Source organism: Pseudomonas sp. KCJK9000, from assembly GCF_046230725.1.
GTDB classification, from domain to species: domain Bacteria; phylum Pseudomonadota; class Gammaproteobacteria; order Pseudomonadales; family Pseudomonadaceae; genus Aquipseudomonas; species Aquipseudomonas promysalinigenes.
This window is the reverse complement of the sequence record NZ_JBJJLN010000001.1, coordinates 1-115343: the sequence shown is the minus strand read 5'-3', so window position 1 is coordinate 115343 and position 115343 is coordinate 1. Positions and strand designations below refer to the sequence as shown.

97 protein-coding genes, 4 pseudogenes and 1 riboswitch (1 of these 102 running past the window's edge) are annotated in these 115343 nt (G+C 62.1%); of the genes and pseudogenes, 51 read left to right on the top strand and 50 right to left on the bottom strand.

What is annotated here, in order from left to right; translation table 11 throughout:
* A protein-coding gene (locus ACK59H_RS00505) for an NAD(P)/FAD-dependent oxidoreductase (RefSeq protein ID WP_060478195.1) crosses the window boundary here: on the top strand, positions 1-787 show its 3' portion. 395 nt of this gene lie to the left of the window's left edge; 787 of the gene's 1182 nt are visible here — the last part of the coding sequence; its start codon lies beyond the left edge, outside the window; it ends in the stop codon at positions 785-787.
* Between the two features lie 83 nt (positions 788-870).
* Positions 871-3054 carry a YccS family putative transporter gene (yccS, locus tag ACK59H_RS00500; RefSeq protein WP_060478132.1) on the top strand — a complete coding sequence of 728 codons (2184 nt, stop codon included), beginning with the start codon at positions 871-873 and terminating at the stop codon, positions 3052-3054.
* 110 nt (positions 3055-3164) lie between these two features.
* Here the strand turns inward: yccS and ACK59H_RS00495 are convergent, their stop codons facing one another.
* The 10 genes from ACK59H_RS00495 to tkt form a co-directional block, all read right to left on the bottom strand.
* A complete protein-coding gene (locus ACK59H_RS00495) occupies positions 3165-3902 on the bottom strand; it encodes an ABC transporter substrate-binding protein (protein WP_261744272.1) in 738 nt (245 codons plus the stop codon).
* Between the two features lie 135 nt (positions 3903-4037).
* Complete coding sequence (locus ACK59H_RS00490; protein WP_060478134.1) at positions 4038-4334, bottom strand: helix-turn-helix domain-containing protein; 297 nt, start codon at positions 4332-4334, stop codon at positions 4038-4040.
* A gap of 12 nt (positions 4335-4346) precedes the next feature.
* Positions 4347-4847: a M48 family metallopeptidase gene (locus tag ACK59H_RS00485; protein WP_060478135.1), complete on the bottom strand. Its 501-nt coding sequence runs from the start codon at positions 4845-4847 to the stop codon at positions 4347-4349.
* Between the two features lie 38 nt (positions 4848-4885).
* Positions 4886-7006, bottom strand: a complete 2121-nt coding sequence (locus tag ACK59H_RS00480) for an EAL domain-containing protein (RefSeq protein WP_060478136.1) — start codon at positions 7004-7006, stop codon at positions 4886-4888.
* 199 nt (positions 7007-7205) lie between these two features.
* Positions 7206-8270, bottom strand: coding sequence for a class II fructose-bisphosphate aldolase (fba, locus tag ACK59H_RS00475; RefSeq protein WP_008093958.1), 1065 nt, complete (start codon positions 8268-8270; stop codon positions 7206-7208).
* 100 nt (positions 8271-8370) lie between these two features.
* Positions 8371-8700 (bottom strand): MliC family protein, encoded by a 330-nt coding sequence (locus ACK59H_RS00470; protein ID WP_060478137.1) that lies wholly within the window; start codon positions 8698-8700, stop codon positions 8371-8373.
* A 76-nt stretch (positions 8701-8776) separates the two neighbouring features.
* Positions 8777-8995 (bottom strand): hypothetical protein, encoded by a 219-nt coding sequence (locus tag ACK59H_RS00465; RefSeq protein ID WP_060478138.1) that lies wholly within the window; start codon positions 8993-8995, stop codon positions 8777-8779.
* A gap of 32 nt (positions 8996-9027) precedes the next feature.
* The gene (locus ACK59H_RS00460; RefSeq protein WP_060478139.1) at positions 9028-10191 is read right to left on the bottom strand and encodes a phosphoglycerate kinase; all 1164 of its coding nucleotides are present in this window, start codon (positions 10189-10191) and stop codon (positions 9028-9030) included.
* Positions 10192-10203: 12 nt separating this feature from the next.
* Complete coding sequence (gene epd / locus ACK59H_RS00455; RefSeq protein WP_060478140.1) at positions 10204-11265, bottom strand: erythrose-4-phosphate dehydrogenase; 1062 nt, start codon at positions 11263-11265, stop codon at positions 10204-10206.
* Positions 11266-11419: 154 nt separating this feature from the next.
* Positions 11420-13417 (bottom strand): transketolase, encoded by a 1998-nt coding sequence (tkt, locus tag ACK59H_RS00450; RefSeq protein ID WP_060478141.1) that lies wholly within the window; start codon positions 13415-13417, stop codon positions 11420-11422.
* A 228-nt stretch (positions 13418-13645) separates the two neighbouring features.
* Between tkt and ACK59H_RS00445 the strand changes: the two genes are divergently transcribed.
* The 4 genes from ACK59H_RS00445 to ACK59H_RS00430 all read left to right on the top strand — a co-directional run bounded on the left by ACK59H_RS00445 (position 13646) and on the right by ACK59H_RS00430 (position 18182).
* A complete protein-coding gene (locus ACK59H_RS00445) occupies positions 13646-14638 on the top strand; it encodes a metalloregulator ArsR/SmtB family transcription factor (protein WP_060478142.1) in 993 nt (330 codons plus the stop codon).
* 19 nt (positions 14639-14657) lie between these two features.
* Positions 14658-15848 carry a methionine adenosyltransferase gene (gene metK / locus ACK59H_RS00440; RefSeq protein ID WP_060478143.1) on the top strand — a complete coding sequence of 397 codons (1191 nt, stop codon included), beginning with the start codon at positions 14658-14660 and terminating at the stop codon, positions 15846-15848.
* A 143-nt stretch (positions 15849-15991) separates the two neighbouring features.
* The gene (gene ligB, locus ACK59H_RS00435; RefSeq protein WP_060478144.1) at positions 15992-17659 is read left to right on the top strand and encodes an NAD-dependent DNA ligase LigB; all 1668 of its coding nucleotides are present in this window, start codon (positions 15992-15994) and stop codon (positions 17657-17659) included.
* 130 nt (positions 17660-17789) lie between these two features.
* On the top strand, positions 17790-18182 hold the full coding sequence (locus ACK59H_RS00430) for a DUF1090 domain-containing protein (protein WP_060478145.1): 393 nt from the start codon (positions 17790-17792) through the stop codon (positions 18180-18182).
* 31 nt (positions 18183-18213) lie between these two features.
* On the opposite strand, the gene ACK59H_RS00425 is transcribed toward ACK59H_RS00430, so the two are convergent.
* A complete protein-coding gene (locus tag ACK59H_RS00425; protein WP_060478146.1) occupies positions 18214-18660 on the bottom strand; it encodes a cytochrome c in 447 nt (148 codons plus the stop codon).
* Between the two features lie 117 nt (positions 18661-18777).
* Between ACK59H_RS00425 and ACK59H_RS00420 the strand changes: the two genes are divergently transcribed.
* On the top strand, positions 18778-19929 hold the full coding sequence (locus ACK59H_RS00420; RefSeq protein ID WP_060478147.1) for an MltA domain-containing protein: 1152 nt from the start codon (positions 18778-18780) through the stop codon (positions 19927-19929).
* An 81-nt stretch (positions 19930-20010) separates the two neighbouring features.
* On the opposite strand, the gene ACK59H_RS00415 is transcribed toward ACK59H_RS00420, so the two are convergent.
* Together ACK59H_RS00415 and ACK59H_RS00410 are read right to left on the bottom strand one after the other, a co-directional pair.
* Complete coding sequence (locus tag ACK59H_RS00415) at positions 20011-20397, bottom strand: MAPEG family protein (RefSeq protein ID WP_060478148.1); 387 nt, start codon at positions 20395-20397, stop codon at positions 20011-20013.
* 27 nt (positions 20398-20424) lie between these two features.
* On the bottom strand, positions 20425-21258 hold the full coding sequence (locus tag ACK59H_RS00410; RefSeq protein ID WP_060478149.1) for a DMT family transporter: 834 nt from the start codon (positions 21256-21258) through the stop codon (positions 20425-20427).
* A gap of 58 nt (positions 21259-21316) precedes the next feature.
* Between ACK59H_RS00410 and ACK59H_RS00405 the strand changes: the two genes are divergently transcribed.
* The 3 genes from ACK59H_RS00405 to ACK59H_RS00395 all read left to right on the top strand — a co-directional run bounded on the left by ACK59H_RS00405 (position 21317) and on the right by ACK59H_RS00395 (position 23290).
* Entirely contained in the window at positions 21317-21538 is a 222-nt protein-coding gene (locus ACK59H_RS00405) for a hypothetical protein (RefSeq protein WP_155500263.1), read from the top strand.
* A gap of 94 nt (positions 21539-21632) precedes the next feature.
* Complete coding sequence (locus ACK59H_RS00400; RefSeq protein ID WP_060478196.1) at positions 21633-21860, top strand: hypothetical protein; 228 nt, start codon at positions 21633-21635, stop codon at positions 21858-21860.
* A gap of 194 nt (positions 21861-22054) precedes the next feature.
* Positions 22055-23290, top strand: coding sequence for a sodium:proton antiporter (locus ACK59H_RS00395; protein ID WP_060478150.1), 1236 nt, complete (start codon positions 22055-22057; stop codon positions 23288-23290).
* Positions 23291-23321: 31 nt separating this feature from the next.
* Here the strand turns inward: ACK59H_RS00395 and ACK59H_RS00390 are convergent, their stop codons facing one another.
* Positions 23322-23723 carry an acyl-CoA thioesterase gene (locus ACK59H_RS00390; protein ID WP_060478151.1) on the bottom strand — a complete coding sequence of 134 codons (402 nt, stop codon included), beginning with the start codon at positions 23721-23723 and terminating at the stop codon, positions 23322-23324.
* A 179-nt stretch (positions 23724-23902) separates the two neighbouring features.
* A riboswitch (S-adenosyl-L-homocysteine riboswitch) is annotated at positions 23903-23999 on the top strand.
* Between the two features lie 21 nt (positions 24000-24020).
* Between ACK59H_RS00390 and ahcY the strand changes: the two genes are divergently transcribed.
* From ahcY to ACK59H_RS00365, 5 genes are all read left to right on the top strand, one after another.
* Positions 24021-25430, top strand: coding sequence for an adenosylhomocysteinase (gene ahcY / locus ACK59H_RS00385; protein WP_060478152.1), 1410 nt, complete (start codon positions 24021-24023; stop codon positions 25428-25430).
* A 126-nt stretch (positions 25431-25556) separates the two neighbouring features.
* A complete protein-coding gene (gene metF, locus ACK59H_RS00380) occupies positions 25557-26402 on the top strand; it encodes a methylenetetrahydrofolate reductase [NAD(P)H] (protein ID WP_060478153.1) in 846 nt (281 codons plus the stop codon).
* A gap of 93 nt (positions 26403-26495) precedes the next feature.
* Entirely contained in the window at positions 26496-27572 is a 1077-nt protein-coding gene (locus ACK59H_RS00375; protein ID WP_186476331.1) for a hypothetical protein, read from the top strand.
* Positions 27573-27637: 65 nt separating this feature from the next.
* Positions 27638-28426, top strand: a complete 789-nt coding sequence (locus ACK59H_RS00370) for an ABC transporter substrate-binding protein (RefSeq protein WP_060478155.1) — start codon at positions 27638-27640, stop codon at positions 28424-28426.
* Between the two features lie 218 nt (positions 28427-28644).
* The gene (locus ACK59H_RS00365; RefSeq protein ID WP_060478156.1) at positions 28645-30552 is read left to right on the top strand and encodes a DEAD/DEAH box helicase; all 1908 of its coding nucleotides are present in this window, start codon (positions 28645-28647) and stop codon (positions 30550-30552) included.
* Positions 30553-30880: 328 nt separating this feature from the next.
* On the opposite strand, the gene ACK59H_RS00360 is transcribed toward ACK59H_RS00365, so the two are convergent.
* From ACK59H_RS00360 to ACK59H_RS00350, 3 genes are all read right to left on the bottom strand, one after another.
* Positions 30881-31459, bottom strand: a complete 579-nt coding sequence (locus ACK59H_RS00360; RefSeq protein WP_060478157.1) for a YceI family protein — start codon at positions 31457-31459, stop codon at positions 30881-30883.
* Positions 31460-31494: 35 nt separating this feature from the next.
* Positions 31495-32046: a cytochrome b gene (locus ACK59H_RS00355; protein ID WP_060478158.1), complete on the bottom strand. Its 552-nt coding sequence runs from the start codon at positions 32044-32046 to the stop codon at positions 31495-31497.
* A 208-nt stretch (positions 32047-32254) separates the two neighbouring features.
* Positions 32255-34045 (bottom strand): flavin monoamine oxidase family protein, encoded by a 1791-nt coding sequence (locus ACK59H_RS00350; protein WP_060478159.1) that lies wholly within the window; start codon positions 34043-34045, stop codon positions 32255-32257.
* A 225-nt stretch (positions 34046-34270) separates the two neighbouring features.
* Between ACK59H_RS00350 and ACK59H_RS00345 the strand changes: the two genes are divergently transcribed.
* Positions 34271-35677, top strand: coding sequence for an adenosylmethionine--8-amino-7-oxononanoate transaminase (locus tag ACK59H_RS00345; RefSeq protein WP_060478160.1), 1407 nt, complete (start codon positions 34271-34273; stop codon positions 35675-35677).
* Between the two features lie 128 nt (positions 35678-35805).
* Positions 35806-36525 carry a 16S rRNA (uracil(1498)-N(3))-methyltransferase gene (locus tag ACK59H_RS00340; RefSeq protein ID WP_060478161.1) on the top strand — a complete coding sequence of 240 codons (720 nt, stop codon included), beginning with the start codon at positions 35806-35808 and terminating at the stop codon, positions 36523-36525.
* Here ACK59H_RS00340 and trhA read toward each other — a convergent pair.
* Positions 36522-37139 carry a PAQR family membrane homeostasis protein TrhA gene (trhA, locus tag ACK59H_RS00335; protein WP_060478162.1) on the bottom strand — a complete coding sequence of 206 codons (618 nt, stop codon included), beginning with the start codon at positions 37137-37139 and terminating at the stop codon, positions 36522-36524. The genes ACK59H_RS00340 and trhA overlap by 4 nt on opposite strands.
* A gap of 141 nt (positions 37140-37280) precedes the next feature.
* On the opposite strand from trhA, the gene ACK59H_RS00330 reads away from it, so the two are divergent.
* The gene (locus ACK59H_RS00330; RefSeq protein WP_060478163.1) at positions 37281-37532 is read left to right on the top strand and encodes a ribosomal protein L7/L12; all 252 of its coding nucleotides are present in this window, start codon (positions 37281-37283) and stop codon (positions 37530-37532) included.
* Positions 37533-37567: 35 nt separating this feature from the next.
* On the opposite strand, the gene ACK59H_RS00325 is transcribed toward ACK59H_RS00330, so the two are convergent.
* The 6 genes from ACK59H_RS00325 to ACK59H_RS00300 are packed head-to-tail and all read right to left on the bottom strand — an operon-like array spanning position 37568 to position 46366.
* A complete protein-coding gene (locus ACK59H_RS00325; RefSeq protein WP_060478164.1) occupies positions 37568-38041 on the bottom strand; it encodes a chemotaxis protein CheW in 474 nt (157 codons plus the stop codon).
* Entirely contained in the window at positions 38034-42920 is a 4887-nt protein-coding gene (locus ACK59H_RS00320) for an Hpt domain-containing protein (RefSeq protein ID WP_409264162.1), read from the bottom strand. Before ACK59H_RS00320 ends, ACK59H_RS00325 begins: the two co-directional genes overlap by 8 nt.
* A gap of 9 nt (positions 42921-42929) precedes the next feature.
* A complete protein-coding gene (locus tag ACK59H_RS00315; RefSeq protein ID WP_230849757.1) occupies positions 42930-44954 on the bottom strand; it encodes a methyl-accepting chemotaxis protein in 2025 nt (674 codons plus the stop codon).
* A gap of 47 nt (positions 44955-45001) precedes the next feature.
* A complete protein-coding gene (locus ACK59H_RS00310; RefSeq protein ID WP_060478167.1) occupies positions 45002-45556 on the bottom strand; it encodes a chemotaxis protein CheW in 555 nt (184 codons plus the stop codon).
* Positions 45553-45918 carry a twitching motility response regulator PilH gene (pilH, locus tag ACK59H_RS00305; RefSeq protein WP_060478168.1) on the bottom strand — a complete coding sequence of 122 codons (366 nt, stop codon included), beginning with the start codon at positions 45916-45918 and terminating at the stop codon, positions 45553-45555. Before pilH ends, ACK59H_RS00310 begins: the two co-directional genes overlap by 4 nt.
* A gap of 46 nt (positions 45919-45964) precedes the next feature.
* A complete protein-coding gene (locus ACK59H_RS00300) occupies positions 45965-46366 on the bottom strand; it encodes a PleD family two-component system response regulator (protein ID WP_060478169.1) in 402 nt (133 codons plus the stop codon).
* A 194-nt stretch (positions 46367-46560) separates the two neighbouring features.
* Between ACK59H_RS00300 and gshB the strand changes: the two genes are divergently transcribed.
* From gshB to ACK59H_RS00230, 14 genes are all read left to right on the top strand, one after another.
* Positions 46561-47514 (top strand): glutathione synthase, encoded by a 954-nt coding sequence (gene gshB / locus ACK59H_RS00295; protein ID WP_060478170.1) that lies wholly within the window; start codon positions 46561-46563, stop codon positions 47512-47514.
* Between the two features lie 91 nt (positions 47515-47605).
* Positions 47606-48508: an energy transducer TonB gene (locus tag ACK59H_RS00290; protein ID WP_060478171.1), complete on the top strand. Its 903-nt coding sequence runs from the start codon at positions 47606-47608 to the stop codon at positions 48506-48508.
* A gap of 158 nt (positions 48509-48666) precedes the next feature.
* Positions 48667-49236 carry a YqgE/AlgH family protein gene (locus tag ACK59H_RS00285; protein WP_060478172.1) on the top strand — a complete coding sequence of 190 codons (570 nt, stop codon included), beginning with the start codon at positions 48667-48669 and terminating at the stop codon, positions 49234-49236.
* A complete protein-coding gene (ruvX, locus tag ACK59H_RS00280) occupies positions 49236-49673 on the top strand; it encodes a Holliday junction resolvase RuvX (RefSeq protein ID WP_060478173.1) in 438 nt (145 codons plus the stop codon). The genes ACK59H_RS00285 and ruvX overlap by 1 nt, the downstream gene beginning before the upstream one ends.
* Positions 49674-49730: 57 nt before the next feature.
* Positions 49731-50249, top strand: coding sequence for a bifunctional pyr operon transcriptional regulator/uracil phosphoribosyltransferase PyrR (gene pyrR, locus ACK59H_RS00275; RefSeq protein WP_060478174.1), 519 nt, complete (start codon positions 49731-49733; stop codon positions 50247-50249).
* A gap of 13 nt (positions 50250-50262) precedes the next feature.
* Complete coding sequence (locus ACK59H_RS00270; protein ID WP_008099987.1) at positions 50263-51267, top strand: aspartate carbamoyltransferase catalytic subunit; 1005 nt, start codon at positions 50263-50265, stop codon at positions 51265-51267.
* A complete protein-coding gene (locus ACK59H_RS00265; RefSeq protein ID WP_060478175.1) occupies positions 51264-52535 on the top strand; it encodes a dihydroorotase in 1272 nt (423 codons plus the stop codon). Before ACK59H_RS00270 ends, ACK59H_RS00265 begins: the two co-directional genes overlap by 4 nt.
* Before the next feature lie 209 nt (positions 52536-52744).
* Positions 52745-53275 (top strand): ATP-dependent protease subunit HslV, encoded by a 531-nt coding sequence (gene hslV / locus ACK59H_RS00260; protein ID WP_060478176.1) that lies wholly within the window; start codon positions 52745-52747, stop codon positions 53273-53275.
* Between the two features lie 75 nt (positions 53276-53350).
* Entirely contained in the window at positions 53351-54694 is a 1344-nt protein-coding gene (hslU, locus tag ACK59H_RS00255) for an ATP-dependent protease ATPase subunit HslU (protein ID WP_060478177.1), read from the top strand.
* A gap of 246 nt (positions 54695-54940) precedes the next feature.
* Positions 54941-55318: a gamma-butyrobetaine hydroxylase-like domain-containing protein gene (locus tag ACK59H_RS00250; RefSeq protein WP_060478178.1), complete on the top strand. Its 378-nt coding sequence runs from the start codon at positions 54941-54943 to the stop codon at positions 55316-55318.
* Between the two features lie 353 nt (positions 55319-55671).
* Entirely contained in the window at positions 55672-57351 is a 1680-nt protein-coding gene (gene phaC / locus ACK59H_RS00245; protein WP_409264160.1) for a class II poly(R)-hydroxyalkanoic acid synthase, read from the top strand.
* Between the two features lie 63 nt (positions 57352-57414).
* Complete coding sequence (gene phaZ, locus ACK59H_RS00240; RefSeq protein WP_060478197.1) at positions 57415-58266, top strand: poly(3-hydroxyalkanoate) depolymerase; 852 nt, start codon at positions 57415-57417, stop codon at positions 58264-58266.
* A 55-nt stretch (positions 58267-58321) separates the two neighbouring features.
* A complete protein-coding gene (gene phaC, locus ACK59H_RS00235; protein WP_060478180.1) occupies positions 58322-60004 on the top strand; it encodes a class II poly(R)-hydroxyalkanoic acid synthase in 1683 nt (560 codons plus the stop codon).
* A gap of 13 nt (positions 60005-60017) precedes the next feature.
* Complete coding sequence (locus ACK59H_RS00230; protein WP_060478181.1) at positions 60018-60632, top strand: TetR/AcrR family transcriptional regulator; 615 nt, start codon at positions 60018-60020, stop codon at positions 60630-60632.
* Positions 60633-60745: 113 nt separating this feature from the next.
* On the opposite strand, the gene ACK59H_RS00225 is transcribed toward ACK59H_RS00230, so the two are convergent.
* Positions 60746-61513 (bottom strand): phasin family protein, encoded by a 768-nt coding sequence (locus ACK59H_RS00225; RefSeq protein WP_060478182.1) that lies wholly within the window; start codon positions 61511-61513, stop codon positions 60746-60748.
* Positions 61514-61523: 10 nt separating this feature from the next.
* The gene (locus tag ACK59H_RS00220) at positions 61524-61943 is read right to left on the bottom strand and encodes a phasin family protein (protein WP_186476313.1); all 420 of its coding nucleotides are present in this window, start codon (positions 61941-61943) and stop codon (positions 61524-61526) included.
* Between the two features lie 180 nt (positions 61944-62123).
* On the opposite strand from ACK59H_RS00220, the gene ACK59H_RS00215 reads away from it, so the two are divergent.
* Entirely contained in the window at positions 62124-66836 is a 4713-nt protein-coding gene (locus ACK59H_RS00215) for a DUF6543 domain-containing protein (protein WP_230849755.1), read from the top strand.
* A 9-nt stretch (positions 66837-66845) separates the two neighbouring features.
* Here ACK59H_RS00215 and ACK59H_RS00210 read toward each other — a convergent pair whose 3' ends face one another.
* The gene (locus ACK59H_RS00210) at positions 66846-67121 is read right to left on the bottom strand and encodes a polyhydroxyalkanoic acid system family protein (RefSeq protein ID WP_060478184.1); all 276 of its coding nucleotides are present in this window, start codon (positions 67119-67121) and stop codon (positions 66846-66848) included.
* Between the two features lie 124 nt (positions 67122-67245).
* On the opposite strand from ACK59H_RS00210, the gene ubiE reads away from it, so the two are divergent.
* The 13 genes and pseudogenes from ubiE (at position 67246) to ACK59H_RS00145 (ending at position 77314) form a co-directional block, all read left to right on the top strand.
* A complete protein-coding gene (gene ubiE, locus ACK59H_RS00205; RefSeq protein WP_060478185.1) occupies positions 67246-68016 on the top strand; it encodes a bifunctional demethylmenaquinone methyltransferase/2-methoxy-6-polyprenyl-1,4-benzoquinol methylase UbiE in 771 nt (256 codons plus the stop codon).
* Positions 68016-68639, top strand: coding sequence for an SCP2 domain-containing protein (locus ACK59H_RS00200; RefSeq protein WP_060478186.1), 624 nt, complete (start codon positions 68016-68018; stop codon positions 68637-68639). The genes ubiE and ACK59H_RS00200 overlap by 1 nt, the downstream gene beginning before the upstream one ends.
* Positions 68636-70258, top strand: a complete 1623-nt coding sequence (gene ubiB / locus ACK59H_RS00195; protein ID WP_060478187.1) for a ubiquinone biosynthesis regulatory protein kinase UbiB — start codon at positions 68636-68638, stop codon at positions 70256-70258. Before ACK59H_RS00200 ends, ubiB begins: the two co-directional genes overlap by 4 nt.
* Before the next feature lie 72 nt (positions 70259-70330).
* Positions 70331-70723: a phosphoribosyl-AMP cyclohydrolase gene (gene hisI, locus ACK59H_RS00190; protein WP_027592414.1), complete on the top strand. Its 393-nt coding sequence runs from the start codon at positions 70331-70333 to the stop codon at positions 70721-70723.
* Between the two features lies 1 nt (position 70724).
* Positions 70725-71060 (top strand): phosphoribosyl-ATP diphosphatase, encoded by a 336-nt coding sequence (locus ACK59H_RS00185; protein ID WP_060478188.1) that lies wholly within the window; start codon positions 70725-70727, stop codon positions 71058-71060.
* Between the two features lie 25 nt (positions 71061-71085).
* Positions 71086-71367, top strand: coding sequence for a twin-arginine translocase TatA/TatE family subunit (locus ACK59H_RS00180; protein ID WP_060478189.1), 282 nt, complete (start codon positions 71086-71088; stop codon positions 71365-71367).
* Between the two features lie 3 nt (positions 71368-71370).
* Positions 71371-71753 (top strand): annotated as a pseudogene (gene tatB / locus ACK59H_RS00175) (Sec-independent protein translocase protein TatB); the annotation flags it as partial.
* Entirely contained in the window at positions 71733-72524 is a 792-nt protein-coding gene (gene tatC / locus ACK59H_RS00170) for a twin-arginine translocase subunit TatC (RefSeq protein WP_060478191.1), read from the top strand. The pseudogene tatB and the gene tatC, both read left to right, overlap by 21 nt.
* Positions 72521-73228, top strand: a complete 708-nt coding sequence (locus ACK59H_RS00165) for a 16S rRNA (uracil(1498)-N(3))-methyltransferase (RefSeq protein WP_060478192.1) — start codon at positions 72521-72523, stop codon at positions 73226-73228. Before tatC ends, ACK59H_RS00165 begins: the two co-directional genes overlap by 4 nt.
* 45 nt (positions 73229-73273) lie before the next feature.
* Positions 73274-74377, top strand: a pseudogene (locus ACK59H_RS00160) (methyl-accepting chemotaxis protein); the annotation flags it as partial.
* Positions 74369-75241, top strand: coding sequence for a methyl-accepting chemotaxis protein (locus ACK59H_RS00155; protein ID WP_409264177.1), 873 nt, complete (start codon positions 74369-74371; stop codon positions 75239-75241). The pseudogene ACK59H_RS00160 and the gene ACK59H_RS00155, both read left to right, overlap by 9 nt.
* Positions 75242-75307: 66 nt before the next feature.
* Positions 75308-76411, top strand: a pseudogene (locus ACK59H_RS00150) (methyl-accepting chemotaxis protein); the annotation flags it as partial.
* 9 nt (positions 76412-76420) lie between these two features.
* Complete coding sequence (locus ACK59H_RS00145) at positions 76421-77314, top strand: methyl-accepting chemotaxis protein (RefSeq protein WP_409264176.1); 894 nt, start codon at positions 76421-76423, stop codon at positions 77312-77314.
* Between the two features lie 106 nt (positions 77315-77420).
* Here ACK59H_RS00145 and ACK59H_RS00140 read toward each other — a convergent pair whose 3' ends face one another.
* The 7 genes from ACK59H_RS00140 to pip form a co-directional block, all read right to left on the bottom strand.
* Positions 77421-78155, bottom strand: coding sequence for an amino acid ABC transporter ATP-binding protein (locus ACK59H_RS00140; RefSeq protein WP_060478199.1), 735 nt, complete (start codon positions 78153-78155; stop codon positions 77421-77423).
* Complete coding sequence (locus ACK59H_RS00135; protein ID WP_186476306.1) at positions 78148-79110, bottom strand: amino acid ABC transporter permease; 963 nt, start codon at positions 79108-79110, stop codon at positions 78148-78150. Before ACK59H_RS00135 ends, ACK59H_RS00140 begins: the two co-directional genes overlap by 8 nt.
* Before the next feature lie 78 nt (positions 79111-79188).
* Positions 79189-79986, bottom strand: coding sequence for a transporter substrate-binding domain-containing protein (locus ACK59H_RS00130; protein WP_060479948.1), 798 nt, complete (start codon positions 79984-79986; stop codon positions 79189-79191).
* A 252-nt stretch (positions 79987-80238) separates the two neighbouring features.
* A complete protein-coding gene (mdoH, locus tag ACK59H_RS00125; RefSeq protein WP_409264159.1) occupies positions 80239-82812 on the bottom strand; it encodes a glucans biosynthesis glucosyltransferase MdoH in 2574 nt (857 codons plus the stop codon).
* A complete protein-coding gene (locus ACK59H_RS00120) occupies positions 82805-84541 on the bottom strand; it encodes a glucan biosynthesis protein G (protein WP_272501508.1) in 1737 nt (578 codons plus the stop codon). Before ACK59H_RS00120 ends, mdoH begins: the two co-directional genes overlap by 8 nt.
* 263 nt (positions 84542-84804) lie before the next feature.
* Complete coding sequence (gene dtd / locus ACK59H_RS00115; RefSeq protein WP_060479933.1) at positions 84805-85242, bottom strand: D-aminoacyl-tRNA deacylase; 438 nt, start codon at positions 85240-85242, stop codon at positions 84805-84807.
* Positions 85239-86210: a prolyl aminopeptidase gene (gene pip / locus ACK59H_RS00110; protein WP_060479934.1), complete on the bottom strand. Its 972-nt coding sequence runs from the start codon at positions 86208-86210 to the stop codon at positions 85239-85241. Before pip ends, dtd begins: the two co-directional genes overlap by 4 nt.
* A gap of 207 nt (positions 86211-86417) precedes the next feature.
* Between pip and ACK59H_RS00105 the strand changes: the two genes are divergently transcribed.
* Positions 86418-91901, top strand: a complete 5484-nt coding sequence (locus tag ACK59H_RS00105; protein WP_409264158.1) for a dermonecrotic toxin domain-containing protein — start codon at positions 86418-86420, stop codon at positions 91899-91901.
* A gap of 21 nt (positions 91902-91922) precedes the next feature.
* Here the strand turns inward: ACK59H_RS00105 and hutG are convergent, their stop codons facing one another.
* The 7 genes from hutG to hutC form a co-directional block, all read right to left on the bottom strand.
* The gene (hutG, locus tag ACK59H_RS00100; RefSeq protein WP_409264157.1) at positions 91923-92726 is read right to left on the bottom strand and encodes an N-formylglutamate deformylase; all 804 of its coding nucleotides are present in this window, start codon (positions 92724-92726) and stop codon (positions 91923-91925) included.
* Positions 92727-92736: 10 nt separating this feature from the next.
* The gene (gene hutI / locus ACK59H_RS00095; RefSeq protein ID WP_409264156.1) at positions 92737-93942 is read right to left on the bottom strand and encodes an imidazolonepropionase; all 1206 of its coding nucleotides are present in this window, start codon (positions 93940-93942) and stop codon (positions 92737-92739) included.
* 15 nt (positions 93943-93957) lie between these two features.
* The gene (locus ACK59H_RS00090; protein WP_409264155.1) at positions 93958-95349 is read right to left on the bottom strand and encodes an amino acid permease; all 1392 of its coding nucleotides are present in this window, start codon (positions 95347-95349) and stop codon (positions 93958-93960) included.
* Between the two features lie 118 nt (positions 95350-95467).
* Positions 95468-97000 (bottom strand): histidine ammonia-lyase, encoded by a 1533-nt coding sequence (gene hutH, locus ACK59H_RS00085; protein ID WP_060479938.1) that lies wholly within the window; start codon positions 96998-97000, stop codon positions 95468-95470.
* Positions 97001-97066: 66 nt separating this feature from the next.
* Positions 97067-98740, bottom strand: coding sequence for a urocanate hydratase (gene hutU / locus ACK59H_RS00080; RefSeq protein ID WP_409264154.1), 1674 nt, complete (start codon positions 98738-98740; stop codon positions 97067-97069).
* Positions 98741-98915: 175 nt separating this feature from the next.
* Positions 98916-99488, bottom strand: a complete 573-nt coding sequence (locus tag ACK59H_RS00075) for a HutD family protein (protein WP_060479940.1) — start codon at positions 99486-99488, stop codon at positions 98916-98918.
* Entirely contained in the window at positions 99485-100195 is a 711-nt protein-coding gene (gene hutC / locus ACK59H_RS00070; RefSeq protein WP_409264175.1) for a histidine utilization repressor, read from the bottom strand. Before hutC ends, ACK59H_RS00075 begins: the two co-directional genes overlap by 4 nt.
* 144 nt (positions 100196-100339) lie before the next feature.
* On the opposite strand from hutC, the gene ACK59H_RS00065 reads away from it, so the two are divergent.
* Positions 100340-101704 (top strand): formimidoylglutamate deiminase, encoded by a 1365-nt coding sequence (locus ACK59H_RS00065; RefSeq protein ID WP_409264152.1) that lies wholly within the window; start codon positions 100340-100342, stop codon positions 101702-101704.
* 36 nt (positions 101705-101740) lie between these two features.
* On the opposite strand, the gene ACK59H_RS00060 is transcribed toward ACK59H_RS00065, so the two are convergent.
* Both ACK59H_RS00060 and bamE read right to left on the bottom strand, forming a co-directional pair.
* Positions 101741-102313, bottom strand: coding sequence for a lipocalin family protein (locus ACK59H_RS00060; protein WP_060479943.1), 573 nt, complete (start codon positions 102311-102313; stop codon positions 101741-101743).
* A complete protein-coding gene (gene bamE / locus ACK59H_RS00055; RefSeq protein ID WP_207937347.1) occupies positions 102310-102564 on the bottom strand; it encodes an outer membrane protein assembly factor BamE in 255 nt (84 codons plus the stop codon). Before bamE ends, ACK59H_RS00060 begins: the two co-directional genes overlap by 4 nt.
* Positions 102565-102789: 225 nt before the next feature.
* Here bamE and ACK59H_RS00050 point away from each other — a divergent pair.
* Both ACK59H_RS00050 and ACK59H_RS00045 read left to right on the top strand, forming a co-directional pair.
* A pseudogene (locus ACK59H_RS00050) lies at positions 102790-103827 on the top strand (cache domain-containing protein); the annotation flags it as partial.
* Positions 103828-103881: 54 nt separating this feature from the next.
* Positions 103882-104682, top strand: a complete 801-nt coding sequence (locus ACK59H_RS00045) for a methyl-accepting chemotaxis protein (RefSeq protein WP_409264174.1) — start codon at positions 103882-103884, stop codon at positions 104680-104682.
* Positions 104683-104729: 47 nt separating this feature from the next.
* On the opposite strand, the gene ACK59H_RS00040 is transcribed toward ACK59H_RS00045, so the two are convergent.
* The 3 genes from ACK59H_RS00040 to ACK59H_RS00030 form a co-directional block, all read right to left on the bottom strand.
* Positions 104730-105326 carry a DUF924 family protein gene (locus ACK59H_RS00040; RefSeq protein WP_060479946.1) on the bottom strand — a complete coding sequence of 199 codons (597 nt, stop codon included), beginning with the start codon at positions 105324-105326 and terminating at the stop codon, positions 104730-104732.
* A gap of 3 nt (positions 105327-105329) precedes the next feature.
* Positions 105330-106340 carry a class 1 fructose-bisphosphatase gene (locus tag ACK59H_RS00035; RefSeq protein WP_009681216.1) on the bottom strand — a complete coding sequence of 337 codons (1011 nt, stop codon included), beginning with the start codon at positions 106338-106340 and terminating at the stop codon, positions 105330-105332.
* Positions 106341-106580: 240 nt separating this feature from the next.
* Positions 106581-109031, bottom strand: coding sequence for a glycogen/starch/alpha-glucan phosphorylase (locus tag ACK59H_RS00030; RefSeq protein ID WP_060479947.1), 2451 nt, complete (start codon positions 109029-109031; stop codon positions 106581-106583).
* 187 nt (positions 109032-109218) lie between these two features.
* Here ACK59H_RS00030 and ACK59H_RS00025 point away from each other — a divergent pair, with 187 nt between their 5' ends.
* Entirely contained in the window at positions 109219-109623 is a 405-nt protein-coding gene (locus ACK59H_RS00025) for a YkgJ family cysteine cluster protein (protein ID WP_003259873.1), read from the top strand.
* A gap of 455 nt (positions 109624-110078) precedes the next feature.
* Here ACK59H_RS00025 and ACK59H_RS00020 read toward each other — a convergent pair whose 3' ends face one another.
* The 4 genes from ACK59H_RS00020 to ACK59H_RS00005 all read right to left on the bottom strand — a co-directional run.
* Positions 110079-111500 carry a PhoPQ-activated pathogenicity-related family protein gene (locus tag ACK59H_RS00020; RefSeq protein ID WP_409264151.1) on the bottom strand — a complete coding sequence of 474 codons (1422 nt, stop codon included), beginning with the start codon at positions 111498-111500 and terminating at the stop codon, positions 110079-110081.
* 183 nt (positions 111501-111683) lie between these two features.
* Complete coding sequence (typA, locus tag ACK59H_RS00015; RefSeq protein WP_060480640.1) at positions 111684-113504, bottom strand: translational GTPase TypA; 1821 nt, start codon at positions 113502-113504, stop codon at positions 111684-111686.
* A gap of 127 nt (positions 113505-113631) precedes the next feature.
* Positions 113632-115086: a tRNA uracil 4-sulfurtransferase ThiI gene (gene thiI, locus ACK59H_RS00010; protein WP_060480641.1), complete on the bottom strand. Its 1455-nt coding sequence runs from the start codon at positions 115084-115086 to the stop codon at positions 113632-113634.
* A 61-nt stretch (positions 115087-115147) separates the two neighbouring features.
* Positions 115148-115343: hypothetical protein (locus tag ACK59H_RS00005; protein ID WP_409264149.1), on the bottom strand; the 196-nt coding region annotated here is incomplete at its 5' end.

The window sequence follows — 115343 nt, the reverse complement described above, 5'->3', positions numbered from 1 at the left end:
GCACATCGAGAAGACCGAAGCCGGCTATTTGCTGCAAACCAGCGCCGGCCAGTTTGCCTGCCAGTCACTGGTCATCGCCACCGGCGGCCTGTCGATCCCGACTTTGGGTGCTACCGGTTTCGGCTACCAGGTAGCCCGCCAGTTCGGCCACACCCTGCTGCCGACCCGAGCAGGACTGGTGCCGTTCACGATCACCGAGCCCCAACTCAAGGCACTGTGCACCGAGCTTTCGGGCACCTCGTTGGACTGCACCGCCAGCTGCAACGGCGCCAGCTTCCGGGAGAACCTGCTGTTTACCCATCGCGGCCTCAGTGGCCCGGCGATCCTGCAGATTTCCTCGTTCTGGGAAGCCGGCGATGCCGTGCAAATCAACCTGCTGCCCGACCGCGATGCACTGAGCTGGCTGCAGCAGATGCAGGTCGAGCGCGCCAACGCCGAGTTGAAGACCGTGCTGGGCGAGGTATTTACCCGCAAGCTGGCCAACCTATTGGCCGACCAGTGGTTCGAGTCGCGGCCGATGAAGCAGTACACGCCAGCGCAACTGGCCCAGATCGCGGAGCAACTGGCCAACTGGCAAGTGGTGCCAGCGGGTACCGAAGGCTATCGCACAGCGGAAGTTACCCTCGGCGGCGTCGACACCCGTGAGGTGTCGTCAAAAACCATGGAATCGCTGAAAAGCCCGGGTTTGTACTTCATCGGCGAAGTGCTCGACGTTACCGGCCATTTGGGCGGTTTCAATTTCCAGTGGGCCTGGGCATCGGCCAACGCCGCAGCGCAGTTCGTGTAGAGTAGAATCCATTCAGCAGCACGGAACGCTTCTTGCTGGCCGTGCTGCAATGCATTCATTCGATCACTGCCTAGCAGGCCATCATGTCATCGAGCTCGTTGCGTCAGTCACTGCGTCGTCTGTGGGGCCAAGACAAGTTCAGCTACAGCATCCGGGTCACCATCGCCCTTACCGGCAGCCTGGCCCTGTGCTGGTACCAGAACGAAATGGCCCTGTTGATCCCACTGTTTCTCGGCATCATCGCCAGCGCCCTGGCCGAGACCGATGACAGCTGGCAAGGCCGCCTCAGCGCCCTGGCGGTCACCCTTCCCTGCTTTGCCATTGCCGCACTTGCTGTGGAGTTGCTGTTTCCCTACCCGTGGATCTTCGTCATCGCCCTGGCGCTGGCAGCCTTCGCGCTGACCATGCTCGGCGCCCTGGGCGAGCGTTATGGTGCGATCGCATCGGCAACCCTGATCACCTCGGTCTACACCATGATCGGTGTAGACCAACGCGGTGGCCAAGTCAGCGATTTCTGGCACGAGCCGATGCTGCTGGTGGCGGGCGCTGCATGGTATGGCCTGCTCTCGGTGCTGTGGCAGGCGCTGTTCTCCAACCAGCCGGTGCAGCAGAGCCTGGCCAAGCTGTTCTATGAATTGGGCAGCTACCTCAAGCTCAAGGCCAGCCTGTTCGAGCCGATCCGCAACCTCGATGTCGAGGCCCAGCGCCTGGACCTTGCTCGGCAGAATGGCAAGGTCGTGGCAGCGCTGAACGCTGCCAAGGAAATCATCCTGCACCGGGTTGGCAACAGCCAACCGAACTCCAAGGTCAGCCGCTACCTGAAGTTGTACTTCTTGGCCCAGGACATCCATGAGCGGGTCAGTGCCTCGCACTACCCCTACAACGCCCTTAACGAAGCGTTCTTCCATAGCGATGTGATGTTTCGTTGCCAGCGCCTGCTGCGCAAACAAGGCGCCTCCTGCCAGGAACTGGCACGCTCCATCCGCCTGCGTCAGCCATTCGTGCTGGCCACAGGCTTTGCCGAAGCCCTGGAGGACCTCAACGCCTCCCTCGAGCACTTGCGCTTGCAAAGCAACCCGGCCTGGCGCGGCCTGTTACGCTCACTGCGGGCGCTGGCCGCCAACCTGGCCACCCTCGACCGCCTGCTCAGCGCCGCCAGCAACCCCGACAGCCTGGCCGATGCCAGCGACAGCAGCCTGCTCGACCGCTCGCCGCGCAACTTCAAGGATGTCTGGACACGCCTGCGCACCCAGCTCACGCCGACTTCGCTGCTGTTCCGTCACGCCCTGCGCCTGCCGCTGGCGCTTTCGATCGGTTACGGTATGGTGCACCTGATCCACCCGACCCAGGGTTACTGGATCATCCTTACTACGTTGTTCGTCTGCCAGCCCAACTACGGCGCCACCCGGCGCAAGCTGGTGCAGCGGATATTCGGCACCGCGATAGGCCTGACCGTAGGCTGGGCGCTGTTCGACCTGTTCCCCAACCCGGTGATCCAGTCACTGTTCGCCGTGGCTGCAGGGGTGGTGTTCTTCGTCAACCGTACCACCCGCTACGCCCTGGCCACGGCTGCGATCACCCTGATGGTACTGTTCTGCTTCAACCAGATCGGGGATGGCTACGGCCTGTTCCTGCCGCGCCTGTTCGATACCTTGGTCGGCAGCCTGATCGCCATCCTCGCGGTATTCCTGTTCCTCCCCGACTGGCAAGGCCGGCGGCTGAACAAGGCGCTGGCCAACACCCTCACCTGCGCCAGCGTGTACCTGCGCCAGATCATGCAGCAGTATGCTTACGGCAAGCGCGACGACCTCGCCTACCGGCTGGCTCGACGCAACGCCCACAACGCCGACGCAGCGCTGTCGACCACGCTGGCCAACATGTTGATGGAGCCAGGGCATTTCCGTAAGGAAGCCGATGTCGGTTTCCGCTTCCTGGTGCTCTCGCATACCTTGCTCAGTTACCTGTCGGGGCTGGGTGCTCACCGCGACACCGCCTTGCCGACCGATGTGCAGGAGCAGTTGATCGACGGCGCCGGACAAAGCCTGGCCAACAGCCTGGACGAAATCGCCAATGGTCTGTCGGCACGGCTGCCAGTGGCCATACACAGTGATGCCGAAGAGGCGCTGGCCAATGCTCTGGAGCAGATGCCCGATGAGCTGGATGAGCATCAAAGGCTGGTACAGACGCAGTTGGCGCTGATATGCCGGCAACTCGCGCCGCTGCGCACGCTGGCTGCTCACCTGATCAAAGAGGCGCCATCTAGCTGAGGTGCTTTTTGCAGCGGTCTGTTCGCCGCTGAAGCAGCACCTACCCGCTAGCGTGCCCTGCGAGGCAGTCTTAACCCTCGGTGGTGAGCTTCACCCGAGAACAGGCGGGATCAGAAACCATACTGGTGCAGCAGCCGTGCATAGCTGCCATCGGCTTTCATCGCAGCAATGGCCTGGTCGAAGCGCTCGACGATTTGCTGGTGGTCGGGGTGCTTGAGGCTCACCAGAATATGCAGGGTATTCTCACCCAGCAATGGCTCCATCAGTTCCACCTCATCGCGCACACTCTGCGGCTCGCGTTGCAGGTTGTAGCGGGCGACGTATTCATCCTCCACAGCCAGGTCGACCCTCGCGGCAGCCAGCATGCGCACGGCGGTGGAAAAGTCGCGCACTGGCACCTTGTGCAGGAGCGTGTCGGCATCGAAAGCTGAAGAGTAAGCGTAGTCGCGCACCACAGCGATACTGAAGGGATAGAGATCGGACTGGCGTTGGTAGCGCAACGTCTGGCCCTTGCGCTTGAGTAGGCGGATGCGATTGCTCAGGTAGCCCTTGGAGAACTGCCCAAGCCGTTTGCGTGCATCGTTGTGCCAAGCGTTTATCAGCACGTCGTAGCGCCCTTCGCCAATGCCCATCAACGCTCGCGCCCAAGGCACTTGCTCGTAGCTGCTGGTATAACCGGCGCGGGCCAGCGCCGTGGTGACCAGGCTGGTGGCCAAGCCACCGCCCGGCATGCTGCTTTCGGTGAACGGCGGCCAGGTATCGGCCACTAGCCGCAGCTTGTCCTGGGCCATTGCAGAACCTGCAACGAGCACACCCAGCAAACCCAACGCGCAAAGCAGTGGCCGCATGCATAAGTCCTTTTGCAGTGGGGGGCACACGCAGTGATAGGCGATTCGCAAAAGTGAGCGTACACAAAGAGGCTGCAGGTGGCAGCAGCCAATAGTGTCATTTAGCCTCTATTTTGGCCGTGGGGACGAAACAACTCATGGATAGCCCAGTACTTCTTTGACCTGCCGCAAGTTGCGGATGATCCACTGCTTGTCGATCGCACCCCAGTCGTGAATGCGATAATGCCCAGCATGGTTGCGCGCCCCTTCCTGCTGCTCGAACTCACAAAGGATATCCAGGTCGGCGAGCGCAGCGATGGTGTCCTGGGCCGTACGCCGAGGCATGCCGGTGGCCTCCACAAGCGCTGGCACGCTGGTGGCAGCCTGGCTGTCGATCAGCCAGGCCACGTACAGGCGGCGATAGAAACTGCTTTTGGTCTTGCTCACATCCATGCTGCGTGGTCCTTACAGGTTGCCCGGCAACTCCCGATAGGTCAGGTAGACGCGCAGGTCGAACTCCAGTTGATGGTAGGCCGGCTCCATGTGTTGGCAGAGCTGGTAGAACGCTTTGTTGTGGTCGCGCTCACGCAGGTGCGCCAGCTCGTGTACCACGATCATGCGCAGAAATTCCGGCGCGGCCTCCTTGAACAACGAGGCGATACGAATTTCTTTCTTCGCCTTGAGCTTGCCACCCTGTACTCGCGATACCGCCGTGTTGAGCCCCAGGGCCCGATGGGTCAGGTCCAAGCGGTTGTCGAACAGTACCTTGTCCAGGTTAGGCGCGCTGCGCAGGTATTGCTGGCGCAGGTCCTGGGCATAACTGTACAGCGCCTTGTCGCTCTGCACGTCATGGCGCCCGGGGTAGCGCCGTTCAAGGTATTGGCCCAGGCGGTCGCTGTCGATCATCTGCCGCACCTGCTCTTGCAGGTGCGGGGGGTAGGCTTGCAAATAGCGTAATACGGTCATGGCATGGCTTCGGCGTAACGAACGCTGATTCTAGCCAATCACAGCCCAGGCCAGGGATAAATTGCCGGAAAGCCAGTGGCATCGCCCGCTGTCAGTGGATGTGCCACCAGAAAACCCTGAATATAAGCGCATCCGTTCGCTTTGAGCCACGCGGCCTGGGCCTGTGTCTCTACCCCCTCGGCGATCACAGTGATGCCGTACTGCCCGCACAAATCGATGACCGTACGCACCAAAGCGGCATCCACCGCCGAATCCGGCAAACGCGCTACCAGATGGCGGTCCAGCTTCAAGGTGTCGATAGGCAGGTCGCGCAACATGCGCAGCGAGCAGTCGCCAGCGCCAAAGTCGTCCAAGGCCACTCGCACGCCCAGGTCGCGCAGGCGTTGGGTCTGTTTGATCGCCGCCTCGATGTTGTACATCAAGGAGGTCTCGGCCACCTCGACCTCCAGTTGTGCCGGGTCCAGGTGATAATCCTGAATCACCCGCTGCAGTTCATCGACCAGGCTCGGCATGGTGAACTGCGCTCGGCTCAGGCTGATGCCCAAGACCAGTTCCGGGGCAAATGCCCGGCACCACGCCTGACGTTGCGCGGCGCCTTGACGATAGATCCAGCTGGCCAGCCGGTTGATCAGGCGCGCCTCCTCCAGCAGCGGGATGAACAGGCCGGGCGGCACATCGCCTACGCTTGGGTGCTGCCAGCGCAACAGCGCCTCGAAACCACGCAGGCGACCATCGGCAAACGCCACCTGAGGTTGGTAGACAAGGGTGAAGTCGTGGTCTTCGATGGCATTGCGCACGCTGTCTTCGAGCATCAGGCGCGAACGAGCGCGGCCATTGAGTTCCACATCATAAAAACGATACTGGTGGCGGCCGGCCTGCTTGGCCGCATACATCGCGGTATCGGCAGCGCGCAGCAAGCCCTCGACATTCGCGCCGCAGTCGGGGTATGTGGCGATGCCGATGCTCACGCCCAGGCACACGTCGACCCCGTCCACCTGCTGCTGAATCGACACCCGCTCGAGCAGCTTCTCGGCGTGGCGCCCGGCTAGCTCCGGATAGGGCAAACCATCGAACAGCGCGATGAACTCGTCACCGCCGATGCGCGCCAACAGCGCCTCGCTGCCAAGGCAGTCTTTGATCTGCTCAGCCACCCAGCGCAGCACCCGGTCGCCGGCTTCATGGCCCAGCGAGTCATTGATCCGCTTAAACCCGTCCAGGTCCATGTACATCAAGGCCTGGGCCTTGTTCGAATGCTCGCCGCGCAGCAACACGCCTTCGGCCGACTGATAGAAACCACGGCGGTTGAGCAGCCCGGTCAGAGGATCGGTCACCGCCTGATGTTCCAGTTGCTGGTGCAGGCTACGCTCAGCCGACATGTCCAGCACCGTGACCACCATCGCCTGCTGCTCCGCCGGCAGCGGCGCGCACGACAGGGCGACCGGTATCAGGTGGCCCTGCGGGGTGCGCAGGTGGGCATCGTGGACGCGTACGATCTGCCGCGTCAGGTAGGCGTTGTAGAACTCGGACTCGTTCCACAAGCTGGCACTGGCCAATTGCAGCAGATCAAGCAGGCGGGAACCCTGAAGTTGCCCTACCGGAGCGCACATCAAGCTTGAGATTGCCGGGTTGGCAAAGCTGATGACGCCGCAGGCGTCGACAACCAGGATGCCCTCGGCGGCGTTTTCGAGGATGGAGGCGTTGAACGCCCGGGCAGCCTCAAGCTCCCGGGTCAGGCGCTGCAGCATGCGCCGATTGCGCTGCTGTTCCAACTGGGCTTGAACCTTGGGCTTGAGGATCTGCGGATCGAACGGCTTGAACAGATAATCCACCGCCCCACTGGCATAGCCCTTGAGCACGGCCGCTTCGGACTGCTCGTTGGCGGTGAGGAAGATGATTGGGGTCAGCCGGGTACGCTGGCTGCCGCGCATCAGGCGGGCCACCTCAAAACCATCCATTTCCGGCATCTGCACATCGAGCAGGACCAGATCGACCTCGTGTTCCAGCAGCTTGCCCAAGGCCTCCATGCCCGAGCTTGCGGTCAATACTTGCCAATCGTTGCGCGCCAGCAGGGCACGCATGCTGATGAGGTTTTCCGGGTAATCATCTACCACCAGAAGAACTGACGTTCCATCCAGTGGTTGAGGGTAAGCGCCATCCATGCTGCGTCTCTTGTATGACCGACTTCAAAGTCCTTTTGGATCCGATTAACACTCTAGACCCGTACATGCAGCAAGCAATGCAATCAGATAGCTATCAATCGACAAGTTTCACGTTAGCCGACTAACGGTGTGCCTGCAGCATTTGCGACACATAAAAAAACCCGCATCGCTGCGGGTTTCTTCAGTTCTTGCCTGAGACTCAGTTGACCTTGGCGGCCAGCTCACCTTTGAGGTAGCGCTGGAACATGCCTTCCAGGGAGATCGGCTTGATCTTCGAGGCATTGCCGGCGGTGCCGAAGGCTTCGTAACGGGCGATGCACACATCACGCATGGCCTTCACGGTCTCACCGAAGAATTTGCGCGGGTCGAACTCGCTCGGGTTCTGCGCCATCAGGCGGCGCATGGCACCGGTAGAGGCCAGACGCAGGTCGGTGTCGATGTTGACCTTGCGCACGCCGTGTTTGATGCCTTCGACGATTTCCTCGACCGGTACACCGTAGGTTTCCTTGATGTCGCCACCGTACTGGTTGATGATCGCCAGCCACTCTTGTGGTACCGAGGAAGAACCGTGCATCACCAGGTGGGTGTTGGGGATACGCTTGTGAATTTCCTTGATACGGTCGATGGCCAGCACGTCACCGGTAGGTGGCTTGGTGAACTTATACGCACCGTGGCTGGTGCCGATGGCGATGGCCAGGGCGTCGACCTGGGTTTTCTTGACGAAGTCGGCGGCTTCTTCCGGGTCGGTCAGCATTTGGCTGTGGTCCAGCACACCTTCGGCACCGATGCCGTCCTCTTCACCGGCCATGCCGGTCTCCAGCGAACCCAGGCAGCCCAGCTCACCTTCTACCGAAACACCGCAGGCGTGGGCCATGGCCACGGTCTGCTGGGTGACGCGCACGTTGTACTCGTAGTCGGTCGGGGTCTTGCCATCCTCGCCCAGCGAGCCGTCCATCATTACCGAGCTGAAGCCCAACTGAATGGAACGCTGGCACACGTCAGGGCTGGTGCCGTGGTCCTGGTGCATGCACACCGGAATGTGCGGGAATTCTTCGATGGCGGCCAGGATCAGGTGGCGCAGGAACGGAGCACCGGCATATTTGCGGGCTCCGGCCGAAGCCTGGACGATCACTGGAGAGTCGGTCTTGTCGGCCGCTTCCATGATGGCGCGCATCTGCTCGAGGTTGTTGACGTTGAAAGCCGGAACGCCGTAACCGAACTCGGCGGCGTGGTCCAGCATCTGGCGCATGCTAATGAGTGCCATTGTGTATCTCTCTCCCGACAAGCGTCGTTTGTTTCGTGCAAGCCTGCCGCAGGGGCGGTTGCTGTTCAAGTAGTGTGGGCCACCTGGGCGGCCCGGCCATTCACGGTGCCTTGCAGCCCCGCCCAATCAGATCGTTGGTCGCCACCCAGTACACCAGGCCTTCTTCGCCCTTGGTGTGAAAGGCCAGCACGCCGTCGCTGTACAGCGCGCCCGAGGCGCCCGGCTCGGATTTGAGCCGGTATACCTGGTCACCGCCGCCCAGACGGACGTCAACCTGGTCGCGCTCGGCATCGGCAAAGCGCCACAGCACTTCGGCCTGGGTGTCGCACACCCAGCGGGTCCAGTTATCCGCAGGGGCGGAGGGCGCAGACTGCATCAGCGAGCAGCCTGCCAGTGTCGCCAGGGCCGTCGCGGCCAGCAGCGCTTTCATTGCATATCCTCTAGATGACCGCTTTGCAGTCGCTTGGTTGCCTGCCCCGACGAACCCCCCCAGGCACGAACGCACTTCAAGGGCAACCCGGCGCCTGGCGCTGGTGTTCTTCGTCGTACTTTTCCAGGCCTTGCGGGCCCACACGCTTGCTGATGACCGGCACGGTTTCGGCCTGCCATTCAGACTGGTAGCAACCGCCCTTGGGCGGTTGCGACGGGTCGGCCTCAGGGGACGGGCTGCTGGAGCACGCGCCTAGCAGGCCAGCCAGAATCATCAAAGGCAATTGCTTGACCATCAGGTCGCTCCCTTTGCCAGGCGCCGCCCTGCTCAGGCTTTTGCCCGCTCTTCAAGGATCGCCACGGCCGGCAGCACTTTGCCTTCGACGAATTCGAGGAAGGCACCGCCACCGGTAGAAATGTAGGAGATATCCTTGCTTACGCCATATTTGTCGATGGCAGCCAGAGTATCGCCACCACCGGCGATGGAAAATGCAGCGCTTTCAGCGATGGCCTTGGCCAGTACCTGAGTGCCGTTACCGAATTGATCGAACTCGAATACGCCAACCGGGCCATTCCACAAAATGGTCTTGGACGACTTCAGCAGGTCGGCGAACTGGGCGGCGGTTTGCGGGCCGATGTCCAGGATCATGTCGTCGGCAGCTACGTCGGCAATGGCCTTGACCGTAGCTTGCGCGGTTTCGGCGAACTCCTTGGCCACCACGACATCGACCGGTAGGGGAACGCTGACCTTGGCGGCGATGGCCTTGGCCGTTTCGACCAGGTCAGGCTCGTACAGCGACTTGCCAACCGGGTGACCGGCTGCTGCCAGGAAGGTATTGGCGATGCCGCCACCGACGATCAGTTGGTCGCACACGCCGCTCAAGCTGTTCAGGACATCCAGCTTGGTCGACACCTTGGAGCCGGCGACGATGGCCGCCATCGGTTTGGCCGGGGCCTTGAGGGCCTTGCCCAAGGCATCCAGTTCAGCGGCCAGCAGCGGGCCGGCAGCAGCGATTTTGGCGAACTTCGCCACGCCATGGGTGGAGCCTTCGGCGCGGTGAGCGGTGCCGAAAGCGTCCATCACGAACACGTCACACAAAGCCGCGTACTGCTGGGCCAGCTCGTCGGCGTTCTTCTTCTCGCCCTTGTTGAAGCGCACGTTCTCGAACAGCACCAGGTCACCTGCGTTCACTTGAACGCCGCCCAGGTAGTCGGCAACCAACGGTACATCGCGGCCCAGGGCCTTACTCAGGTAGTCGGCAACCGGCTGCAGGCTGTTCTCGGCAGAGAACTCGCCTTCGGTCGGGCGGCCCAGGTGCGAGCAGACCATCACCGCTGCACCCTTTTCCAGGGCCAGCTTGATGGTCGGCAGCGCTGCCAGGATACGCGCATCGCTGGATACCACACCGTCCTTCACAGGAACGTTGAGGTCTTCGCGAATCAGTACGCGCTTACCTTGCAGGTCGAGGTCGGTCATCTTCAACACGGTCATGAATGCAGTCCTTCAGGGCTGTTTGCTGCGGGTTGGGTGAACGACGTGCAGATAATGGTCGGCAACGTCGAGCATACGGTTGGCGAACCCCCATTCGTTGTCGAACCAGGCCAGCAGGTTCACCAGGCGAGTGCCGGAAACGCGGGTCTGGCTGGCATCGACGATGGCCGAATGCGGGTCATGGTTGAAATCACAGCTGGCGTGAGGCAGCTCGGTGTATGCCAACAAGCCTTTGAGCGGGCCGCTCAGCGCGGCCTCGCGCAGCACCCGGTTGACTTCGGCCGCGCTGGTGTCGCGGGAGGTCTGCAGGGTGATGTCCAGGCATGAGACGTTGACGGTTGGCACACGTACCGCTTTGGCCTGGATTCGCCCGGCAAGTTCCGGGAGCAGGCGCTCGATACCACGCGCAAGGCCGGTGGATACCGGGATAACCGACTGGAACGCCGAGCGCGTGCGGCGCAGGTCTTCATGGTGGTAGGCGTCGATCACCGGCTGATCGTTCATCGCCGAGTGAATGGTGGTGATCTGCACGTACTCGATACCCAATGCCTGGTCAAGCACGCGCAGCAGCGGCACACCACAGTTGGTGGTACACGAAGCGTTGGAAACCAAGCGTTCGGCACCGGTCAGGCACTGTTGGTTGATGCCGTAGACCACGGTGGCGTCGACGTCGGCTTCACTGGCCATCGGCTGCGAGAACAGCACACGCGGTGCGCCGGCATCGAGGAAGCGCTGGCCATCGGCGCGGGTGTGATAGACACCCGAGCATTCCAGCACCAGGTCGATGCCCAAAGCGGCCCAATCGATGCCTTCAGGGGTGGCACTGCGCATGACTTTCACGCAATCGCCATTGATATGCAGACAATCGCCATCGACCCTCACCTGGCCGGGAAAACGCCCGTGGGTGGAGTCGAAGCGTGTCAGGTATTCGATACTGGCCTGGTCGGCCAGGTCGTTGAGCGCGACGATCTCGAAGCCGGCCTGGGCCCCCCGCTCGAACAGTGCGCGCAGGACACAGCGGCCGATGCGGCCATAACCGTTGAGTGCAACTTTGTAGGGACGCGGGTGGGGCATTCGGGGCTCACGAGACAGTCTTATTGTCATCAGCCTGCGGATCGAGTGCGTGGCCCTTATTCGCGGGCAAGCCCGCCGCCACAGGGTCATATGCAACCTCTGTGGGGGCGGGCTTGCCCGCGAGCAGGGGCGACACCGCCCGCAGATCTTTACATCAGTCTTCCAGCAGTTCTTCGGCAGTACCCAGAATGTTGTCCAGGGTGAAGCCGAACTCCTCGAACAGTGCAGCGGCCGGGGCCGATTCACCGTAGGTGGTCATGCCGATGATACGGCCTTCCAGCCCCACATATTTGTACCAGAAGTCAGCATGGGCGGCTTCGATGGCGATGCGCGCAGCCACTTCGACCGGCAGTACCGACTGCTTGTACGCAGCGTCCTGGGCATCGAACACGCTGGTGCAAGGCATGGAGACAACGCGGACTTTGCGGCCTTGCTCGGTGAGCTTGGCATGGGCCTGAACGGCCAGGCCCACTTCCGAACCGGTGGCGATCAGAATCAGCTCCGGCTCGCCAGCGCAATCCTTGAGCACGTAGCCACCGCGGCTGATGTCAGCGATCTGCTGTGCGTCGCGCTCCTGGTGCTGCAGGTTCTGGCGCGAGAAGATCAGCGCAGATGGGCCGTCCTTGCGTTCCAGGGCGTTTTTCCAGGAAACGGCCGATTCGACCGCGTCGGCTGGGCGCCAGGTATCCAGGTTCGGGGTGCTGCGCAGGCTGGCGAGCTGCTCGATCGGCTGGTGAGTCGGGCCGTCTTCGCCAAGACCGATGGAGTCGTGGGTGTAGACATGAATCACGCGCTGCTTCATCAGGGCCGACATGCGCACCGCGTTGCGGGCGTATTCCATGAACATCAGGAAGGTCGCGCCGTAAGGGACCAGGCCACCGTGCAGGGCAACACCGTTCATGATCGCAGTCATGCCGAATTCACGCACGCCGTAGAACACGTAGTTGCCGCTGGCATCGTTTGCTTCGACGCCTTTGCAGCCTTTCCACAGGGTCAGGTTGGAACCGGCCAGGTCAGCCGAACCACCGAGAAACTCAGGCAGCAGCGGGCCGAAGGCATTGAGCGCGTTCTGGCTGGCCTTGCGGCTGGCGATGGTTTCACCCTTGGCAGCCACTTCGTTGATATAGGCCTGGGCCTTTTCGCTGAAGTCGGCCGGCAGCTCGCCGCTGTCACGGCGCTTGAACTCGGCAGCCAGCTCGGGGTAAGCCTTGGCGTATGCCTCGAAACGCAGGTTCCAGTCGGCTTCGGCCTTGGCACCGGCTTCTTTGGCATCCCATTCGGCATAAATGTCGGCCGGGATTTCGAACGGGCCGTGGCTCCAGTTCAGTGCTTTGCGGGTCAGGGCGATCTCGTCACTGCCCAGCGGAGCGCCGTGGCTGTCTTCTTTGCCCTGCTTGTTCGGCGAACCGAAGCCGATGGTGGTCTTGCAGCAGATCAGGGTCGGGCGGTCGCTCTTGCGCGCCGTCTCGATGGCCATCTTGATCTCGTCGGCGTCGTGGCCGTTGACGTTGCGGATCACCTGCCAGTTGTATGCTTCGAAACGTGCTGGGGTGTTGTCGGTGAACCAGCCGTGCACTTCACCGTCGATGGAGATGCCATTGTCGTCATAGAAGGCGATCAGCTTGTTCAGGCCCAACGTGCCGGCAAGGGACGCGACTTCGTGGGAGATGCCTTCCATCATGCAACCGTCGCCCATGAATACATAGGTGTTGTGGTCGACGATGTTGTGGCCTTCACGGTTGAACTGGGCAGCCAGGACTTTTTCGGCCAGGGCGAAGCCCACGGCGTTGGCCAGACCCTGACCGAGCGGGCCGGTGGTGGTCTCAACGCCCGGGGTGTAGCCATATTCCGGGTGGCCTGGGGTACGGCTGTGCAGTTGGCGGAAACCCTTGAGGTCGTCGATCGACAGGTCGTAGCCGGTCAGGTGCAGCAGCGAGTAGATCAGCATCGAGCCGTGGCCGTTGGACAGCACGAAGCGGTCACGGTCGGCGAAATCCGGGTTGCTCGGGTTGTGCTTCATGTAGTCGCGCCACAGCACTTCGGCGATATCCGCCATGCCCATTGGGGCACCTGGGTGGCCGCTGTTGGCCTTTTGCACGGCATCCATGCTGAGGGCACGAATGGCGTTGGCACGTTCACGACGGCTGGGCATCGCTTATCTCCTGGGGGCTTGAAAGGGGTGGTGAGACGAAAAAGACGGCCATTTTCGCCCACTGCGGGGGCCGGGGGCAATGACGGATGGTCGCAGTTGGGGGATTTTCCTGTGATTGGTCCGCATTGCGGCGAAAAAATCGACAGATGTACCCGCCCATCCATCAATATCAAAACTTTTTGATATTGACCTTGCTAGGGCAGCCTTGCCTGTCTAGACTGCCGACCCATGAACCTACGTGCGCAACCGCTGCCCCAGCAAAGCGACACACTGGCTGCTCTGTGCAAAGCCAGTGGCGACGAGCTGCGCCTGAATGTATTGCGCGCGTTGGCCAGCGATTCGTTCGGCGTGCTGGAGCTTGCGCAGATCTTCGACATCGGCCAGTCGGGCATGAGCCATCACCTCAAAGTGCTGGCCCAGGCTGCTCTGGTGGCTACCCGGCGTGAGGGCAATGCGATTTTCTATCGCCGTGCCCTGCCCGACGGCCAGCGCTTTGGCGGGCGCCTGCACATGGCCCTGCTCGATGAAGTCGACGATCTCACTCTGCCCGAGGACGTACAGGCGCGCATCGCCCAGGTGCAGCAACGCCGAGCCGCCACCAGCCAGGACTTCTTCTTGCGTGTGGAAGAGAAGTTTCGCGCCCAGCAAGACCTGATCGCCGGCCTGCCGCAGTACCGCGAGAGCCTGCTGGCGCTGCTCGACAAGCTGAACTTCGCCCCGGCTGCCACTGCACTTGAAGTTGGCCCCGGCGATGGCGGCTTCCTGCCGGACCTGGCGCGGCGCTTCGCCAAGGTCACGGCCATGGACAACAGCCCGACCATGCTCGAGCTGGCGCGCCAGGTCTGCGAACGCGAATGCCTGAGTAATGTAAACCTGCAGTTGGCCGATGCACTGGGTGCAACGGATGTGGAAGCCGACTGCGTTGTGCTGAATATGGTCCTGCACCATTTCAGCGACCCGGCCCTGGCCCTGCGCCAGCTGGCCAAACGGGTGAAGGCAGGCGGCAGCCTGCTGGTCACCGAACTGTGCAGCCATGACCAGGGGTGGGCGCGGGAAGCCTGCGGCGACCTCTGGCTAGGCTTCGAACAGGACGACCTGGCCCGTTGGGCCACAGCAGCCGGGCTGGCCCCCGGGGACAGCCTCTATGTGGGCTTGCGTAACGGTTTCCAGATTCAGGTCCGCCATTTTCAGCGGACGGCTGGCGACACTCACCATCGGTAAATTTTAGGAACCCGTCGAGATGAGCGAATACTCCCTTTTCACCTCCGAGTCCGTGTCTGAAGGGCATCCGGACAAAATCGCCGACCAGATTTCGGACGCTGTCCTGGATGCCATCATCGCCCAGGACAAATACGCCCGCGTAGCCTGTGAAACCCTGGTCAAGACCGGTGTCGCCATCATCGCCGGTGAAGTCAGCACCTCTGCCTGGGTCGACCTGGAAGAACTGGTGCGCAAGGTCATCATCGATATCGGCTACAACAGCTCCGACGTTGGTTTCGACGGCGCCACCTGCGCGGTGATGAACATCATCGGCAAGCAGTCGGTGGACATCGCCCAGGGCGTCGACCGCTCCAAGCCGGAAGACCAAGGCGCCGGTGACCAAGGTTTGATGTTCGGCTACGCCAGCAACGAAACCGACGTACTGATGCCGGCCCCGATCTGCTTCTCGCACCGCCTGGTCGAGCGTCAGGCCGAAGCGCGCAAGTCTGGCCTGCTGCCGTGGCTGCGCCCGGACGCCAAGTCCCAGGTCACCTGCCGCTACGAAAATGGCAAGGTGGTGGGTATCGATGCGGTGGTGCTGTCGACCCAGCACAACCCTGAGGTTTCGCAAAAAGACCTGCAGGAAGCCGTGATGGAGCTGATCGTCAAGCACACCCTGCCGGCCGAACTGCTGCACAAAGGCACCCAGTACCACATCAACCCGACCGGCAACTTCATCATCGGTGGCCCGGTGGGCGACTGTGGCCTGACCGGCCGCAAGATCATCGTTGACTCCTATGGCGGCATGGCACGTCACGGTGGTGGGGCCTTCTCTGGCAAAGACCCGTCCAAGGTCGACCGCTCCGCTGCCTACGCCGGCCGTTACGTGGCCAAGAACATCGTCGCTGCAGGCCTGGCCGAACGCTGCGAGATCCAGGTGTCCTACGCCATTGGCGTAGCCCAGCCAACCTCGATATCGATCAACACCTTCGGCACCGGCAAAGTATCGGACGAGAAAATCATTCAACTGGTGCGTGAGTGCTTCGATCTGCGCCCATACGCCATCACCAAAATGCTCGACCTACTGCACCCGATGTACCAGGAAACCGCAGCCTACGGCCACTTCGGCCGCCAGCCGCAGCAGAAGACCGTCGGCGACGACACCTTCACCACGTTCACCTGGGAGCTTACCGACCGCGCCCAGTCGCTGCGTGACGCTGCCGGCCTGTAATTTCCCTACAGCGGTAACTGAAGGCCCCTGCCGAGCGATTGGCTGGGGCCTTTTTTGTGACATATCGGCTGACAACTGCCTAGGGCAGCGCTGCTCGTGTTTGCCTAGGCTGAAGCTTCCACTGCCAAGCAAGGATGCTGGCCATGCCGCTGCTGCTAGTGTTGCTGCTGTTCATGCCACTCAAGACCCACGCCACAGGCTGCCCGAACTGGTCGGCTGAGCGGGCTCATGCAGAGGTCACTCGCCTGCATGAAACGGTGCGCCGTTGGGACGACCACTACCACCGGCTGGGTCAATCCCTGGTGCCGGACCAGGTGTACGACCAGAGCAGGCAGCGCCTTGTGCACCTGCAAGGCTGCTTCGCCCTGCCGAGCGAGCTGAACTCGCTGGCCAGCGCACGTGGGCCGATCGCCCACCCCATCCGTCACACAGGTGTCGCCAAGCTCTCGGACGAAAGGGCTGTGGCCCGTTGGATGCGAGGCAAGGCCGAAGTCTGGCTGCAACCCAAGGTGGATGGCGTCGCGGTCACCCTGGTCTACCGCCAAGGCCGGCTGGTGCAGCTGCTCAGCCGTGGAGATGGCATCAACGGCCATGACTGGAGCCGGCATATCGATTCGCTGCAGCGCCTTAACCATCCACTGACCCACCCATTGGACCTGACATTGCAAGGCGAGCTTTACCTGCATCTGGATCACCACGTGCAGGCACAGGCAGGCAGCGTCAACGCTCGCGCCACAGTCGCAGGCTTGTTGGCACGCAAGCAGCTGAGCGGTGAACAAGGCTTAGGCATCGCCCTGTTCGTCTGGGACTGGCCGCAGGGGCCCAGGGATCAAGGCGAGCGCATGGCAAGGTTGGCCGCCCTGGGTTTTCCCGACAGCCAGCGCTTGAGTGTGCCCATCGGCACTGCCGCCGAGGCCGAGCAGTGGCGCCAGCACTTTTACCGCACAGCCCTGCCCTTTGCCACGGACGGCGTGATCCTGCGCCAGACTGCAAGGCCAGCCGCCGACCGCTGGGAGGTTAACGCGCCCTACTGGATCGCGGCCTGGAAGTACCCCATTACCCAGGCGCTGGCCGAAGTCCGTGACGTGCACTTTCGCATTGGCCGCACTGGCAGGGTCACCCCCCTTCTGAAACTACAGCCGGTCCAGCTCGATGACCGCCTTATCGCGCAAGTGAGCCTTGGCTCCCTCGCACGCTGGCGGGCGCTCGAAGTTGGCCCGGGGGACCAAGTCGTCATCAGCCTGGCTGGGCTGACCATCCCTCGCTTCGAGCAGGTTGCACACCGCGCCGCCGAGCGTCGCAGCGTAAAAGCACCTGCTCTCGACGATTACGGGCCAATGACATGCTGGCAAGCGACGGAACACTGCGAAGAACAGTTCGTTGCGCGCCTGACCTGGCTCAGTGGCAAACATGGCCTGGCCATGCCGGGCACCGGGCCAGGCACCTGGCGACGACTGGTACGTGGCGGGCTGGTGACATCGCTGGCAGACTGGCTGGCGCTGGATGCCGAGCAGTTGGCCGAGCTGCCAGGGATCGGCGCCAACAGCGCCAGCCGCCTGCAACGCAGTTTCGAGCTTGGCCGCAGCAGGCCCTTCAGCCAGTGGGTCAACGGCCTTGGCGTGCCGGCCCCGCGCGCCTGGTCGACGCAGGACGACTGGGCAACCCTCGCCAGCCGCTCCGCCGCGCAATGGCAAGCCCTGCCTGGCGTTGGCGCTACCCGCGCCAACCAGCTAGAGGCGTTTTTCGCAGCTGAGCCTGTGCAAGAGCTTGCCCGGCAACTGGCGGAAAATGGCATAGCCGGTTTTGAATGACTTTTCAGCGGCGCCGTGTAAGGAAGTGCCAGGATTGCGTCAGAAAAATCCAACAAGGGTTCCTAAATCATCAAAAGCAAGGCAGGATTTGCTCCATCTTTTGCTGCCCCGCCCCCTCAAGGAGGCCCCGATGAAATTGATTTCCACCCTGGTAGTGCTCAGTGCACTAGGCCTCACTACCGGCGCCGCCCAAGCCGCTCAACCCGAACAAGGCCTCAGCGGTTGCGCGGCCAAGCGCAGCGCTATCGAAAACCAGCTCAAAATTGCCCGCGATCATGGCAACAGCGACCAAGTCGCAGGCCTTGAGCAAGCGCTGCGCGGCGTCGAGAACTGCACCGATGCCAGCCTGCGCAAAGAGCGGGAGCAAAAGGTGCTCGATGCCCGTCATGAGGTGGCGCAACGGGAAAAAGACCTGAGAAAGGCCGAGAAAAAAGGCGACGCTGAAAAAATCAACAAGCGCAAAGACAAGCTTGCCGAATCCCGCAAGGAACTACAGGAAGCAGTGGACGACCTGGACCGCTGACCGTGTGGGGGGCGCCTGTCGCGGCAGGCGATCAATGGTTGCGAAATTCGCTGTGGCACGCTTTGCACGCTGCCTCGACCTTGGCCATGGGCGCTTTCAGTTGCGCGGGGTCCAAGGGCTGGGTTCGGGTCGACTCGACCAACTCGCCGGTCACGCCCTCCAGTTGCCGGGCAAGGTCATGGAAACGCTCCTGACGCTGCCAAACCTCTGCGCGCGCGCTGCTGTCACCCTCATCACGCACCTGTGGAAAATGCTCCCACGGCGCGTGAGCCAGGGTGTCGAGCCTGAGCGCGCCCTCGGCGAACTTCAGCCCATCGAAAGGCAAGCGGCCGCGCAGCATGCCCCCCATATCTTCGCTGGTCTTGAGCATGTCCTTGAAAATGGCCTTGCGCTTGCCAAGTGGCGAGTTAGGGTCGACCCGGTCACAGGCAGTAAGGGCAAGGGCGGCAAGCAGTACAACAGTCAATCGCTTGAACATCACAGTCACACAGGCCTCGCAAATGGGCGGCCAGTATCGCCGCCATGCCTGCAAAGACCAATAGCCACATATTTACAAGGGCGATTTTTCATGTTCGCCGTGCACAGGATCAAACCAATGAGAACTGCCCTGCGCCACTTGGCCTGGACGCTCCCTGCCCTGGCCTTGCTGGCCGGCTGCAATGGCGGCGAGAGCGCCAAGCCTGAACCACACGCCGTCGCTACCTACGCCCCTGCTACCTGGCAGGACCTACCGGCGGTCAGCGACGAAGACTTGCTGGCAGGCTTCTATGCTTGGCGCAGTGGCTGCGAAAAACTCAAGCGCGACCCGGTGTGGGCAGCCACCTGTGAGGCAGCCGGCAGCGACACTGCCAGCGCCGCACAGGTGCGTACCTTCCTTGAGCAGAACCTGCAGGTGTATGGCCTGCGCTCGGCAGATAACACCGCCAATGGCCTGATCACCGGCTACTACGAACCCGTCTATCCCGGCAGCCTGAAACGCACAGAAGCCGCGCACGTAGCGGTGTATGGCGTACCCGATGACATGATAGTGGTCGACCTGGCCAGCGTGTACCCGGAACTCAAGGGCAAGCGCCTGCGCGGGCGCCTGGAAGGGCATGTACTCAAGCCCTACGACACCGCCGAGGTCATCAACCGCGATGGCGTCAAAGCCCCCGTACTGGCCTGGCTGACCGACCCAATGGACCTGCAGTTCCTGCAAATACAGGGTTCAGGCCGGGTGCAGCTGGAAGATGGCCGGCAATTACGCCTGGGCTATGCCGACCAGAATGGCCACCCCTATCGACCGATCGGACGCTGGCTGGTCGAGCAAGGGCAACTGAAAAAGGAGGATGTGTCCATGGGCAGTATCCATGCCTGGGCCATGGCCAACCCTCAGCGCGTCCCGGAACTGTTGGCCAGCAACCCAAGCTACGTGTTCTTCAGCACCCGCCCGGATAGCAATGAAGGGCCAAGAGGCTCGCTGAATGTGCCCCTGACGGCGGGTTACAGTGTGGCCATCGACCGCAAGGTCATCCCGTTGGGTAGCCTGTTGTGGCTTTCGACCACACGCCCTGACGGCACACCCGTGGTACGGCCTGTGGGCGCTCAGGATACTGGCGGGGCCATCACCGGCGAGGTGCGGGCCGACCTGTTCTGGGGAACCGGGCCGAAAGCCGGTGAACTGGCAGGCAACATGAAACAGCAGGGGCAGATATGGATGCTCTGGCCCAAAGGCAAGCCACTGCCAGATGTGCCCAAAGTGCCTTGATCGGCGATGGGTGCTTTGCAGGTAAACCCGCTCCCTCAGGCGTGAAGGAGCGGATTCACCCGTGCAACGGGCGGTGCAGTTTCAGACAGAAACCACGAAAAACGAAATGATGATACCTAACCCCGCCAACCACACCAGCGAGCGCAACGCAGCCCAATCTGCCAGGTAGCAGATGATGTAGAGCAGCCGGCTGGTGATATACATCACCCCCAGCACATCCTGGGTCACCTGCTCGGCATTGCCGACGATATCGGCCACCAGCACTGCCGCGGCAAACGCAGGGAACGTCTCGAAGCTATTCTGCTGGGCCGAATGAGCTCGACGCGGCAGGCCTTCAAGGTTATCGAGAAATGCGCGTGGATCATGGTTGTCTCTCATGCCGAAGCGGCCGCTGCTCACTTTCGCAATCAATGCGCACAAGAGCGGCAGACACAGGGCGATCAGGATGCACCACAGGGCAACGGTCATGCTCATGACTCCTTGTTCGAAAATGGTTCAGAGCTTCATCACCAGCATGCCTGCCAGGACCAGCCCGCAAGCTAGGAGTCTTGGCCCGCCAAAAGGTTCTTTGAGATAGCGCATACCCATCAGCACCACCAGGATCACACTTACCTCGCGAAGCGCCGCGGCCTCGGCCACCGAGCCCAGGTGCATGGCCCACAGCACCAGCGCATAGCTGAACAACACGCAAAAACCCACCGCCAGCCCCAGGCGCCATTGGGTACGCCAGAACAGCACGAATGGCGCACGCCGCGCGACGCTGGCGAGCAAGGGAAATGGCCAGGCACTGAGCAGCGTCAGCCATACCAGGTAATCCCAGGGTTGCCCCCACAGCCGCACCGCCTGGCCGTCGAACCAGGTATAGCAACCGATACACAGACCGATCAACGCCACCACCGGCAGCATCGACCACGGCAACCGTTCGCCACCCCCGCCTTGCCACAACAGGCAAGCCATACCGCAGGGGATAAGCATGATGCCGATGATCTGCTGCTGGCTGAGCGACTCACCGGCCACTGCCAGGGTCAACCCCAGCACTACCAATGGCGACAAACCTCGCATCAGAGGATAGACCAACCCAAGGTCGCCAACCCGATATGCCTTGATCAACAAAAAACGGTACAACTGCTCGGCCAGCGCCGACGCCAGCAGCCATGGCCATACCGCAGCAGGGGGGAATTGACTGAACGGTACTGCGCACACGGCGAAAGCCAGCGCTACCGTGTCCATGCTGGCGATGACCAGCAGGCGTTCGCCGCTGAACTTGATCAGGGTGTTCCAGGCCGCGTGCAGCATGGCGGCGACCAGTACCAGGGATGTTGCCAGCACGCGAACGGTTCCTTGCCTTGGGTTTGAGTGAAATGGCTCAATTCGCCGTCGGCTAATAATGGCCATCATCGGCAGCGAGCGAAACGAAAAAGCGCTTCAGCGCAGCGGGCTTGATTTGAGCGCATCAGTTGCGCGCAGAGATTGCCACTTCAAAGCGCTGGCCCGGATGAACGTCCGTTCATTTGCTCAGCATCCTCCGAAAACCGAAACAACGCACAACGCTTCAACGTTGCGGGCGCTCGAAGATGTTTCGCCTTGCGGCCACTCCAACGCTGATTAAACCCTGTTCACTTACCCGATGGCGCACCTGCACTGGGCTACATTCAGTTTGCAAAGCCCGACAACATACGCCACTTGAAGGAAATGCTGACATGATCAAGAAAATGGTTGCTGCGCTTGCTATCGCCTTGGCCACCCTCACGACGGTGTCCATGGCACAGGCAGAAGGCGAGGTGGCAAAGGGTGTGCGCCATGACGTGCGCGAAGTGGACAAGGGGGTCACTCATGACCGCAAAGAAATCGACAAAGGCGCCAAGCACTTGGACAAAGAACGCCACAAAGCAGATAAGCATATCGACAAGACAGTGAAGAAAGATCTGTAACCCTTCGATGCTTCGTTGACCAACCCGTGTCACCGAGGGTCGAGCCGCCAGGCTCGCCCCTCTGGCAACCTCGCAGTCAGGACGTTGTCTACCTGCGCAGTCGAAAAGTGTGTCCCCACACCCTTACCCGACCATCAAAGAACTACCCGAGTCATTCGGGTATCGACTTGGAAGCCACTGTCACAGGAATTGGGATGCTTGAATTAGTTGCCGCGTTTATCTGCCTTACCACCCTTCTCACGTACGTGAATTACCGTTTCATCGGCCTGCCACCGGCCATCGGCGTGATGGTCACCGCACTGCTGTTCTCTCTGATACTGCAAGGGCTGAGCCTGATCGGCTTTCCTGGCCTGGAGGAACGCGTCGAAGGGCTGATGAACCAGATCGACTTCAACGACCTGCTGATGCACTGGATGCTGGCATTCCTGCTGTTTGCCGGTGCGCTGCACGTGAACCTCAGCGACCTGCGCAGCTACCGCTGGCCGATTGGGCTGTTGGCCACCCTGGGTGTGCTGATTGCCACGGTAGTGATCGGCTACCTGGCACACTGGGTATTCGGCATGTTCGGCTGGCAGGTGCCGCTGATCTATTGCCTGCTGTTCGGCGCGCTGATCTCCCCGACCGACCCCATCGCCGTGCTGGGCGCGCTGCGTACCGCCAACGCGCCTAAGCCTCTGAAAACCACCATCGTCGGCGAGTCCCTGTTCAACGACGGTACCGCTGTTGTGGTGTTCACCGTGCTATTGGGCATCATCCAGCTGGGAGAAACGCCGAGCATACCCGACACCGCCATCCTGTTCGCCCGCGAGGCCATCGGGGGTGCGCTGTTCGGCGGCCTGATCGGCTACGCAACCTACCGCATGATCAAAAGCGTCGAGCAGTATCAGGTCGAGGTCATGCTGACCCTGGCGCTGGTGATCGGCGGCTCGGCCATGTGCTATGAGCTGCACGTTTCGGCACCGATCGCCATGGTGGTCGCGGGTCTGATCATCGGTAACCTGGGGCGCAACCTGGCGATGAACGACATGACCCGTCGCTACATGGACGGTTTCTGGGAACTGATCGACGACATGCTCAATGCGCTGCTGTTCGCCCTGATCGGCCTTGAGCTGTTGCTGCTGCCGTTCAACTGGCTGCACCTGGCAGCGGGCGCAGTGCTGGCAGTGGCGGTACTGCTGTCGCGTCTGCTGACCGTAGCGCCGGCAATCGTGCTGTTGCGCCGCTGGCGGCCAGTGCCCAAAGGCACTGTCCGCGTTCTGACCTGGGGCGGGCTGCGCGGCGGGGTGTCGGTCGCCTTGGCGCTGTCGCTGCCATTGGGTGAAGAGCGTGACCTGCTGCTGTCGATCACCTACATCGTGGTGCTGTCGTCGATCCTGGTGCAGGGTTTGAGCATCGGCCGAGTGGTGCGCAAGGTCAGCGCCCAGCCGTGAGCAAGGCGGGGCTGCTGGGCAGCCCCGCATTTCACTCCACCGTAGAGTCCGGGAACTGGTCCTGGACGTACTTGATCTCGGTACACCCGTGGGGCGCCGGCAAGCCATCCTCACCCAGGTTCACGAAGACCATGCGGTCAACCGTGAGAATGCTCTTGCGGGTGATCTTGTTGCGCACTTCACAGCGAAGGGTGATCGAGGTACGGCCAAACTCGGTGGCCGTGATGCCCAGTTCGATGATGTCGCCCTGGCGCGAAGCACTGACGAAGTTGATCTCCGACATGTACTTGGTGACCACGCGCTGGTTGCCCAATTGGACGATGGCGTAGATCGCCGCTTCCTCGTCGATCCAGCGCAGCAGGCTGCCACCGAACAGCGTGCCGTTGGGGTTGAGGTCTTCAGGTTTAACCCATTTACGAGTGTGAAAGTTCATCTGTACTCCTGACCTGCTTGGCTAACGTGAAGTCATGATGGCAGAGCGGCCGCCAGCACTCCATCGAACATCGACTATCGTCGCGATTAATCGACAGAAAACCTTGGGTGTGGCACCCCGCCACGGCTATAATCGCTGCCGATTCTCATGGCTGCCCGCAGTGGCGGCCATCCCGCCACCCATCCGAGGGGCGCTGCAGCAGGCTAGGCCTGTCAGGCTCGGTTGGGGCGTTGTCCGCTGAGGTGGACGCTCAACGCACAACGGCGCCCATTCGCACACTACGAATGGAGGCTCTCAATGAGCGCTGTAAACACGCCTGCTGGTTTTTCCGACTTCAAGGTCGCCGACATTTCCCTGGCTGACTGGGGTCGCAAGGAAGTCATCATCGCCGAGTCGGAAATGCCGGCACTGATGGGCCTGCGCCGCAAGTATCAAGCCGAGCAACCGCTCAAAGGCGCGAAGATCATTGGCTGCATCCACATGACCATCCAGACTGCCGTGCTGATCGAGACCCTGGTTGCCCTGGGTGCCGAAGTGCGCTGGTCGTCGTGCAACATCTTCTCCACCCAGGACCAGGCCGCTGCCGCCATCGCTGCCGCCGGTATCCCGGTATTCGCCTGGAAAGGCGAAACCGAGCAGGAGTACGAGTGGTGCATCGAGCAAACCATCCTCAAGGATGGCCAGCCGTGGGACGCCAACATGGTGCTGGACGACGGTGGTGACCTGACCGAGATCCTGCACAAGAAATACCCGGCCATGCTCGACAAGATCCACGGCGTGACCGAAGAAACCACCACTGGCGTGCACCGCCTGCTGGACATGCTGGCCAAGGGCGAGCTGAAGGTCCCGGCCATCAACGTCAACGACTCGGTCACCAAGAGCAAGAACGACAACAAGTACGGCTGCCGTCACAGCCTCAACGATGCCATCAAGCGCGGCACCGACCACCTGCTGTCGGGCAAGCAAGCCCTGGTGATCGGCTACGGTGACGTGGGCAAGGGCTCGGCCCAGTCCCTGCGTCAGGAAGGCATGATCGTCAAGGTCACCGAAGTCGACCCCATCTGCGCCATGCAAGCGTGCATGGACGGCTTCGAAGTGGTTTCGCCGTTCAAGGACGGTATCAACACCGGTACCGAAGCCGGCATCAACGCCGACCTGCTGGGCCGCATCGACCTGATCGTCACCACCACCGGTAACGTCAACGTCTGCGACGCCAACATGCTCAAGGCCCTGAAGAAACGTGCCGTGGTGTGCAACATCGGCCACTTCGACAACGAGATCGACACCGCCTTCATGCGCAAGCACTGGGCTTGGGAAGAGGTCAAACCACAGGTGCACAAGATCCACCGCACCGGCGCTGGCACCTTCGACCCACAGAACGACGACTACCTCATCCTGCTGGCCGAAGGCCGTTTGGTGAACCTGGGCAACGCTACTGGCCACCCAAGCCGCATCATGGACGGTTCCTTCGCCAACCAGGTGCTGGCGCAGATCTTCCTGTTCGAGCAGAAGTTCGCCGAACTGCCAGCCGCCCAGAAGGCCGAGCGCCTGACCGTGGAAGTACTGCCGAAGAAACTCGACGAAGAAGTGGCCCTGGAAATGGTCCGCGGCTTCGGTGGCGTGGTCACCCAACTGACCCCGCAACAGGCCGAGTACATCGGTGTGACCGTCGAAGGCCCGTTCAAGCCGCACGCCTACCGCTACTAAGCGGCAGGTTTGAAGCCAGCCGCTTCAACGCCGGAACCTGAACGATGCCCAAGCCAGATCGGCCATCACCGATCTGGCTTTTACTTGCAGCTTGCTGCTTGAGGCACGCTGCTCGAGGAACGCCAGATGTCCCAAGAACGCCGTTACAGTTTCGAATTCTTCCCAACCAAGACCGATGCCGGCCATGAAAAGCTGATGGGCGTTGCCCGCCAGTTGGCCGCGTACAATCCGGACTTCTTCTCCTGCACCTACGGTGCCGGTGGGTCCACGCGCGATCGCACGCTCAACACCGTGCTGCAATTGGAAAATGAAGTGAAAGTCCCGGCAGCACCGCACCTGTCGTGCGTCGGTGACACCAAGGACGAGTTGCGCACTCTGCTGGCCGAGTACAAGGCTGCTGGCATCAAGCGCATCGTAGCCCTGCGTGGCGACCTGCCGTCGGGCATGGGCATGGCCAGTGGTGAACTGCGTTATGCCAGCGACCTGGTGGAGTTCATTCGCCAGGAAACCGGTGACCACTTCCACCTGGAAGTCGCTGCCTACCCCGAGATGCACCCGCAAGCGCGCAACTTCGAGGTGGACCTGGGCAACTTCGTGCACAAGGTCAAGGCCGGGGCCGATAGCGCCATCACCCAATATTTCTTCAACGCCGACAGCTACTTCTACTTCGTCGAGCGTGCGCAGAAGCTGGGTGTGGACATACCGGTGGTGCCCGGCATCATGCCGATCACCAACTACAGCAAACTGGCGCGCTTCTCCGACGCCTGCGGCGCCGAGATTCCACGCTGGATCCGCAAGCAACTGGAAGCCTACGCTGACGATACCGCGAGCATTCAGGCCTTCGGCGAGGAAGTCATCACCCGTATGTGCGAACAACTGCTGCAAGGCGGCGCACCGGGGCTGCATTTCTATACCCTCAACCAGGCCGAAGCGAGCCTGGCGATATGGAACAACCTGAAGCTCCCACGCTGAAATTTCTTGGCATGATCAGGTGCTGAAACCGTCAAGGCTTTGGTCGTAGACTAAGGCCTTGTTTATTTTTGGCTCTGACAGGTGTCGTCTGTAATGCAACATTTCCTGCCATCACGTCCTCAACTGGTGTACCTGGCCTTCGGCCCGGCCACTTATCATCAGGAAGCCTGCTTCAGTATCGTCAGCGCCCTCGCGCATCTGCCGAGCATCGCCGACCCGGCCATCGACATCCACGTCTATACCGACAACGCCGAGCCCTACGGCAAACTGCCAGTAACCGTTCATCTGCTCGACGAAGCGACTCGCACGGCCTGGAACCAGCCCCATGGCTATCATTTCCGCAGCAAGCATGTGCTGATGCGCCAGGTATTGCAGCAATACCCTCAAGCTGTGCTGATAGACACCGACACCTTTTTCCGCAAGTCGCCCCTGCAACTGTTCCAGCGGGTCAAGCCTGGCACCCTGCTGTGCAACAGCATCGACGCGCGCTATGGTCACAACCCGCAATGTCTGCTGTACACCAACCTGCTCGACATCCTTAAGTCCCGCGGTTTGGCCGATACCCAGATGTCGTTGATCAACTCAGGCGTCATTGGCCTGTGCGCCGAAGACGCCCAGGTGCTGGACCGCTCCATCGCCATGATGGACGAGTTCTATCCGCTGGCGCGCACGGCCTACACCCTTGAGGAGTTCTGCCTGGCGGTTGCTGCCTACCGCAACCTGGAGCTGGCCGAATGCACCGATGTCATTCACCACTACTGGAGCCGCAAGGCGCAGTTTCGCGCCAAGATTCAGGCCTGGTTGCGCAAACACGGTGATGATCCACTGGGCGCGGCGGCGCTCGCCGATGTGGCATTGGTCAACGACCAACTCCCACGCCCGCCTACACTGCAACGCCTGGGTTACAAGGCCTTGAGCCTGACCATGCCCAGCCGCGAGCGTCAGTTCGTGCGTGAGCTGCTATATGGCTGCTACCCCTACCCCAACGAGTTCGATCGCGCCTGCGCCTCAGCCTGGTGGGACAAGGCACTGGAAAACCTCAACGAACGCTGCGGCGGTATCGATCCCGAGCAACTGCGCCAATGCCTGCGTCACCCAAGCCTGCGCCTGTCCCTGGGTAGCAGACGCAAAGACGTCGAGGCGCACTTGCTGCGCTCCCGCCAGCGCTGATGGCTAACTACAAGGGGCTTGCAGCGTCACTGGCTTTGCCCCTGCTGAGCGCGTAATCTCGCGCCATGCGCTACGCTGCCCGATTGCTGTGCATAATGCTGCTCGCCTGCCTGAGCCCTTTGGCGCTGGCCGATCGGCTGCGCCTGGTCAGCGACGACTGGGCGCCCTATGTGTATCTTGAGCAGGGCCAGGCCAAAGGCATCGATTACGAAGTCACTACGCAGGTGTTCCGCCGGCTGGGTGTCGAAGTGGACTGGCAGTTCATGCCTTGGAAGCGCTGCCTGGCGATGGTGGAACAGGGCTTGACCGACGGCGTGATGGATATCTTCCGGGTTGAGTCACGCGAGGCTTTTTTGGTCTACCCCGAAGAACCTATGTCCCATGTCGAATTCGTGCTGTTCCAAGACCGAAACCGCCCCCATGCAGTCACCCACCTCGGTGACCTGGCGGGGCTTAGCGTTGGTATTTCGTCGGGTTACACCTACGGCAAAGCCTTCAGCGAGTCTTCGGCGTTCAAACGCGAATCCGCGCCAACCCATGAAGCCAATTTCGGCAAGCTCATACGCGGGCGCGTAGACCTGGTGGTCACTGATCGCTTGGTTGGGCGCTACCTGCGCCGTCAACTTGGCCTGGAACAGCAGGTGGAGGAATTGCCCCTGGTGATAAGCCGTCAGGCTCAGTACCTGGGTTTGACCCGAACCCCGGAGCACCAATTATTGGCTCAGGCATTCACCGAAGAATTACGCCGTTTCAAGCAGGAGCGCGCCTATACGGCGATTATCGAGCGTTATACCGGCGGCTCCGCAAGCCCTTCTGACGCCGTTGAGCAGCACGAACACAGCATGCCGCGTTAGCTCTGTTATACTCGGGCCTTCCCGCCCGGCTCACGCCCGGACGCTCGGCCTTGCAACAGGCATCCCGATCGGTACTGACGCCCATTCGCGTCCACCCGCCGCTTCCCGGATGTGCAGTGAAAGCCCAGCTGGACCGGACGCGATCGCATCCCTTCGATGCCCGTCGCGCCAGGCAGAATATCCCAACGGGCCCAGCCCCCACGAGAACAGGATTGCCCATGTCCTTTGCTTCCCTCGGTCTCTCCGAGGCACTTGTCCGCGCTATCGAGGCAGCGGGCTACACCCAGCCGACCCCGGTGCAACAGCGGGCCATTCCCGCCGTGTTGCAGGGCCGCGACCTGATGGTTGCCGCTCAGACTGGTACTGGTAAAACCGGCGGTTTCGCCTTGCCGATCCTCGAGCGTCTGTTCCCGGCCGGCCACCCCGACAAATCCCAGCGTCACGGCCCGCGTCAACCGCGCGTATTGGTCCTGACGCCGACCCGCGAACTGGCTGCGCAGGTACACGACAGCTTCAAGGTGTACGCTCGCGACCTGCCACTGGTCAGCGCCTGCATCTTCGGCGGCGTTGGCATGAACCCGCAGATTCAAGCCATTGCCAAGGGCGTGGACGTGCTGGTCGCCTGCCCGGGGCGCCTGCTCGACCTGGCCGGTCAGGGCAAGGTGGACCTGGCGCATGTGGAAATCCTGGTGCTGGACGAAGCCGACCGTATGCTCGACATGGGCTTTATCCATGACGTGAAGAAGGTCCTGGCCCGGTTGCCGGCCAAACGCCAGAACCTGCTGTTCTCGGCGACCTTCTCCAAAGACATCACCGACCTGGCCGACAAGCTCCTGCACAACCCGGAGCGCATCGAAGTCACACCGCCGAACACCACCGTCGAGCGCATCGAGCAGCGCGTCTATCGCCTGCCAGCCAGCCACAAGCGCGCCCTGTTGGCCCACCTGATCACGCTGGGTGCCTGGGAGCAGGTCCTGGTGTTCACTCGCACCAAGCATGGCGCCAACCGCCTGGCCGAGTACCTGGAAAAGCACGGCCTGACCGCCGCCGCGATCCACGGCAACAAGAGCCAGAACGCCCGCACCAAAGCGCTGGCCGACTTCAAGGCCAATAGTGTGCGGGTGCTGGTAGCCACCGACATTGCCGCCCGCGGCCTGGACATCGACCAACTGCCCCATGTGGTCAACTTCGAGCTGCCCAACGTCGAGGAAGATTACGTGCACCGCATTGGCCGGACTGGCCGTGCCGGGCGTTCGGGCGAGGCCATTTCCATGGTCGCGCCAGATGAAGAGAAGCTGCTCAAAAGCATCGAGCGGGTCACCAAGCAGAGGATCCCCGATGGCGATCTGATGGGCTTCGATGCCAGCCAAGTAGAGGCCGAAAAGCCAGAGGCGCGTGAGCGCCAGCAGAACAGCGGCCGCGGCGGGCGCAATCAACAAGCCCGTGGAGACGGCGGCAAAGACGCCAACGGTGGCCGCAAAGACAAGGGCAAGGACAAAGGCAAGGCCAAGCAGCAGGCAGCCGACAAGCCTGCCGACAAGGAAAAGTCTGGCGACAGACAACCACGCAAGCCACGTGACAAGAAGCCGCGCCAGCAGCAACAGGCAAGCGCTACCCCGGTCCCGAAAGTCCCGGCCGACCGTGATCCGGAAGAGTTTCTGGACGACGAGATCGACAATTTCGGTAACCGTGCCGATTACGTAAGCCCATACCAGAACGGCAAAGGTCAAGGTCGCAACCGCCGCCCAGGTGGTGCCGCTCAAGGCACGGGCCAGAGCCAAGGCAGCCAGCGCGGCAACAATGGCACTGGCCAGGCACGTAATAATGGTGGCCAAGGCCGCAATGCCGGCGGGCAGGGTCGTAATGGCAGCGCTGACAAGCGCCCACGTAACAACAATGCCGGTGGTGGACGTCGCGACGGCAATGGCGGTGGTCGTAACCGTTCGGCAGGCCGTGAGGATGCATCGCGCCAGGAGCCTGCGGTACGTAGTACCCGCGAGCAGCACCAGCCGGTGATCATTCGCAAGGAATCCAAGCTCGATCGTTACCCTACGCCCGAGCAACTGGACGACCTGCCAAGCCGCCCTCGAAGTGAGCGACCAGCGCTGCTGACCCGCAAGGGCTGAGCCGTAGGCACAACGCCGCCCTTCGGCTGATGCCAGTCAGTGAAGTCAATTAGGGCTGCTTTGCAGCCCTTCGCGGGTAAACCCGCTCCTACAGGCCTGCGCTGGCATCATGGCCGGCGCAGTCACTGTATGCCCACTGGCGGCTGCTTTTGCGCCTCTCACGAAAAAACCCGCTCTTACAGGTTCTGCGCCGGAATCAGGGCCGGCGCAGAACCTGTAAGAGCGGGTTTACCCGCGAAGGGCCGCAACGTCGCCCCAATAGATAGCCTGAAACATCAACTGATTGGCAGGAGCTATTGAGGCGGCGTTTTCATTGCCTGGGCAAAGCTTACTTCTGCTTCACACCTTCGACACTGATGTCCAGGTCCAGGGTCTGCGAAGTCGGGCCTGGGCCCTTGATACCAAAGTCGTTCAGGTTCAGGGTGGTGGTGGCGTTGAAGCCAGCGCGCTCGCCGCCCCATGGGTCTTTGCCTTCACCGTTGAAGGTGGCCTTGAAGGTAACCGGCTTGGTCACACCATGCAGGGTAAGATCGCCAGTCACATCGGCGGTTTTGTCGCCGGTCGATTTGACACTGGTGGATACGAACTTGGCATCCGGGTACTTGCTGACGTCCAGGAAGTCCTTACTGGCGATGTGCTTGTCGCGCTCGGCATGGTTGGACCAGACGCTGGCAGTTTTCAGGTCGACGCTGATCTTGCTGGCTTCAGGCTTGGCGCTGTCCCAGGTGAAGTCACCGCTGAAGTCCTTGAAGGTGCCGTGAATGAAGCTGTAGCCCAAGTGGCTGATCTTCCAGTCGACGAACGCGTGCTGGCCTTCCTTGTCGATCTTGTACTCGGCGGCCATGGCCTGGCCAGCGGTGAACAGAGCGGTACCGAGCGCCAGAGCGGCAAAAGTCTTTTTCAACATCCTTACTTTCCTTCCATTGCAATTGAGGTTGAGAATCAAGCTTTGCGGCCCAGCATACGGGTCAGGGTCGCGTCACGGTCGATGAAATGGTGCTTCAAAGCGGCCAAGCCATGCAATACGGCGAAGATCACCAAGCCCCAGGCCAACCACAGGTGAATCACCCCAGCCAGATCGGCTTGGTCCGGTAGGTCGCTGACCAAAGCCGGCACCTCGAACAACCCAAACACTGGAATGCCTACGCCGTCAGCGGTGGAAATCAGGTAGCCCGCGGTCATGACCGCGAACAGCCCGATATACAACGCCAGGTGCCCCAACTTGGCAGCTACGCGGGTGAGTGCCCCATGGTTCGCTGGCGCCGGTGGCGGCGGGCTGATGAAACGCCAGACCACACGCACCAGCATCACCCCCAGCAAGACCAGGCCGATGCTTTTGTGCAAATCGGGGCCGGCCTTGCGCCAAGGATCGTAGTAGTCGAGCTCGACCATCCACAGGCCCAGGCCGAACAGGCCAAAGACTGCCAATGCAACGCCCCAGTGCAGGACGATGCTGACTACGCCATAGCGAGAAGGTGAGTTGCGCAGTTGCATGATGAGCTGTTTCTCCGTGAAAGCTGTGCACAGACTAACGCGTAACGTATCGAATAAAAGCTTAAAAAATTGCTGTGGATTATCAAATAATCCGATATTTAGTGTGCAAGTTTCCTATTAAGGAAACATTAACGGGGGGGCGGGGGAATAACCTTTGGATATCTCGGCCCCTTCGCAGCGTAACCCTGCAAAGAGGCCGAGATGAACATCAGTTGGCTTTGGCCTGATTATCAGTTGCCGGCTTTTTCGCTGGAGCGGACTTGGCGGCTGCCTTTTTCGGCTCGGTCGCCTTGTGCGCCTGCTTGGCAGCAGGCTTGTGTGCAGAGGCGTGCTTAGCCGGTGCAGGCTTCTTGGCCGCAGGTTTGGCGGCCGCAGGCTTGGCCGGCTCCTCTTTGGCTACTGCAGCGGGCGCAGCAGCGGCGGGCACAGGGGCAGCGGTAGCAGGAGTTGGAGCCTGAGCCGGTGCGGTATCGGTCGCCTTGGCAGCCGGTGGCGTTTTCGCCTCAGGCTTGTCATTACCGCCGAACAGGCGCGAGAAGAACCCGCCACTGTCCTTTTTCGTCGCAGCCGCTCCCGCTGTCGCTGCGGCTGCCACGGCGGCCGCCTTGGCGGGGTCGAACGACTTGCCGGCAAGCAGGTCCTGCACCTGGCTGGCAGCCCGCTGGCCGCTGCGCAACGCCCCCTCAAGGGTACCCGGGTAGAGCGCATCGGTGTGCTCACCCGCAAAAGCGATGCGCTGCACCGGGCGCTCCCACAGGCGCCAGTATTTGCTGATCTGACCTGGGCCGTAAGCCAGGTAAGCGCCACCTGTGCCCGCGTCGACGCTGTAACGCTTGACCTCGTAGCCGGTGAACGCGCCACGGGCCTGGGGATAGAACGCATGCAGGCGAATCAGGACCTGATCGACCATTTGCTTGTCGCCAAATGCTTGCAACAGACGGGCATTGTCACCCGACAGGTTGATCACCACATTAGCGCCGCCTTTGAGCGCCGGCTCGACCCACAGCATGCCCAGGCCAGCGTTACTGAAGATCTCGCCCGACATGCGTGCACGGCTTTCCCATACTGGCTGCTTGAACTTGAGCATCAGCTGGTCGCGCCAGCCGTAGTTGGTGCCTTTGATCGCGGCCATGTGCTGAGCGTCCAGGCCAGGGGTGATCTGGATCTTGGCCAAGGCCCGCAGCGGCACGGCCATCACCAGGTAATCGGCCTTGTAGTCGGCGCCACCAACCTTGACCGTGACACCGTCCTTGTCCTGCACGATCGCTGTCACTGGGGAATTGGTCTTGATGGTCTTGAGCTGCTTGACGAAGGCCTGAGCCAGCACCGGGCTGCCGCCAGGCAGCCGCGAAGCGCGCAGGTCACGGTCGCTGACGCCACGGTAGACACGGTTTTGCTGGGCAAAATAAAGCAGCGACAAGCGCGACGGCTCATCGTAACGGGTGCGAATCTGCTGGTTGATCAATTGACGTGCGGTAGCTGGCAGTTGCAGCTTGTCGAGCCAGCTGGACACGTTGATCTGGTCGAGCGCAAACAGGGTACTGGTCGCTTGCGGGTTCAGCGGATCGTCGATCGAGCGTGCCAGGTCATCGAGGGTTTTCTCGTAGCGCTTGATCGCCTCTGCCGTGGCCGGCTGCTTGGTGGCAAGGTCAGTGCTACTGAAGTATTCGCCGTCGATCAGGTAGCTGGGCGTGCGTACGAACTCTGGTGCCGGCAAGGTTTGCAGCTTGAAGCGGTCCAGGTACTGGTTGAGCACCGGCTGCGCCTTGGCATTGCCGATCCACTCGCTGGTGGCCAGGCCCGAGCGCCCGCCCATGCCCGCTTTGGCTTCCAGCACAGTCACCTGCCAGCCTTTGTCCTGCAGTTCGTAAGCGGCGGTCAGGCCTGCCAGGCCGCCACCGACCACGATTGCCGACGGTGTTTTGTCTTTCGCCAGTGCGGCCCCGCTGGACGCACCGATCAATACCAATGCGCACAGGCGCACCCAAGCAGCAGCCATGTCGGCAGACTCCGAGTTGAAATTACAGGGATGGGATGGGGCGGAAATACCCCGCAAGACATTGCGCTAAGAATACGTCAGCTGTCCGGGCCCTGCCAGCACGGCGATATCAAGTGCCTTTGGCAACTGACAATTTCGCCAACGGGCCGCTAATGGTTGTCCTCCCCCAAGGCTTTGCTTAGGCTTACGCGGTCAAAGCAGGCAGCAAAGCCAGGAGAAGTGCCGATGGGCCTCAACGATCAGTGGATGCAGCGCGACCTCAAGGTCCTGTGGCACCCCTGCACCCAGATGAAAGACCACGAGCAGTTGCCGCTGATTCCGATCAAGCGTGGCGAGGGCGTGTGGCTCGAGGACTTCGAGGGCAAGCGCTATCTGGATGCCGTGAGCAGCTGGTGGGTCAATGTGCTCGGCCACGCCAACCCCCGCATCAACCAGCGCATCAAAGACCAGGTCGACCAACTGGAGCACGTGATCCTTGCCGGCTTCAGCCACCAGCCGGTCATCGAGCTGTCCGAGCGACTGGTAGCCATCACACCGACGGGCCTGGACCGAGTCTTCTACGCCGACAATGGCTCGTCGTGTATCGAAGTGGCGCTGAAGATGAGCTTCCATTACTGGCAGAACATCGGCAAACCGGCAAAAAAACGCTTCGTGACGCTGACCAACAGCTACCACGGCGAAACCATTGCGGCCATGTCCGTAGGTGACGTGCCGCTGTTCACCGAAACCTACAAGGCGCTGTTGCTGGACACCATCAAGGTGCCAAGCCCCGACTGCTACCTGCGCCCTGAGGGCATGAGCTGGGAAGAACACTCGCGCAACATGTTCGCCGCCATGGAACAGACCCTGGCCGAACACCATGAAACCCTCTCGGCGGTGATCATCGAACCGCTGATCCAGGGTGCTGGCGGCATGCGCATGTATCACCCGGTTTACCTCAAGCTGCTGCGCGAGGCCTGCGACCGCTACGACGTGCACCTGATTCACGACGAAATCGCGGTGGGGTTCGGCCGCACCGGCACGCTGTTCGCCTGTGAACAGGCCGGTATTCGCCCTGACTTCCTGTGCCTTTCCAAGGCCCTGACCGGCGGTTACCTGCCGTTGGCGGCCTGCCTGACCACCGACAAGGTCTACCAGGCCTTCTACGACGATTACCCGACCCTGCGGGCCTTCCTGCACTCGCACAGCTACACCGGCAATCCGCTGGCCTGCGCCGCCGCGCTGGCCACGTTGGACATCTTCGCGCAGGACAACGTGATCGAGGCCAACAAAGCCCTGGCAACGCGCATGGCCAGCGCCACCGCGCACCTGGCCGAGCATGCCCACGTCGCCGAAGTCCGTCAGACCGGCATGGCGTTGGCCATCGAGATGGTCCAGGACAAAGCCACCAAGGCCGCATACCCATGGCAGGAGCGGCGCGGCCTGAAAGTGTTCGAGCACGCCTTGACCCGCGGCGCGCTGCTGCGCCCGTTGGGCAGCGTAGTGTACTTCCTGCCGCCATACGTGATCACCCCGGAGCAGATCGACTTCCTCGCCGAAGTGGCCAGCGAAGGCATCGACATCGCCACCCGTGACAGCGTCAGCGTCGCCGTACCGGCCAACTTCCACCCCGACTTCCGCGACCCGGGCTAAGCCACAGCCACCGCCGTCGATTCCATGGCAGCAGGTTTACCCGTGCGCACGAAGGTGGCTGCACCGCCGCACTCGCGGGTAAACCGCTCCCATGGGGTAATGTGATCCCTTTTCGTTCGAGCACAACCATGAGACTGTCCCGCTTCTTCATCGACGCCCCCTTAAGCCTCGGCGAGCACGACCTGCCCGAAGCCCAGGCCCACTACATCGGCCGTGTTCTGCGCATGGCGCCCGGCGACGCCGTGCAGCTGTTTGACGGTAGCGGCCAGGAATTTCTCGGCCGCTTGCTGGAAGTCGGCAAGAAGACCGTGCGCGTGAGCCTCGACCAGGCCCTGGCTGGCCAACCCGACTCGTCGCTGCACGTGCATTTAGGTCAAGGCCTGTCGCGCGGGGAGCGCATGGATTGGGCGATCCAGAAGGCTACCGAACTGGGTGCCAATGTCATCACCCCGATCGTCAGCGAGCGCTGTGAGGTGCGCCTGAAGGACGAACGTGCCGACAAACGCCTGGCCCACTGGCGTCAGGTTGCAATCAGCGCCTGCGAACAGTGCGGCCGCTCCACCCTGCCAGTGATCCACCCGCCAGTCACCTTGAGCGAATGGCTCAAGGGCACCGAAGCCGATCTCAAGCTAGTACTGCACCCGGTCGCCGAACCGCTGACCAGCCATGAAAAACCGGCAACCTTGGCTTTTCTCATCGGCCCGGAAGGCGGATTGAGCGATACCGAAGTCGAGCAGGCCAACGCCGCGGGTTTCAACGCAGCGCGCCTTGGCCCGCGGGTACTGCGCACCGAAACCGCGCCGGTGGTGGCGCTATCGGTAGCTCAGCAGCTGTGGGGCGATTTCTAGCGCACGTACAGCGACACTGCCACGAAGTGCATAAGGCTTCCGGCGATCACAAATAGATGCCAGATGCCGTGCCAGTGGCGGAAGCGGCTGTCGAAAGCGAAGAAAATGATGCCAACGGTATAGAACAGGCCACCGGCCGCCAACCAGGCGAAGCCTGCAGTACCCAGGCTTTGCAACAGCGGATTGACCGCCACCAGCACGATCCAGCCCATCACCGCGTAAATGATGATCGACAGCACGCGTGCCTCGGTGCGCGGCTTGATCTCCTGCAGCATGCCGATCAGCGCCAACCCCCAGACCACGCCGAACAGGCTCCAGCCCCACGGCCCGCGCAGGCTGACTAGGCAGAATGGGGTGTAGCTGCCGGCGATCAATAGATAGATCGACAGGTGATCGAGCTTACGCATGATCACCTTCGCCCGACCGCGGGTGCTGTGGTAGAGAGTAGAAATGCTGTACAGCAGCATCAAAGTGCCGCCGTAGATGGAAAAGCTGACGATTTTCCACGGATCGCCTTGCAGGCCCGCCGCGACAATCAGCCAGATGGCACCGATACAGGCCAGGACAGCACCGACCAGGTGGGTCCAGGCGTTGAAGCGTTCACCGTAATACATGCAGAAAAGACCTCTACCTTGAAACCAGGTTCCCTTCCAGCGCTCCTTCACCATCCCTACCTAACATAATTGCCAGTACCCGTGTGACTAGCCGTTCATTACATTTCCTTGAGGCACACATCACCCAATAGGAATTGAGACATGCATTCAGATAACCCAAATTACGCCAGCGAAAATAACTTGTACGCTGTTTGGCTCGATAGCGTTGGTCCAGACCTAATAGCCGTGATTGCAGCCGTACGTGAGCTCACCGGGTTGCCATTTGGCGATGCCAAAGCCTTGGTAGAGAGTGCCCCGGTGGCGATCGCAACCGAGATATCAAAGGACACAGCCGATTGGGCCAAGGCCAGACTGGAACAAGCGCGGGCCCAGGCAAGTGTGCGCCCTTCGTAAGTCGCAGTAAGTTGCCTGGCGCTCACGCCCGTCTGTTACTGGTCGCCGGGGGGCAACTGAGCGTCACGCACCAGCCGCTCCAGCCCTGCCAAGTCAGGCACCCGCGCCACTTGCTCGCCCACCTGCACGGCGGCCAATTCCAGGCTACCCAGTGGTACATCCACGTAGTTGAGTTGAATGTCGAGCTTGCACGAGCGAGGGATGTCCTGCAGCAGCACTGCCAGGTAGCGCAGGCCGGTGTCACCTAAGGCATTGAGCACCACGATTCGCGCCCGCTCGCCGCAGGGGGTTTGCCCCCCGCAGGCAGCCTCGAAACCGATCAACGGCAGGTGCTGCTGGCGCCAGTCGATCCAGCCAAGATGCCAGGCCGGGTCGCCCCGCTCGCACGTGAGGTTGCGCTGGCCAATCAATTCGACCACGGCGACGTTAGGTAGCACCAAGGTCCGGTCGCCCAAGGGCAGCAACAGGCCGGTCAGGCTGTTGCGCTGCCCTGCAAGCAGTTCAAGCATGGCTATGGCTCCAATGGGCGATGCTCTGCAGCAGCACCGACTCCTGATAGGGTTTGCCCAGGTAATCATTGACGCCGATGGCCATGGCACGGTCGCGGTGCTTCTGCCCAGTGCGGGAAGTGATCATGATGATCGGCAGCGCCTTGAGCCGCTCGTCGCGGCGAATGCGGGTGGCGACTTCGAAGCCGTCCATGCGCGGCATTTCGATATCCAGCAACACCACGTCCGGCCGGTGTTCCTGCAACAGGGCCATGGCATCGACCCCGTCCTTTGCAGTCAGCACGCTCATGCCATGGCGCTCCAGCAAACGGCTGGTGACCTTGCGCACGGTGACAGAATCGTCCACTACCATCACCAAGGTTGGCCGCTGGGCTGTCGGCTCGAACAGCGTCCGCTGCACACCGCTGCCAGCGGGCAAACGTGCCAGGCGCCGCTGCTGGCCACGCAGTTGGCCCAGCAGGTCGAGGATCAGTACCACTCGGCCATCGCCGAGCAAGGTCGCGCCCGACAGCCCCGCCACCGCGGCGAACTGCGGGCCGAGGCTCTTGACCACGATTTCACGGCTAGGCGACAGGCTATCGACCTGGATGGCGAACGACTGAGTCTGAGAGTGCACCAGCAGTAACGGCAACGGCACGCTTTGCCCCAGCAGCACCGGGCGCGGCAGGCCCTGCAGCAGTTCGCCCAGGTAACGTAGCTCGTAATCATGGCCAGCGTACACGTAGCGCGGCGTATCGGCCTGGTAACAGGCTGCCAGTTCAGCCGGTGGTACCCGCACGATACCCTCGATGGTGTTCAGTGGGATGGCGTATTGCTCCTCGCCCACGTGCACCATCAGTGCCCGGTTGATCGACACGGTGAACGGCAGGCGAATCAGAAAACGCGCACCCTTGCCCTGGGCAGACTCGATACTCATCGACCCGCCCAGTTGCTTGACCTCTTCGTGGACCACATCCATGCCCAGCCCACGCCCGGAGATCTGGGTGATCTTCTCGGCGGTGGAGAAGCCCGGGCGCAGGATGAACTGTAGAATCTCGTGGTCGCTCAACTGGGCCTGCGGGTCCAGCAGGCCGCGTTTGATCGCCTTGCGCCGCACCGCCTCAAGCGGCACACCTGCGCCGTCGTCGGTCATCTCGATGACGATGTCTGCGCCTTCGTGCAGCAAGTTGAGGTGGATGGTGCCCTGCTCAGGCTTACCTGCGGCCAGGCGTACCTCGCGCGCTTCAAGGCCATGATCGACGGCATTGCGCAGCATGTGCTCCAAGGGTGCGACCATGCGCTCGAGCACGCTGCGGTCCAGCTCACCTTCGGCATTGCCGACCACCAACTCGACCTGCTTGCCCAACTCACTGGCGACCTGCCGCACCACGCGCTGCAAACGCGGCACAAGGCGTTCGAATGGCACCATCAGCGTGGCAGTCAGGCCTTCCTGTAGTTGGCTGTTCACCCGCGCCTGCTGCTGCAGCAAGCTGTAGGACTCCTGGGCGCGCTGGGTGAGGGTTTCCTTCAGGTCGAGCAGGTCGGATGCCGATTCGAACAGTGCCCGTGACAACTGCTGCAACTGCGAATGACGGTCCATTTCCAGGGGGTCGAAATCTTCGTAGGCATCGCCTTCGAACGCTTGCCGGCTGCTGACCCGGCCCTGTGTTTCGATATCCAGCCGCAGCAGCTGGTCACGCATGCGCTCCAGCGTGGTTTCCATCTCGTTGAGGGCGAACTGGGCATCGTTGACTTGCTGTTCGATCCGACCACGAATGACCGAATGCTCACCGGCCAGGTTGCCCAGGTCGTCGAGCAGTTCGGCGTCGACCTTGACCATGTCGCCCGGTGCGCGCTCGGGGGCGGCGGCGGGCATGTCGCTTGGGGCGGTGTCGGCCAGCGCCTGGCCGGCGGCACTGTCGGTCAATGCGGCACTGCTGAAATTGCGGATGTAGTCGATCAGCGCGGTTGCGGCGTGCAAAGGCTGGCCAAGGCGCACGGCATCGAGCATGTGGGCCAGGCGATCATGGCAGTTCTGCAAGAGTGCGAACAGCGCCGCGCTCGGCGGCAAACGCCCGGCGGCAAGCAACTCGTAGAGAAATTCCAGCTCATGGGCCAGGTCGCCGATGGCGCTGATCTCGACCATGCGCGCCCCGCCTTTGAGGGTATGCAGGTCACGTAGCAGGTTCTCGACCTCGGCGCTGTTGCGCGGGTCGGCCTGCCAGCGCGCCAAGGCAGCGGCGGCGCTTTCAACGATGTCGGAGCTTTCTTCGAGAAAGACCTCGAGCAGTTCTTTGTCCCCTGGGCTGTCGGGTTCTTCATCCTGCTCCAGCGAACCAGGCAACGGTGTGACCGCCTCGGCACTGACCAGGCCGGTGGCATCGGCCGCCAGCGCGCCATCGAGCAACTCACGCAGGGCATCGACACACTCGGGTCGAGGGCTGGCTTGCTGCCCGGCAGCGACCTGGTCGAGCATGTCCAGCAACGCTTCGTGGGTTTGCTGGGCAACTGCGAACAAGCGCGGGCTGGCACCCAGGCTGCCCTCTTCTACCGCGCCGTAGACGTCCAGCAGTGCTTCGCACACAGCGTCCATCTGCCACAGATCCGCCAGATGCGCGGCGTGACCCAGGGTCGTCAGTTCATCGAGCAAAGTCTCAAGCGGCTCGCGCTGCCCCGGTTGTTGCTGCCAGCGCGAGAGTAAAGACTCGGCATCGAGCACGATGTCCATGGCCTGAGCCAGAAAGCTTGCGACCTGCTGCGGGTCGCGCTTGCCAGGACGGCTAGGGTGGGGCTCGGCATGCAGGCTGGCCAGGCGTAGATCCACCGCTTCGCCAACCTGTTCGATCAGTTGGGCCGCGCCGGCAATCGCCGCCAGTGGCGAGCTACCCAGCTGGGCCAGGCCTTGCACGAAAAGCCCATGGGCCGTTTGCAGCCACTGCAGCTCCTGCCCCTGTAGGGGCAGTTGGTGGCCACGGTACTCACGTACCAGGCGGTCGAAGGCGGTGGCAAGTTCGGCGATCGGCATGACCCCGGCCATGGCGGCGCTGCCCTTGAGCGTGTGCAAGGCGCGCTGCAGGCTGTCACTGACTTCGCGGTCAGCACCCTCCCCCCCTTGCAGGAAGGCCTCGAGGTCGGCCAAGTGCCCTTGTGCCTCGTTGCGGAAAATATCCAGCAGCTGCGGATCGAGGCCATCGACCGCAGCACTGGCCGGTGCGTCATTCTCGGCAAGGGCGTGCAGGTGGCTCGCCAGCTGTTCGACCTCGGTCAACTGTGGCAGTTGGCCGGCGGCGAAGTCGGCCAGCAGATCCGGCAAATGAACGAACACCTGCTGCAGCGCCACGGCGCCCTCCGGGCTCAAGGCGATACGCCCTTCCAGCACGCGATTGAGCAGGTGCTCCCCGCCCCACGCCAGCTCGGCTACCGCCTCGGCATGCACCATACGGCCGCTGCCCTTGAGCGTGTGCAGGTCGCGGCGCACCTCGATCAGGGCGTCGCGCAGGCTATTGTCGGCACGCCAGCGCAACCAGTGCCGCTCGATTTCCGGCAACAACTCACTGGCTTCTTCGAGGAACACCTCACGCAATTCGTCATCGATGCCATCACTGCCGTCATGTTCGAAACGGTCGGCATGGGTGCATTGCACGCCCAGCGCGGTGAGGCTGGTGCAGGCCACGTCCAGGAAAGGCTGGGCATCGGCCAGCGGGTCTGCGACCCGCCATTGCAAGTAGCATTCAGCGGCACTGAGGGCCTGCGCCAAGTGGTTCAGTTCGGGCTCTGGCGGCTCGGTCTCCAGGTGCTGAAGCCAACTTTGCACATAACTCGCGCAACCTGCCAACACCTCAGCGGCGGCCGGCAGCATCAACATCGCCAGCGCACCACGCACCTGCTGCAAAAGCCCCGGCAGCGGCTGCAGGCGCTGCTTGGGCCAGCCAGACTCAAGGCAATCGCCGATCAGGTCCTTGGCCTGCTGCAACACCGAAAGCGACTCGGTCAGCACCAATTGGCGAATCTCTGCCAGATCGGAACCCGGCAGGCCGCCCGGTGCCCCATCTTCCTGAGGCAGCACCATGCCGTTGAGGGTGGCTTCCACATACAACAGAGCACCAGCCACATCCATCAATACCGCGTCATCCACGGCGCGCTCGCCCTGGGCCAACGCCTGCAGCGCCAGCACCTGGTCGATGATCACCCGGCGTGGTTGCTGGAAGCCCAGCACCGCCAAGGTATCAGCCACGTGGCGCAAGGGTGCGAGCAGGGTTTCCAGTTCTTCGCTGTGCTGGCGGTCGCCACGCACGAACTGGTCAAGGCGTTCCTTGATCCGCATCAGGTCATCACACAAGGCCGTGACCACCGAGCGCAAGGCATCGCGCCCAGGCCCAGCCTGCAACTGCTCTCGCCAGTTACCCAGCGACAGGTCCAGGTTGGCCAGGTCATCGGAACCGGCAAAACGCTGCGCCGCACCGCTGATCAGGCTGGCTTGGGCCAGGGGATCGACACCACGGCAAGCGCGCAGCTGATTGAGCAATGGCAGCATCACCAATGGCAGATCATGGCGCGCACCGCGCAACCGTTCCAAGTACGAGGGCAATTGCTCAAGCCCCCGAAACAACGGCCCCAGGCAGTCCCCGCGAGGGCTGACCTGGCCATCGGCCAAAGCTTTGGCCAGTAATTCCAGCTCTTCGGCCAGGCGCGTGGCACCGCGCAGTTCGAGCATGCGCAGGCAGCCGTGCACCTGATGCAGGTTATCCACGACGAAAGCGAGTATCGACAGGTCATCGGTCTGCCCGGCAAAACGCTCCAGGGCCTGACGTGCCTGGCTCAAGCAATCGAAGATGGCGGCGCGGGTCCAGGCCAGGGCCACGGTATCTTGGCGCTCGGGGCTTACAGCGGCAGAAGCCATGGGCTTTCCTCAGCGTTGCTCGGCAGGAGCCGGCAGGGTGAACCCAGAGACCGAGCGGCGCATCTCACTGGCCATTCGCGCCAGGTGGCGGATGCTGTCGGCAGTGGCTCCGGAACCGGCCGAAGTCTGCGCGGTGATCTGCTGAATCACCGCCATGGTGTGGGAAATCTGCCCGGCCGAGGAGGTTTGCAACTGGGCGGCGTCGGAGATGCTGTGGATAAGCTCGGCAAGGTTCTGCGACACGCCTTCGATCTCCGCCAACGCTACCCCGGCATCCTGGGCCAGCCGGGCACCGCGCACCACTTCGGCGGTGGTCTGCTCCATGGAAATCACGGCTTCATTGGTGTCCGCCTGGATGGTCCGCACCAGCGCCTCGATCTGCCGGGTCGCCGAGGACGATCGCTCGGCCAGGCGCTGCACCTCGTCGGCCACCACGGCAAAGCCGCGGCCGGCTTCGCCCGCCAGGGACGCCTGAATGGCGGCGTTGAGAGCCAGGATGTTGGTTTGGTCGGCAATATCGTCGATCAGGCTGACGATATCGCCGATTTCCTGGGAAGATTCGCCCAGACGCTTGATTCGCTTGGCAGTGTCCTGGATCTGTTCGCGGATGTTGTTCATGCCATCGATGGTGTTGTGCACCACCTCGTTGCCCTTGTTGGCGATGGCCACCGAACGCTCGGCAACTTTGGCCGATTCATACGCGTGAGCAGAAACCCTGTCGATCGATTCGACCATGTCGCCAACCGCCTCGGAAGCCTCACTGATCTGCTCGGCCTGGTGCTCCGAAGCCTTGGCCAGCTGCCGTGCGGTGTTCTGCGTGTCCTGCACGGCAGCTGCCACCTGCTCGGCACTGTGGTTGATGGTGGCCACCAGGTCGCGCAACTGGTCGACCGAGTAATTGATCGAGTCGGCGATGGCGCCAGTGAAGTCTTCGGTCACCGACACCGTAACCGTCAGATCGCCGTCGGCCAGTTCTTCGATTTCATCCAGCAGACGCATGATCGCTTGCTGGTTACGCTCATTCTTCTCAGCGGTTTCCTGCAACTGGCGATGGGTAGTGCGGACCATCACCAGGCCGATCAGGATGATCGAAGCCAAGGCCAGCAGGCCCAGTGCGTACCCCCCGACGGTGTCGAGGGTGCGGCCACTGGCGAGGTTCTCGAACCCGTTGGCCAGGTGCGAGGCTTCATCGAGCAAGGTCTGTGACAGGCTGAAGATGTTTCCGGCCGCTTCGCGTACGCGAAACAGCTCCGGCGAAGTTTCGAGGATTTCATCCACCGAACCTGCCACGAACTGGAACAATTCGGCGATCTCCGCCAGGCGAGCACGGGCGTCGGTGTCTTCCACGCGGGTTACCTGGATGGCCGGGTTGCCGCCGAGCATGCCTTCGAGCACCTGGCCGAAGCGGCTGGCGTCGCGGCCAAAGGCATCGGCAGCCTGCGCCGCCGTTTCATCGCCAGCCAGGACCGTGTTGACCGAACCAAGGATGCGTTCGGCCAGCAGCAACTGGCGTTGAGCTACCACCACCTGATTGGCCGGCGCCCCGCTCTGCAGCAGGATTTCCACCACCTTCTCGTACTCGACCTGCAGTTGCGGCACGGTCTCGGCCAGGGTCGCAGCCACCTGGTGCAAAGACAGCACGGTCTGCTCGCTGGCCAGAATGGTATCGGTGTTCTTGCGCAGGTTTTCCCAGTCCTGGCGCACCGCCTCCATTTCATCGCGCACCGCCGCAGGCGCAGCAGGCAGGCCGGTAGACTTGTCACCCTCGCGCAGGTAGCTCCAACGCTGTTCGAAATCGTTGCGCGCATCGGACAACAGCTTGAACGCCAGGGCCTTGCCCGCTGCCGCCTCGGTGGCATTCTTGGCGATCCGCTGGGACAACACGCGCAGCTCGCCGGCATGGCCGATGTACTGCTTGTCGTGGTTGGCCTGGGTATTGAGGTAAGCGAAGTTAGCGAACAGCAGAATGATCGACAGAATCAGGATCACGAACAGCACGGTGATCTGCACGATGCTGCGCGTGCGTGGGGTCATGCTGGCAGGGGCGACTGGGGTGGCCGGCTTGTTCACGTTCGAAAGTCCTATAGCGCCACGTCAAGAAAGCCCGGCGCCTGGGCCAGGGCGAAGGGGCTGAAGATTGCCCAGTTGCGCTCGCGCGCGAAGTGCCCCTGCACGTAGCGGGCAGCGGCCCGCAGTAGCGGCTGTGGTGGCGACAGCTCCAGGCTACTCAGGGCGAAATGCTGAAGGCCCAGCACCTCGTCGACCAACAGGCCGACGAACAGGTCTTCATGGTCCAGAACCAGCACCCGCCGTTGCTTACCCGGCGCAGTGGGCCCAAGGCCGAAGAAACTGCTCAGGTCCATCACCGGCAGCAGCCGGCCGCGCAGGTTGGCCACGCCACACACCCATGGCTGTACGCCAGGCACACGGCTGGCGCGCGGCTCGCGCAGTACCTCGGCTACCTCACCCATCGGAGCCACGAACCATTGCCCGGCAACCCGAAAGCCGATGCCGCTCCATTGCTGCAGGCGGGCGCCCTGCGGCGGTTGATCGGCCACCAGCAGGCGGCAGCGCCGGTCGATGTCCAGCAACAGCTCGAAGGCGGTCAACGACGCGCCCTGCGGGCGAGTGGTCAAGCGCTCAGCACTTCTTGCAGTTTGGCAATCAACGCGTCTTCTTCCACAGGCTTGGTCAGGAAGTCGCGCGCGCCCTGGCGCGTAGCCCAGATACGGTCGGTTTCCTGGTCCTTGGTGGTCACGACCACCACGGGAATGGCGCTGGTTTCTGGATCTTTGCTCAACTGGCGGGTCGCCTGGAAGCCGTTCATGCCCGGCATGACGATATCCATGAGTACCGCATCGGGCTTTTCCTGGCGGGCCAAGGCCACGCCATCGGCACCGTTGTTGGCCTTGAGCACCTGGTGACCGTGCTTTTCCAGCCATTCGGTCAATCTGTACATCTCTGTCGGCGAATCGTCGACAATCAGAACGCGGGCCATTGTGTTTCCCCATCAGGAAATTGAAAGCCGCACCCGCACAGCGCGGTCAGGGTGCAGATTGTTCGGGCACGGCGAAACCAGGCACATGGGCCTTGATCGCGTCGAGCAGTTCTTCTTTGCTAAAGGGTTTGGTCAGAAACTGGTCGGAGCCGACCACCCGACCGCGGGCCTTGTCGAACAGGCCGTCACGCGATGACAGCAAAATCACTGGGATGTCCTTGAAGGCACTGTTGTGCTTGATCACTGCGCACGTCTGATAACCATCCAGGCGGGGCATCAGCACATCGACGAAGATGATCTTTGGCTGGTGGTCGATGATCTTGGCCAGGGCATCGAAGCCATCACTGGCGGTGATCACCTCGCAGCCCGCTTCGCCGAGCAACATCTGCGCAGTGCGGCGGATCGTGCGGGAGTCGTCGATCACCATCACCTTCAGGGGCTGTTCCATAAGTCGCGTTACCATCGCTGCACAGTGTGGGCAGCAAGCCACTGACGGCTTGCAGCTTGAAGCTGAGGCATTTTTAGCATACTCCTGGGGCCCGTACCATCTGCCGCCCCCTTGACCCGCGGCGCTCACAGCGCCACCCTGAGCCACTTTTCTTTCGACCCACCGCGGCCTGCGGCCGCCAAGAGGAACCACCCATGAGCGTTCGCCTCGGCATTGTCATGGACCCGATCGCGTCCATCTCCTACAAGAAGGACAGCTCGCTGGCCATGCTGCTGGCTGCCCAGGCCCGCGGCTGGAGCCTGTTCTACATGGAGCAGCGCGACCTTTATCACGGCGAAGGCAAAGCCCGCGCCCGCATGCGTCCACTCAAGGTATTCGCAGATCCCGCGCGCTGGTTCGAGCTGGGCGAGGAGCAGGACAGCCCCCTGGCCGAGCTGGACGTGGTGCTGATGCGCAAGGACCCTCCCTTCGATATGGAGTTCGTCTACAGCACCTACCTGCTCGAGCAAGCCGAACGCGAGGGCGTGCTGGTGGTGAACCGCCCGCAGAGCCTGCGCGACTGCAACGAAAAACTCTTCGCCACCCAATTTCCGCAGTGCATGGCGCCCACGCTGGTCAGCCGACGTGCCGATATCCTGCGTGCATTCGCCGCCAGCCATGGCGACGTGATCCTCAAACCGCTGGACGGCATGGGCGGCGCTTCGGTGTTCCGTCACCGCCAGGGCGACCCAAACTTGTCGGTGATCCTCGAGACCCTGACCCAGCACGGCGGCCAGCAGATCATGGCGCAGGCCTACCTGCCCGAAATCAAGAACGGCGACAAGCGCATCCTGATGATCGACGGTGAGCCGGTCGACTATTGCCTTGCCCGCATCCCCGCCAGCGGCGAAACCCGCGGCAACCTGGCGGCAGGCGGCCGGGGCGAAGCACGCCCCCTGACCGAGCGCGACCGCTGGATCGCCGCCCAGGTCGGCCCAGCACTGCGTGAAAAGGGCCTGCTGTTCGTCGGCCTGGACGTGATCGGCGACTACCTCACTGAAATCAACGTCACCAGCCCCACCTGCATCCGCGAGATCGACGCGGCCTACAACACCGATATCGGTGGCCGGCTGATGGATGCCATTGATCGCAAGCTCAAGGCGCGCTGACCGCCGACGCTGAGCAATTGCCCGCGGTGGGGTATGATGCCGGTCCTTATCGACTGAGCTGCTGCCCCGCCCTGCGGTTGCTGGATACCTGATGACGCTGCCTGCCGACATCCCTTCCGACCTGCTGCCACCGCGTGTTCGCCCGGTGGACCGGCTTGGCTTTACCCTGTTTCTGGCCGCCCTGGTGCACCTGGCGTTGATCCTGGGCGTGGGCTTTACCGTGGTCAAGCCAGCCGAGGTACGCCAGAGCATGGATATCACTCTGGCTACCTTCAAAAGCGAAAAAGCGCCCAAAAAGGCGGATTTCCAGGCCCAGGACAATCAGCAGGGCAGCGGCACGCTGGAAAAGAAAGCGCTACCGACCACCACCGAGGTGGCGCCGTTCCAGGACAGCAAGATCAACAAAGTCACACCGCCTCCTGCGGCCAAGCCCGAGGTCGCTGCACCGCCCAAGCCGGAAAAGTCCGTGGTGGCGACCAAGGCCCCGAAAGCGCAGAAGGCCGAACCCAAGCCCAAGCAAAGCAAGCCGCAACCCAAGCCCGCGGCCACTCCGGATTTCGACAGCTCGCAACTGTCGAGCCAGATTGCCAGCCTGGAAGCCGAGCTTTCCCATGAGCAGCAGATGTACGCCAAGCGCCCGAAGATTCACCGCATCAATGCGGCCTCCACCATGCGGGACAAGGGTGCCTGGTACAAGGAAGAGTGGCGCAAGAAGGTCGAGCGCGTGGGCAACCTGAACTACCCCGACGAAGCTCGTCGCCAGCAGATCTACGGTAACTTGCGGATGATGGTTTCGATCAATCGCGATGGCTCGCTGTATGAGGTGCTGGTACTGGAGTCGTCCGGGCAGCCGGTGCTGGACCAGGCAGCGCAACGCATCGTACGGCTGGCGGCGCCATTTGCACCGTTTACCGGTGACCTGGCCGAATTCGACCGTTTGGAAATCATCCGCACCTGGCGTTTTGCCCGTGGCGACCGCTTGTCGAGCAACTAACCCCCATGCTGCACGGCAGCTGTGCCAGCGGGTTCAACCGTGAATCCGCCAGATCAGGCAATGATGTGGCCGGGTCGTATGCACTGGCGAGTGAACCCGGTCCCACAGCCTCATTGCGCACCTTGTCAGTCTCCTCACCTGGCGCCACACTATCTCCCATGAAAACCCTCAGCCCGAGCTACCTCAAGCATCAGTTCCTGATCGCCATGCCGCACATGGCCGATCCGAACTTCGCCCAGACCCTCACGTACATCGTCGAGCACAACGCCAATGGCGCCATGGGCCTTGTGGTCAACCGGCCACAAGAGCTGAACCTGGCCGATATTCTCGAGCAGTTACGTCCAGACGAACTGCCCTCGGCAACTACTTTGCAGGTGCCGATCTACCAAGGCGGGCCGGTGCAGACCGACCGAGGCTTCGTCCTGCACAGCAGCGAATGCAGCTACCAAGCCACCGTCGAGCTCCAGGGCCTGTCGCTGTCCACCTCGCAGGACGTGCTATTTGCCATCGCCGAAGGTGATGGGCCCCGACACAGCCTCATCACCCTGGGCTATGCCGGCTGGGAAGCAGGCCAACTGGAAGCCGAACTGGCCGACAATGCCTGGCTCAACTGCCCATTCGACCCAGACATCCTCTTCGCCGTCGCCAGCGAACAGCGCCTGGGTGCCGCAGCCCGTAGCCTGGGGATCAATCTCAGCCTACTGACCAGCCAGGCGGGCCACGCCTGATGGCTGAACAACACCCACCATTGCGTTTGCTGCTGGGCTTTGACTACGGCAGCAAACAAATAGGCGTGGCCGTCGGCCAAGTGGTGACCGGGCAAGCCCGCGAGCTGTGCACACTGAAGGCGCAGAACGGCGTGCCGGACTGGGTTCAGGTGGAAAAACTGGTCAACGAATGGAAACCCGATGCCATCGTCGTCGGCCTGCCGCTGAACATGGACGGCACCCCAAGCGAAATGAGCGCCCGCGCCGAGAAGTTCGCGCGACGCCTCAATGGCCGCTTCAACCTGCCGGTACACACCCACGACGAACGCCTGACCACCTTCGAGGCCAAGGGTGAACGCCTGGCCCGTGGCGGCCAGCGCGGCAGCTACCGTGACAACCCGGTCGACGCCATCGCCGCCGCCTTGCTGCTGCAAGGCTGGCTGGAGGCCAATACCTGACCCTTCCGCGTTTATGTCGGGGCCATCGCCTTGCCCCGGCGCCCTCAGGAGATACCCATGAGCCTACCCACCCCCGCCGAGCTGATCCGGCAGATGGCTGTCGACCTTCGTGCCCATCTGGCCCGCCGCACTATCACCGAACCACGCTTCATCGGTATCCGTACCGGCGGCGTCTGGGTTGCCCAGGCCCTGCAGGAGGAAATGGGCGACCAGAGCCCCCTCGGCACCCTGGACGTATCGTTCTACCGGGATGACTTCAGCCAGAACGGCCTGCACCCTCAGGTCCGCCCGTCGGAGTTGCCGTTCGAAATCGAGGGCCAGCACCTGGTGCTGATCGATGATGTGCTGATGAGTGGCCGCACCATACGCGCTGCCCTCAATGAATTGTTCGACTACGGCCGCCCAGCCAGCGTTACCCTGGTCTGCCTGCTCGATCTGGATGCTGGCGAGCTGCCAATTCGCCCGAATGTGCTCGGCGCCACCCTGTCGCTGGCCGCCAATGAACGGGTAAAATTGACCGGCCCCGCACCGCTCGCCCTCGAGCGCCAGGACCTCGCCACCGCTTCCGCCCTTTAAGAGTCCCCTCGCGATGACGCCAATCGACGCCAAGCGCCCGCTGCAGCTCAATGACCAGGGCCAGCTGCGCCACTTCCTCTCGCTCGACGGTTTGCCCCGCGAACTGCTCACCGAGATCCTCGACACCGCCGACTCGTTCCTCGAAGTCGGCGCCCGAGCCGTCAAGAAAGTACCGCTGCTGCGCGGCAAGACCGTGTGCAATGTGTTCTTCGAAAACTCCACGCGCACCCGCACCACATTCGAGCTGGCCGCCCAGCGCCTGTCGGCCGATGTGATCAGCCTGAACGTGTCGACCTCCTCGACCAGCAAGGGCGAGACGCTGTTCGACACGTTGCGCAATCTGGAGGCGATGGCCGCCGACATGTTCGTCGTGCGCCATAGCGACTCTGGCGCCGCGCACTTCATCGCCGAGCACGTGTGCCCGGACGTCGCGGTCATCAACGGCGGTGACGGCCGCCATGCCCACCCCACCCAGGGCATGCTCGACATGCTGACCATCCGCCGCCACAAAGGCAGCTTCGAGAACCTCTCGGTGGCGATCGTCGGCGACATCCTGCACTCACGCGTGGCCCGCTCCGATATGCTCGCGCTCAAAGCGTTGGGCTGCCCGGACATCCGTGTGATCGGCCCGAAAACCCTGATCCCGATCGGCATCGAGCAGTACGGCGTCAAGGTGTATACCGATCTCGCCGAAGGCCTCAAAGACGTCGACGTGGTGATCATGCTGCGCCTGCAGCGTGAGCGCATGGCGGGTGGCTTGCTGCCCAGCGAGGGCGAATTCTACCGCCTGTTCGGCCTGACCACCGCGCGCCTGGCCGGCGCCAAGCCGGATGCCATCGTCATGCACCCCGGCCCGATCAACCGCGGCGTGGAAATCGAATCGGCCGTGGCCGACGGTAAACACTCGGTGATTCTCAACCAGGTCACCTACGGCATCGCCGTGCGCATGGCCGTGCTGTCCATGGCCATGAGCGGGCAGAACGCGCAACGTCAATTCGACCAGGAGAACGCCCAGTGACCATCAGCATTCTTGGCGCTCGAGTCATCGACCCTGTCAGCGGCCTGGACCAGGTCACTGACCTGCACCTGGACGGCGGCCGCATCGCCGCCATCGGCACCGCCCCGGCCGGCTTCAGCGCCAGCCGCACGATCCACGCCGATGGCCTGATCGCCGCACCTGGCCTGGTCGACCTCGGCGTCTCGTTGCGCGAGCCAGGCTACAGCCGCAAAGGTTCCATCGCCAGCGAAACCCGTGCGGCGGTAGCCGGCGGCGTCACCAGCCTGTGCTGCCCACCGCAGACCAAGCCGGTGCTGGACACTTCGGCGGTGGCCGAGCTGATCCTCGATCGCGCCCGCGAAGCGGGCAACAGCAAGGTCTACCCAATCGGCGCGCTGACCAAGGGCCTGGAAGGCGAACAGCTGGCCGAGCTGGTTGCCCTGCGCGACACCGGTTGCGTGGCCTTCGGCAATGGCTTGAAGGAGATCCCCAACAACCGCACCCTGGCCCGTGCCTTGGAGTACGCTGCCACCTTCGACCTGACCGTGGTGTTCCACTCCCAGGACCGCGACCTGGCTCAAGGTGGCCTGGCCCATGAAGGCGCCATGGCCAGTTTCCTCGGCCTGCCCGGCATCCCTGAAACCGCCGAGACTGTGGCCCTGGCGCGCAACCTGCTGCTGGTGGAGCAGACCGGCGTGCGTGCGCACTTCACTCAGATCACCAGCGCCCGTGGCGCACGGCTGATCGAGCAGGCCCAACAGTTGGGCCTGCCAGTCACGGCAGACGTTGCCTTGTACCAGCTGATTCTTACCGACCAGTCGCTGCGCGAGTTCTCGAGCCTGTACCACGTGCAGCCGCCACTGCGCACCGCTGCAGACCGCGATGGCCTGCGAGCGGCGGTCAAGTCGGGGGTGATCCAGGCGATTTCCAGCCACCATCAGCCCCATGAGCGTGATGCCAAGCTGGCACCTTTCGGCGCTACGGAACCTGGCATCAGCAGCGTTGAGCTGCTGCTGCCGCTGGCCATGACCCTGGTCGAAGACGGCCTGCTCGACCTGCCGACCCTGCTTGCTCGCCTGAGCAGCGGCCCGGCCAAGGCCATGCGCCTGCCAGCTGGTGAGCTGAAAGTCGCAGGCGCCGCCGACCTGGTACTGTTCGACGCCAAAGCCTCGACCATCGCCGGTGAGCGCTGGCTGTCGCGCGGTGAGAACTGCCCGTTCATCGGCCACTGCCTGCCGGCGGCCGTGCGTTATACCTTGGTCGACGGGCACGTCTGCCACGAGGCCTGATAGGCCGCGTCGCCCTTTGGCGGGTACATCCGCGCCCACCGGTATTGCACAGGCCTGCCCTTGTGCACACCCACGTAGGTGCGGATTTACCCGCGAGGGGCCAAGCCCATCGGGCACGACCATTCATCCCCCCCGGTTGAAATCCTTCCCCCCACCCCCATATGAGTCTGCATCAGGCAATTTTGCCCCGCTGCGTGGAGACTCTCCCCTTGACCACCATCGTTTCTGTCCGCCGTAATGGCAAAGTCGTCATGGGCGGCGACGGCCAGGTATCCCTCGGCAACACCGTGATGAAAGGCAATGCCAAGAAGGTCCGTCGCCTGTACAACGGCGAAGTGATCGCAGGTTTTGCCGGTGCAACCGCCGATGCCTTCACCCTGTTCGAGCGCTTCGAAGCCCAACTGCAGAAACACTCCGGCCACCTGATCCGTGCAGCCGTCGAGCTGGCCAAGGAATGGCGTACCGACCGGTCGTTGAGCCGTCTGGAAGCCATGCTGGCCGTTGCCAACAAGGACGCTTCGCTGATCATCACCGGCAACGGTGACGTGGTCGAACCCGAAGACGGCCTGATTGCCATGGGTTCCGGTGGTGGCTATGCCCAGGCCGCAGCCCGCGCGCTGCTGAACAAGACCGACCTGTCGGCCCGGGAAATCACCGAGACCGCCCTGAACATCGCTGGTGACATCTGCGTGTTCACCAACCACAACCTGACCATCGAGGAGCAGGACCTGGCCGAGTAATCAGTTGTTTTGGCGCCCCACCCCGGCGGTGGGGCTTTTCCACGCTGAACACCTCGTCCAAGGACCATTTTTGATATGTCCATGACCCCCCGCGAAATCGTCCACGAACTGAACCGCCACATCATCGGCCAGGACGACGCCAAGCGCGCCGTAGCCATCGCCCTGCGCAACCGCTGGCGCCGGATGCAGCTGCCTGCCGAGCTGCGTGCCGAAGTGACGCCCAAGAACATTCTGATGATCGGCCCAACCGGCGTCGGCAAAACCGAAATCGCCCGGCGTCTGGCCAAGCTGGCCAACGCGCCGTTCCTCAAGGTCGAAGCGACCAAGTTCACCGAGGTAGGCTACGTTGGCCGCGATGTCGAGTCGATCATCCGCGACCTGGCCGATGCCGCGTTGAAGATGCTGCGCGAGCAGGAAATCGTTCGGGTACGCCACCGCGCTGAGGACGCCGCCGAAGACCGCATCCTCGACGCCCTGCTGCCCCAGGCCCGCGTCACCAGCTTCAGCGAGGAAGCAGCGCAGACCAGCAGCGATACCAATACCCGCCAGCTGTTCCGCAAGCGCCTGCGCGAAGGGCAACTGGACGACAAGGAAATCGAGATCGAAGTTGCCGAGAACATGGGCGTCGAAATTGCGGCGCCACCCGGCATGGAAGAGATGACCAACCAGCTGCAGAGCCTGTTCGCCAACATGGGCAAGGGCAAGCGCAAGACCCGCAAGCTGAAGGTCAAGGACGCACTGAAGATGGTGCGCGACGAGGAAGCCAGCCGCCTGGTCAATGAAGAAGAGCTCAAAGCCAAGGCCCTGGAAGCGGTCGAGCAGCACGGCATCGTGTTCATCGATGAAATCGACAAGGTGGCCAAGCGTGGCAACGTCGGCGGCGCCGATGTATCCCGCGAAGGCGTACAGCGCGACCTGCTGCCACTGATCGAAGGTTGCACAGTGAACACCAAGCTGGGCATGGTCAAAACCGACCATATCCTGTTCATCGCCTCTGGTGCGTTCCACTTGAGCAAGCCGAGCGACCTGGTGCCGGAGCTGCAAGGCCGCCTGCCGATCCGCGTCGAACTCAAGGCACTGACCCCAGAGGACTTCGAGCGCATTCTGCAAGAACCCCATGCCTCGCTGACCGAGCAGTACAGTGCTCTGCTCAAGACCGAGGGCTTGAATATCGAGTTCGCCGCCGACGGTATCAAGCGCTTGGCCGAGATCGCCTATCAGGTCAACGAAAAGACCGAAAACATCGGCGCCCGCCGCCTGCACACCCTGCTCGAGCGCCTGCTCGAAGAGGTGTCGTTCAGTGCCGGTGACCTGGCCAGTTCCCATGAAGAAGCACCGATCCGCATCGATGCTGCGTATGTAAACGGCCACTTGGGTGAACTGGCGCAGAACGAGGACCTGTCGCGCTACATCCTGTAAGGCCAGCGCCGCCTTCTTCGCGGGTAAACCCGCTCTCACCCGCACCGCCCAAATGTGGGATGTGCCCCAACCTGTGGGAGTGGTTTTAGCCGCGAAGCGGCCGGCACAGGCCGACTAGGCAGTCGCCCCAAGGTTGGGTGGGCGCCTGGAACAGGTCTTCGGGCGCCGCGCCGCCTCGAAAAGGCCCTTGAATCCCTCTACCGGAAGCTGGAAGCTTGCTGGACCAGCTACCTAGGGATCCCCGCCATGGCCCGCATGCCCACCGCCATCAACCTGCACAAAGCCTCCAAGACCCTCAGCCTCACCTACGCCCCTGACGAGGTCTACCACCTGAGCGCCGAATTTCTGCGCGTTCATTCGCCTTCCGCCGAGGTCCAGGGCCACGGCAATCCCATCCTGCAATTCGGCAAATTGAACGTCGGCCTTAGCGGCCTGGAACCGGCTGGCCAATATGCACTGAAACTGACCTTCGACGACGGTCATGACAGCGGCCTGTTCACTTGGGAATACCTCGAACAGCTGTGCCTTCGGCAGCAACAGCTATGGGCCGAATATCTCGATGAACTGCACAAAGCCGGCAAATCCCGCGATCCAGCCGAATCGGTTGTGAAATTCATGCTCTAGCTCAAGCCTTCCAGGCTTTAGAGCGCATTTTCTAATCTCATCTGTTTGAATGCCTTACAGACAACCCCAATAAGGGTTGTCTTGCGCATTACATGAAAGTCGGGTAACCAATGGAGCTGGCAAGTTCCCTGCATCGCCTTCAGGGCAATCAGGCACTGGCCGGTATGTAGAGGTCGCGAGCGAAAGCAGGCTGTCTTCACACGCAGAATCCCCCGCAGCTCATCACCGAATGCATCCGGCCTGCAGCACCGCTGTTCCTTATCACTGGTCACCCGAGTAGCGGTACTGGGTTGTCCGCTGTGCATGATGCTACAGCACCCCGGTACTCGTCTCAGGACAACGGAGCGTCGTAGATGAGTAACAAGAACAACGATGAGTTGCAGCGGCAAGCCTCGGAAAACACCCTGGGGCTCAACCCGATCATTGGCATTCGCCGCAAAGACCTGCTGAGTTCGGCCCGTACCGTGCTGCGCCAGGCCGTACGCCAACCGCTGCACAGTGCCAAGCACGTGGCGCATTTTGGCCTGGAGCTTAAAAACGTGTTGCTGGGCAAATCCAGCCTCGCCCCCGAAGGCGACGACCGCCGCTTCCAGGACCCGGCCTGGAGCAAGAACCCTCTTTATCGTCGTTACTTGCAGACCTACCTGGCTTGGCGCAAGGAGCTGCACGAATGGATCGGCAACAGCGACCTGTCGCCCCAGGACATCAGCCGTGGCCAGTTCGTCATCAATCTGATGACCGAAGCCATGGCGCCGACCAACACCTTGTCCAACCCGGCCGCGGTCAAACGCTTCTTCGAAACCGGCGGTAAAAGCCTGCTCGATGGGCTGTCCAACCTGGCCAAGGACGTGGTCAACAATGGCGGTATGCCCAGCCAGGTGAACATGGACGCTTTCGAGGTCGGCAAGAACCTGGGCACCAGCGAAGGCGCAGTGATCTACCGCAACGATGTGCTGGAACTGATCCAGTACAGCCCCATCACCGAACAGGTGCATGCTCGCCCATTGCTGGTGGTGCCGCCTCAAATCAACAAGTTCTACGTCTTCGACCTGAGCCCGGAAAAGAGCCTGGCGCGCTTTTGCCTGCGTTCGCAGCAACAGACCTTCATCATCAGCTGGCGCAACCCGACCAAGGCTCAACGTGAGTGGGGCCTGTCGACCTACATCGACGCGCTCAAGGAAGCGGTGGATGCAGTGCTGGCCATCACCGGCAGCAAAGACCTGAACATGCTCGGCGCCTGCTCCGGCGGCATCACCTGCACCGCGCTGGTGGGCCACTATGCGGCGCTGGGTGAGCAGAAGGTCAATGCCCTGACCCTGCTGGTCAGCGTGCTGGACACCACCGTGGACACCGATGTTGCGCTGTTCGTCGATGAACAGACCCTGGAAGCTGCCAAGCGCCACTCCTATCAAGCCGGTGTGCTCGAAGGCAGTGACATGGCCAAGGTATTCGCCTGGATGCGCCCCAACGACCTGATTTGGAACTACTGGGTCAATAACTACCTGCTCGGCAACGAGCCACCCGTCTTCGACATCCTGTTCTGGAACAACGACACGACCCGCTTGCCGGCAGCCTTCCACGGCGACCTGATCGAGATGTTCAAGAACAACCCCTTGACCCGCCCGAATGCCCTGGAAGTGTGCGGCACCGCCATCGACCTCAAGCAGGTCCAATGCGACATCTTCAGTGTTGCCGGCACCTCCGACCACATCACCCCCTGGCAGTCGTGCTACCGCTCAGCGCATCTGTTCGGCGGCAAGATCGAGTTCGTGCTGTCCAACAGTGGCCATATTCAGAGCATCCTCAACCCGCCAGGCAATCCTAAAGCCCGTTACATGACCGGTGCTGATCGCCCAGGTGACCCGGTGGCCTGGCAGGAGAACGCCGACAAGCACGCCGACTCCTGGTGGCTGCACTGGCAGCGCTGGCTGGGCGAACGTGCAGGCGAGCTGAAAAAGGCGCCGACGCGCCTGGGCAACCGTGCCTACGCCGCAGCCGAGGCTGCACCAGGTACCTACGTCCACGAACGTTGAGTCGCAATGCCGTGGCCGCTCGGAGCGCGCCACGGTACCTCTTCAAGCTACCGAGCCATGCGCATGCCGCAACCCTACATCTTCCGCACCGTCGAGCTGGACGACCAATCGATCCGAACCGCGGTGCGCCCAGGCAAGCCCCACCTGACGCCGCTGCTGATATTCAACGGCATTGGTGCGAACCTGGAGCTGGTGTTCCCCTTCATCGAGGCACTGGACCCGGACCTGGAAGTCATCGCTTTCGACGTCCCTGGCGTAGGAGGCTCGTCCACCCCGCGCCATCCGTATCGCTTTCCGGGCCTGGCCAAGCTGACCGCACGCATGCTCGACTACCTGGACTATGGCCAGGTCAACGTCATTGGCGTGTCGTGGGGCGGTGCCCTGGCCCAGCAGTTCGCCCATGATTACCCCGAGCGCTGCAAGAAGCTGGTGCTGGCGGCTACCGCTGCCGGGGCGGTGATGGTGCCGGGCAAGCCCAAGGTGCTATGGATGATGGCCAGCCCTAGACGCTACGTGCAGCCGTCGCACGTCATCCGTATCGCGCCCATGATTTATGGCGGCGCCTTTCGCCGCGATCCGGAGCTGGCCCTGCACCACGCCGCAAAGGTGCGCTCAGGCGGCAAGCTGGGCTATTACTGGCAACTGTTCGCAGGGCTTGGCTGGACCAGCATCCATTGGCTGCACAAGATCCAGCAGCCAACCCTGGTGCTGGCCGGTGACGACGACCCGCTGATCCCGCTGGTGAACATGCGCCTGCTGGCCTGGCGAATTCCCAATGCCCAGCTACATATTATCGACGACGGTCATCTGTTCCTGATTACGCGGGCCGAGGCCGTCGCCCCCATCATCATGAAGTTTCTCCAGCAAGAGCGTCAGCGCGCGGTCATGCACCCCAGCCCGGCCCCTGGTGGCTGAGCTGTCGCTTGCTGTTGCATGAACCTGTTCGTGGCCTGACAAGGGAGTGATCGCCATGAAAGAAAAGCCGGCCAGAGGAACGTCATCGCTGCCCGCCACCCACATGAACGCGCAGAACGCCATCCTTGGCCTGCGCGGTCGCGACCTGATTTCCACCTTGCGCAACGTTGGCCGCCATGGCCTGGGCAACCCGCTGCATACTGCCCGCCATCTGCTGGCCCTGGGTGGCCAGCTGGGGCGGGTGATGCTCGGTGACACGCCTTACCAGCCAAACCCGCGCGATGCGCGATTCAGCGACCCGACATGGAGTCAGAACCCGTTTTACCGGCGTGGCCTGCAGGCCTACCTGGCCTGGCAGAAACAGACCCGCCTGTGGATCGAAGAAAGCCATCTGGACGCGGATGACCGAGCCCGGGCGCATTTTCTGTTCAACCTGATCAACGACGCCCTGGCACCGAGTAATTCGCTGCTCAATCCACTGGCGGTCAAGGAGTTGTTCAACACCGGCGGGCAGAGCCTGGTGCGTGGCATGGCCCATCTGCTCGACGATCTTCGCCACAATGACGGCCTGCCCCGCCAAGTGGATGAGCGCGCTTTCGAAGTCGGCGGCAACCTCGCCGCCACCCCGGGCGCCGTGGTATTTCGCAACCCGTTGCTGGAGTTGATCCAGTACAAGCCAATGAGCGAGAAGCAGCACACGCGCCCCGTGCTGGTGGTGCCGCCCCAGATCAACAAGTACTACATCTTCGACCTGCAGCCGCACAACAGCTTCGTCCAGTACATGCTCAAGAACGGCCTGCAGGTGTTCATGGTCAGCTGGCGCAATCCCGACCCGCGCCACCGTGAATGGGGCCTGTCGAGCTACGTGGAGGCCTTGGAGCAAGCGCTCAATGTTTGCCGCAGCATCAGCGGCAACCGTGACCCCAACCTGATGGGCGCCTGTGCCGGGGGCCTGACCATGGCCGCACTGCAGGGTCACCTGCAAGCCAAGCGGCAACTGCGCCGGGTACGCAGCGCAACCTACCTGGTCAGCCTGCTGGACAGTAAATTCGACAGCCCAGCCAGCCTTTTCGCCGACGAGCAGACCATCGAGGCAGCCAAGCGTCGCTCGTACCAACGCGGCGTGCTCGATGGCGGGGAAGTGGCGCGGATCTTTGCGTGGATGCGGCCCAACGACTTGATCTGGAGCTACTGGGTCAATAACTACCTACTAGGCAAGACTCCACCGGCATTCGACATCCTGTACTGGAACGCCGACAGCACCCGCCTACCGGCCGCCTTGCATGGCGACCTGCTGGATTTCTTCAAGCTCAATCCGCTTATTCACGCAAAAGGCCTTGAGGTGTGCGGTACAGCGATCGACCTCAAGCAGGTCGACCTCGACAGCTTCACCGTGGCCGGCAGCAACGATCACATCACACCCTGGGATGCGGTGTACCGCTCGGCCATGCTGCTTGGTGGCGACCGGCAGTTCGTGCTGGCCAACAGCGGGCATATCCAGAGCATCATCAACCCGCCCGGCAACCCCAAGGCCTATTACCTGGAAAACCCCAGGCTCTCCAGTGACCCGCGCGCGTGGTTCCATGACGCACAGCGGCGCGAGGGCAGTTGGTGGCCGCTGTGGCTGGAGTGGATCACCCGGCGTTCCGGCCCGCTCAAAGCCCCCCGCGCCGAGCTGGGCAATGCAACCTATCCACCGCTGGGCCCTGCACCGGGCACCTATGTCCTGACCCGATGAGCACGCCGACTGGATGAAAACCCGCGACCGTATCCTGGAATGCGCCCTGCAGCTGTTCAACCAGCAGGGCGAGCCCAATGTCTCGACCCTGGAGATCGCCAACGAACTGGGTATCAGCCCCGGTAACCTTTACTACCACTTCCATGGCAAGGAGCCCTTGATTCACGGCTTGTTCGACCGTTTCGAAGAAGCGCTGATGCCGCTGCTCGACCCGCCCCTGGAGCTACGCCTGGAGGCAGAGGACTACTGGTTGTTCCTGCATTTGATCGTCGAACGCATGGCCCAGTACCGCTTTCTGTTCCAGGACCTTTCCAACCTGACCGGGCGCTTGCCCAAACTGGCGCGGGGCATGCGCAGCCTGATCAATGCCCTCAAGCGCACGTTGGCGGCGCTGTTGGCGAGCCTGAAAGGCCAGGGGCAGGTGGTGAGTGAGACACAGGCGTTGGGGCAACTGGTGGAACAGATCACCCTGACCTTGATGTTCTCGCTGGATTACCAACGGGTGCTGGGGCGCGAAGGTGATGTGGGGATCGTGGTGTATCAGGTGATGATGCTGGTGGCACCGCATCTGCAGGAACGACCACGGGCAGCGGCGGAGCAACTGGCCCTGCGGTATCTGGAGGGCTAAGCCCATGGCGAGCGCAGTGCTGCGCTCAGCGCATTCGCGGGTAAACGCGCTAGTACAGGGCAAGACGACAACCCTATACTAGCGTGTTTACCCGCGAAGCAGCCGACGAGGTGTCACGCTACTGGAGTGGCGTTCACCGGTGCTGACGCAGTGTTGTTGGCCGGGGCGGCCGCCGGAGCTGGGGCAGCAGTAGCAGCAGGTGCGCTGGCCGCTGGTGCGGCTGGTTTAGCGGCTGACTTGGCCGGCGCCTTTTTAACGGCAGGCTTCTTCGCTGCTACAGGTTTTGCGGCAGGTTTGGCCGCTGTAGCTTTAGCCGCTGCTGGTTTGGCTGCAGGCTTAGCAGCAGCGGTTTTCGCTGCTGGTTTAGCCGCCGCGGTTTTCGCCGTAGCTTTGGCAGGCGCCTTTGCCAGTGGCTTGGCAGCGCTCTTGCTCGCCGCCGGCTTGGCTGGCGCAGCACGCGAGGAGACCGGGGTCACCGAGGCACCGGTCAACTTCTCGATCTGCTTGGTCAGGCTGTCGACCTGCTGGTGCAATGCCTTGATCTCGTTGCGGCTTGGCACGCCCAGGCGCGAAATAGCGCTGTTCAGGCGCTTGTCGAAGGCTTCTTCGAGCTCGCTCCATTTGCCCAACGCACGGTCCTTGACGCCCGATACCCGCGAAGTGGTCGAGGACTTGGCGCTGTCGGCCACATCTTCCGCGGTCTTCTTGGCTTGCTTCTCGGCTTTTTCGCCATCCTTGACCAACGATTCGAACAGCTTCGAGCCGTCCTGGTCGACCTTCGAATAGATACCCAGCCCTGCCAGCCAGATCTTGCGGGAGTACTTCTCGATCCCGCCGATCCAGGAGCTGTTTTCTTTGTCGGAATTCTTCTTGCCAGCCATCCTGCTCTCCTTATGGTTTGTGCGCGACGCGCTCGAGCAGCTCATGCAGCTGTTCAAGCTTGATGGACAACGCCTCAACGTCATGTTTAGACGGAATGCCAAGGCGATTCAAGGCGCGGCCTACCCGTGCGTCGAAAGCTTTTTCGATCTTGTCGAGTTGAATTTCGACCTTGCCGCGTACGCGATTGACCTCTTCGCTGGCTTCATCGATCTGGGAGTTGGCAGCATCGAGCTCTTGATCGATGCGTTTCTTGCCACGCTTTTCGACGCCTTCGCCGGCCTTCACCAGTTCCTGAAAGTAGTCGGAGCCTTCCTGGCCCACCCGCGCATAAGCGCCGATGCCCGCCAGCCAGATCTTGCGCGCGTAGCCGCGAACTTCGCCCAAGGTGCTTGGGGCGTCTTGTTTTTTCTTCACAGTCACTTTAGCCATGCTCTGTACCTCATGCTCATGAGTGGAGGAGGAACCTGCCCATGGAGGTTGGGCTTGAACATACGGTACGAGCCGAAATTAGAATTCTCACCCTAAGATCAACGCTCGGATCTATATACCGCACCCCTTTGCTACCCCCACGCCACCCTCGCCGCTCCCCCAGCAGGAGCACGCGATCCCATGCCCTCTATCACCGACATCCGTCCTCTGGCGTTCAAGCAAATGGCCGCTGCCCGGTTCGCCGATCGGCCAACCTTGCGCCAAGTACTGGCCATAAGCGCCTTCGAAGCCATCGTGCAGCGCTATCCTTGGACCCGGCAGAACCATCCCCACCTGCAATCGGCGGACGCTCTGAGCGTGGTGCGAGCGGCCGGCCCAGGCCAGCCAAGCACCCGTAACTTGGTCGATACCCTGCTCGAGCATTTCGTCAGCGGCCAGAAAGTGACGTTGGCACCGTCTGACTACCTGAGCCTGGCCCCTCCCCTGATATTCCGGGCGCAAGACCATTCACCGGTAATCGAACTCAACCCGGTAGTGCTCAACACGGTGTTCGACGAGCGCCTGGCGACCCTGAGCGAAGCCTTTCAGCTGGCACAGATCAGTTTCTGGAATGGCGGCAATAGCGACACCGAGGTGTCCCCCATCACTTGGCTCGAACAGCTTATCAAGGGGGCGTGGCTGCAGGCCCTCGAGAAACAGGGCCTGACTGCTGCCGATGAACAGTGCGTACATGATTTGATCGACCAGGCCAGCACTCCACCTGTGGCTTACGCCCTGCAAGTATCACTGGCTCAGGAAGGTGAGGAGCACAAGCCACTGTTGCCGGATGTTCTGCTCAGCCAGCAGACGGGCAGCGGACAAGGGTTTCTGTGGTGCAAGCCTTCAGGTAGCGTGCGCCGCTACGTGAACTTAGAAGCCTTTGCACAAGACCTGCATCGGGACCTCTGTGAGCGCTACACATTCAGTGCCTGGAGCTGGGCGCGAATGCCGCTGAGCAGGCCCGTTTTCGCGTATCAGGCCGAACAGTTGCTCAATGTCATGCTGCAGCGTATCGCCCAGGTGCAACTTGGCTCGATCACAGATGTGGCCCATCTGGAGCGGGTGTACGCTGAGCTCAGCGACCCCTGCACAGCATTCAACGATTACGCCCATCCGCCCTTCCCAGGGTCAGCGCTGCCACTTCCGGCTTGGCTGGCAAATGCCGATGCACAGGATCGTCTTGCCTATGCCCAAGCGCTGCTGCAGCTGTCATCAGGCCAATCCCAGGCCAAAGATACAAGTTCGCTGCAAGGCATCGAAAGCCTGAGCACGTATACGACGCGCCGGTTGCGCGAACAGATGCTCGCCGACCACCCCGGCACACCGCCCAGTAACCCCGAGCACATCGTCATCAGCCTTTCTGAACGTGTGCAGGTGTCCTCCGAAGGCCCTTGGCAGCTGCGCTTCGTCAAAACCATCAGCCTGCCTGAGCTTGCGATCACCAGGCTGCGCCCCGCTACCGACCTGGTAGTCTCTGCTGTGCAAAGCGCTACCGCACATCCATTGGCGCCCTGGGTGACCCTCACCTATGTCGACTCGCTGATCAGTACCGTCGATGTTGCCGGTCAATATCCAGTCTATGTACACGGCCTGCTGAACGACTCGGCCAGCAAAAGCTTGCGGGTTCAGCTTTTTGTCAAAGAATGGCGCGCCAGCCTGCTGCTGTGTGCACTGAAAGCCAAAATAGACGGGGCGCTGGGTGAGCGCAGTTATCAGGCAGTGACCGATTACTGCCAGGGCCAGGCTCATGCGCAAGATAACCTGCAACTGGCACCGCTGGCCTTTTTCTGCGCCAGAGGCGCCAAGCGCAGCAATCGGGCCCATGGCATGTACCTGATCAAGCTCAACGACCCGCACAGCTGGCTGCTCTACCGGCCATGGCTCAGCGATGCCGCACTGCGTGAGTTCGCCGGCCCAGACCAGCTGATGGAAAGCCTGCGCAGCGATCTCGCCCTGCAGCGCAGCGTATTGGCCTGGATGAGCGACGAAGCCAGGCCGATCTATGACAATGGTGGCTTCACGCACCCTCACTTGTATCCCACCCTCGAAGAAATCGCAGCGCTGCTCAACCCCCTGGGGCTTACCGCGCTGGATGCGATCCGCGCCCCGGCCGCGCTGGACTTCAAGCCCTGGTCCGACCACCTGGATCAGCAGCTCTATGACGACAAAGCCCTCGCCATGCTGCTGTTGGCGTCGCGCCAATCCACCTCCAACGCCGAGCTACGTTGGGACATGGTGGTGGAGTGTGCATGGCTGGCCTTCAACGTGGCTACCACCCCGCTGCGTGGGCCGGCAGCCACGGTGGTGTGGTTGGTGACTACGGCACTGAGCCTGAACAATGACTTGGCGGTGCTCGGCCAGGGATCAGAGCAGAGCGATATTCTGGCGGCAACCGACATTCTGCTAAGCGTTGCCATGCTACTGATGCACAAAACCCCTGCGCACAGCCCCAGCCCGCTACCGCCAGACGAGCGCCTGGTACGCATCACTGGGCCTGCCAAGCGACAGCCTGCAAGTGGTCACAGCACATCAGCGCCCCAGCCGGCCACCTGGGAAGCCGTACCTGTACATCCCGAATCACCTGCCTACCGGGTAACGCGCTGGGGTGATAGCCAACGCTTGGCGAATCTTTCGGCGCAGGCACGAGCTGCGCTTTCCCAACTGCGCGCACGGCCACAGCCGCAGGCACCGGCCTTACAGACCAGCGGGCGCCTGCGCGGCTTGTACAAGGTCGAGGAACGTTGCTACGTAAATCTACAAGGCACGTTCTACGAGGTTGAAGAGACCTTTACGGGCATCCGCATCATTGGGTCGGACACCCGTAAAGGCGAATGGACCGACCGCTGGGGTGGCGACTGGGATGGCTACCTCATCGTTGGTCGCGAGCGCGACAAGGGGCCATGGGTCGTACGCCGTAATGGTGAATGGGTGATCGACCTCAGTTTGGCCGGCGGCATGCCCAAATCCCGCCAGGCAGTGATGCAAGAGAACCGCAAGGCCTTGGCCGAATTACAAGCCAAGAGGGCGCAAAACGACGCGATGCTGGTGAAGTACGAGGCACTGCTGGACAGGAACTCCGAGCAGGTCAAACCGTTGGACGACGCCGCAAAGGCCCTCAGGTTGCTGCTCGAGGATTACCCAGGGGTATCGCTTGAAAACCTGCCAGAGCCCGTGCAAACACAAATGGACGAGTTGCAAGCCATGCGCAGAAGCCTGCGTAGCCAGCTTCAGGTACTGGTGCTGACCCATGAAAAGCAAGCTGAAATCCTGACTTCACAAGTGCAGGTCCTGGGCCAGATGAGTGAGCCTCGTTTCGCCAGGCAAGACCCTTCCGGCCTGGCTGCCTATGGCCTGGGTCAATGGTGGGAACAACTGCTCAACAACGATGTGCATATGATCCATCGCCTGCTTGAACTGACCGATTACACGCAGGTGCAGACGCAATCGCTGACACTGGCCAGTTTGCCATTTGGGGAGGAGTACATATCGGTTTACCAAGCTTACCGTGACACTCTGCAGCCGACGCTGGCACTGCACCAACGCATACTGGCTGCCACCGAGCGACTGGATCGCAATCTGGTCGAGGCGCTGCTGGACAACCGCATACAGTTTGCCGGTAAACAAACGAAAATTGACAAGATCATCGCTCGGCGCAAGTACTCGACCGTGATCACCCGCGCTCAGGTGCTGAGCGACCTGAGCCAGTTGGTCATCGACAGAGAGCGACTGACCGCCGAAAGCTTCGACGAGCTACTGCGCATGCAGGCCGACTTGCGTTCGCTGGACTTCAAAGAAGCGCTGCTGAGCCACAACAGTATCCCTAGCGCCGATTTGCCGCTCGATGAGCAGGTCGAGGTCCTCAACAACGCCCTGCGCGAATACCGCATCGCCCGCACCAAGGCCAGCTACCTGCTGTCGCTGAACGATCCGGCGTTGAACATTGTTCAGCTCGAAGCCTACATACGGGAAATGGGTGCCCTGGAATCACAGGCCGAGCGCGAGTTGAGCAACACCTTGCGCGAACGCGACGATGGCGCAGTTGCAATCGGCCAACCCGTCACTTATCGAGAGCGCAAAGGCAAACGCAAGCTGATCCGCACCAGCCGGGGCAGAGCCATTCTGGTCGAGCAAAACGGTGACGGCAGCCAGGCGCTGCTCAATGACCCGGTCACCGAACAGACCACCAGCCAATATCAGCGCCAAGGCGACGCTTGGGAGCAAGTGCCGGCCCCACCGGTCATCCATGGCGCTGCCTATCTGCGCCGTGTCGGAACGCGCTTGTTAGGCCGCAAGGCAGCTCAGATAGCCCTGGCCAGCCGCTACACCAATGAGCCCAATAGCCTGGCCGACCTGCTCGACTGGCATGTGCAGGATATGAGCGATATCGCACAGCGCCTGCATGCTGGCCCTGCCGATGGGCACGCGCTTGCCGGCCAACTGGATCAAGCCATCGCCGACATGCAGGCCGAGAAACGCCGGTTGCTCACTGACGCCTACCTCAATACCAGGCACCCCGACAGTACGGCCCTGCGCTACCTGATCGAGCAGGACCAGGTGCAAGTCACCCTGGTCAAAGCCAGAAAACGGCTAAGCACCAATGACTACCTTGCCGTCTACACCATCGACCGCAAACAACCGCGGCAGCCGCTGTGGGAGGCGCACTTCCATTACACCCAGGAGCACGCGGCACCACGAGCGTTCGCAAAAGGTCATTTGAAGTTCAGCGAGCCCCGGGGGATGGGCCGGGATGAGCAGCTTCAACGGGCACTGGACCCGGCGGAACGTATCCGCATCTACCGAGGCGACCTGCGCCTGCGCGACATAGAGGGCCTGATCCCCTTCCCTGACAGCTGAAGCAGCGCTTCAGGCCAAGGCTTTATCAAGGGCGCGTTCGATCTCGCCCTTGATGGTGCCACCCATCATCGACAGCATCATACCGAGCTTGAGCTCCACCCGGATGCTGTCCTCGCCGATGTGCACACTGCCGTTGGCACCGCTGCGCGCTACGTCGACCCGGTCACCGCTCCAAGTGGCCTTGAGGTCGTATTCGCGGCTGAGCTTGTCCACGAGGGCTTGGGCCTTGGCACGGGCGGCCTCGCGGCCGAGGGAGTGTTTGCGTTCGACGCTGATCTGGGTCATGCGGGCGTTCCTGGGCATATAGACATAATCGGCATTATGCCCGCCCCTGTTCCAAGGCACACCCCGCCAAGACAAATCCGCCGGTTCACCCTAGAATGGCGGTAATTTTTTTCGGTGAAGCGATATGAACGACCAGCGCAAAGGCGAACACGCCGAACCCACCACCCATTTTGGCTACCAGGACGTCCCTGAAAGCCAGAAAGCCAAGAAGGTCGCCGAGGTTTTCCACTCCGTGGCCGCCAAGTACGACTTGATGAACGACGTGCTCTCCGGCGGCATGCACCGCCTGTGGAAGCGGTTCACCATCGAGCTGTCGGGCGTGCGCGCCGGCAACCGGGTGCTCGACATCGCCGGCGGCACCGGTGACCTGGCCGCCAAGTTCTCCCGCCTGGTCGGCCCGACCGGCCAAGTGGTGCTTGCCGACATCAACGAGTCCATGCTCAAGGTCGGCCGTGACCGCCTGCTAGACCGTGGTGTGGCCGCCAACATCGAGTTCGTCCAGGCCGATGCCGAGAAGCTGCCCTTCCCCGACAACCACTTCGACTGCGTGACCATCGCCTTCGGCCTGCGCAACGTCACCCACAAGGACGCTGCCATTCGTTCGATGCTGCGTGTGCTCAAGCCCGGCGGGCGCCTGTTGATCCTGGAGTTCTCCAAACCCACCAACAAGCTGATGTCCAAGGCTTACGATGCCTACTCGTTCGCCTTCATGCCGTTGGCCGGCAAGCTGATCACCAATGATGCCGACAGCTACCGCTACCTCGCCGAGTCGATCCGCATGCACCCCGACCAGGAAACCCTCAAGAGCATGATGGTCGAGGCCGGTTTCGACCGCGTCACCTACCACAACATGACCAGCGGTATCGTGGCCGTGCACCGGGGAATCAAACCCTGATGCTGCTGGCCGGGCTGCTCGCCAGCATCGAACATGGCCTGAACCGGGTCCTGCGCATGGACAGCACGGCCCTGCCGCGGCTGGCCGCGCTGGAAGGCAAGGCCATCGAAATCGACTGCCGCCAACCGGCCATGCAGGTGTTCATCCTGCCCGATGAACAAGGCCTGATGCTCGCCGCCCACTGGGAGGGTGAGGTCCATTGCAGCCTGCGCGCTCCGGCTGGCAGCCTGGTGCAACTGGCGGTGGCCAAGGACAAGACTGCCGTGCTGCACAGCCCTCAGGTCGAACTGCATGGCGACAGCGCCGTGCTGCTCGACCTTTTCGGGGTGCTCCAGGACCTGGAACTGGACTGGGAGCACGAGCTGCAGCGCTGGCTCGGCCCGGTGGCCACGGCGATGCTGGCCGGCCACATACGCTTGCGTGCACGCTGGACCCGCCAGGGCCTGGCACGTTTCAGCCAGAACCTGTCCGAATACCTGGCCGAGGAATCACGCACCCTGGTAGGGCAGCGTGAAGCCGAAGCCGCCTTCAGCGAGCTCGACACCCTCAAGCTCGACATCGAACGCCTCGAGGCGCGCCTGCAGCGCCTCTCCCGATCCCTTGATACCAGCGGTAACGCATGAAGCTGCTCGCCGTCCGACGTCTCTTTCGCATCCAGCGCGTGGTAATCCGCTACCGCCTCGATGACCTGTTGTTCGACCAGCCCCAACTGCCCTGGTGGCTGGCCAGCCTGCGCCTGCTGATGCCTTGGCGCTGGCTGCCACGCAAGGCTTCCGAGCTCAGCCGTGGTGCCCGCCTGCGCCTGGCGCTGCAGGACCTGGGGCCAATCTTCATCAAGTTCGGCCAGTTGCTGTCGACGCGCCGCGACCTGCTGCCGAGCGACATCGCCGATGAGTTGATGTTGCTGCAGGACCGGGTGCCGCCGTTCGACCCCAAGCAGTCGGTGGCGCTGATCGAGGCACAACTGGGCGCCCCCGTGGCGCAGCTGTTCAGCCGTTTCGACGTCGAACCGCTGGCCTCTGCTTCGGTCGCCCAGGTGCACGCCGCACGCCTGAAAAGCGGTGAAGAAGTGGTGGTCAAAGTGGTGCGCCCGGGGTTGAAGCCGGTGATCGCCCAAGACCTGGCCTGGCTATTCCTGATCGCCAAGGCCGCTGAACGTGCCTCGGCCGATGCCCGCCGCCTGCACCCGGTGGAAATCGTCGGCGACTACGAGAAAACCATCTACGACGAACTCGACCTGCTGCGCGAGGCGGCCAACGCCAGCCAGCTGCGGCGCAACTTCGAAGGCTCCGAGTTGATGTACGTGCCCCAGGTGTACTGGGACCTGTGCCGCCCCAAGGTGCTGGTGATGGAGCGCATCTATGGCGTGCCGGTGACCGACATGGTGACCCTGGCCGATCAGCGCACCGACATGAAGATGCTGGCCGAGCGCGGTGTGGAGGTGTTCTTCACTCAGGTATTCCGTGACAGTTTCTTTCACGCCGACATGCACCCGGGCAACATCTTCGTGAGTACTGTGAAACCCTGGAGCCCGCAGTACATCGCCATCGACTGCGGCATCGTCGGCAGCCTGACCGCCGAGGACCAGGACTACCTGGCGCGCAACCTGATCGCTTTCTTCAAACGTGATTACCGCCGTGTTGCCGAGCTGCACATCGACTCGGGCTGGGTGCCGGCGCACACCAAGGTCAACGAGTTCGAAGCGGCGATCCGCACCGTGTGCGAGCCTATATTCGAAAAGCCGTTGAAGGACATCTCCTTCGGCCAGGTGTTGATGCGCTTGTTCCAGACTGCACGGCGCTTCAACATGGAGGTGCAGCCGCAGCTGGTGCTGTTGCAGAAAACCCTGCTCAACATCGAAGGCCTGGGCCGCCAGCTGTATCCCGAGCTGGACCTGTGGAGCACTGCCAAGCCGTTCCTGGAGCGCTGGATGCGCGAGCGCATGAGCCCCAAGGCGGTGCTTGGCAACCTGTACAGCCAGGCCGAACAGCTACCGCACCTGGCGGGCATGACCCGCGACCTGCTCGAGCGCCTGTCGCAGCCTCATCTACAAGACCCGCAACTGCCAGAACGTCGCCGCCTGGGCGACCGATGGGCATTGCGCCTGCTTGGCGCCGGTTTGCTCGGTGGCGGTGCGGTACTGGCCACCGGCGCCGCCGAGGCCGCCAGCCTGGCCGCTCCGGCTGCCTGGCCAGCCTGGTTGATGCTGGCCGCCGGCCTTTACCTGATCGTGCGCCAATAGCCAGCCGCGCTGCTGGCTGGCACACTAGCGCAAAGGGCCCGGCACAGGAGCGGGCCCGTTTTGGAGTCGACGATGAAAGACTGGCTGGACGAGATCAAGTGGAACAGCGATGGCCTGGTACCGGCGATCGCCCAGGACCACAAGACCGGACGCGTGCTGATGATGGCCTGGATGAACCGCGAATCACTGGCCCTGACCGCCGCCGAACAACGCGCCATCTACTGGTCGCGTTCCCGTGGCAAGCTGTGGCGCAAGGGCGAGGAGTCCGGCCACGTGCAGAAGCTCCATGAAATGCGCCTGGACTGCGATGCCGACGTGATCATCCTGATGGTCGAGCAGTTAGGCCACATCGCTTGCCATACTGGCCGCGAAAGCTGCTTTTACCGCGTCTTCGAAGACGGCCAGTGGAAAACCGTGGACCCGGTTCTGAAAGACCCGGATGCCATCTATAGCGCAGGACACTGACATGAGCGACACCCTGAACCGCCTGGCCCAAGTGCTCGAAGCGCGCAGACTTGCAGCGCCCGACAGCTCGTACGTGGCCAGCCTGTACCACAAGGGCCTGAACAAGATCCTCGAAAAGCTCGGCGAAGAATCGGTCGAGACCATCATCGCAGCCAAAGACGCCGCCGTGAGCAAGGATTACAGTGATGTCATCTATGAAACCGCAGACCTGTGGTTCCATAGCCTGGTCATGCTCAGTGCGCTGGGCCAGCACCCACAAGCGGTGCTAGATGAACTGGAGCGCCGTTTCGGGCTTTCCGGGCACGATGAAAAAGCCGCGCGCCAACCTTCGGCCTGAGCACATTGCATTCTAGGAGAGCACCATGGGTATTTTTGACTGGAAACACTGGATCGTTCTGCTGATCGTCGTAGTCCTGGTCTTCGGCACCAAGAAGCTGAAGAACTTCGGTAGCGACCTTGGTGAGTCGATCAAGGGCTTTCGCAAAGCCATGAACGAAGAAGAAACCAAGCCGGCCGAGCAGACCCCACCGCCCGCCCAGCCAGTGCCGCCAGTGCCGCCGGTGCAGAACACCGCGCAGCAGCCCCAAGGCCACACCATCGAGGGCCAGGCCCAGCCGGTCCAAGAGCCACAGCGGAAAGACTGACCCATGTTCGGCATCAGTTTCAGCGAGCTGCTGCTCGTCGGCCTAGTCGCCTTGTTGGTGCTCGGCCCCGAGCGCCTGCCGGGCGCTGCGCGTACAGCGGGCCTGTGGATAGGCCGGCTGAAACGCAGCTTCAATGCGATCAAGATGGAAGTGGAGCGCGAAATTGGTGCCGACGACATTCGCCGCCAATTGCACAACGAGCACATCCTGCGGATGGAAGAGGAAGCCAAGCGCATCCTCAACCCGCAGAACCCGCCCGCGCCGTCGCCCACCGCCACCCCGCCCGCTGCTGCGCCTGCGGTAACGCCGGCAGTGCCGACAGCTGCGCCTGAATCGCCCGATCAGCCTCAACCGCCGCGAGCCCCATGAGCGAAAATCCGGAACACGACCAGCCCATGCCGCTGGTTTCGCACCTGACCGAACTGCGTACCCGCCTGCTTCGCTGTGTGGCGGTCATCTTCCTGATCTTCGCGGGGCTGTTCTCCTTTGCCCAGCAGATCTACACCCTGGTGTCGGCACCCCTGCGCGAGCATTTGCCGGCCAACGCCACGATGATCGCCACCGACGTGGCTTCGCCGTTCCTGACGCCGTTCAAACTGACCATGATCGTCTCGCTGTTCCTGGCGATCCCGTTCATTCTCCAGCAGATCTGGGGCTTTATCGCGCCAGGGCTGTACCGGCATGAAAAGCGCATCGCCATTCCACTGCTGGTGTCCAGCATTCTGCTGTTCTACGCAGGCATGGCGTTCGCCTATTTCCTGGTGTTCCCATTGATGTTCAAGTTCTTCGCCGCCGCCACTCCTGCGGGCGTCGCGATGATGACCGACATCGCCAACTACCTCGACTTCGTGATGACGCTGTTCTTCGCCTTCGGCGTAGCGTTCGAAATTCCGGTGGCTGTGGTACTGCTGGTATGGATCGGCGTGGTCGATGTGAAGTATCTGAAGAAGATCCGCCCTTACGTGATCATCGGCTGCTTCGTGGTCGGCATGATCCTCACCCCGCCCGACATCTTCTCGCAGACCCTGCTCGCGGTGCCAATGTGGCTGCTGTTCGAGATCGGCGTGCTATGCGGCAGCCTGATCCGCAAACGCAGAGAAGCCGACGACAACGCCACCAACGACCCTAACGACCAGCCGCCAGCGACCCAGCCGTGAACCTGTTACTCCTCGAAGAGGCCGACTTCGTCGCGGCCGACCGCGTCGTTCTGGCTGATCGGCGCTTGACCCATATGCAAGACATCCACCGTGTCGCCGTAGGCGACACACTTCGCGTCGGGCGCATCGATGGGTTGATGGGCACGGCAATGGTGCTGCGCCTGGAACGGCACGAAGCCGAGCTGCAAGTCGCTTTCGATCGACCACCACCGGCCAAGTTGCCATTGACCCTGGTGTTGGCCGTACCACGGCCCAAGATGCTTCGCCGGTTGTTCCAGACCGTCGCCACCCTGGGCGTGCCGCGTTTGATCCTGGTCAACAGCTACAAGGTCGAGAAGAGCTTCTGGCAAACCCCTTTCCTCAACCCCGAAAGCATTCGTGAAAACCTGATCCTTGGGTTGGAACAGGCCCGCGACACGGTACTGCCCCAGGTCATCATCGAAAAGCGCTTCAAACCGTTCGTCGAAGATCGCCTGCCGGCCATCGCCCAAGGCACACTCGGGCTGGTCGGCCACCCTGGCCCCTACCCCGCCTGCCCGCGCGCCGTCGAGGGGCCTGTGACCCTGGCGATTGGGCCGGAGGGAGGCTGGATTCCGTATGAAGTGGACTTGCTCGGCAACGCGGGCCTGGCCCCCGTGCAACTGGGTGAGCGCATCTTGCGTGTGGAAACCGCTGTAACCGCCTTGCTCTCGAGGATTTTCTGACGAGCGGGTCAGCTTTGAGCTGTAAAGTTTCCCCAGCGCAAGCCGATGGTGTGGGCAATACCACAAAAATACTGCCACGCTGCCGGGGAGTCGAACATGTACCAATGGTTTTCCCAATCGCTGGGAAATATAAGCGTCAATCGCAAGCTGGGGCTGGGCTTTGGCCTGGTGTTGCTGCTGACCTTGGCCATCACCTTCACCGGCTGGCAAGGGCTGGACAGCGTCACCGCAAGGGGTGACAAGCTGGGCAACATTTCGGTGATTCACCAGTACACCCAGGATCTGCGCATCGCCCGCCAGCACTACCAGCGCGACCGCAACGAGGCGGCCATCGGTGAGATGGAAAAAGCACTGGGTATCCTCGAGCGTCAGGTCGACATGATGCTCGGGCAAATCGAGCAACCCATCGACCAGCAGCGGCTCAAGCAACAGCAGGCCGCCGTTGCCCAGTATCAGCAAGCCTTCACCGACCTCAAGCAAGCCGGCCAACGCCGCGAAGCTGCCCGCGCGGTGCTGGGTGACAGCGCCGACAAGGCGGCCGGGCTGATCGACCGGGTCGAGCAGCGCCTGTTGCAGGGCGGCGACATCGGCCAGTATCGCCAAGCCGTGGAGGTCAGTGCGCTGGTGCAGCAGGCACGCTTCCAAGTGCGTGGCTACACCTACAGCGGCAACGCCGAATATCAGCAGACTGCGCTCAAGGCCATCGACCAGGCACTGAGCGAGCTCAAAGCTCTGCCTGCCAGGTTGCCTGCCGAATACGCCGCCAGCCTGGACGATTCGGCCACTGCCCTGGCCGCCTACCGCGATGCGGTGACCCAGTTCGGCGATGCTCAAGGTGCCAGCGAGCAGGCCCTGGAGCGCATGACTGAGCAAGGCTCGGTCCTGCTGAAGAACAGTGAAGCCATGACCCTGTCGCAGACCGAGGTCCGCGATGCCGGTACGCACAAAGCCAAAATCATGCTCGGCGGCGCCAGCGCCCTGGCCATCGTCCTGGGCCTGCTGGCCGCCTGGGCGATCACCCGACAGATCATCGTCCCCCTGCGCCATACCCTCGCTGCCGCGGAGCGCGTGGCCAATGGCGACCTGCGCCAGGACCTGGACACCACCCGCCGCGACGAACTCGGCCAATTGCAGGCCAGCATGCAACGCATGAACCAAGGCCTGCGCGAACTGATCGGCGGTATCGGCGATGGCGTGACACAGATCGCCAGCGCTGCCGAAGAGTTGTCGGCGGTCACCGAACAGACCAGCGCCGGGGTCAGCAATCAGAAGGTCGAAACCGACCAGGTCGCCACCGCGATGAACGAAATGGCTGCCACCGTGCACGAAGTAGCTCGCAATGCCGAGCAGGCCTCCGAAGCCGCTGCCATGGCCGATCAGCAGGCGCGAGAAGGCGACCGGGTGGTCAGCGAAGCAGTGGCGCAGATCGAGCGCCTGGCCGGCGAAGTGGTCAACTCCAGCGAGGCGATGAACCAGCTCAAGGCCGAGAGCGACAAAATCGGCAGCGTGCTGGATGTGATCAAGTCGGTGGCCCAACAAACCAACCTGCTAGCGCTCAACGCGGCCATCGAAGCGGCCCGTGCCGGTGAAGCCGGGCGTGGCTTTGCGGTAGTTGCCGACGAGGTGCGCAGCCTCGCCCAGCGCACCCAGCAGTCCACCGAGGAGATCGAAGAGCTGATCGCCGGGCTGCAAAGCGGCACCCAGCGCGTCGCCAGCGTGATGGACGCCAGCCGCCAGTTGACCGACAGCAGCGTCGAGCTGACCCGTCGTGCCGGTAGTTCGCTGGAAACCATCACCCACACGGTGTCGTCGATCCAGGCCATGAACCAGCAGATTGCCACGGCAGCCGAGCAGCAGAGCGCTACAGCCGAAGAAATCAACCGTAGCGTCATGAACGTGCGTGATATCTCGGACCAGACTTCGGCAGCCAGCGAGGAAACCGCCAGCTCGAGCGTGGAACTGGCACGGTTGGGCACCCATTTGCAGGGGCTGGTGGGGCGATTCCGGCTCTGACGCCTCACAAAGTGAGCTGAATTTTCCTACAGCACTTTCAGGTCAAGTCCTACGGGCTCTCCGCCGATGGGCAGGGATAGGATGCCAGCATTCCGCCAGCACCCTACCCCCTCATCTGGACGGAGATCTGCCATGTTCGGCTACCTCAATTACAGGCTCGGCAACATCAGTGTCGGCGCCAAGCTCGCCCTGGGCTTCGCCGTGGTCCTGGCACTCACCCTGGCGACCACGATCAGCGGCTGGCGCGCGCTGGACGGCGCCATCACCCGCTCGGAACAACTTAGCGAAATTGGCCGCATCAACGACTTGGTCAAAGACCTGCGCGCCGAGCGCATTACATACAGAGTGCTCGCCGACGACACCAGCAAAGCCAAGATCGCTGGCATTCTTCAGCAACTGGAAGCCACGGTGACCACTTTGCAGCAACGCAGCAAGGTCGATGAGTCACGCGAGTTGCTGACCCATAAGCTGCCGTTGCTGCAGCAACTTCGCGAAAGTTTCACCGCACTGCAGCGCAACGTCGATGAGCGTCACGCGCTTCGCACGGCCATGCAGGTCCAGGAAGAAAAACTCAACGACGCCATCGATGCTCTGCAAACCCAGGCCCTGTTGAAGATGCCGGCAGACAGCCAAGGCAACCTGCTTGGCCTGATGGATAGCCTGAGCCAGCAGGTGGACACCGCCAACCAGCAGAGTCTGGTGCCCGCCTACACCTTCTCGCCGCTTGAAGAATTCGCCACGGTCGGTGACAGCGCACTGAACATCGCCGATACCAGCCTCGCTCAGCTCGTCACCGGCCTGGCGCCCCTCGGGCTGCCACGTACGCTGACCGAACAGCCGGGCATCGAGCTGAAAAAATACCGAACCAGTCTGGCCCAGTATCGCGTCACGGCCCTTAAGGTCGAACAGCTGCAAAATGAAATGGAAAAGATGGGCGACGAGGTCCGGGGGATCAGCCTTTCGCTGAGCGAGCGTAAAGTGGAGCAGCGTGACAGGGAAGCATTGGCTGCTCGCTCGCTGCTCACCAGCGTGGCGTTGTTGGCCCTGGTCGTAGGCGTCGTCGCCGGCTGGCTGATCACCCAGCAGATCACCCAGCCGCTGCGCCAGACGCTGACGCTGGCCGCGCGAATCGCCAAAGGCGATCTAAGCACGCTGGAGCCTGTGCGGCGCCGCGACGAGATGGGGCAATTGCAGGCCAGCATGCGCGAAATGACCGTGAGCCTGCGTGAGCTGATCGGCGGTATCGACCATGGCGTTGGCCACCTGTCCCAGGCGGCGTCGCAACTGGCCGCCAGCAGCGAGGACACCAAGCTGCGCATCAACCAGCAGCGCGAAGAAACCGACCAAGTGGCCACCGCCATGAACCAGATGAGCGCAACGGTGCAAGAAGTGGCGCAAAACGCTGAACACGCCTCGTTCGCGGCCACCAATGCAGACCAGCAGGCGCAATTGGGCGATCAGGTGGTGGCCCAAGCCATTAGCCGGATCGAGCAGTTGGCACGGCAGATGGATGCGTGCCTGAACGCCATGCAGCACCTGGCCGGCGAGAGCCAGCGCATCGGCAGCATCCTGGTGGTGATCAAGTCAGTGTCGGAACAGACCAACCTGCTGGCACTGAACGCAGCCATCGAAGCTGCCAGGGCCGGCGAAGCGGGCCGTGGTTTTGCCGTGGTGGCCGACGAGGTGCGCGGGCTGGCGCAGCGTACCCAGCAATCCACCGAAGAAATCGAACAACTGATCCACAGCCTGCACAGCGGCACCGACGAGGTCACCCGCCTGCTCGATGACAGCAAACAGCTGACCGAGCAGAGCGTGGAGCTCAGCCGCAGAGCTGGGCAGGCGCTGGCGCAGATCACCGATACCGTGTCGAGCATTCAGGGGATGAACCAACAGATTGCCACGGCCAGCGAGCAGCAAAGCGTCGTGGCCGAACAGATCAACCGTAGCGTGATCAGCGTGAGGGATGCCTCGGACCAGACCAGTGCGGCCAGTGAGCAGACGGCAGCCTCCAGTGGTGAGCTGGAGCAGCTGGGGCAGCAGTTGCGGGGGATGGTGGGGCGATTCAACCTTTGAGATACAGCCGCCCACATCGCGGGTGGCCGCGCCCCCACAAGGGCAGCACATGCTTGGAGATGCTCGCTAACGTGTGGGAGCCGGTTTACCCGCAAAGGGCCCCGAGTTACAGCACCTGGCGCAGGAAAGCCTGCGCCCGCGGGTCTTGGGGCGAGGCAAAGAACGCCGCCGGGGCCGAATCTTCAAGCAGCTTGCCGTGATCGAAGAACAGCACCCGGTCGGCCACTTCACGGGCAAAGCCCATCTCGTGGGTGACGCAGACCATGGTCATGCCTTCCTGGGCCAAGGTTTTCATCACGTCCAGCACCTCACCCACCATCTCCGGGTCAAGCGCCGAAGTCGGCTCGTCGAACAACATCACCTTCGGGTCCATCGCCAGCGCGCGGGCAATCGCCACCCGCTGCTGCTGGCCACCGGAGAGGCGCGAGGGATACTCGTTGGCTTTCTGCGCGATGCCAACCTTATCCAGCAATGCCCGGGCCTTGGCTTCACGCTCGGCCTTGTTGCGCTTGCGTACCACCTTCTGCGCCAGGCACAGATTCTCAAGCACAGTCATGTGCGGGAACAGGTTGAAATGCTGGAACACCATGCCGACTTCGCGGCGGTAGGCATTGATGTCGGTCTTAGGGTCTGCCAGTTGCAGACCGTCGATGGCCACATGGCCTTCATCGAAATGCTCCAGGCCATTGAGGCAACGCAGGAAGGTCGACTTGCCCGAGCCCGATGGGCCAAGCACGACCACGACTTCGCCCTTGGCAACTTGCGTGGTGACGTTATCCACAGCCCGCACTACCTGGCCACGGGTGTCGAAGACTTTCAACAGGTCACGGACTTCAATCACTTTGCGCAAGCCTCCGCTCGAGCCGGCTGGCGATGTGCGACAGCGGCAGGTTGATCAGCAGGTACAGGCCTGCCACGCAGAACCAGATCTCGAAAGTCGAGAACGATGTGGTGATCGCCTCCCTGCCGCTCTTGGTCAGTTCGGTGATGGCGATCACCGATACCAGCGAGGTGTCTTTGACCAGGCTGATGAACTGGCCCGCCAGTGGTGGCAGCACGCGCTTGAACGCCTGCGGCAGGATCACGTGGCGCATCGACTGGCCTGCGTTCAAGCCCAGCGAGCGCGCAGCCTCATTCTGCCCTTTGGCGATCGACTGCACGCCGGCGCGAACGATTTCTGCAACATAGGCGCCGGTGAACAACGCCAAGGCTGCCACCCCCGCGAATTCCCGGGACAGGTTGAGCACGGTGCCGATGAAGAAGTAGAAAATGAAAATCTGCACCAGCAGTGGAGTACCCCGCACCAACTCGACATAAACCGTCGACAGGTCACGCAGGGTTGGATTGTTCGACAGACGGCACAAGCCGGCGAACAGGCCGATCAGCAAGCCAAAAGCGCCGGACACCACCGAAAGCCACAATGTTGTCCACAGGCCCCAGGCCAGCGGGCCCGCCGCCCAGTGACGGGTCACGCCGATCTGGTCGCCTTCGGCGACATCGTCGCCACGGCTCAGTAACAGGCTGTCCTTGGCCACGTCGAGCACTTGCTCGTCACCGTTCTCGTCCTTGAGCGTGACACGTGCGGTGTCACCGGAAACGACGATTTCCTGCACGCTGCCGTTGCCGCCGGCCCGCTGAACTTCTTCTGCCTTGTAGGCGAAATACTGCGGCACGCGGTTCCAGCGCCACTCGTAGGAAATCATCGAGGTCGCCATGTACAGGCTGAACGCCAGGCCCAACAGGACCAGGGCGGTCAACCCGTGCCAGGGCCACTGGGCTTTCTTGTGTTTGATCACGTGGGGTACTTCCGTAAATGCGAACGCGCAGGGTTTACCTGCGCGTCGGGGGCAAAAGCTAGGCTTGTGGCCTGAGCCTTATTCCATTTCCTTCAGCCAGTCCTTGTTCTTGAACCACTTGTCGTGAATACGATCGTAGGTCCCGTCATGCTTGATCTGGTGCAGGAAGTTGTTGATGAAGTTGATGCTGTCGTAGTCGCCTTTCTTCAGGCCGAAGGCCAGTGGCTCGTACGTGAAGGGCTCGTCGAGGAACTGCAGCTTACCAGCGCCGACCTTCTCGATCGCCACCACATTGTAGGGTGCGTCGTAGACGAAAGCGTCAGCCTTGCCGTTGACCACGTCCATCACCGCTTCCTGCTCGTTGTCGTAGCCGTGGTACTTGGCCTTGCCGATCAGTTTCTTGGACACCATTTCGCCGGTCGTGCCCAGCTTGGAAGTCAGGCGGTACTTCTCGTTGTTCAAGTCTTTGTATGACTTGATCTCGCCAGCCAGCTCCTTGCGGATCAGCAGGGTCTGGCCAACCACGATGAAGGGTTCGCTGAAGTTCAGGCGCAGGTTGCGTTCCTGGGTGAGGGTCATGCCGCTGCCAATGATGTCGAACTTGTCGGTCAGCAGCGCCGGGATGATGCCGTCATAGGCCGTGGAAACCGCCTCGAACTTCACGCCCATGGACTTGGCCATGGCTTTGAGGATATCGACCTCGAAGCCGATGATATCGCCGCGTTTGTTGGTCATCTGGAACGGCATGTAGGTTGGGTCCATGCCCACCCGCAAGGTGCCGCGCTTGACTGCATCGTCGATAGCGCCGGCCTGGGCTGCCGTTACGGCGACCAGGGCGGTGACACCGACCAACAGTCGCGAAAGGTATTGCTTGATCATCACCAAGTCCCCTAACAAGTAAAGAAGCGAATCTTATTGTCTTGGCACGGCCGTACTGGCCGATGCGCATTATCGGAGACGGATGCTAACGCATGGCGGGCCTGGGACCTAGAGCCGGCGGGGACTTTGTTGGCCAAAATCGGCCTGGGTGGTGAAAAGCTTCGCGGGTGAACCTACTCCCACAAGTACCGCGCCGACCGTGAGGCGGCGCAGTGACCGTGGGGCAGGTTCACCCGCGAATAGGCTCCGTCAGGCGCCGGCCAGGGTCGGCTGGCCCTCTTGCTCCGGATGCAGTGGCAGCAGCGGTGAATGCGGGTCGTTGTTGATCGAAGCACGCCACACATCGATCCACGCCGCATTGTGCTGCGCCCACACCTGTTCGTGCAGGCGGCTCAAGGCTACCGGGTCGCTGAGCAGCGCCAGGCGGGTATTGAGGTCCAGTGCCTTGGGCCCCACTTCCAGCGCCTTGGCCACGCGCTCGGCGCGCAGCGCCTCGATCGGCGCGGCATGGCCGTGGCGGGCGGTGGCCATGGCACAGGCCAGGGCATTCTGCCGCGGGTCAACCACTGCGCGCACGAAGCCGTCATGCAGCGCATGCCAGCGGTTTTCGTGGGTGTAGCGGTCGGTCGCCAACAGCTCCTGGGGCGTTGCGTACTCCTCTGGAATGAGGAACAACTTCTCGTCCTTGGCTGCAAGGCCCAGGCGGGTGCGACTGGAGATCACCGACACCGGGATCGACAGCACCAGCGAACCGACGATCGGCGCCAGCCACCACAGGAAGCTTGGGTTCAGCCACGCCACCAGCCCAGCCCAGGCGATACCCAGAAGGGTCTGCGGGCCATGGCGACGCACCGCTTCGCTCCACGGGGTGGAGTCATCGTCACGCTGCGGCGAATTCCACGTCGCAGCCCAGCCAAGGAACGCGGCCAGCACGAAGCGGGTGTGGAAGATCATCCGAACCGGCGCCAGCAGCATGGAGAACAACATCTCCATCAGCATCGACAGGGTGACCTTGATGCGCCCGCCAAACTCGACCGCGCCCTTGGCCCAGATCAGGATCACACTCAACAGCTTGGGCAAGAACAGCAGCACGATGGTGGTGGAGAACAGCGCAACGGCCTTCTCGGGGTGCCACTGCGGCCACAGCGGGTAAAGCTGGTACGGCTCGATGAAGTATTGCGGCTCCATCAGCGTATTGGTCGCCAGCAGCGCAGTGGACAGTACCAGGAACAAGAACCACAACGGCGCCGACAGGTACGACATGACCCCAGTGAGGAACACCGCACGGTGCACCGGGTGCATGCCTTTGACCAGGAACAGGCGGAAGTTCATCAGGTTACCGTGGCACCAGCGGCGGTCGCGCTTGAGCTCGTCGAGCAGGTTGGGCGGCAGTTCTTCGTAACTGCCCGGCAGGTCATAGGCGATCCACACACCCCAGCCGGCACGGCGCATCAACGCTGCTTCGACGAAGTCGTGGGACAGAATGGCCCCGGCGAACGCCCCCTTGCCAGGCAACGGCGCCAGCGCGCAGTGCTCGATGAACGGCTTCATGCGGATGATCGCGTTGTGGCCCCAGTAGTGCGACTCACCCAGCTGCCAGAAGTGCAGGCCGGCAGTGAACAGCGGGCCGTACACACGGGTGGCGAACTGCTGCATGCGCGCATAGAGAGTGTCCATGCCCGACGCCTTCGGCCCGGTCTGGATGATGCCCGCATCCGGGTTAGCCTCCATCAGGCGCACCAAGCTGCTCAGGCATTCACCGCTCATGACGCTGTCGGCATCCAACACCACCATGTACTTGTACTCGCCACCCCAGCGACGGCAGAAGTCGTCGAGGTTACCGCTCTTGCGCTTCACACGGCGGCGGCGGCGGCGATAGAAGATGCGGCCAAAGCCCTTGGTTTCGCGGCACACGTCCAGCCAGGCCTGTTGCTCGGCCACGGCAATGTCGGTGTCGTTGGTGTCGCTGAGCACGAAGAAATCGAAGCGATCGAGGTTGCCGCTGGCAGCCACCGATTCGAAAGTCGCCCGCAACCCTGCGAACACCCGCGGCACGTCTTCGTTGCAGATTGGCATCACCAGCGCGGTACGCGCTTCGGGAGCAATGGGCTCGTTGCCGGCACTGCTGCCGGAGATCTTGTACTTGTCACGCCCGGTGAGCAGCTCGAGAAAGCCCATCAGCGCGGTCCAGAAACCTGCAGAAACCCAGCAGAAGAGGATACCGAACAGCACCAGAATGGACGTTTGCAGGGCATACGGCCAAACCTGCACCACGGTGTCCCACAGCGGCTGATTGACGATTTCGTCCAGGTCGACGAACGACCAGCCCTGATATGGCAGGATGCCCTTCATATAGAAGCCGGCGACGATGGTCTGGCCAATCATGAGGGTCAGCAGGATGTAACGGCGGATCGAACCGACCGTGCGCCAGCGCGCTGCCGGCAGTTCGCGCTTGGGGGGCTGCGGGGCATTGGGGCGGCCGGTCATGCGCCGCCACATGCGGATCAACAGGTTGGTACGCCATGGCTCGGGCACGACCTTGGTGCGCTTGATCGGCGGGGCGATCTTCAGGCACAGCCGGCCGCTGCCGTCGACGCCGAGCATTTCTGCGTCTTCGAGCTCGGCGGCGCTGCCCACGGTCAGGCGCGGGCCAACCGAGGCCTGCACGGCCTCGGTGCCGTTGGTGGCCGGGGTGGCCGCCAGGCGTTGATGCAGCTCGCTGAACGAGGTGCAGCTGGCGAGTTCCGCACGCTGCTCATCGCTCAGAGGGAGGTGGGCCAGGTATTCGCCAAGCGATTCCGGCCTTGCGCTTGAGTTACTCATCGGCAGGCAACTGATAGCTCCAGGTCTCGGTCAGCACTTTCTCGGTGGTGGCCGGGGTCCCGTTGGTGGATGCCGCATCGGCGGCAGGTTGTTCAGCCTTGGCTGGCTCCGCCTTGGCAGCCTTCTCGTGCTTGCCGTGCTTGGCCACCGCCTTCTCCGTTTTGGTTTCAGCAGCAGGCGTGGCTGCTTCGACCGGCACGTCGCGTACCAAGGCAGCGCGCATTTCCGTGGACTTGTTGGCTTCTTTGACCTTCAAACGCAGGGTCAGGCGCCAGCCTTTGGTCTCCGGGTTGTAGCGCAGGTTGTTCTCTACCACCTCGGCGTTGTCACCGACGCTGATCTGGCTGCGCACCGGGGTGTCTTCGGGCAGGGCAGCAAGGGCCGGGCCAGCAAAGTCGACCAGGAAGGCGACGCTGCCGTCTGGCTGGCGGATCAGGTTGGACTGCTTGACGTCACCGGTCGAGCGCAGGGTCTGCTTGACCCAGCCCAGCTCAGGGGCCTGGAACTGCGGCTCGTCGAGCGTCCAGTGCAGGCGGTAGGCGTACTCGAACGGCTTGCCTGGTTCAGGCAGCTTCTCCGGGCTCCAGAAAGCAACGATGTTGTCGTTGGTCTCGTCGGCTGTCGGGATTTCGACCAGGTCGACGGTACCTTTGCCCCAATCGCCCTTCGGCTCGATCCAGGCGCTTGGGCGCTTCTGGTAGTTGTCGTCGAGGTCTTCATAGGCGCTGAAGGCGCGCTGACGCTGCATCAGGCCGAAACCACGCGGGTTTTCGACGCTGAAATTGCTCACGGCCAGGTGTTTCGGGTTGTTCAGCGGGCGCCAGATCCACTCGCCATTGCCGGCATGGATCGACAGGCCTTCGGAGTCGTGTAGCGCCGGGCGGTAATTCAGCACCTTGGACGGCTGGTTGGGGCCGAACAGGTACATGCTGGTCAGCGGCGCGACACCCAGGCGGCTGACCTGGTCACGCAGGAACACCCGCGACTGTACGTCGACCACGGTATCGGTGCCTGGGCGCAGAATCAGTTTGTAGGCCCCAGTGGAGCGCGGCGAGTCCAGCAGCGCGTAGATCACCAGGTGCTTGTCGGCCGGTTTGGGCTTTTCCACCCAGAATTCGGTGAAGCGCGGGAATTCTTCGCCCGACGGCAGCGCGGTGTCGATTGCCAGGCCACGGGCCGACAGGCCATACACCTGGCCCTTGCCGACCACGCGGAAATAACTGGCCCCCAGCAGGGTCATGATCTCGTCCTGCTTGTCGGCCTTGTTTATCGGGTACAGCACTCGGAAGCCGGCATACCCGAGGTTTTTCACGGTGTCGGCGTCGTGCGGCACGTCACCGAACTCGAAGCGGCTGGAGTCGTACTTGATTTCCTCGACCTTGGTCGCGGTGATCTCGTTGATCTTCACCGGCGTGTCGAAGTGCATGCCCTGGTGGTAGAACGACAGCTTGAATGGAGTCTTGTCGTTGGCCCACTCGGCTTTTTCGCGCAGGAAGTGGATTTTCTGGTAATCCGCAAACTTCATGTCGCGGAACACGGCAGGTAAATTACTTTTCGGTGCTTCGTATTTCTGGCCGGCCAGATCCTTTGCCTTGGCTGCAACATCGTCAAGATTGAATGCCCACAGCTGGCCCGCGCTCATCAGGCCGACCAGTGCCACACTGGCCATCAGGGCCTTGCGCAACCCAGTGCCGGGGATTCTTGATGCTTTATGGGGACTAACAATCACGAGCAACCCTCGCCGAAAACAGATCATGAAACCAACGGCCAGCGACAAATGCCGGGTTGGCGAGCACTGTTCGGACCCCATCAGGGCCTAATGATTCCCCAAACAGGTCCAGACAACGCTCGAGTCAGAGTGAAACGAACCTGCGAACGCAGGCTCACGCAGCGCGCGATTATCCAGCAGGTCGCGTTACAACGCATCAGGCTGGATCAACTATTTATCGTACGAAACCCCTTGTTTTCTTCCAAACAAGGGGTTTTTCGACCTCATATTTGTAACAAGAATGTCACAGGGCCATCATTGACCAAATGCACCTGCATGTCCGCACCAAAACGCCCACTGGCCACATCGGCATGCTGGTCGCGGGCCTTGCTCAAAAGATAGTCGAACAATTGCGCTCCGAGCGCCGGTGGCGCCGCAGTTGAAAAGCTGGGGCGCATGCCGCTGCGGGTATCGGCCGCCAGGGTGAACTGCGATACCAGCAGCAAACCACCCCCGACATCCTTGAGCGACAGGTTCATCTTGCCCTGCTCGTCACTGAATACCCGGTAGTTGAGCAGCTTGTGCAACAGCTTATCGGCATGTTCGCGGGTATCTTCAGGCTCTACGGCGACCAGAACCAGCAAGCCCTGGTCGATGGCGCCGACGATTTCCCCGCCCACCTCCACCCTGGCGCCACGCACGCGCTGCAGCAAGCCCCTCATGCTTCTTCCAGGGGCAGGTCGAGCAGGCGGCGGGCCATTTGGTCGGCGGCACGCACCAAAGCATCGGTGATACCCGGCTCGGAGGCGGCGTGACCTGCGTCGCGAATCACCTTCAACTCACTGTTCGGCCAGGCCTGATGCAGCGCCCAGGCGTTGTCCAGCGGACAGATGACGTCATAGCGGCCGTGCACGATCACCGCCGGTAGGTGGGCGATCTTGGGCATGTCACGAATCAGCTGATCCGGCTCCAGGAAGGCATTGTTCATGAAGTAGTGGCATTCGATGCGGGCGATCGACAACGCACGCTGCGGCTCGGAAAAACGATCTACCACCAGCGGGTTGGGCCGCAACGTTGCGGTGCGCCCCTCCCAAGTGGACCAGGCCTTGGCTGCATGCATCTGGGCAATCTGGTCATTGCCGGTCAAACGCTTGTGGAAGGCCTTGACCAGGTCGCCACGTTCTTCTGCCGGAATCGGCGCGATGTAGTCCTGCCAGTAGTCAGGGAACAGGCGGCTGGCGCCGGCCTGGTAGAACCATTCGATTTCCTGCGGGCGGCACAGAAAGATGCCGCGCAGGATCAGGCCATGCACGCGCTCGGGATGGGTCTGAGCATAGGCCAGGGCCAGGGTCGAGCCCCACGAACCGCCGAACAGCACCCATTTGTCGATCCCAAGGTGCTGGCGAATGCGCTCAAGGTCCTCGACCAGGTGCCAGGTGGTGTTGTTTTCAAGGCTCGCATGCGGGGTGGAGCGCCCACAGCCGCGTTGATCGAAGGTGATGATGCGATACAGGTTAGGGTCGAAGTAGCAGCGGCTCTGGGCATCGCACCCGGCACCGGGGCCACCGTGGATGAACACCACCGGCAGACCTTCGGGCGAGCCGCTTTCGTCGACATACAACACATGCGGCGCTTCCACGGCCAGATCGTGCCGGGCGTAGGGTTTGATCTGCGGGTACAGGGTCTGCATTGCGCACTCCGTGTGAGGATTGGTTCAGCCGTGGGCCATCATAAACCTGAATTGCACTTTGAGCATGCGTCAGAGCAGGTTCTTCGCATTCCGATTTTACGGGGAACGAAGCGCCATGGTCAGCCGCAGTGCAACGCACATATCTACCACTCACTCATCTGGCTGGGCAGGCAACGTCCTTTGCTTTGATCACGCACTGGAGCTCGCATGCCAACCCCACCGAACGTGCATTACACCACCCTTGCAAACACCATCCCTGCGTGGCTCAAACGCAGCCCGCCTGCATTGCACCGTCAACTGCGAAACTGGCAGCAGGCGCCTGCCTGGCTGGCCGATGCGATCGCGCGCCAGCCCGATGTCGCCAGAGCCTGGGCCGAAGAACATGCTCGCCACCGCGAGCACCAGGGCAATGTGCAAAAACTGTTCGCCCACCTGCCTGACCTGCAAAGCTACGCTCGAGCCGCACTGAGCGACGCCCTCAATGCAAGGTTCAAGCCTGCGCAGCCCATCGATGTCGACCACACCTACCTGATCGATGCACGCCTGATCGACACGAGCAATGCCATCGACGGCCGTCAGGCAGTGAATCGGGCAACTCGCTCGCTGCTGCAGTGCGCCATGCACAATTTCGACGCCCAGGCTGCAGGCGAGCATGGCATGGACGCCCCCAACGCGCTGCTGAAAAGGTCGGTCATCGTCGACCACCGCAGGTTCATGGGCACCGTACCCATCACCAACGCCCTGGACATAAGCGCCGAAGCCTTTGCTGAGCTTTGCCGCAACCTGGACATCGGTGGCGGTTACCACGCACTGGTGCATGCCATCTACTACCCTGCTGCCACTGCCGAGCGCAGCGCCGACGAAGTCGCGCTCGAGGTCTATCAGACCTTGGGCAAGGCCGAAGTCTCGGCGTGGCGCCAATCGCTACACTTCGCCCGGCTCAAAGGCGATATTGACCAAGGCTTCTACGACGCAGCACTTGCAACGCCAGTGGATCAAGCCCCGGCTGCAGATGCGCCAATCACCTTCAGCACCCTTAGCCTATGGGAGGCCGAACTGACCGGCGTCATTCTGATCACCTGGCAAGGCAACGGGCAACTGACTCACGCCCTCTATGTGGCCCAGGATGAACAGACCCCGCTCAAGGCATTCCCCTCTATCGGCGCACTGGAAAACGAGCTGAGCGACCGGCTGCGGGCCAACATCGCCTATCTGGACACGCATATCCCCGAGCGGGACAAAGCCGCTGTGCAAAGCCGCCTGGCCGATCGCCTGACCCCCATTCAATGGAGCAGCCGGGGCCTGCTCGAGCGCCTGCCGGACACCCAGGCCAGCCTGAACCCGGTCATGCGCCCCTTCACCCACGCGTTCCAAGGCATGATGGCGCTGCAGAAGGTAGAGCGCCACGAACGAGACGCGCTGTACCATGCCATCCCCACCGAAATCGTCGACCGCCGCAGCGCCCAGATGCACCGCGAGCTGATTTTCGGGCGTGCATTGACCGGCTTGAATATTGCCGGTTTCTTCGTGCCCGGCCTTGGTCAGTTGATGCTGGCAGTGTGCGTGACCCAATTGGCCTTCGAGGTGTATGACGGCATCGATGCCTGGCACAACGACGAACGCGACACCGCGTTCAATTACTTGGTCGACGTGATCGAAAACGTCGCACTCATGGCCGCCTTCGCTGCGGCGCACAAGGCGTTGAAAGGCGCGAAGGGCGAGCCTAGTGAAGACCCGTACCCTGAGCGCCTCGCAGTGGAAACACCGTCGTTTATCGAAGAACTGCAAGACGTTGAGATGCCCGACGGCCGGATACGCCTGTGGAAATCCGACTTGCGGCCTTATCACAGCGACCAACCGCTACCGGCAGGCCTCGAAACGGACGAACGTGGCCTGCGTATGCACCAGGGCAAACAGTGGCTGGTGATCGAAGGCCAGCAATACCAGGTAGAACGAACGCCGGCGACGGACCAATACCGTCTGCAACACCCCACGGCACCTCATCGCTACTCGCCGCTGCTGGCCCACAACGGCAGCGGTGCCTGGCTGCTGCCCGGTGACCAACCACGGCACTGGGCAGGCAGCAGGTTGCTGCGCCGCCTTGGCCATTTGAGTGCGCATTTCGATGAAGCGACACTGCAACGCATCCTCGAGATCAGTGCCACCGAGCAAAGCACCTTACGCCGGGTGCTCGCGCAGAATCTAAGACTGCCGGCGTTGCTCGAAGACACGCTGCAACGCTTCAAGCTCGACCAGAGCGTGCGTCAGACGCCAGGCACCACAGCCTTGCCTGCACTGTTCACCCAGGCCTACGAGCGTCTTCAGCCACCCCTGACACTTCACGGCGAGCTCATCCAGCGTGTCTACCCCGCCCTACCCGGCCTGGTCATCGAGGAATTGCTGGGCAATGCCAATGCCCAGGAACTGCAAGCGCTAGCCTCGGGCAAGGTCCCCCTACGCCTGGCCGAAGAAATCCGCGTGTATCAACAACAGGTGCGGCTTGCCCGCGCCTACGAGGGCCTACATCTGGCCGGGGTACAAAGCTGGGACAGTGACCGGCTGATCCTGCAAACCCTGACACAGCTGCCGGGCTGGCCTGCCGAAACCAAACTCAAGCTCCTGCAGCGCAGATTCTGGCCAGATCAACACCACGCCATCGGCCCGCAGGACACCCGGCCCTATATCACCCTGACCCACGCACACGCAGGTTATCTGGTCACCGATACCAGCCAGCCTGGGGCAACGGTGCCCATTCACCCAGACATCTATGATGCCTTGCACCAGGCGCTGCCCCAAGCCATGGCTCAGCTTGGCGCAACCGACGGCAAAGCCCTCCAGCAACTTATGCAGCAGAGCCCACTGCTACCGCGCCAAACCCTGCGCCGGGCGCTGGGCATGCAGCCTGTTCGCCCAGGCTACCGCTCCCCCATGCGCCTTGCCGATGGGCGGCTGGGGTACCCACTGAGCAGCGGCGACGACCAAGCCCAAGGCAGCACACGCCAGCATTTGCTGGCCACCCTCAGAGCAACGGGCATCCCGGAGCGCACTGGCAGGCCAGCCGAGCAGCTTCTGTCATCCATTGCCAGCAATGGCCGCAATCGGCTGCAGATTCTGGAATACCTGACCACGCTGCTGGACGAGCGCAACGAACTGCAAAGCCGGCTGGACGACTGGAGCGAAGCCATTTCGCCAGCCTCCGACCAAGCGGCCCGCGCCTATGACGCCCTGCGCGAATCGATCATGCAGCACTGGTACGACACCGCTCTACAAGATGACGCCTCGCGCAGCGCCGAGCTTAGCGTGCAGGGCGTGCCACTGACCGATATCCCGATGACCCTGCCTGGTTTTTTCTATCAGCGTATACACAACCTGCACCTGCTCGATCTGCCAAGTGGCCCGCTCGCGGGCTGGGGGCAGAGTGAGCGCTTGATGCAGCGCTTGTTCCGATTGATGCCGCAGCTCGAAACGCTGGAAATCAGCAGGCCCTACAATCCTCGCGCCACCCCTTCGCTACTGCAGGCCAGTGTATCGAGCATCCCCACTGCCTTGCCCAACCTGCGTAGGTTGGCGCTGACCAATCAGAACATCGCCCTGACCGGCAGCCATCTGACCGAGCTGGCAGGGCTGGCTCAGCTCAGCCATCTGGACCTCAGTGGCAACCGCCTGCAGCAAAGTGGTGACCGGCCAAGCTTCCATTTGTTTTCCTTGGACTATCTAGGGCTTAACCGAATGCAACTGAGCCAATGGCCGCTGGGTATCGGCAGCGATGCCCTGGAACGCATCGGCCATCTTTCCCTTCAGGAAAACAACCTGACTTCGTTGCCCTCGTTTCTGATCAATGAAACCCAAACACTCGTCCGGCCACCGGTCATCTCGCTGCAAGGCAACAACATCAATGAAACGCACCTGCAGCGCCTACTGCTGAGCGAGCATCCGGCCACTGCACAGGTAGCGCTGGACCAAACCCCGGCACTCGATCAGCGCCTGGCACGCATCCGCAACGAGCGACAACAGTTGCGCGAAGCGATCGACGGCTGGGCCCAAGCGTCGAGCTCGAGCCAACCACTGACCCAAGCCACCCTGGCAGACCGGCAGCGAATAGCCACGGCGATCAACGAATTCTGGGAGCGACAGGAACGTGGTCAGCAGTACCTGCGCCTGGTACTGGAAGACGTGGCGCTGGAGAACTTCCCCCGGCGGCTACCGGCGTTTTTCGGTGAACGTGTGACGTCGGTGGTGCTCACCCGCCTGCGCGGCGATGCTTCGCAGCTCGACCAGCTGCTCGGGCGCTTTCCCAACGTTACCCGGCTTGTCATCGATGCCCATCAAGGTGCCAACGGCTCGCTGGCCACAGCGCTGCTGCGCCTGCCCCGGCTCGTCCACCTTGAGGTTCGCAATATGGGCCTGGAAGTCGACCAGGCCATGCTGGACACCCTGGCCCAGCTGCGACACCTGACATCGCTCGACCTGTCAGGCAACCGCATCGGCAACATAATCCAAGCCCCTGCAAGCCTGGCCGCGAACCTGACCTCACTGGGGCTGACCAACATGAACCTGCAAGCTTGGCCTGCGTGGTGCAACGACATGCTGCCTCTGGAACTGTTGGACTTGAGCGCTAACAGCATCACCGAGCTGCCCGAACACATCCTTTCGAACCTGAACAACGCACTGCCGATTTCGTCGATTTCGCTGTTCGACAACCCTCTGCCCATGGAGACCATCTTGCGTGTTCGCGCTTTCTCCGACAGCCAACGCAGCTATTCCTTCGCGCTGGACATCCCGGACAACCTGCTGCTGGCCAGCTCCTCCAGTGAGGGTTCGCTGGACCACCCGCACTTCCCCATGCTCAGCGACGACACCCCAAGGATGGCCGACTGGATGTTGGGCAATACCGCTCAGAACGAGGCATTGCAAGCCTGCTGGGAACAACTCGAAGGCAGCGACCTGTTGCGCCTGGTTGGCCGTTTGCACAATGCTGCGCCATTCGTCGACCTCACCACCCGGGCCAGCTTCACTGAGCGCGTTCGGCTGATGCTGGTGGCTGCGGTAGCCAACCCCGAGGAGCGCCCACTGCTGGAGAGCATTGCTGCAGCCGCCCTGCCCGACCCCGAAACCGGCTCGCAGACCTGCCACGACGGCGCCCTGCAAGAGTTCAACAACATTGAGCTCTACCTGTTGAGCAAACGCGTGCTGATGGATGCAGGCGATACCCTGCAAACTCTGCGCAGGCGGCTATTGCAGCTGTTTCGCATGGGCCAGCTGGAGAAGCTGGCCAGCGCTCGCACGGGCTCCGGCGACCTGGTCTCGGTACGCCTGGCCTACCGCCGCGAACTTGCCAAGGAACTGGACTTGCCGATTGCCGACAGCATGCGCTTTCGAGGTGCAGCCAACCTGGCCCGTGGCGAGCTGTCCAGCGTGCTGGAGCATGTGCGCCAGAGTGAACACGGTGATGCATTCATCGACTATCTGCTGGCTAACGCCGATTGGACGGCGCGCCTGCGGGCCGAAAACGCTCCACGCTTCGATGAAGTCGAAGCACGTTTTCGCCAGCGTGTGCTGGACCTTGCCAGCGCCGACCACCCTCTTCAGGTAGAACTCGACCTGCAGCAGGGCCTGCTGGCGGATAAGGCGCAGGAAGAGCAGCAATTGCTGCGCGAGCTGACCATCACCTTCGTGAACAACGACGACTGATCGCCACGCCCCGGCCTGGGTTCAGCGCGCATAGCGCGCCTGGCCCCAGGCCAACAGTGCCTGCAGCAAGGCCTCGAGCACCTGTTGTGTTGGCAGTGCGAGGTCTTCCCGGTAGGTGAAGGGCGCGAATTCATCCATGTAGGTACTTTGCGCCAGCTCCAGCTGCACCGCATGGATGTGCTTGGCCGGGTCGCCGTAATGCCGGGTGATGTGCCCGCCCTTGAAGCGGCCGTTGAGCACATGACTGTAGCCCTCGGCCTGGTCGCATACCGCCCGCAGACGCTCGGCCAGTGCTGGATCGCAACTGGCACCGTTGAAGGTGCCCAGGTTGAAGTCGGGCAATTTGCCCTCGAACAGGTGCGGGATCCGCGAACGAATCGAGTGGGCATCCCAAAGCAGGGCGTAGCCGAACTGTTCGCGCAGGCGGTCCAGTTCGCGGCGGAGGGTGTTGTGGTATGGGCGCCAAATCTGCTCCAGGTACCGTTCCCGCTCCTCAGGCGAAGGCTGCAAACCAGTCTTGAACAGCGGCTCTCCTTCGAACAGGGTCGCCGGGTACAGGCCGGTGGTGGCACCGGCATACAGCGGTTTATCGTCGTCCGGGCGGTTCAGGTCGATGACGAAACGCGAGTACTGCGCAGCCACCACACTGGCGCCCATGTCACGGGCAAAGTCGTACAACCTAGGAATATGCCAATCGGTGTCAGGCAGCCCTTGCGCCTGCTCGACCAAGCCGTCGCGCACCGCATCGCTCAGGCGCAAGCCTGCATGAGGCATGCTGATCAGCAGTGGCAGGCGGCCTTGGTGGAAACTCAGTACGTTGTCCATGGCACCTCGCTCAAATACAGATTTCGTGACCCATGCGCACCACGCGCTTGGGCAGATCGCCACCTAGCCAGTAGGCCAGGTCGGCAGGACGATCGATTTGCCAGGCGACGAAGTCGGCCACCTTGCCAACTTCAAGAGAGCCGTGGCTGCCCTCCAGGCCCAGGGCAGCGGCTGCGTGTAGCGTGACGCCGGCCAGGGCTTGTTCCGGCGTCATCCGGAAACAGGTACAACCCATGTTCAGCATCAGGCGCAGCGACAAACCTGGCGATGTGCCAGGGTTGAGGTCACTGGCCAGGGCCATCTTCACGCCGTGCCGACGCAGCGCGTCCATTGGCGGCAGTTGAGTTTCACGCAAGAAATAGAACGCCCCTGGCAGCAGCACGGCCACGGTGCCCGCGGCGGCCATGGCGATCGCGTCCTGCTCGGTCATGAACTCCAGATGATCGGCCGACAGCGCCTGGTAGCGCGCTGCCAGGCTGGAGCCATGCAACGAAGACAATTGCTCGGCATGCAGTTTCACCGGCAGGCCCAGCTCATGGGCTTTGATGAACACTTTCTCGACCTGCTGCGGGGAAAACGCCAAGTGCTCGCAGAACGCGTCCACCGCATCCACCAGGCCTTCGGCGGCCAATGCCGGCAGCATGTGATCGCAGATATGCGCGATATAGTCGTCCGCCCGGCCGGCGTACTCCGGCGGCAGAGCATGGGCGGCCAGGCAGGTGGCGCGCACCGTGAGCGGCAGCTCGTCAGCCAGGCGCCGAGCGACGCGCAGCATCTTGCGTTCGTTTTCCAGGTCCAGGCCGTAACCGGACTTGATCTCCAGGGTCGTCACACCATCGCGCATCAATGCCTGGACGCGCTGGCGCGCACTGGCGAACAGTTCATCCTCGCTTGCCGCACGGGTGGCCCGCACGGTGCTGGCGATACCGCCGCCCTGGGCAGCGATTTCGGCGTAACTGACACCCTGCAGGCGCTGTTCGAACTCATCGCTGCGGTTACCGCCGAAGACCACGTGGGTGTGGCAATCGATCAGGCCCGGAGTGACCCAGGCGCCGTCCAGATCCACGGTGCGTTCAAGCGCCGATATCTGCAATTGGGCGCGGGGGCCGATCCACTCGATAAGCCCGGCGTGGGTGACGATGGCCGCATCCTCGATGATCGAGTAACGGCCGTCTACCATGGTTGCCGCTTGGCAGTTATGCCAGAGGGTTCTCATGTGCAATCTCCTTGACTAACGGTGCAGCTCAACTGGGGCGTGCTTGCCTGCACGGGGCTTGCACCACAGCAGGTAGGACGCCACCAGGAACACCACCCAGACTACACCGACCAGCAAGGCCGCCTGAGTGTCCGGGAAGTAACCGAGCACAGCAAAAATGAACACCATGAAGGCAATGGCCATGGCCGGGCCGTAGGGCCAGAACGGGACCGGGAACTTCAACCCCGCTGCCTCTTCACGGCTCATGCTGCGGCGCATGGCGACTTGGGTGACCAGGATCATCAACCACACCCACACGGTGGCAAACGTCGCGATGGAGGCGATCAACAGAAACACGTTTTCCGGGATCAGATAGTTGAGCAACACACCGATCAGCAACGCCGAGCCCATCACCACTACGGTCATCCACGGTACGCCGTGTCTGGACAGCTTGCCGAAGCTACGTGGCGCATGCCCTTGCTGGGCCAGGCCGTACATCATGCGGCCCGCGCCGAAGATGTCGCTATTGATGGCTGAAACAGCAGCCGAGATCACCACGACATTGAGCACCGCAGCTGCCGAGCCGATGCCCAGATTGTTGAAGATTTGCACGAAAGGGCTACCTTCGCTGCCGATCTGCGGCCACGGGTACAGGCACATCAGCACGAACAGGGTCAGTACGTAGAACAGCAGGATGCGCAAGGGCACGGCGTTGATCGCTTTAGGAATGACACGCTGTGGGTCCTTGGCCTCACCTGCAGTCACGCCGATGATCTCGATGCCACCAAAGGCGAACATCACCACGGCGAACGAGGCGACCAGCCCGGCGACGCCATTGGGCATGAAGCCGCCATGCTCGAACAGGTTGCCGATGCCCGCTGCATGCTCCCCGCTCACCTGGCTGAAACCAAACGCCATGATGCCAAGGCCTGCCAGGATCATCGCCACGATGGCGCCCACCTTGAGCAGCGACAGCCAGAACTCCATTTCGCCGAACACTTTGACGTTGCACAGGTTCAGGCCACCAATCACGAAGACGATGCCCAACACCCAGATCCAGCGCGCCACCTCGGGGAACCAGAAGCCCATGTAGATCCCGAAGGCAGTGACATCGGCGATGGCGACGATGACCATCTCGAAGGCGTAGGTCCAGCCGAGGATGAACCCGGCCATAGGCCCCAGGTAGGTGGTGGCGTAGTGGCCGAAGGAACCCGCCACCGGGTTGTGCACGGCCATTTCGCCCAGTGCACGCATGACCATGAATACCGCCGCGCCGCCGATCAGATAGGCAAGCAGTACCGCTGGGCCGGCCATTTGAATGGCCGAGGCGGAGCCGTAGAACAAGCCAGTGCCGATGGCAGAACCAAGGGCCATGAAACGAATGTGGCGGGCCGTGAGCCCGCGTTTTAGACCTTGAGCTTGTTGCATGTCACGTCCTTGAATTGTTTTTGTGGTCGTGAGGTGGAAGTTCGCGGCTGCAGTCGCTCCTACGCTGATCGTGGGGGCGACTTCAGCCGCGAAAAGGCCGCATGGCGACCCAGGAGCATCACAGGCTAGGCAGTACACCGGCAGGCAGCAGCCCGGTCAGGCTACCTTTGGCCAACAGTTCCACAGCGGCCTCGATATCCGGCGCGAAGAAGCGGTCACGGTCGTAGTGCGGCACTTCACGGCGCAGCGCCTGGCGCGCCTGCTCCAACTTCACCGAGGTCTTCAGGCCTTTGCGCAGGTCCAGCCCCTGGCATGCACCCAGCCATTCGATGGCCAGCACACCACGCGTGTTCTCGGCCATTTCCCACAGACGCTTGCCTGCGGCCGGGGCCATCGACACATGGTCTTCCTGGTTGGCCGAGGTCGGCAGGCTGTCGACGCTGTGCGGATGGGACAAGGCCTTGTTCTCGCTGGCCAGGGCGGCAGCAGTCACCTGGGCGATCATGAACCCTGAGTTCACCCCGCCGTTTTCCACCAGAAACGGCGGTAGCTGCGACATGTGCTTGTCCATCATCAACGAGATGCGACGCTCGCTCAGCGAGCCAATTTCGGCGATCGCCAGGGCGATGTTGTCAGCAGCCATGGCCACCGGCTCGGCATGGAAGTTGCCGCCGGAGATCACATCACCTTCAGCGGCGAACACCAGCGGGTTGTCCGATACCGCGTTGGCCTCGATGCCCAGCACTTCGGCTGCCTGGCGGATCTGGGTCAGGCAGGCGCCCATGACCTGCGGTTGGCAGCGCAGCGAGTACGGGTCCTGAACCTTGTCGCAATTTTTGTGCGACAACGACACTTCACTGGCATCGCCCAGCAGGTCACGGAAGCAAGCGGCGGTGTCGATCTGGCCACGCTGACCACGCACTTCATGAATACGCGCATCGAACGGCGAGCGCGAACCCAGCGCTGCCTCAACGCTCAGCCCGCCACAAGCGATGGCCGCGGCATACAGATCTTCGGCCTGGAACAACCCGCGCAGGGCGTAGGCGGTGGACGCCTGGGTACCGTTGAGCAGGGCCAAGCCTTCCTTGGCGGCCAGGGTCAGCGGCTCAAGGCCAGCCACTGCCAAGGCCTCTGTGGCCGACAGCCACTGGCCCTGATGACGGGCCTTGCCTTCGCCCAGCAGCACCAGCGACATATGCGCCAGCGGTGCCAGGTCGCCGGAGGCGCCGACCGAACCCTTGAGCGGGATGTGTGGGTACACTTCGGCATTGACCAGGGCGATCAGCGCATCGATGACTTTGCGGCGGATACCGGAGAAGCCACGGCTCAAGCTGTTGATCTTGAGCACCATGATCAGCCGCACCAGGGCGTCGTCGAGCGGCGCGCCGATGCCGGCGGCGTGGGACAACACCAGCGAGCGCTGAAGGTTTTCCAGGTCATGGCTGGCGATGCGGGTCGACGCCAGCAGGCCGAAGCCGGTGTTGATACCGTAGGCGGTGCGGTCTTGCGCAATGATCTGCTCGACACAGGCAACGCTGGCTTCGATGGCCGCAGCGGCGCTGGCATCGAGCTGCAGGCGTACAGGTGCGGCGTGAATGGCGCGCAGTTGGGCCAAGGTCAGGGTGCCGGGCTTGAGGGTCAATTCGGTCACTTCGCTACTCCAATTCTGTCGGGGCCCCAGCCCCTCTTGTTATTCAGTATCAACCAAGCGCAGCGATCAGCCGGTGATCATCGGCAGGTCCAAGCCCTGCTCCTTGGCGCAGTCGATGGCGATGTCGTAACCGGCATCGGCGTGGCGCATCACCCCGGTACCCGGGTCGTTGGTCAACACCCGGGCAATTCGCGCCGCCGCTTCGTCGGTGCCATCGCAAACGATGACCATGCCTGAGTGCTGGGAGAAGCCCATGCCCACGCCGCCGCCGTGGTGCAGCGAAACCCAGGTGGCGCCGCCTGCGGTATTGAGCAGGGCATTGAGCAGCGGCCAGTCGGAGACCGCGTCGGAGCCGTCGCGCATGGCTTCGGTTTCACGGTTGGGGCTCGATACCGAGCCGGAGTCCAGGTGGTCGCGGCCGATGACCACGGGCGCCGAGAGCTCGCCACTGCGGACCATTTCGTTGAATGCCAGGCCCAGCTTGGCGCGCAGGCCCAGCCCAACCCAGCAGATACGTGCTGGCAAACCCTGGAAGCTGATGCGTTCGCGAGCCATGTCCAGCCAGCGGTGCAGGTGCGCGTCGTTGGGGATCAGCTCTTTGACCTTGGCGTCGGTCTTGTAGATGTCCTGGGCATCACCGGACAACGCCGCCCAGCGGAACGGGCCGATACCGCGACAGAACAGTGGGCGGATGTAGGCCGGGACGAAGCCTGGGAAATCGAACGCATTGGCCACGCCCTCTTCCTTGGCCATCTGGCGAATGTTGTTGCCGTAGTCGAAGGTCGGGATGCCCTGCTTCTGGAAGTCGAGCATGGCTTGCACGTGCACGGCCATCGACTGCTTGGCAGCCTTGACCACTGCTGCAGGCTCGGTCTGAGCACGGTCACGGTACTGCTCCCAGGTCCAGCCAGCAGGCAGATAGCCGTTGAGCGGGTCGTGGGCACTGGTCTGGTCGGTGACCAGGTCCGGGCGCACGCCACGCTTGACCAGCTCGGGCAGAATTTCGGCAGCGTTGCCGTGCAAGGCGATGGAGATCGCTTTGCCTTCGGCGGTGTATTTGGCGATGCGGGCCAGGGCGTCGTCCAGGTCGTTGGCCTGCTCATCGACGTAGCGGGTTTCCAGGCGGAAGTCGATGCGGCTCTGTTGGCATTCGATGTTCAGCGAGCAGGCACCTGCCAGGGTTGCGGCCAGTGGTTGGGCGCCGCCCATGCCGCCAAGGCCGGCAGTCAGGACCCACTTGCCTTTCAGGCTGCCGCCATAGTGTTGGCGACCGGCTTCGACGAAGGTTTCGTAGGTACCCTGAACGATGCCCTGGCTGCCGATGTAGATCCAGCTGCCGGCGGTCATCTGGCCATACATGGCCAGGCCCTTGGCATCCAGTTCGTTGAAGTGTTCCCAGTTCGCCCAGTGCGGCACCAGGTTGGAGTTGGCGATCAATACGCGCGGGGCGTTGCTGTGGGTTTTGAACACGCCAACCGGCTTGCCCGACTGCACCAGCAGGGTTTCGTCGTCTTCCAGGCGGGTCAGGGTTTCGACGATTTTGTCGTAGCAGGCCCAGTTGCGCGCGGCGCGGCCGATACCGCCATACACCACCAGCTCTTTGGGGTTTTCCGCAACTTGTGGGTCGAGGTTGTTCATCAGCATGCGCAGCGGCGCTTCGGTCAGCCAGCTTTTGGCGGTCAGCTTGTTACCACGTGGGGCACGGATTTCAACGTCACGGTATTTGTTGTTGTCGGTCACGGGAAGGTCCTTGGCGGTTGTCCGCGGGCAGATGTGTCGTGAGCGATAGATAAACACATCTTTACTTGTATGTACAAGCATGGACAACCAAAATTCACGGACCTCGCCACTGGTCAGGGAAAGGATGCCGGTGCAGGGAACGGGCGGTGCGCATCGTCCCAGGCGCCGTATGACCTTAACGCAGCATCAGTTCGATCAGGCAGAACCGCCCTTGAATACACAGTTCCAGCAACCGTTGGTTACCGTCCACCCGCAAGCAGTCGTACACCCCCAACCGTTGTATATCGTGCCCTGCCACCGCCACCTCGACCTGCCCGCTGGCGGCGAACAGCAACAGCGTCGGTGCCGAGCTATAGACGCGGCTGGTACCGTCGAACCACTGCAAGCGCGCCCGATAGCGCTGCGGTGCATAGATGAGGTTGAAGTCACGGATCGGCCCGCCCAGCAGGTTGCAGCTCACCTGGCTCTGGCCATCGAAGGCATAAGCATCGAACGGCAGCAGGGGCCGGCTCTGCTCACCCTCCACCGTGAGGCGCATGCCCTCACCCTGCAGCACCGTGATGATCCGCTGGTACCCGGCGAATACTGAAAATCCGCCCGATTCCTCGATATCGGCAATCGACAGACGCCAGCCAAAACCATCGAGCCCTTCGCCATTGTCCCGGGTGATTTCTTCGGTGAAGCCGCCACCGTTCTTCCACGCCATGCGCGGGTAATCCTGAGCACGCAGCAGCTGCATTTGGGTCATTTGCTGAAGCGTCCTTCGAGGCGGTGACGGGAGCCTGGATGAATCAAGCGTGCGGCAGTAACCGGCTGGCGGCCAGACCATGTGCGCCGGCGGATCAGCAGGCAAGGCTCGCCACGTTCGATCTGCAACAGGTGGCACTCTTCAGGCTCGGCGAGAATCGCCTCGACCACGTGCTCGCCCTCGGTCAACGGCGCAACCTGGGACAGGTAGGCATAAGGCGTCTGCCGGGTGAAGTCTTGCTTGAGGTAATCCGGGGCAATCGAAGCATTTACGAAACGGTCCTCGATCTGCACCGGCACGCCGTTTTCGTAATGAACGATCAGCGAATGAAACACCCGCTGCCCCTCACGCATGTCCAACGCCAAAGCGCGCTCCGAGCCCGCCGCTTCCTCGGCCAAGGTGATTACCTGGCAGCTATGCTGGTGGCCACGGCCGGCGATCTCGTCGGCGATATTGTTGACCTCGAACAGCGCAGAGCGGCTTTTGGGTTCGGCCACGAAGGTGCCTACACCCTGCATGCGCACCAGCAGGCCTTCGGCGGTCAGCTCACGCAAGGCACGGTTGATGGTCATGCGGCTGAAGCCCAGCTCGCTGACCAGTTCACTCTCCGACGGCACCCGGTGGTGCGGCGGCCAACTGCCGTTTTCGATCTGCTGGATGATCATCTGCTTGACCCTGGCGTACAGCGGCGCCGGGCCCTCGCCCATCTGGGCAACCAGCGCGGAGACAGGAGGTGTCGGCACGGCATTGAGTCCTTAGGCTATGGGGTGAGCGGTAGCTTGCCGCAGTTTACCCGGCAGGCAAACGCCTGTATATGTATATACAAGTTAACAATAACAGGATATTTGCCGATGCCCGCCTATTTCGCCGAACGCGCACTGCTGCCTACAGGTTGGGCCCGTGATGTGCGCCTGGAAGTGTCCAGCGATGGCTTGCTCAGCCACGTGCAAACCGGCGCCTCGCACGAGGGCGCCGAGCGCCTGGCCGGGCCATTGCTGCCAGGCATGCCCAACCTGCATTCCCACGCGTTTCAACGGGCCATGGCGGGCCTGGCGGAAGTCGCTGGCAACCCTGACGACAGTTTCTGGACCTGGCGCGAGCTGATGTACCGGCTGGTCGGCAAGATCACCCCGGAGCAACTGCAGGTGATTGCCCGCCAGCTGTACATCGAAATGCTCAAGGCCGGGTACACCTCGGTGGCCGAATTCCACTATGTGCACCATGACCCTTCAGGCAAGGCCTACGCCGACCCGGACGAGCTGTCGCGGCGCATCAGTGCGGCCGCCGCCAGCAGCGGTATTGGCCTGACCCTGCTGCCGGTGCTGTACAGCCACGCAGGCTTTGGTAATCAGGCGCCAAACGACGGGCAACGGCGCTTCATCAATTCCCAAGATCAGTATCTGCACATGCAGGCACGCCTGGCTCCCATCCTGGCGGCACAGCCGGCACAGCGCCTGGGCTTGTGCTTCCACTCGCTGCGGGCGGTCACCCCCGGCCAGATCGCTGAAGTGCTGGCGGCCAGCGACCGGCAAAGCCCGGTTCATATTCATATCGCCGAACAGCAGAAGGAAGTCGATGACTGCCTGGCCTGGAGCGGGCTGCGGCCCCTGCAGTGGTTGTATGAACATGTCGAGGTTGGCCCGCGCTGGTGCCTGGTGCATGCCACCCATGCCTTGGCCGATGAGGTCACGGCCATGGCACGCAGTGGCGCGGTGGCAGGGCTGTGCCTGACCACCGAAGCCAACCTGGGCGACGGCATATTCCCGGCGGTGGATTTCCTGGCCCAGGGCGGGCGCATGGGTATCGGTTCCGATAGCCATGTGTCGCTGAGCGTCGTTGAAGAGCTGCGCTGGCTGGAGTATGGCCAACGCCTGCGGGACCAGCGGCGCAACCGCCTGTACCGCAATGATCAGCCGATGGTCGGGCGCACGCTCTACGATGCGGCGTTGGCTGGCGGGGCACAGGCGTTGGGGCAGCCGGTGGGCGAACTCGCCGTGGGCAAGCGGGCGGACTGGCTGGTGCTCGATGGGCAGGACCCTTACATCGCCATGGCTGAAGGCGATGGCGTGCTCAACCGCTGGCTGTTCGCCGGCGGCGACCGCCAGGTGCGCGATGTGATGGTCAACGGGCAGTGGGTGGTGCGCCAGGGCCACCATGCAGATGAAGCACAAAGCCAGCAGGCATTCACCGAGGTGTTGCGCGCGCTGCTGGCCTGAAACCGATGGGGGCCGCCTTCAGCGCCCCCTCGGTTATCAATGCATTTGCACGATCTGCTTGTCGGGTGTCCGCCAGATCAGCCGGCTAGTGTCATAACCCTGCTGCCGGGCCTTGGCCATGAGGCTCTCGCGCTGCCACTGCGCCAGGGTCGGCGTGCGCGACAGTAGCCAGAGGTACTTGCGATCCGGGCTGCCGACGATCGCCGTACGGTAGTGCTCGTCGACGTACAGAATCCAGTAATCGCCCCGGGCGACCCCTGGGACCAAGCGGGTGAACCAGTTGTCGAACTCTACCCACAGCTTGTCGGTGTGCCCCGGCTCCTGGATGTTGGCATGGCCCTCGGCGCGCAGCCACTCGTCACCCAACGTACGGCAGCGGTTGAGCACACCGAACGAGCCATCGGGCTTGAGGTTGTAGTGCGCCTCGGATTGCGCGCAATCGGCCTGGTATTTCATCGGCAGCCGCGCCAGTTCGTACCACTTGCCCTGGTAGCGTTTGAGGTCGACGTTGCCTGCGGTCTTCGGTGCCAGTGGGTCGGTGGAGGTACTGGCGCAGCCACCCAGCAGCATGGCCAGGCACAGCCCCAGCAGTAGGTGCAGACGCCTCATTTAAGGCCCTGCCCGGAGTACATCAATACTTTGTCGGAGGCGTATTGCACGCTGATGAAGCTCTTCTCGTCGCCCCAGGTGCAACTGCTCATACCCAGCGCGCCGGAGCACTCGGTGGGCGTGCCGAGCAGCTGCTCGACCTCGGCCTTGTTCATACCGGCCTTGAGCTTGGAATAGTTTTCCTGATTGATCTTGCTGCACGCAGTCAGCACGACGCACAACGACAACAGGGCGAGGGAACGCAACGACATGAAGGCACACTCCTGGATAGTAGACACAGGCGAGTGGCCTGCAGTGACCTTCGACGGGAAAATCCCTCCCTGGTTCCCCGGCAATTGCGCTTTAGTGGTACGCCGTTGGTCGGCCGGCCGTGGGTATACGATTAATGTTTTGCCCGGATCAGACGACACAGCGAGCACGCTGTGGCCGCGTGGCCCCTGCGCCCTCCTTTGCCTTGCCTTGTGCAGACCAGAAAAATGACCAAGAACCTCAAGTTCAGCCACAAGATCCTGCTGGCCGCCGCCCTGGTGGTGGCCGTTGCCTTTACCTGTTTCGTACTGTTCAACGACTATCGCCAACGCCAATCCCTGCGCAGCGACACACAAACCAACCTGCAGAACCTGGGCACCCTTACCGCAGGCAACATCCGCAACTGGCTCGACAGCCGTATCCAGCTGCTCGACTCCCTGGCCCAGCAAATAGCACTCGACGGGCCAGGCAAAGGCAGCCTTAGCCGTAGCTTGGCCCTGCCCGTGTACAGCAAGAACTTTCAACTCACCTATTTCGGGGGCCAGGACGGCAGCATGCAGTCGGTGCCTGCGGGTAACCGCGCTGCCGATTACGACCCACGGGCTCGCGGCTGGTACAAGGCTGCCACTGCCAGCGGCCAGACCATCGTTACCGAGCCCTACCTTTCGGCATCGGCCGGCAAGCTGGTGATCACCCTGGCGACACCGGTACAGCAAGCCGGGCGACTGGTGGGGGTCAGTGGTGTGGATACCGACCTGAAGACCGTCAGCGACCTGATCAATGCGCTGAACTTCAACGGCCAAGGCCATGCCTTCATCGTCAACGGCCAGGGCAAAGTCATGATTCACCCCGACGCCGAGCTGGCCTTGAAAACCCTGGCCGATATCTACCCCCAGGACACGCCTCGAATCGGCAGCGGCCTGATGGAACTCGAAGCAGGTGGGCGCAAGCAGTTCATCAACTTCACCCACATCGACGGAGTGCCTTCGGCCGACTGGTACGTCGCCCTGGTACTCGACCAGGACGCAGCCTTCGCCATGCTGGGCGATCTACGCAGCTCAGCGGTGGTCGCTACGCTGATCGCGGTGGTGGTGATCATCGCCCTGTTGGGTTTGCTGATCCGCGTATTGATGGCGCCCTTGCACCTGATGGGCCGCGCCATGCATGACATCGCCGAAGGCGAAGGCGACCTCACCCGGCGCCTGAGCATTCATGCACACGATGAGTTCGGCAGCCTCGGCCAGTCGTTCAACCGCTTCGTCGAGCGTATCCACCAGTCGATTCGTGAGGTAGCCTCGGCCACCAGCCAGGTCAATGCCGTGGCAGCCCAGGTGGTGAGCGCGTCGAATGCGTCGATCGACAAAGCCGATCAGCAGTCCAGCCGCACTAGCAGCGTGGCAGCCGCGATTAACCAGTTAGGCGCCGCCGCGCAGGAGATCGCCCAGAATGCCGCCCAGGCCTCGCAGCACTCCAGCGAGGCGCGGGGCTTGGCCGAAGATGGCCAGCAGGTGGTCGGCCGCACCATTGAGGTGATGAACCAGCTATCGGCGCGCATCAGCGATTCGTGCGGCAATATCTCAACGCTCAATGAGCATACCGCCAACATTGGTCAGATCCTCGATGTGATCAGCGGCATATCCCAGCAAACCAACCTGCTGGCGCTCAACGCCGCGATCGAGGCGGCCCGTGCCGGCGAGGCCGGGCGCGGCTTTGCCGTGGTGGCGGACGAGGTACGCAACCTGGCGCACCGTACACAGGAGTCGGCGCAGCAGGTGCAGCGCCTGATCGAAGAACTGCAGGCAGGCGCGCAGATGGCCGTCAGCACCATGAACCAGAGCCGTGAGCACAGTGACCACAGCGTTGGTATCGCCAACCAGGCCGGCGAGCGACTAGGCAGTGTGACCCAGCGCATTGGCGAGATCGATGGCATGAACCAGTCGGTGGCCACCGCCACGGAAGAACAAACGGCGGTGGTCGAGTCGATCAATGTCGACATCACCGAAATCAACACGTTGAATCAGGAAGGCGTGCAGAACCTGCAGAGCACCTTGCGCGCCTGCAATGACCTTGAACATCAGGTCGAACGGTTGAAGCACTTAGTGGGTAGTTTCAGGATCTGAATGCGGCGGCGCCTCTTCGCGGGTTCACCCGCGAAGAGGCGCTCTGATCAGAACCTGGACCCAGGCTCCAGCAGGAAGTCCATCTCCTCACTGGTACTCGGCCGCCCCAACACCAGGTTACGGTGCGGGAAGCGGCCGAACCGCGCGATCACCCGCTGGTGCTGCTCGGCGTAATCAAGGAAGCCTTCGAACAAACGCCGGTGCTCCTCGGGCTGTTCCTGTAGCAGCGCCTGATAGCGCTCGACACACATGTTCTGCCAGTCCAACACCTCGGCATGCTCCAGCACCAGCAGCACGAACACCCGCTGGATCGGCAGCAACTGGTAATCCCAGTGCTTCTGCAGGCCCTGCAGAGCCACTACCTGGGCCCGCCGGTCGCCCTCGAAGGCGCGCGGCGTGTCTCGGTAAAGCATGCGCGGCAACTGGTCCAGCAGGATCAACAGGCCAAGCCAGCCTTGCGGGCTCTGCTGCCATTCGTCGAGCCCACCGGCCAGGGCGTGCTCGACCAGGTCGCCGAACAGCGCTTGTGCCTCGGCATCGTAGTGCTTACCGAACCACAGCGTGCTCTTCTCGTCAGCCACGGCCTGGGGACTGGTGCCCCAACCGAACCACCACTCCAGCAACGGCTGCCAAGGTGCGAGCATGATTTACTCCTTGTGGTAGGCGGTGACGCGCTCGACCTCTTCCTTCGAGCCAAGGATTACCGACACGCGCTGGTGCAGGCTCTCAGGCTTGATGTCGAGGATGCGATCGTAACCATTGGTCGAGGCGCCGCCAGCCTGTTCGATGATGAACGACATCGGGTTGGCTTCGTACATCAGGCGCAGCTTGCCCGGCTTGCTCGGCTCACGGGCATCGCGCGGGTACATGAACAGGCCACCGCGGGTCAGGATGCGATGCACATCGGCGACCATCGAGGCGATCCAGCGCATGTTGTAGTTCTTTTTCAGCGGGCCGGTCTCGCCTGCCAGCAGTTCGCCCACGTAGCGCTGCACTGGCGCTTCCCAGTGACGCTGGTTGGACATGTTGATGGCGAACTCGGCGGTGGTTTCCGGGACGCGGATGTTTTCGTGGGTCAGGACGAAGCTGCCCAGTTCGCGGTCCAGGGTGAAGCCCTTGACGCCATTGCCCAGGGTCAGGATCAACATGGTCTGCGGGCCATAAATGGCATAACCGGCGGCGACCTGCTGGGTGCCTGGCTGCAGGAAGGCGTTTTCGTTAAGGGTTTCGTTCTGGCTCAGGTATTCGTTAGGGCAACGCAGTACCGAGAAGATGGTGCCGACCGAAACGTTGACGTCGATGTTCGACGAGCCGTCCAGTGGGTCGAAGACCAGCAGGTAGGCACCCTTGGGATACTTACCCGGGATCTGGTAGGCGTTGTCCATTTCCTCGGAGGCCATGCCGGCCAGGTGGCCGCCCCACTCGTTGGCTTCAAGCAGGATATCGTTGGAGATCACGTCCAGTTTCTTCTGGACTTCGCCCTGCACGTTTTCAGTGCCCATGCTGCCCAGCACGCCGCCCAGGGCGCCTTTGGACACGTGATGGCTGATTTCCTTGCACGCACGCGCCACCACTTCGATCAGGAAGCGCAGATCGGCAGGGGTATTGTTGCTGCGGGTCTGCTCAATCAGATAGCGACTCAGGGTAACGCGGGACATGTATGGCTCCGAAAGGATAGGGGGAGATAAACCCCCGCAGTTTACAGTGAGAGTGGCGAGCTAGCGAGTGATGAGACTCACCACGGCTCTCTGACGGCACAATAGGTCGGTAGTTCAGCCTGCGCCAGGCAGGTGGTCGGCCCAAGGGCCATTGGCGGGTGAACACGCTCCCACCAAGCAGCCGGAGATTGCTGATGGTAGGAGCGGGTTAACTGGCGAAGGCGCCAGCACGGGCTTATATCAATCCAGAGCCTTCCAGATTTCGGTGGCATATTCGCGAATGGTCCGATCCGACGAGAACCAGCCCATCTTGGCCGTATTGAGCACGGCCATGCGCCACCACTGCTCCGGGGTGTGCCACAGCTCTTCGACCCGCTGCTGGGCATCCCAGTAGGCATCGAAGTCCGCGCACACCAGGAAGCGATCATAGGCGACCAGCCCGTCGATCAGCCCACTGTAACGCGACGGATCGTCAGGTGAGAACACCCCGCTACGGATGGCTTGAAGCACGTCGTTCAGCCGATTGGAGGCGGCAATCGCGGCGCTGGCGCCGAAATCGTTGGCTTTGCGGCGCGCCTCTACCTGCTGGGCGGTGAGGCCGAAGATGAACATGTTGTCCGCACCCACGTGTTCGCACATCTCGACGTTGGCGCCATCGAGTGTGCCGATGGTCAGCGCGCCATTGAGGCCGAACTTCATGTTGCTGGTACCGGATGCCTCGTAACCGGCCGTGGAAATCTGCTCGGACAGGTCCGCCGCCGGAATGATGCTCTCGGCCAGGCTGACGTTGTAGTTGGGCAGAAATACCACCTTCAGCAGGCCGCGCACGGTCGGGTCATTGTTCACGACCCGCGCGATGTCGTTGGCTAGCTTGATGATCAGCTTGGCCTGTTGGTAGCTGGCAGCGGCCTTGCCGGCGAAGATCTTCACCCGTGGTACCCAGTCGGTGCCGGGGTCGTTGCGCATGGCCTGGTACAGCGCCACGGTGTGCAGCAGGTTGAGCAACTGGCGCTTGTATTCGTGAATCCGTTTGACCTGCACATCGAACAGCGCCTCGGGGTTCACCGTGACCCCGATGCGGTCCTGGATGATGCTGGCCAGCGCACGCTTGCTGTGCAGCCGCTGGGCAGCGAACGCCTTGCGGAAGCTGGACTTGTCAGCAAACGGCAGCAGCCCGGCCAGGCGGCCTTCGGGGTCGTCCAGCAGCTCTGGGCCAAGCGCTTCGGTCAGCATCGCGGTCAATTGCGGGTTGGACTGGAACAACCAACGGCGGAAGGTGATGCCGTTGGTCTTGTTGTTTATGCGCTCGGGGTAAAGCTTGTGCAACTCGGAGAACACCGTGCTTTTCATCAGCTTACTGTGCAGCGCCGACACACCGTTCACGCTGTGCGACCCGAGGAACGCCAGGTTACCCATGCGCACCCGACGGCCGTTGTCCTCTTCGATCAGCGACACGGCGCGCAGCACGTCGAAATCGTGCTGCCCTTTGGCGCGCAGAGCGTCGATGTGATAGGCATTGATCAGGTAAATGATCTGCATGTGCCGCGGCAGCATGCGCTCCATCAGCGCCACCGGCCAGGTTTCCAGCGCCTCCGGAAGCAGCGTGTGGTTGGTGTAGGCCAGGGTGCCGACGGTTAGCGACCAGGCGGTGTCCCAGGGGATTTCATGCTGATCGACCAACAGGCGCATCAGCTCGGCCACAGCAATCGAGGGGTGCGTATCGTTGAGCTGGATGGCGGCCGCGTCAGGCAGGTTGAGCAGGTCTTTGTGCATGTTCAGGTGACGGCGCAGCAAGTCCTGCAGCGATGCCGACACGAAGAAGTACTCCTGGCGCAGGCGCAACTCCTGCCCAGCCTCGGTGCTGTCGGCTGGGTAGAGCACGCGCGAGATGCTCTCGGCCCTGGCCACTTCGGCGACAGCGCCCAAATGGTCGCCGGCATTGAAGCGTTCCAGGTGCAGCTCTTCCAGTGCCCGCGCACGCCAAAGGCGCAGGGTGTTCACGCTCGAGCCACGCCAGCCCACCACCGGGGTGTCATAGGCCACTGCCCGCACGGTCTCGCCCGGCCACCACACCTGACGCTGTTCGCCATGGGCGTCGTGTACCGTTTCGACGCTACCGCCGAAGCTGATGGGGTAGATCACCTCTGCCCGCTCGAACTCCCAAGGGTTGCCGAAATCCAGCCAGTTCTCGGTCTGCTCCTGTTGCCAGCCGTCGACCACGGCCTGACGGAACAAACCATGCTCGTAGCGGATGCCGTAACCGTGGGCGGCAATGCCCAGTGTCGACATGCTTTCCATGAAGCACGCGGCAAGACGCCCCAGGCCACCGTTGCCCAAGGCCGCATCGGGTTCGAGCAGGCGAATGCGCTCAAGATCCACGCCCAGGCCTTGCAGCGCTTCACGGGCGATCTCCAGGTACCCGAGGTTGCTCAGGCTGTCGTACAGCAGCCGGCCGATGAGAAACTCCAGGGAAAGGTAATAGACCCGCTTCTGGCTGCGGCGGTAAGCCTGGCGGGTGTGGTCCATCCAGTGGTCGACCATGTGGTCGCGCGCAGCCAGGGCGATGGCTTCGAACCAGTCATGGTCGAAGGCATGCTCTGGGTCTTTGCCGACCGCGTAGGTCAGTTTGCTCAGCACCGCGGCGCGAAAATCGGCCACCTCGGCGTCACGTGGGTTGGTTTCCTGGGACATACGGCATCCTCGGGCAAATGGACGAATCACAGGGAGAGTGTTGAGACTAGCCACTTCGACACAGAGTGACAGATGACGTTCGCAGTTTTCATGCCCGATTGCCAAATCCGGCAAAAGGTTGTTCACAATTTGAACAACTCCGGTATCATCGCGCGCCCCAAGACCGTGATTCACCTCTTATAAAACGATGAAAACGACCCTGATCGCCGCGGCCGAAGTCGACCGCCTGGAGACTTGGCAGCGCTACACCAGCAATATGTGCCATGGCTGCCATTCGACGTGCTGCACCCTGCCGGTAGAGGTGAAGATCAAGGATCTGATCCGCATCGGCGTAGTGGATGAGTTCGAAAAAGACGAGCCGCCGAAGAACATCGCCAAACGCCTGCAGAAAGACGGCATCATCGAGCGCTTCAACCAGAAGTCGGGGATCTTCACCCTGACCCGCATGAGCAACGACGATTGCCTCTATCTGGATCGTAAAAGCCGGCTGTGCACCATTTATGACAAACGCCCGGACACCTGCCGCAATCACCCCAAGGTTGGGCCGCGGCCGGGTTATTGCGCGTACAAGCCGAAGGTGGTTGGGCGCTGACGCTATTGAGTTGAGTGTTGCGGTGCGGCGGATATCGAGCTGATGTTATTGACTTGATTGTGGTGGTGCGGCGGATATCGAGCGCCGCCCGCGCGGCGCATCGCGAGCTGCGCTCGCTCCTACGTTTGTTTCGGGCCAGTAACGCCTGTGACAGGCGCGCGCGACCGCCTGGTCCATACGACGCTATCTCGCGCCATGCACCGAGGCGTTCGCGCGCAAATCCCACAGGCATAACTGGCCCGAAACAAACGTAGGAGCGAGCGCAGCTCGCGATGCGCCGCGCGGGCGGCGCTCGATCTCCCAGGCGCTGAAAATGCCAAGGCGAACCCAAGCTGGCCTACCCGCAACCAAAAAACAAACCCACCCCGGCACCTGAGGCCAGGCGGATGCGCTGCCGCACCCTTGCAGCGAACCGGCACCAGCCATCGCCCGACAGAGCCAGCCTCTGAAGCGATCTACGCGGGGAAGCTGCGGCAAGCCCCCCCCTGATCCATCGGAGGGTGCTCGGGATAGCTCTGCGGCAATACGCTGACCGGGCTGGTTGCGATGAAGCCATCAGCGAACTTCGCTTCGACGAACTGCGCTTGCCACCCAGTAGCTGGCGCCGTACGTTGCAAAACGAAGTGTTGCTCGGGCGCGAGCGTCTCGGACAGGTAACGCACCCCGCAGGCATAGCGGAAATCTCGGTCCCGACTGTTGCCCGCCGTCCATACCTTCACCGCCACTGGCGGTTCGGAAAAATCGACCAACATCTGCCCGGCCTGCCCGCTCGCTGTCACCTTCACACTAGGCAGTGGCTTGCCATCGCGCAGGCGTGTAACAAGCGGCACCAAGGTGCTGACCACCGCTTTTCGCACGCCACCATGGTCAGAGTTAGGCAACACCCTCAAACTGGTCACGCCAGGTAGGCGCTGCTGATAATCAGTGACCGGGTCAGGTGCGAAGAAGTCGTCGCCGCTGGCAGACACCAGATATTTGGGAATGGCCAGCCGCTGCCCCTCCTCGCCCAGGTACTGCATCGGATCCATCATCATCATCAGCCGCTCGAATGCTGGGGTGCCCAGTTGCTGCAGAACACCGGCCTGCTGGTAAGCACCCAGCGCCAGAGGCCAGTGCCCCCCATAACGCTTGCGCAATCCGGTCAACATCGCCGAAACGTCCGCGATGTCGATCACACTGGGCACGATGGCCATCACCCGCTCATCGGCCAATGCCGTAAGCCACGCACTCCAGCCGCGCTTGGAGGCACCGGTGATGATGAAACGCTCAACCGTGAGGCCCTGCTTTGCCAGTTCCTGCTGGGCCAAGTCCATCGCCCGGCTCGCCGCCGCAGCCATCGGCACATGCAGCGGCAGTTCCGGCGCAGCCCCGCGCAATGAGTGGGCCCAGGTGTGGGCCACGGCGTCATCTTCGCGCAATGGCTTGTCGACATCGCTAAAGGTCACGTACTGGTTGGGTACATCGCTGATCATGACCACGGCCATCTGCGCCTTGAGGGCGATTTCGCGCAACGCTTCTCGAGCATAGTCGGGGACTTGCGCCGGCCCGTGCCGCACGCCGTTGTTCACCACCAGCAAGGCTTTGTCAGGCACTGCGTTGTCGGGAATGTGCAGCTCGACATTGTGCACCCAGCGGCGCGGCTCCAGCACCGGGGCTGGCTCCCACACTTGCGAAACCATCTGCAGACGACGCAATGCATAGCCAGGCTCGGAGGCCTGTTCCAACAGTTCTGCTTCCAAGGGTGCCTGGCGCACCTTGTCCATGTGGCACTGGACGACATCCTGCGGTCGCGCATTGGCGCATTCGCGCCCGGTGCAAGCCTGCAGGCCAACCATCAGGCAGGGGATGGCCATTGCCAAGCGGTAATTCATGGTCATGCTTCCTATCCAAGAAAATGCACGCCACGCTAGGCATGACCAAAAGCGCCCACAAGTCGCAAAATGCACTGGCAGATGCAAACTACACAACCTTGAGACATCAGCTACAAAAACTGCGCACCCTCAAAACAAAAACGCCCCCAGCCTTTCGACCGGGGGCGTTTTCATTCAGCCTGAGCTAACTCAGTTCTTGGCTTTCTTGGCAGCGCGGGTACGCTCGCCTTCGTCCAGGATCTTCTTGCGCAGACGGATCGACTTCGGCGTCACTTCGCACAGCTCGTCGTCCTGGATGAATTCCAGAGCCTGCTCGAGGGTGTGGCGAACTGGCGGTACCAGGGCGATGACTTCGTCTTTGCCCGAAGCACGCATGTTGTCGAGCTTCTTGCCTTTGGTCGGGTTAACGCCCAGGTCGTTGTCGCGGCTGTTCAGGCCGATGATCTGACCGTTGTAGATCTCCTGGCCGTGTTCGACGAACAGCTTGCCACGCGCCTGCAGAGTTTCCAGCGAGTAGGTCAGCGCCTTGCCAGTTTCGACCGAAACCAGAACGCCGTTCAGACGGCCGGACATCTGGCCCGACTTCATGGTGTCGTAGCGATCGAAGATCGAAGTCAGGATGCCTGCACCGTTGGTCAGGGTCAGGAACTGGTTACGGAAACCGATCAGACCACGGGCTGGAATGTTGTACTCCAGGCGGACACGGCCCTTGCCATCCGGAACCATGTTGGTCAGGTCGCCCTTACGCAGGCCCATCTCTTCCATCACCTTGCCCTGGGATTCTTCAGGGATGTCGATGGTGACGTTCTCGAACGGCTCCTGCTTGACGCCGTCGACTTCGCGGATGATCACTTCAGGACGGCCCACGGCCATCTCGAAGCCTTCACGGCGCATGGTTTCGATCAGTACCGACAGGTGCAGCTCACCACGGCCCGATACCTTGAACTTGTCTGGGGAATCGGTTTCCTGAACGCGCAGAGCTACGTTGTACAGCAGTTCCTTGTCCAGACGGTCCTTGATGTTACGGCTGGTGACGAACTTGCCTTCCTTGCCGCAGAACGGCGAGTCGTTGACCTGGAAGGTCATCGAAACGGTTGGCTCGTCAACGGTCAGCGGCTTCATCGCTTCTACCGCATCTGGGGCGCACAGCGTGTCGGAGATGAACAGCTCGTCGAAACCGCTGATGCAGACGATGTCGCCAGCCTGGGCTTCTTCCACGTCGACGCGGTGCAGGCCGTGGTGGCCCATCAGCTTGAGAATACGGCCGTTACGCTTCTTGCCATTGGTGTCGATGGCGACCACTGGCGTGTTCGGCTTGACGCGACCACGGGCGATACGGCCAACGCCGATAACGCCGAGGAAGCTGTTGTAGTCCAGAGCGGAGATCTGCATCTGGAACGGGCCTTCACGGTCAACCGATGGCGCAGGTACGTTGTCGACGATCGACTGGTACAGGGCGGTCATGTCTTCGCCCATGGCGGTGTGGTCCAGGCCGGCAATGCCGTTCAGGGCCGAGGCGTAGACGACTTTGAAGTCCAGCTGTTCGTCGGTGGCACCGAGGTTGTCGAACAGGTCGAAGATCTGGTCCAGTACCCAATCAGGGCGCGCACCCGGACGGTCGACCTTGTTGATCACGACGATTGGCTTGAGGCCGGCTTCGAACGCTTTCTTGGTTACGAAGCGGGTTTGCGGCATTGGGCCGTCTTGGGCATCGACCAGCAGCAGCACGGAGTCGACCATCGACATTACACGCTCAACCTCGCCACCGAAGTCGGCGTGGCCGGGGGTGTCGACGATGTTGATGTGGTAGCCATTCCAGTTGATGGCGGTGTTTTTCGCCAGAATGGTAATACCGCGCTCTTTTTCCTGGTCGTTGGAGTCCATGACGCGCTCGTCGTTGAGCTCGTTACGCTCCAGGGTGCCGGACTGACGCAGGAGTTTGTCGACCAGGGTGGTTTTACCATGGTCAACGTGGGCGATGATGGCGATGTTACGCAGATTTTCGATCACAACTGTATCTCGATCAGAGGATTCGGTTGCCGCCAGTGTAGGCGGCGAATAGGTAGAGTTTGAGGCTCAGCGGGCCCGATGGTCGGGAGGGCGATGGCGGATGCTGCCGCCATACAGCCCTGGCGTCTTATGTCGGACGATAAACACGCACATTGGCATGTCCCTCGCTGAGCAGGTGGTGTGCGTGCAAACGGCTCATCACACCTTTGTCGCAGTACAGCAAGTACTGGCGTGTAGGGTCCAGATGCTTGAACTTGCTGTTGATCGCGTAGAACGGCATGGCCTGCACATCGACCCCGTCCAGCACCAGAGGTTGGTCTTCCTGGGCATCGGGGTGACGGATATCGATGACGATCTGGCCCGGCAACGCCTCGGCCACTTCCTCGATTTCGATGTCCTTGCCCAACTCGTCGATCACATGGTCGATGGAGATGAACTTGGCGCGCTCCAAGGCGCGCTCCAGCACGGCCATGTCGAACTGCTTTTCTTCATGTTCCATGCGGTGACGCTTGGCATGGGTGGTCGGGTTCACCGAGATGACGCCGCAGTATTCGGGCATGTGCTTGGCGAAGTCGGCCGTGCCAATTTGCGTGGCCTGGTCGATGATGTCTTGCTTGTGGCTGGCCAGCAATGGGCGCAGCACCAGCTTGTCGGTGGCCGAGTCGATGATCGACAGGTTCGGCAGCGTCTGGCTGGAGACCTGGGAAATCGCTTCCCCAGTGACCAGCGCATCGATCTGCAGGCGCTCGGCCATGTGCGCGGCGCCGCGCAGCATCATGCGCTTGAGGGTCACGCCCATGTAGCTGTTGTCGACTTTGTTGAGAATCTCGCCGACCACTTCTTCGAACGGCACGCTGATGAACAGCACCCGCTGGCTGCTGCCGTACTTTTTCCACAGATAATGCGCAACTTCCATTACCCCCAGCTCATGGGCACGGCCCCCAAGGTTGAAGAAGCAGAAGTGGGTCATCAGGCCGCGGCGCATCATCTGGTAGGCGGCCACGGTGGAGTCGAAGCCACCGGACATCAGTACCAACGTCTGCTCAAGAGCGCCAAGCGGGTAACCGCCAATGCCGTTGTGCTGGTTGTGAATGACGTACAGGCGCTGGTTGCGGATTTCGATACGCACCATTACCTCTGGCGCCTTCAGGTCGATGCCGGCGGCGCCGCATTGCTGGCGCAGCTGGCTGCCGACGTAACGATCGACGTCCATCGAGGTGAAGTCGTGGTGCCCGCCACGTTTGCAACGTACGGCAAAACGCTTGCCTGCCAGCAGATGGCCGAAGTGGTGCTTGCACTTGGCGACGATGTCGTCGAAATCACCCAGCGGGTATTCTTCTACCTGCAGGAAGTGGGTGATACCCGGCGTGCAGGTCAGGCGCTCGATCATCTCGCGCTGAACCTTCTCGTCCTCGACGCGGGTGACCACTTCGAGATTGTCCCAGACGCCATCGACCGCGAGCTCTGGATCCAGATCCTTGAGCACGTTGCGGATGTTCTTGCCGAGCTGGCGGATGAAGCGCTTGCGCACCGGCCGGCTTTTGATGGTGATTTCTGGGAAGACTTTGACGATGAGTTTCATTGGTTAACAGCGCGCGCAGGGCCTGCCGAAAATGAGGGGCGCGAATTATAGCGGAAATTGCTCAGGATTTGAGCAACTTTTGATCAGAAGGTTTGAGATAGATGAAAGGGGCGGTTTTTGAGGGTGCCTGTGAAACCGAGCGCCGCCCGCGCGGCGCATCGCGAGCTGCGCTCGCTCCTACGTTTGTTTCCGGCCAATAACGCCTGTAGCAGACGCGCGCGACCGCCTTGTTCTTACGACGCGATATCGCGCCATGC

What these genes read in the sequence shown, in the direction of transcription:
- gshB (WP_060478170.1), top strand. Translation starts at nt 46,561, where the DNA reads ATGAGCGTTCGCCTCGGCATTGTCATGGACCCGATCGCGTCCATCTCC.
- ACK59H_RS00300 (WP_060478169.1), bottom strand. Translation starts at nt 46,366, where the DNA reads ATGGAACAGCCCCTGAAGGTGATGGTGATCGACGACTCCCGCACGATC.
- ACK59H_RS00290 (WP_060478171.1), top strand. Translation starts at nt 47,606, where the DNA reads ATGACGCTGCCTGCCGACATCCCTTCCGACCTGCTGCCACCGCGTGTT.
- ACK59H_RS00490 (WP_060478134.1), bottom strand. Translation starts at nt 4,334, where the DNA reads ATGGATGTGAGCAAGACCAAAAGCAGTTTCTATCGCCGCCTGTACGTG.
- bamE (WP_207937347.1), bottom strand. Translation starts at nt 102,564, where the DNA reads ATGTCGTTGCGTTCCCTCGCCCTGTTGTCGTTGTGCGTCGTGCTGACT.
- pyrR (WP_060478174.1), top strand. Translation starts at nt 49,731, where the DNA reads ATGAGCCTACCCACCCCCGCCGAGCTGATCCGGCAGATGGCTGTCGAC.
- ahcY (WP_060478152.1), top strand. Translation starts at nt 24,021, where the DNA reads ATGAGCGCTGTAAACACGCCTGCTGGTTTTTCCGACTTCAAGGTCGCC.
- ACK59H_RS00210 (WP_060478184.1), bottom strand. Translation starts at nt 67,121, where the DNA reads ATGACCCAGATCAGCGTCGAACGCAAACACTCCCTCGGCCGCGAGGCC.
- ACK59H_RS00090 (WP_409264155.1), bottom strand. Translation starts at nt 95,349, where the DNA reads ATGCAACAAGCTCAAGGTCTAAAACGCGGGCTCACGGCCCGCCACATT.
- thiI (WP_060480641.1), bottom strand. Translation starts at nt 115,086, where the DNA reads ATGAAACTCATCGTCAAAGTCTTCCCAGAAATCACCATCAAAAGCCGG.
- ACK59H_RS00065 (WP_409264152.1), top strand. Translation starts at nt 100,340, where the DNA reads ATGCCCGCCTATTTCGCCGAACGCGCACTGCTGCCTACAGGTTGGGCC.
- epd (WP_060478140.1), bottom strand. Translation starts at nt 11,265, where the DNA reads ATGCCCCACCCGCGTCCCTACAAAGTTGCACTCAACGGTTATGGCCGC.
- dtd (WP_060479933.1), bottom strand. Translation starts at nt 85,242, where the DNA reads ATGAGGGGCTTGCTGCAGCGCGTGCGTGGCGCCAGGGTGGAGGTGGGC.
- ACK59H_RS00370 (WP_060478155.1), top strand. Translation starts at nt 27,638, where the DNA reads ATGCGCTACGCTGCCCGATTGCTGTGCATAATGCTGCTCGCCTGCCTG.
- ACK59H_RS00415 (WP_060478148.1), bottom strand. Translation starts at nt 20,397, where the DNA reads ATGACCGTTGCCCTGTGGTGCATCCTGATCGCCCTGTGTCTGCCGCTC.
- ACK59H_RS00390 (WP_060478151.1), bottom strand. Translation starts at nt 23,723, where the DNA reads ATGAACTTTCACACTCGTAAATGGGTTAAACCTGAAGACCTCAACCCC.
- ACK59H_RS00375 (WP_186476331.1), top strand. Translation starts at nt 26,496, where the DNA reads ATGCAACATTTCCTGCCATCACGTCCTCAACTGGTGTACCTGGCCTTC.
- metF (WP_060478153.1), top strand. Translation starts at nt 25,557, where the DNA reads ATGTCCCAAGAACGCCGTTACAGTTTCGAATTCTTCCCAACCAAGACC.
- ACK59H_RS00445 (WP_060478142.1), top strand. Translation starts at nt 13,646, where the DNA reads ATGAACCTACGTGCGCAACCGCTGCCCCAGCAAAGCGACACACTGGCT.
- ACK59H_RS00330 (WP_060478163.1), top strand. Translation starts at nt 37,281, where the DNA reads ATGCATTCAGATAACCCAAATTACGCCAGCGAAAATAACTTGTACGCT.
- hutG (WP_409264157.1), bottom strand. Translation starts at nt 92,726, where the DNA reads ATGGACAACGTACTGAGTTTCCACCAAGGCCGCCTGCCACTGCTGATC.
- pilH (WP_060478168.1), bottom strand. Translation starts at nt 45,918, where the DNA reads ATGGCCCGCGTTCTGATTGTCGACGATTCGCCGACAGAGATGTACAGA.
- mdoH (WP_409264159.1), bottom strand. Translation starts at nt 82,812, where the DNA reads ATGAGTAACTCAAGCGCAAGGCCGGAATCGCTTGGCGAATACCTGGCC.
- ACK59H_RS00155 (WP_409264177.1), top strand. Translation starts at nt 74,369, where the DNA reads ATGCAACGCATGAACCAAGGCCTGCGCGAACTGATCGGCGGTATCGGC.
- ACK59H_RS00395 (WP_060478150.1), top strand. Translation starts at nt 22,055, where the DNA reads ATGCTTGAATTAGTTGCCGCGTTTATCTGCCTTACCACCCTTCTCACG.
- ACK59H_RS00230 (WP_060478181.1), top strand. Translation starts at nt 60,018, where the DNA reads ATGAAAACCCGCGACCGTATCCTGGAATGCGCCCTGCAGCTGTTCAAC.
- ACK59H_RS00325 (WP_060478164.1), bottom strand. Translation starts at nt 38,041, where the DNA reads ATGCTTGAACTGCTTGCAGGGCAGCGCAACAGCCTGACCGGCCTGTTG.
- ACK59H_RS00425 (WP_060478146.1), bottom strand. Translation starts at nt 18,660, where the DNA reads ATGTTCAAGCGATTGACTGTTGTACTGCTTGCCGCCCTTGCCCTTACT.
- hslU (WP_060478177.1), top strand. Translation starts at nt 53,351, where the DNA reads ATGTCCATGACCCCCCGCGAAATCGTCCACGAACTGAACCGCCACATC.
- ACK59H_RS00185 (WP_060478188.1), top strand. Translation starts at nt 70,725, where the DNA reads ATGAGCGACACCCTGAACCGCCTGGCCCAAGTGCTCGAAGCGCGCAGA.
- tkt (WP_060478141.1), bottom strand. Translation starts at nt 13,417, where the DNA reads ATGCCCAGCCGTCGTGAACGTGCCAACGCCATTCGTGCCCTCAGCATG.
- ACK59H_RS00420 (WP_060478147.1), top strand. Translation starts at nt 18,778, where the DNA reads ATGAGAACTGCCCTGCGCCACTTGGCCTGGACGCTCCCTGCCCTGGCC.
- hutI (WP_409264156.1), bottom strand. Translation starts at nt 93,942, where the DNA reads ATGAGAACCCTCTGGCATAACTGCCAAGCGGCAACCATGGTAGACGGC.
- ACK59H_RS00365 (WP_060478156.1), top strand. Translation starts at nt 28,645, where the DNA reads ATGTCCTTTGCTTCCCTCGGTCTCTCCGAGGCACTTGTCCGCGCTATC.
- ACK59H_RS00025 (WP_003259873.1), top strand. Translation starts at nt 109,219, where the DNA reads ATGAAAACGACCCTGATCGCCGCGGCCGAAGTCGACCGCCTGGAGACT.
- ruvX (WP_060478173.1), top strand. Translation starts at nt 49,236, where the DNA reads ATGGCTGAACAACACCCACCATTGCGTTTGCTGCTGGGCTTTGACTAC.
- yccS (WP_060478132.1), top strand. Translation starts at nt 871, where the DNA reads ATGTCATCGAGCTCGTTGCGTCAGTCACTGCGTCGTCTGTGGGGCCAA.
- ACK59H_RS00035 (WP_009681216.1), bottom strand. Translation starts at nt 106,340, where the DNA reads ATGTCCCGCGTTACCCTGAGTCGCTATCTGATTGAGCAGACCCGCAGC.
- ACK59H_RS00030 (WP_060479947.1), bottom strand. Translation starts at nt 109,031, where the DNA reads ATGTCCCAGGAAACCAACCCACGTGACGCCGAGGTGGCCGATTTTCGC.
- ACK59H_RS00360 (WP_060478157.1), bottom strand. Translation starts at nt 31,459, where the DNA reads ATGTTGAAAAAGACTTTTGCCGCTCTGGCGCTCGGTACCGCTCTGTTC.
- phaC (WP_409264160.1), top strand. Translation starts at nt 55,672, where the DNA reads ATGAGTAACAAGAACAACGATGAGTTGCAGCGGCAAGCCTCGGAAAAC.
- ACK59H_RS00480 (WP_060478136.1), bottom strand. Translation starts at nt 7,006, where the DNA reads ATGGATGGCGCTTACCCTCAACCACTGGATGGAACGTCAGTTCTTCTG.
- ACK59H_RS00340 (WP_060478161.1), top strand. Translation starts at nt 35,806, where the DNA reads ATGAGACTGTCCCGCTTCTTCATCGACGCCCCCTTAAGCCTCGGCGAG.
- phaC (WP_060478180.1), top strand. Translation starts at nt 58,322, where the DNA reads ATGAAAGAAAAGCCGGCCAGAGGAACGTCATCGCTGCCCGCCACCCAC.
- ACK59H_RS00270 (WP_008099987.1), top strand. Translation starts at nt 50,263, where the DNA reads ATGACGCCAATCGACGCCAAGCGCCCGCTGCAGCTCAATGACCAGGGC.
- ACK59H_RS00460 (WP_060478139.1), bottom strand. Translation starts at nt 10,191, where the DNA reads ATGACCGTGTTGAAGATGACCGACCTCGACCTGCAAGGTAAGCGCGTA.
- hutC (WP_409264175.1), bottom strand. Translation starts at nt 100,195, where the DNA reads ATGGGCGAGGGCCCGGCGCCGCTGTACGCCAGGGTCAAGCAGATGATC.
- ACK59H_RS00315 (WP_230849757.1), bottom strand. Translation starts at nt 44,954, where the DNA reads ATGACCCCACGCACGCGCAGCATCGTGCAGATCACCGTGCTGTTCGTG.
- tatC (WP_060478191.1), top strand. Translation starts at nt 71,733, where the DNA reads ATGAGCGAAAATCCGGAACACGACCAGCCCATGCCGCTGGTTTCGCAC.
- ACK59H_RS00485 (WP_060478135.1), bottom strand. Translation starts at nt 4,847, where the DNA reads ATGACCGTATTACGCTATTTGCAAGCCTACCCCCCGCACCTGCAAGAG.
- ACK59H_RS00345 (WP_060478160.1), top strand. Translation starts at nt 34,271, where the DNA reads ATGGGCCTCAACGATCAGTGGATGCAGCGCGACCTCAAGGTCCTGTGG.
- ACK59H_RS00040 (WP_060479946.1), bottom strand. Translation starts at nt 105,326, where the DNA reads ATGCTCGCACCTTGGCAGCCGTTGCTGGAGTGGTGGTTCGGTTGGGGC.
- ACK59H_RS00250 (WP_060478178.1), top strand. Translation starts at nt 54,941, where the DNA reads ATGGCCCGCATGCCCACCGCCATCAACCTGCACAAAGCCTCCAAGACC.
- ACK59H_RS00220 (WP_186476313.1), bottom strand. Translation starts at nt 61,943, where the DNA reads ATGGCTAAAGTGACTGTGAAGAAAAAACAAGACGCCCCAAGCACCTTG.
- trhA (WP_060478162.1), bottom strand. Translation starts at nt 37,139, where the DNA reads ATGTATTACGGTGAACGCTTCAACGCCTGGACCCACCTGGTCGGTGCT.
- ACK59H_RS00225 (WP_060478182.1), bottom strand. Translation starts at nt 61,513, where the DNA reads ATGGCTGGCAAGAAGAATTCCGACAAAGAAAACAGCTCCTGGATCGGC.
- ACK59H_RS00405 (WP_155500263.1), top strand. Translation starts at nt 21,317, where the DNA reads ATGGCCATCATCGGCAGCGAGCGAAACGAAAAAGCGCTTCAGCGCAGC.
- metK (WP_060478143.1), top strand. Translation starts at nt 14,658, where the DNA reads ATGAGCGAATACTCCCTTTTCACCTCCGAGTCCGTGTCTGAAGGGCAT.
- ACK59H_RS00145 (WP_409264176.1), top strand. Translation starts at nt 76,421, where the DNA reads ATGGGGCAATTGCAGGCCAGCATGCGCGAAATGACCGTGAGCCTGCGT.
- ACK59H_RS00355 (WP_060478158.1), bottom strand. Translation starts at nt 32,046, where the DNA reads ATGCAACTGCGCAACTCACCTTCTCGCTATGGCGTAGTCAGCATCGTC.
- fba (WP_008093958.1), bottom strand. Translation starts at nt 8,270, where the DNA reads ATGGCACTCATTAGCATGCGCCAGATGCTGGACCACGCCGCCGAGTTC.
- ACK59H_RS00180 (WP_060478189.1), top strand. Translation starts at nt 71,086, where the DNA reads ATGGGTATTTTTGACTGGAAACACTGGATCGTTCTGCTGATCGTCGTA.
- ACK59H_RS00495 (WP_261744272.1), bottom strand. Translation starts at nt 3,902, where the DNA reads ATGCGGCCACTGCTTTGCGCGTTGGGTTTGCTGGGTGTGCTCGTTGCA.
- ubiE (WP_060478185.1), top strand. Translation starts at nt 67,246, where the DNA reads ATGAACGACCAGCGCAAAGGCGAACACGCCGAACCCACCACCCATTTT.
- ACK59H_RS00285 (WP_060478172.1), top strand. Translation starts at nt 48,667, where the DNA reads ATGAAAACCCTCAGCCCGAGCTACCTCAAGCATCAGTTCCTGATCGCC.
- ACK59H_RS00075 (WP_060479940.1), bottom strand. Translation starts at nt 99,488, where the DNA reads ATGACCCAAATGCAGCTGCTGCGTGCTCAGGATTACCCGCGCATGGCG.
- ACK59H_RS00020 (WP_409264151.1), bottom strand. Translation starts at nt 111,500, where the DNA reads ATGACCATGAATTACCGCTTGGCAATGGCCATCCCCTGCCTGATGGTT.
- ACK59H_RS00215 (WP_230849755.1), top strand. Translation starts at nt 62,124, where the DNA reads ATGCCCTCTATCACCGACATCCGTCCTCTGGCGTTCAAGCAAATGGCC.
- hisI (WP_027592414.1), top strand. Translation starts at nt 70,331, where the DNA reads ATGAAAGACTGGCTGGACGAGATCAAGTGGAACAGCGATGGCCTGGTA.
- ACK59H_RS00320 (WP_409264162.1), bottom strand. Translation starts at nt 42,920, where the DNA reads ATGGCTTCTGCCGCTGTAAGCCCCGAGCGCCAAGATACCGTGGCCCTG.
- pip (WP_060479934.1), bottom strand. Translation starts at nt 86,210, where the DNA reads ATGCAGACCCTGTACCCGCAGATCAAACCCTACGCCCGGCACGATCTG.
- ubiB (WP_060478187.1), top strand. Translation starts at nt 68,636, where the DNA reads ATGAAGCTGCTCGCCGTCCGACGTCTCTTTCGCATCCAGCGCGTGGTA.
- ACK59H_RS00105 (WP_409264158.1), top strand. Translation starts at nt 86,418, where the DNA reads ATGCCAACCCCACCGAACGTGCATTACACCACCCTTGCAAACACCATC.
- phaZ (WP_060478197.1), top strand. Translation starts at nt 57,415, where the DNA reads ATGCCGCAACCCTACATCTTCCGCACCGTCGAGCTGGACGACCAATCG.
- ACK59H_RS00200 (WP_060478186.1), top strand. Translation starts at nt 68,016, where the DNA reads ATGCTGCTGGCCGGGCTGCTCGCCAGCATCGAACATGGCCTGAACCGG.
- ligB (WP_060478144.1), top strand. Translation starts at nt 15,992, where the DNA reads ATGCCGCTGCTGCTAGTGTTGCTGCTGTTCATGCCACTCAAGACCCAC.
- ACK59H_RS00430 (WP_060478145.1), top strand. Translation starts at nt 17,790, where the DNA reads ATGAAATTGATTTCCACCCTGGTAGTGCTCAGTGCACTAGGCCTCACT.
- ACK59H_RS00465 (WP_060478138.1), bottom strand. Translation starts at nt 8,995, where the DNA reads ATGGTCAAGCAATTGCCTTTGATGATTCTGGCTGGCCTGCTAGGCGCG.
- ACK59H_RS00350 (WP_060478159.1), bottom strand. Translation starts at nt 34,045, where the DNA reads ATGGCTGCTGCTTGGGTGCGCCTGTGCGCATTGGTATTGATCGGTGCG.
- ACK59H_RS00060 (WP_060479943.1), bottom strand. Translation starts at nt 102,313, where the DNA reads ATGAGGCGTCTGCACCTACTGCTGGGGCTGTGCCTGGCCATGCTGCTG.
- ACK59H_RS00470 (WP_060478137.1), bottom strand. Translation starts at nt 8,700, where the DNA reads ATGAAAGCGCTGCTGGCCGCGACGGCCCTGGCGACACTGGCAGGCTGC.